Origin of the sequence: Veillonella parvula, from assembly GCF_032577575.1 — a bacterium.
Taxonomy (GTDB): domain Bacteria; phylum Bacillota; class Negativicutes; order Veillonellales; family Veillonellaceae; genus Veillonella.
Map to the genome: position 1 here is coordinate 1 of NZ_JAWFVO010000005.1, position 111,735 is coordinate 111,735.

Genomic DNA, 111,735 nt, shown 5'->3' on the forward strand with positions numbered 1-111,735 from the left:
TGTAAACCTTCCTGAAGGTGTAGAAATGTGTATGCCTGGCGATAACGTAACAATGGAAATCGAATTGATTACTCCAATCGCTATCGAAGAAGGTCTTCGCTTCGCGATCCGCGAAGGTGGCCATACAGTAGGCGCTGGCGTAGTAACAGAAATCGAAGGTTAATTTAACCTTTTATGCTCATCGTAGAATGCGTTGAGCACAATACATGCAGCACTCAGAGCGGCAGATAATGCCGCTCTCGTGTTGTGTTTTTAAACTATGAAGTAGAAGGTTGCCTCTGCGGAGGAGAATTTCTATGGAGCAGCCCATTCACGAAATGGACGACAGGAGGAATTATTAATAATGGCTAAACAGCAAAAAATCCGTATTCGCCTTAAGGCATACGACCACAAAGCTCTCGATCAAAGCGCTGCTAAGATCGTAGACACTGCAAAAAGAAATGGCGCTATGGTATCTGGTCCGATTCCATTGCCAACAGAAAAGAATATCTTCACAATTCTTCGTTCTGTACACGTAAACAAAGATTCTCGTGAACAATTCGAAATGCGTACACATAAACGCTTAATCGATATTCTTGAACCAAATTCGAAAACAGTAGATGCTATCACTCGTTTAGATTTACCAGCTGGTGTATCTATTGAAATAAAACTATAAGGAGGTGCGATAATGTCTAAAGCTATTTTGGGTAAAAAATTAGGAATGACACAAGTCTTCACAGCTGAAGGCCAATTAGTTCCTGTAACAGTAGTGGAAACTACCCCAAGCGTTGTAGTGCGCGTAAAGACTGTAGAAACAGACGGCTACGAAGCAGTACAAATTGGTTACGGTTCCATTAAAGAAAAACATTTAACAAAACCTGTAAAAGGTCAGTTCGACAAAGCTGGCGTAGCTCCAGTGAAATATCTTCGCGAAGTTCGCGTAGCTAATGCAGCTGACTACACAGTAGGCCAAACTCTGGCAGCTGATATCTTCGCAGAAGGTGAATTGGTGGACGTAGTGGGTACAGGTAAAGGTAAGGGTTTTGCTGGCACAATTAAACGCCATAACTTCTCCCGTGGTCCTGAAACTCATGGTTCTAAATCTCACCGTGAACCTGGTTCCATCGGTCCTATGATCTCCGGTGGCGGCGGTAAGGTATACAAAGGTAAAAAACTCCCTGGACAAATGGGTGGTTACAGAGTTACCGTACAACGCTTATCCGTTGTGAAAGTTGATGCTGAACGTAACCTTTTATTGGTTAAAGGTGGTATCCCAGGCGCTAAAGGTAGCTTGGTTATGGTTCGCAACACGGTTAAACCTGTTAAATAATCATTTGTCGAAAGGAGGATTATGTAATGCCTACAGTAGCAACATATAATCAATCCGGCGTTAAAGTCGGTGAAATACAGTTAAACGATGCAGTATTCGGCGTTGAAGTTAACGAAGCCGTAATGCATCAAGCCGTAGTTCGTCAATTGTCTAACGAACGTCTCGGCACACATGCAACAAAAACTAGAGGTATGGTTCGTGGCGGTGGCCGCAAACCTTGGAAACAAAAAGGTACTGGCCGTGCTCGTGCAGGCTCCAGCCGTTCCCCAATCTGGATCGGTGGTGGTACTACATTTGGTCCACAACCTCGCAGCTATTACAAAGCTATGCCTCGTAAGGCTAGACGTTTAGCAGTTAAATCTGCTCTTAGCGATAAAGTGAATAATAGCGAATTATACGTTTTGGAAGAAATCACATTAGCAGCTCCTAAAACAAAAGAAGTGTTGAACATTATTAACAGCTTCAACGTTGGTGATGCAAAAGTATTGTTCATCACTGAAGGTGATGTAAATGTTGAACGTTCCGCTCGTAATATCCAAGGTGTTAAAGCTTTGGCTTGCGAAGGTATGAACATTTTCGATCTTCTTCATTACGATAAGCTCTTCATTACTAAAGGCGCTGTCGCAAAAATCGAGGAGGTGCTCGGATAATGCAATTACATGATGTACTAATCCGCCCGGTTATTACCGAAAAATCCACTATGCTTATGGAAGAAGGCAAATACACTTTCCGTGTGCCTTTGACTGCAAATAAAGTGCAAATCCGTCAAGCAGTTGAAAAAATCTTCAATGTAAAAGTAGAAAAAGTAGCTACTATTCGTGTTTTAGGTAAGACTAAACGCATGGGTCGTACACAAGGTAAACGTAGCGATTATAAAAAAGCTATCGTAACCTTAAAAGCTGGCGAATCCATTGAATTCTTTGAAGGTGTCTAAGAGTCTAGTTGTAAGGAGGCCCACTAATGGCAATTAAATCATTTAAACCGTACTCCGCTGGTCGCCGGTTTATGACAGTATCCGCCTTCGACGAAATCACAGCAAGCAAACCAGAAAAATCCTTGCTCGCTAAGATTTCTCAAAAAGGTGGTCGTAACAATACTGGTAAAATGACAGTTCGTCACCAAGGTGGCGGTCACAAACGTCAATACCGTATTATTGACTTCAAACGTACTAAAGATAATATTCCAGCTAAAGTAGCAACAATTGAGTATGATCCTAACCGTTCTTCTCGTATCGCTTTGCTTAACTACGCTGATGGTGAAAAACGCTACATTTTAGCTCCTAACGGTCTAAAAGTTGGTGACGTTGTATTCTCCGGTCCTGAGTCTGATATTAAACCTGGTAACTGCTTACCATTGGCTAATATTCCAGACGGTACACAAATCCACAATATCGAATTGAAAATCGGTAAAGGTGGTCAAATCGTTCGTTCCGCTGGTACATCTGCTCAATTGATGGGTAAAGATAATGGCTACGCTATTCTTCGTTTACCATCTGGTGAAATGCGTCGTGTTCGTCAAGAGTGCCGTGCAACAATTGGTGTTGTTGGTAACGCTGACCACAGCAACCTTGTAATTGGTAAAGCTGGTCGTCATCGTTGGATGGGTGTTCGCCCTGGCAACCGTGGTGTTGTAATGAACCCTTGTGACCATCCACATGGTGGTGGTGAAGGTAAATCTCCTGTTGGTCGTAAACATCCTGTTACACCTTGGGGCAAACCAGCACATGGTGTTAAAACTCGCGACAAGAAAAAAGCTTCTAACAGCTTAATTATTAAACGTCGTACAAAATAGGATAAAGGAAAGGAGATAAAATAGTGTCCAGATCTATTAAAAAAGGCCCTTTCGTAGCAGATCATTTGCTTAAGAAAGTTGAAGCTTTAAACGAAACTAACGAAAAGAAAGTTGTAAAAACCTGGTCCCGTGCCTCTACTATTATCCCAAGTTTTGTAGGCCACACAATTGCTGTGCATGATGGTCGCAAACATGTACCTGTATTCATTACAGAAGATATGGTAGGTCATAAATTAGGTGAGTTCGCTCCTACACGTACTTATAGAGGTCATGGTAAGGACGAAAAATCTACAGGCAAAAAATAGGAGGAAATAATACATGGAAGCAAAAGCAATCGCTAGACATATCCGAATCGCGCCTCGTAAAATCCGTATCGTTGCAGATTTAGTGCGCGGTAAAAACATCGGCGAAGCATTTGCCATCTTGAAGTTCACTCCGAAAGTTGGCGCTGATGTAGTAGAAAAAGTTATGCGTTCTGCAATCGCAAACGCTGAACATAATTTCGATATGAATGTTGACAATCTTTACGTATCCGAGATCTTCGTTGATCAAGGCCCTACATTAAAACGCATTCATCCTCGTTCCCGTGGTCAAGCTTTCAAAATTTTGAAACGTACTAGCCACGTAACAGTAGTAGTTAAAGAAAGAGCTTAAGAAGGAGGGAAACAGAGTGGGTCAAAAAGTTAATCCACACGGTTTGCGTGTCGGTATCGTAAAAGATTGGGACGCAAAATGGTATGCAGATAAAGATTTCGCTGCTAATCTTCATGAAGACGTAAAAATTCGTAACTTCTTGAAAGAAACCCTTTTCATTGCTGGTATTTCCCGCATTGAAATCGAGCGTACAAATAAACGTATTAAATTGACTATCCACACTGCGAAACCAGGTATGGTTATCGGTCGTGGTGGTGCTGGTATCGAAGATATCAAAAAAGCAATGACTCGTTTCACTGATAAACAAGTGGATGTTAACATTGCAGAAATTAAACAAGCAGATATGGATGCAACATTAGTTGCTGAAAACATTGCGGGCCAATTGGAACGTCGTATCGGCTTCCGCCGTGCAATGAAACAAGCTGTAGGTCGTACAATGCGCTTAGGTGCAAAAGGTATCAAAATCATGGTAAGCGGTCGTCTTGGCGGTGCTGAAATCGCTCGTAGCGAATCCTATCGTGAAGGTTCTATTCCTTTGCATACACTTCGTGCAGACATCGACTACGGTACTGCTGAAGCTCATACAACATATGGTTGTATCGGCATTAAAGTATGGATTTACAAAGGTGAAGTTTTGCCAGAAGCAAAACAAGCACCTGCTAAGAAGGAAGAAGGTGGCAAGTAATGCTTATTCCAAAGCGCGTAAAACATCGTAAGCAATTCCGCGGCCGTATGAAAGGTCGTGCTATGCGCGGTAATACAGTGTCTCATGGTGAGTTCGGCTTGGTAGCATGCGAACCATCTTGGATCACTAACCGTCAAATCGAAGCTGCCCGTATTGCTATGACTCGTTATATCAAACGTGGTGGTAAAGTATGGATTAAAATTTTCCCTGACAAACCAATCACAGCTAAACCAGCTGGTACTCGTATGGGTTCCGGTAAAGGTTCTCCTGAATACTGGGTAGCAGTGGTTAAACCAGGTCGTGTAATGTTTGAAATGGACGGTGTGCCAGAAGCTACAGCTCGTGAAGCTATGCGTCTTGCAAGCCATAAACTTCCAATCAAATGCAAATTTGTTGTTAAGGGTAAAGAATTGGGTGGTGACGTAAATGAAGGTTAATGACATTCGCAATATGAGCGCTGCCGAAATGGAACAAAAAGTTTCCGGTCTTAAGGAAGAGTTATTTAACCTCCGTTTTCAGCTTGCAACAGGTCAATTAGAGAATCCTATGCGCATTCGTGAAGTTAAGAAGACAATCGCTCGTATTAAAACTGTACAACGTGAAGTTGAACTTAAATCTGAAAACGCATAATAACAGATTTGTTAAAGTTTGAAAAGGAGGCTTAAAATCGTGGCAGAAGAAAGAAACGTACGTAAAGTCCGCGTAGGTAAAGTTGTTAGCGACAAAATGGACAAAACTGTTGTTGTTGCTGTTGAACGTAAAGTACCTCACGCATTATATAACAAGCCAATGGTTAGCACAAAACGCTTCAAAGCTCATGATGAAAATAATGAGTGTCAAATTGGCGATACAGTTAAAATTGTAGAAACTCGTCCACTTTCTAAAGATAAATGTTGGAGAGTTGTTGAAATTCTTGAAAGACAAAAATAAGAGTGATGTAAGGAGGAATAGACGATGATCCAGCAACAAACAATTTTGAATGTTGCCGACAACACTGGTGCTAAACGTATTATGTGCATCCAAGTCATGGGCGGTTCTTATCGCAAATTCGGCAATATCGGTGACGTAATCGTTGCTTCTGTAAAAGATGCATCACCCGGTGGCGTTGTCAAGAAAGGCGACGTAGTTAAAGCTGTTATTGTTCGTTCTAAAAAAGGTATCCGCCGTCAAGACGGTTCCTATATTCGTTTCGATGAAAACGCAGCAGTAGTTATTAAAGATGACAAGACCCCTCGTGGTACTCGTATCTTTGGACCTGTAGCTAGAGAACTTCGTGAAAAAGACTTCATGAAAATCGTTTCTTTGGCTCCAGAAGTATTATAAGAAGGAGGAACGCAGCATATGGCTAAGCTACAAATCAAAAAAGGCGATACAGTTGTTGTTATCTCCGGTAAAGATAAAGGTAAGCAAGGTACAGTTATCGCAACTGAACCTAAAAAAGAACGCGTATTTGTTGAAGGCGTTAACACTGTAAAACGTCACACAAAACCTTCCCAAGCTAACCCACAAGGCGGCATCGTTACTAAAGAAGCTGGCATTCATGTTTCTAACGTAATGGTTGTCGACCCAGAAACTAAAACAGCTACTCGTATCAAAAAGGTAGAAGGCAAGGACGGTAAATTCGTTCGCGCTACTGTTAAATCCGGTACAGTACTTAAATAATCAGGAAAGGAGGAGCTACATAAATGTCTCGTTTGTTTGAACAATACAACTCTGAAATCAAAAAGAGTATGCAAGAAAAATTCCAATACGGCAATGTAATGGAAATTCCTAAATTGGAAAAAATCGTTATCAACATCGGCGTAGGTGATGCAGTAGGCAATGCAAAAGCATTGGAAGCAGCAGTTAATGACTTGACTATTATTGCTGGTCAAAAACCTGTTATCACAAAAGCTAAAAAATCCATTGCGAACTTCAAAGTTCGTGAAGGCATGGCGTTGGGTACAAAAGTTACTCTTCGTGGCGAACGCATGTATGAATTCCTTGATAGATTGATCAATGCGGCATTACCTCGTGTACGTGACTTCCGCGGTATCAGCGCTACTGCATTCGATGGCCGTGGTAACTACGCTTTGGGTCTTAAAGAACAGCTCATCTTCCCTGAAATCGAATATGATCAGGTAGAACGTGTTACTGGTATGGATATCATTATCGTAACAAGTGCTAAGACAGATGAAGAAGCTCGTGAATTGTTGACTCAATTCGGTATGCCTTTTGAAAAATAATAGGAGGAACATATAGATGGCTAAAAAATCTATGATTGAACGCGAAAAGAAACGCGCTAAAATCGTTGAAAAATATGCAGCTAAACGTGAAGCGTTAAAAGCAGCAGGTGATTATGAAGGCTTATCCAAATTACCAGCAAATGCATCCCCAACACGCTTGCACAACCGTTGCAACTTAACTGGTCGTCCTCACGGCTATATGCGTAAATTCGGTATCAGCCGTATTGCGTTCCGTGAATTGGCGTACAAAGGACAAATTCCTGGTGTTAAAAAAGCCAGCTGGTAATATTAGACGAGAGGAGGTTTTTAGATTATGGTAATGACCGATCCTATCGCGGATATGCTTACGCGCATCCGTAATGCAAACGCTGCACTTCATGAAACGGTAAACATTCCTGCATCTAGAATGAAAGCAGCCGTTCTTGACATCCTTTTACAAGAAGGCTTTGTAAAGAACGTTGAAAAAGAAGAAAACACTTTAAAAGTAACTTTGAAATATGGTTCCAATAACGAGAAAGTTATTACAGGAATTAAACGTATTTCCAAACCAGGTTTACGTGTTTACGCGAAAAAGGAAGAACTTCCTCGTGTACTTGGTGGTTTGGGTATCGCAGTTATTTCTACGTCCAAAGGCGTTATGAGCGACAAACAAGCTCGTAAAGAAGGTCTTGGTGGCGAAGTAATCGCATACGTTTGGTAATAGTAGCAATAGGAGGTAGAAATAATGTCACGTATCGGTAGAATGCCTATCGAGATCCCTGCAGGCGTTACTGTTACATATGATAACCATCATATGAACGTAAAAGGCCCTAAAGGTGAATTATCTCGCGATTTGCATCCAGATATGAATATCACTGTAGAAGGTAACACAATCACAGTAACTCGTCCTTCCGACGATAAAAATCATCGTTCCCTTCACGGTTTGACTCGCGCTCTTGTTGCTAATATGGTAACAGGCGTATCTGAAGGATTTACAAAAACTCTTGAAATCAACGGTGTTGGTTACAGAGCGGCTAAACAAGGCAATAAATTAGCTCTTACACTTGGCTTCTCTCATCCAGTAGAAATGGAAGCTCCAGCTGGTATTACAATCGACGTTCCAGCTCCTAACAAAATCGTTGTGTCTGGTGCAGACAAAGAAGTTGTAGGTGCAGTAGCAGCTGATATCCGTAAATGGAGAAAACCTGAACCTTACAAAGGTAAAGGTATCCGCTATGAAGGCGAAGTTGTTCGTCGCAAAGCTGGTAAAGCTGGTGCAAAAGGTAAATAGTAATATCATCTATATGAATGAAAGGAGTGAATATCTTGCCTCGTAAATCTAGTAGAAATATCGCTCGAGCAAAACGTCATCTTCGTATTCGCCGTCACATCTCTGGTACGGCAACTTGCCCACGTTTGAACGTTTACCGTTCTTTGAGCAACATTTACGCACAAGTAATCGATGACGTAGCAGGTACAACTTTGGTTGCTGCTAGCTCTTTAGATAAAGATTTGAACTTATCCTATGGTGGTAACGTAGCTGCTGCTAAAGCTGTTGGTGAAGCAGTTGCTAAAAAAGCTATCGCTAAAGGCATTGACACTGTAGTGTTTGACCGTGGTGGTTACATTTACCACGGCCGCGTAGCAGCCCTTGCAGAAGGTGCTCGTGAAGCAGGCTTAAAATTCTAAGAAGGAGGAACTATAGACATGGCGAGAATTGACTACACCAGTCTTGATCTTAAAGAAAGAGTAGTATTCATCAACCGCGTAGCCAAAGTAGTTAAAGGCGGTCGTCGTTTTTCCTTCAGCGCTCTTGTAGTTGTTGGTGATGGCAACGGTTATGTAGGCGTTGGCTTAGGTAAAGCAGCGGAAGTACCAGAAGCAATTCGCAAAGGTATCGATGATGCTAAGAAAAATATTGTAAACGTAGCTATTAAAAATGGTACAATCCCTCACAGCGTAACAGGCGTATTCGGTGCAGGCCGCGTATTCTTGAAACCAGCTGCTGAAGGTACTGGCGTTATCGCTGGTGGCCCTGTTCGTGCCGTATTGGAATTAGTAGGTGTTCGTAACATCTTGACTAAATCTTTGGGCTCTTCTAACCCTAACAATATGGTTCGCGCTACAATCGAAGGTTTGAAAGATTTGAAACGCGCTAGCGAAGTTGCTGAGCTTCGTGGTAAAACCGTTGAAGAAATCTATAACGCGTAATAAGGAGACAAGAAATGGCACAAGTTAAAGTAACATTAACAAGAAGCTTAATCGGTCGTCCTGAAGATCAACGCGCGACAGTTAAAGCTTTGGGCTTGAAAAAAACTAATTCTCAAGTCGTAAAAGAAGTAACACCTCAAATCGAAGGTATGCTTCATAAAGTTAGACATTTAGTAAAAGTTGAAGAAGTTTAATACTGATAAGGAGGTGCACTGAATGAAACTTCATGAATTACAACCAGCAGCTGGTTCTAAAAAAACTCGTACTCGTGTAGGCCGTGGTTTAGGTTCTGGCTTGGGTAAAACATCTGGTCGTGGTCAAAAAGGTCAAAACTCCCGTTCTGGCGGTGGCGTTCGCTCCGGTTTTGAAGGCGGCCAAATGCCTCTTTATCGTCGTTTACCAAAACGCGGTTTCAACAACAGCGTTTTTGCTAAACAATATGCTGAAGTTAACGTAGCACAATTAAATCGCTTTGAAGATGGTGCAACAGTTGATCCAGTAGCTCTTATTGAAGCTGGCATTTTGAAAAATGTACGCGATGGTATTCGTATTTTAGGTAACGGCACATTGGAAACTAAAAACTTGACTGTTATCGCTAATGGCTTCACTAAAGCTGCTGAAGAAAAAATCACAGCAGCAGGCGGAAAAGTTGAGGTGATCTAGGGTGCTAGATAGCCTCTCGAACATCTTTAAGATTACTGAGTTACGTAACAAGATTTTGTACACATTGATGATGTTTGCTGTGTTTAGAGCCGGCATTCACATCCCAGTACCAGGTGTAGATGCATCTGTTATCGAATCCTTGTTTACATCCGGTAACCTATTTGGTCTATTAGACTTGTTTGCTGGTGGTGCGCTAAGTAAGTTCTCTATCTTTGCGATGAGTATTACCCCTTACATTAATGCTTCCATCATCATGCAACTGCTTCAGTCTGTAGTTCCTCAGTTTGAAGCATGGAGTAAAGATGGTGAAGACGGGCGTAAGAAAATAGCGAAGGTAACTCGTTATGGCACCGTAGTCCTTGGCTTTGTACAAGCCGCTGGTATGGCATTTGCTCTTAGAGCAAACAACGCTTTGGTAAATAATGATTTCCTTAGCGTATTCGTTGTGGCCATCATCCTCACAGCAGGCACATGTTTGTTGATGTGGATTGGTGAGCAAATCACAGCATATGGTATAGGTAATGGTATTTCCTTGATCATCTTTGCTGGTATCGTAGCTCGATTGCCAGATGGTCTCGAAACTATTTATCAATATATCCAAAACGGAACCATTAACATGTTCCAAGCATTCTTATTTGCTGTAATTGCACTTGCGATGATCGCTGTCGTAGTGGCAGTTACACAAGGCCAACGTCGCATTCCTATCCAATACGCAAAACGCGTAGTAGGGCGTAAAATGTACGGTGGTCACTCTACATTCTTGCCGTTGAAAGTCAATCAGGCAGGTGTAATCCCAATTATCTTTGCGTCATCTGTGTTGATGTTCCCTGTAACAATTGCACAATTTATTGACAATGAATTTGTTCATAAAGCTGCTGATTTATTTACATGGGGGACGCCGTTACAAACGGCATTGTATGCGATATTGATCTTTATCTTTACGTATTTCTATACTGCAATCTCTATCAACATTACAGATATGGCAGATAATATGAAAAAATACGGTGGTTTTATCCCAGGTATTCGTGCGGGTAAACCAACTGCTGATTATGTGGATAACGTGATGACCAAGATCACTTTGGCTGGCGCTGTATTCTTAGCTGTCGTTGCTATTATACCGAATTTCCTCGGTAGTATAACCGGCGTCCAAGGCGTATACTTTGGTGGTACGGCTCTTCTTATTGTTGTAGGTGTAGCACTTGATACAATGCAACAAATTGAGTCGCTCATGGTAACACGCCACTATAAAGGCTTTGTGAAATAGGAGGGAAACGATATGTATATTTTATTAATGGGACCTCCTGGTGCAGGTAAAGGCACTCAGGCAGCTCGACTTATTGAAAAATACGGTATTCCCCAAATTTCAACAGGTGATATGTTCCGCGCTGCGATTAAGAACGAAACACCTCTTGGAGTTGAGGCTAAGAAATACATCGATGCTGGTCAATTGGTACCAGACAGTGTAACTGTTGGTATCGTACGTGATCGCTTGGTGAAAGATGACTGCAAATCTGGATTTATTCTTGATGGATTTCCAAGAACTACAGCGCAAGCTGTATCCTTGGATGCAATCCTTAAAGAATTAGGAATTTCTTTGGACGCTGTACTTAACTTAAACGTTCCTTCCGAGGAATTGGTTAAACGTATTAGCGAACGAGCTGTTCTAGAAAATCGTGCTGATGATAACCCTGAAACAGTACAGAAACGTCTAGCTGTGTACGAAGAATCTACTAAACCGTTAATTGATTACTATCGCAATAGCGGATTATATCAAGAAATTAATGGTTTACAAGATGTAGACGCAGTATTTGCTGACATCATTAAGGCGTTGGAGAAATAATCTATGATTATTTTAAAATCGCCCCATGAGATTGAATGTATCCGCAAGGCAAGTAAGCTTACAGCAGACACGTTGTCCTTGTTAGTAAAAAAGGCTAAACCTGGCATCACGACGCTTGAGTTAGATACAATTGCCGAAGAATATATTCGCAGCCACGGTGGTATACCAAGTTGTAAAGGGTACTATGGATTCCCCGCTACAATCTGTGCTTCTATTAACGAAGAAGTCGTTCATGGTATTCCGAGCGCTAAGCGTAAGCTTAAAAACGGCGATGTCCTCAGTATTGATCTCGTATCATCTATTGATGGATATCACGGCGATTCGGCTGTGACGATTCCTATCGGTCACGTCAAACCCGATGTGATGAAATTGTTAAAAGTTACAGAGGAAAGTCTGTTCAAGGGAATTGAACAAGTGAAAGTCGGTAACCGTATTGGTGCTATCGGTCACGCTGTTCAAACGTATTGTGAGAAACATGGTTACGGTGTCGTACGCGACTTCGTAGGTCATGGTTTAGGCCGCGAAATGCATGAAGATCCGCAAATACCAAACTATGGTAGTCCTGATCAAGGACCTCTTATGAAACCAGGTATGGTATTGTGTATTGAACCGATGATTACATTAGGTACTCACCGTGTTCGTGTATTAGGGGATGACTGGACAGCAGTTACAGTAGATGGTAAACCTGCTGCTCATTTCGAACATACAGTGGTTGTTACAGAAAACGGCCCTGAAATATTAACTATGCGGGAAGAACCGCGGTTAATTAAATAAACAGGTAACCGGAGGAAAAGATATGTCAAAAGAAGACGTTATTGAGGTGGAAGGTACGGTCGTTGAGGCATTACCGAATGCCATGTTCCAAGTTGAATTGGAAAATGGTCATATCGTATTGGCTCATGTGTCAGGTAAAATGCGTATGAATTTTATCCGTATTCTTCCTGGTGATAAAGTTACTATGGAACTGACACCGTATGACTTAAATCGTGGTCGCATCACCTATCGCTTTAAATAAGCATAGGGTCCACAAAGGAGGTACTAATGAAGGTTCAACCATCAGTTAAAAAGATATGCGAAAAATGTAAAATCATTAAACGCAAAGGCCGTGTAATGGTTATTTGCGAAAATCCAAAACATAAACAAAAACAAGGATAATCTGATAGGAGGTGGATGATTAGATGGCACGTATCGCCGGTGTAGATTTACCTCGTGATAAACGAGTGGAAATTGGTTTAACTTATATTTATGGTATTGGTCCGACTTTAGCATCTGAAATTATTGCTAAAACTGGCATCAATCCTGACACACGCGTTCGCGATCTTTCTGAAGATGAAGTAGCGAAAATCCGTGAATTGTTAGATGCTGATTACAAAGTAGAAGGTGACCTTCGTCGTGAAGAAGCTCTTAACATTAAACGCTTAATTGAAATCAACTCCTATCGAGGCAAACGTCATCGTATGGGTTTACCACTTCGTGGTCAACGTACTAAAACGAATGCACGTACTCGCAAAGGTCCTAGAAAAGCAATTGCTGGTAAAAAGAAATAAGATAAAGGAGGGATAAAGCGTGGCTAAAAAAGTTGTTAGAACTAAAAGAAAAGAAAAGAAACATATTGAATCCGGTGCGGCTCATATTCGTTCTACATTCAATAACACTATCGTAACTTTAACAGATACAAACGGTAATGCGTTGTCTTGGGCTTCCGCTGGTGGCTTGGGCTTCCGTGGTTCTCGTAAATCCACTCCATTTGCTGCTCAAATGGCTGCTGAACAAGCTGCTAAAGCTGCAATGGAACATGGTCTTCGTACTGTTGAAGTATTCGTAAAAGGTCCTGGATCCGGCCGTGAAGCTGCAATCCGTGCTTTACAAGCTGCAGGTCTTGAAGTTACTTCCATTAAAGACGTAACTCCAATTCCTCACAATGGTTGTCGCCCTCCAAAACGCCGTCGTGTATAATTTATAGCGACCGATATGATACGGTGCTATAATTAACTATGAACGTGTGTTATATAGGAGGATGTTCCTGATGAGCGAAGAAAAGAAACTTAAAATCGAGAAAGTGGACATCGCCGATGGCGGTCGTTATGGTAAGTTCGTATGTGAACCATTAGATCGTGGTTATGGGATCACTCTCGGTAATAGCTTACGCAGAATTTTGCTTTCATCCTTGGATGGGGCAGCTATAACCTCTATCAAAATTGATGGAGTTCTTCATGAATTCTCTACTATTCCTGGTATTCGCGAAGACGTTACGGATATCATCCTTAACTTAAAGCAATTGTGCATCAAAGTTGAAGAAGAAGCACAATTACCTTTGGAAGTTCATTTCGACTTCCAAAAGGATGGAATATTGACAGCTGCTGATTTGGCTGAACAATTCCCACCAGAGGTAGAAGTATTGAATCCTGAACTCGTGATTGCGACAATGGATGAGACAGCTCATCTCGTAATGGACGTAGTAATCGAACGAGGTAAAGGCTATGTTCCTTCAACGAAGAATAAAAAAGATACTGATGTTATTGGTTGTATTCCAATCGATTCCATCTTCTCTCCAATTCTTCGTGCTAAATACGAAGTGAGTGATGTTCGTGTAGGCAATGAAATGGACTTCGACAAACTTACATTAGAAGTTTGGACTGATGGCTCCATTACTGCTGCTGATGCAGTGGCAAAATCTGCTGCCATTATGATTGGTTATTTAGGGAACTTCACTAAATTAGCGCATTCTGCAGATGTTGTAGATGTAAACACTGGTGAAGGCGGTATCGTTATAGATCCAGTAGGTTCCGATAATGAAGAACCAGCTGTAGATGACGGCCCAGCAAAGATTTCCATCGACGAGTTGGAACTCTCTGTTCGTGCGTATAACTGCTTGAAACGTGCTGGCATTAATACAATTGCAGACTTGCTAGACAAAACCATTGATGACTTAGGAAAAGTTCGCAACTTAGGTAAAAAATCTATCGATGAAATTGAGGAAAAACTCAATAATCATCCAGGTGGTTTTCAACTTAAACAAAAAGGCGAATAAGGAGGAAGACGAATGTACAGAAAATTAGGCCGCGACAGCTCCGCTCGTAAAGCGTTGTTCCGTAGCATGTTAACATCTTTCTTCCAATATGAGCGTATTGAAACGACTGAAGCTAAAGCGAAAGAACTTCGTTCTTTAGCTGATCAAATGGTAACTTTGGCTAAACGTGGTGATCTTCATGCACGTCGCCAAGTTCTTGCATACCTCATGGATGAAAGTGTAGTAAAAAAATTGTTTGATACAATTGCTCCAAAATATGCAGACCGTCAAGGTGGTTACACTCGTGTAATCAAAACTGGTCTTCGCAAAGGTGACGCTGCACCTTTGGCTATTATCGAGTTAGTTTAATCAAACTCATACGGTGTTGTAACTTATGTTGCAGCACCGTTTTTTTATTGTCAATTTTATGGTACAATCGACTAGTATAATATCGTAATATGTTAGCAGTTATCGTAAAGAATGAATATGTATTGTCAACCTTTTGCATAATATCTAAGACATTATTAAATTCAAGTTCTATTAAATAGGATAAATTGAAATATGGGGATTATGCACAACATGAGTATGATAGATGATGCAAATGGTTCTACTTTCATAGAAACGAAATTGACTAGAAAGATATGAGGTTATCCATGAATGAACAAGACATTATGATTGAGGTCAATCATATGAGTCATATTTATACTGATGAAAACGGCAATGATGTACGTGCCTTGGATGATGTGAATCTATCCATTAAGCGTGGTGAATTTGTTTGTATCATTGGCACTAATGGCAGTGGTAAAAGTACGCTTGCCAAGCATTTTAATGTGTTATTACAACCTAGTGAAGGTCATATCAATGTATGTGGCTTTGATACGCGGGATGAAGCGCATATTTGGAATATTCGCCAACATGTAGGAATGGTATTCCAAAATCCTGATAACCAAATCGTAGCGGCCGTTGTAGAGGAGGACGTTGCTTTTGGTCCAGAAAACTTAGGTATTCCTAGTGCAGAAATTAGACAACGTGTCGATGCAGCGTTAGCCGCTGTTAATATGACTGAATATAGAGAACATGGGCCCCATTTATTATCGGGCGGACAAAAACAACGTATTGCTATCGCAGGTGTATTAGCGATGAAGCCAGATTGCATCGTTCTTGATGAACCAACAGCGATGCTCGATCCAAAAGGTCGCCGCGAAGTGCTTGAAACGGTTCACAAGCTCAATAAGGAAGAGGGCATTACGATTGTATATATTACGCACTTCATGGAGGAAGCTGTTACGGCAGACCGAGTTGTGGTTATGAAAAATGGTGTGAAATTACATGATGGTACGCCTCGTGAAATTTTTAGCCATGTAGATACTTTAAAAGGGCTGGGCCTCGATGTACCGGTAGCCTCTGAGATTGCTTTCAAATTGAATGCTAAAGGTTATGAAGTGGGTAAGAGTATCATTAATAATGAAGAGTTAGCAAAGGGGCTTAAAGGCTCAAAGTTAGGCAAGCAATTATCCGCTATACACTCAACAGATGCTCCAAGAGGGGAGGGAACCCATTAATGGCGATTGTGTTAGATAATATTACATATACCTACGGCATGGGTACCCCTTTTGAAAAAACTGCGCTTCGTGGTGTATCACTTACCATTGAAAATGGGGAGTTTCTAGGTGTTATCGGTCATACTGGTTCCGGTAAATCCACCTTTGTACAACATCTAAATGGGCTATTACATCCTACAACTGGTACAGTTACTGTCAATGGTGTAGATATTAGCGCCTCCACAGAGGAAGCTAAAAAAATGCGTCATAAGGTGGGGATGGTATTCCAGTATCCAGAGCATCAATTGTTTGAAGAAACCATCGCTCAAGATATCGCCTTTGGTCCTAAAAATTTAGGGCTTAGTGCTGATGACGTAGACGAGCGTGTGCGAGATGCGATGAAGTTCGTAGGGCTCGATTATGACACATATGCAGAACGTTCTCCCTTCCATTTATCTGGCGGTCAAATGCGCCGCGTGGCTATTGCTGGCGTAGTGGCTATGGATCCAGATTTTCTCGTGCTCGATGAACCATCTGCTGGTCTTGATCCATTTGGACGGGAAGAAATCTTTGAAGAAATCATTCGACTTCATAAAGAAAAGGGAATCACTGTAATTCTTGTATCTCACAATATGGAAGATATTTCTCGCATGGCTTCTCGTCTTGTAGTACTCGATAAAGGGCGTATCGTTCTCGATGGTGAACCGATGGACATCTTTAATAATCATCGTGATGAATTACAGGCTGTCGGTGTAGATGTACCGCCAGTGTCCGTTACCATGGAATATTTGCGCGAACAAGGTCTTGATGTGTCTAATCGCGTACTATCTGTAGACGATGCGGTGCAAGCAATTCTCGAAGGAGGTAACCATGTTAAATAATATAACTATTGGTCAATACTTCCCAGGAAACTCTTTTTTGCATCGCATGGATCCACGCGCAAAGATTATTGCTACTACCATATTCGTTGTAGCCATATTCTTGGCGAATTCTCCATTGGCATATGGCGTTGTAGGTGGGTTTACCATCTTTGCAATGTTGTTATCACGTTTGCCGTTACGTCTGATGTGGTCTGCTATCAAACCGCTTTGGATTATCATCGTATTTACTATGGGGATTCATATTTTTACGACACCAGGCAATCCAATTTTTCAATGGGGGATTATCAATATTACCGACCATGGCATGGCAATGGGACTTCAAATGGCGGCACGCTTAATCTTCTTAATCTTGTTTTCTTCTTTGTTGACCTATACCACATCACCAATTCGCTTAACTGATGGCATCGAGCACTTGCTCAATCCGTTTCGTCGCATAGGTGTTCCTGCTCATGAGCTGGCTATGATGATGACTATTGCGCTGCGGTTCATTCCTACCTTATTGGACGAGACGGATCGTATTATGAAAGCTCAATCTGCTCGTGGGGCAGACTTTGTGACAGGCTCTATCATTCAACGCGCAAAAAACATGGTGCCACTTTTAGTGCCATTATTTATTAGTGCATTTCGACGGGCCGACGAATTAGCTATCGCTATGGAAGCGCGTTGCTATAGAGGTGGTGTCAACCGTACGCGTATGAAGGAATTACAAGTTACTTATGTCGATTATATTGGTGTTGGCGCTGTTGTTTTGGTAACTATTGTACTTGTCGCATTGTGGTGGTTAGATCTATGAGAAACATACAGATCATAGTGGCTTATGATGGTACAGATTTAGCAGGTTATCAAAAGCAACCTAATGATAAAGGCTTAACGGTACAAGGATGTTTGGAATATGGTTTATCACGTATTTGTAATGAACCCATTCAAATTTATGGTGCATCTCGTACGGATGCAGGGGTGCATGCTAAATTTCAGGTATGTACCTTTCAAACATCAGGGACTATACCCGTAGAAAATATCCCTCGCGCCATGATAGCTCATATACCTAAGGATATAGTCGTTATAGAAGCGATAGAAATTCCGCTAGATTGGAAGCCACGGTGGAATATATACGGTAAAGAGTATGTATATACGATTCATAATCAGCTCATTGCAGATCCTTTGACGAAGCGGTATCATTGGCATGTGAAAAAGCCCTTAGATATTGATCGGATGCAGGCTGCAGGTAATGAACTAGTAGGTACGCATGACTTTACAACCCTAAAGGGCACCAACTCAACTCCGGCGGATCCTGTAAAGACAATTATGGGAATTCGTGTTGAGGCCCGAGGTTCACAGGTGACGATTTCTGTGATTGGTGATGGTTTTTTATATCATATGGTCCGCAATATTGCAGGTTTACTTGTAGATATAGGTCTTGGTCGTCGCAAGGTTGAGGATATTAAAGGATATTTAGCTGCTAAAGACCGGCGTGCTATAGGGAAAACTGCACCTGCTCAAGGCTTATGTTTAGAAGAAATATTCTTTACTGAAGAGCGACAACAAGAGGTATTACGGAATAAATATTTTAGATGATTTGAGAATAAATATTCTATATAATTTTATATAGACTCTTTTTTTGATGTGAAAGTATAAAACGTTGAGCATAAATACTAAAAGGATACTACTTCAAAAGTAGTATCCTTTTTTTTCTTATAATTTTTAGTTATAATACCTTAATTTATACCTATTATTATGTGAAATGATACATTGTAAACCTAAAATATACATGATACAATGACGATATAAGACAGGTTCGTACTATACATACATTAAAATAGTAAGGTAGACTCTTGTCAGCAGTGTAATTTTTATCCTAAGGAGGGTGAATCTCTTGCAAAAACGTAAAGATTTTATCTGGAAAATGGGCGGCCAACAAGGTGAAGGTATCGAGAGTTGCGGCGAAATCATGGCCACAATCCTTGCTAAAGAAGGCTACTCTTTGTATAGCCAACGTTTATTTGCATCTCGCATCAAAGGTGGTCATACTACATTCGCATTGCGCGTAGCATTGGAACAAATTATGTCCATTGGTGAAGGGGTAGACTTCTTGCTTTCCCTTGATCAAGAAACCGTTGATATGCACGGTTCCGAAGTACGCGATGGTGGATATATCATCTGTGATAGCAAAGTTAATCCAGACTTTTCTAAATTTGAAGGTACAAAGATTAATTGTTTATCTTTGCCTATCTCTGAAACAGCAATGAAACAAGGCTCCTTGTTGATGCGTAATATCGTAGCACTTGGAATGTCCGTAGCGCTTCTTGGTTTTGATACTAAGATGTTTAAAGATGCTATTACTGAGAAATTTGCAAAGAAATCCCAAGAGATTATAGATAAAAACTTGGCTGCTTTCGATGATGGTCATAGTCTTGTAATGGAAAAGTTAGGCGATGTTGAGATCGATACATTGCCAGCGCCTGGTAAGAAAGATCAAATGTTCTTATTAGGTAACGAAGCATGTGCTCTTGGTGCTATTGCTGCGGGCTCCCGTTTCATGGCATCATATCCTATTACGCCAGCATCCGAAGTTATGGAATACATGATTAAAACTATGGATAAGTTGGGCTCAACTGTTGTTCAAACAGAAGACGAAATCGCAGCATGTATGACAGCTATGGGTGGTGTATACGCAGGTGTTCGTGGCTTTACATGTACTTCTGGTCCAGGCCTTTCCTTGATGGCAGAATCCTTGTCTATGGCTTCCATGGCTGAATTGCCAATGGTTGTTATTGACGTTCAACGTTCTGGCCCATCCACTGGTATGGCTACAAAAGTTGAACAATCAGATATTGATGCAGCTTGCTACAATGCACATGGTGACTACTCTGGTATTGTAATTTCTCCAACATCTATTGAAGAATGTTTCTATGAAATTCAAAAAGCTTTCAACTTGGCAGAAATATACCAATGTCCAGTTATCTTTATGCCTGACTTACAACAAGGTTTGAATAAACAATCCGTTCCTTCTTTCGATTTGAACCGCGTACCTATTAATCGAGGTAAAATGATGAAAGAAGCTGAGCTTCCTGAATTGGTACAACCTAACTACTTCAAACGCTTTGAATTGACTGAAGATGGCATTTCCCCTCGTACAATTCCAGGTATGAAAAATGGTCTATTCCTTTCCACAGGTTTAGAGCATAATGAAGAAGGTAAACCAGCAGAAGCGCCTACAATGCACGTAGCGCAAACTGATAAACGTTTCCGTAAATTGGAAACTGTAGCTGACAATTATGAACCATTCTTGAACAATGCTAAATACGACGAAGCGGATGTACTCGTTGTAGGTATGGCTTCTAGTCGTGGTGCTATCGAAGAAGCTGTTGCTGAATTCGATCAAGAAGGTGTTAAAGTTAACCATTTACAATTGCGCTTGATTAAACCATTCCCAGCAAAGCAATTACAACCGTTCTTTGATGCGGCGAAAAAAGTAGTTATTGTAGAACACAATAAAACTGGTCAATTGGCTAACTTATTTAAAATCAACATGCATAAGAAACATAAGATTTCTAGCTGCTTGAAATACGATGGTAATCCATTCACAAAAAGTTATGTGAAAAATGCGATTAAGGAGGTCCTATAATATGACAACAGCTAAAGATTACAGAAATGATATTCGTCCTAACTGGTGTCCAGGCTGTGGCCATTATGGGGTTCAAGCGGCGATTACTGACGCTGTAGTAGCGAAAAATATTCCACCAGAAAAATTAGCCGTAATTTCCGGTATTGGTTGTTCTAGCCGTATCGGTGGCTATTTCTACGCTTATGGTGCGCATACAACTCATGGTCGTGCGCTTCCTTATGCGCAAGGCGTTAAGCTTGCTAACCAAGACCTAGAAGTTATTGCATTTTCCGGTGACGGTGATGCCTTTGCTATCGGTATGGGTCACACCATTCATGCTTTTAAACGTAATGTAAACATGACATACGTAGTAATGGATAACCATGTATATGGTTTGACTAAAGGTCAAGCATCCCCTCGTTCTGACATCGGTTTTGTTACAAAAACAACTCCTCATGGTGCGTTTGAGTCTCCATTGTCCGTTTGTGAAACTGCGATTGCAGCAGGTGCTACATTTGTAGCACAAAGCTATATGGTGAATCGTAAAGAGCTCGTTGATTTGATTCAACAAGCTATGGATCATGAGGGCTTCTCCTTCATCAATGTATTTAGCCCATGTGTTACATATAATAAACGCAATAGTTATGATTGGTTCAAAGAACATTTAGTAGCACTGCCTGAAGATTATGACCCAACAGATCGTGCAACAGCGCTTAAAACTTTGGGTGATACTGATGGTTTGGTTACAGGCCTTATCTATCAAAATACATCTAAACCTTCCTTTGAAAAAGCAATGGCTGCAGCAAATGGCGGACCACATCCTCGTCCATTGACTGAAGATGTTGTGAAACCTGACCAAGCATTATTCGACAGCCTTTGTAATGGCTTCAAATAAGCATTAGCAGAACACTATAGATACTTGCTTGTCTACATAATAAACGTGTCACCTTTGGGTGGCACGTTTTTTGTATGTACTATTTTATGAAAAACTATTTAGTATATTGCTTTCTGCGATTTGTCCCATGTGGTTATATAACGTGATATAATAAGGACATTGTATGATATTCATTGCAATTGTATCGTATTCATTGCAGAGGTTTTTATGAAAGCATACGAAAAGGGGATTAGTCTATCTATCTGGACTTTGAGTTGGCCTATATTTATTGAAGTGTTCCTGCAGATGCTAGTAGGTAATATAGACCAATTGATGATGAGTCACTACTCGCCTCAAGCGGTAGCAGCGGTAGCTAATGCCAATCAAATTTTAAATATCTTTATTATGCTCATCATTGTCATGAGTACAGCTACGACCATTTTGATTGCCCAATATTTAGGAGCAAGAAACCAGACCAAGCTATCAGAGGTATGTACGGTCAGTTTAGTGATGAATTTTCTCTTTTCATCTATAGCGGCAGTATTCTTTATTATTTGTCATAAATGGATCTTTACATGGCTAGGTATACCACCAGAAACGATGAGTGATACGTCGATATATACTACTATCGTTGCTGCAGGGCTACCGATACAAGCGATGTATTATGCGTTAGTAGCCGTATTTAGAGGTCACTCATTAACACGCGTTACCATGTACATTGCCCTTGTGATGAATATCATTCATATTCTAACAAACTATGTATTAATCTTTGGACATGGTCCAATACCAAGTCTTGGGGTATTAGGTGTTTCTATTTCTACGTGGCTATCTAAGGTAGTAGGCCTCATTATTATTGGTTATACTTTTAAGAAATTATTGACCTTAAAAATTAGCTTTTCATTCTTAAAACCATTTCCGTGGCATACGGTTAAATCTTTATTGCATATTAGTGTTCCTTCTGGTGGAGAAACATTGAGCTATCAATTATCTCAAACGACGATTATGAAAATGGTCAATATTTTGGGACTCGCGGTAATCAATACAAAGGTGTATGTATCTGTTATCGCCATGCTTTGTTATGTATACACCATAGCGCTATCCAATGCTTCACAAGTTATTGTAGGCTTCCTAATGGGCGCTAAACGCCAAGAGGAGGTTACTAGTCGTGTATGGAGGTCCATGTATTTAGCGATTGCTATTAGCGTAGGTCTTGCTACATTCTTCTATGTGACTAGTGATTTTCTTGTATCTGTGTTTACTTCAGATCCGGAAATCTTAGAGTTAGCACATAATGTATTACTGGTTGAGATCTTCCTTGAGTTAGGACGTGCAGTAAATATCGTTATGGTTGGTTGTTTACAGGCTGCTGGTGATATTCGTACGCCTATGCTAGTGGGAATCTTTGGCATGTGGTTATGCGCCGTGCCATTATCGTATCTATTTGGTATTTACTGGGGCTGGGGCCTTGTTGGTATATGGATAGCCATGGCCGCTGATGAAATCTTGCGAGGTGTATTGTTTGTATATCGTTGGTATAGCGGCAAATGGAGAAACAAGCATCTTATCGAAGCTTAATTTCATTCTCCCTAATTTTGATTTACAATTAGCTAAATAATAATGTAATATAACTAGCATTATATTGGAGAATAGACATTGCTAGTTTTACTTGAAAGTAGGTTTATATGAGCAAGACAGTAGGCATTATTGGCTTAGGCCTATTAGGTGGATCCTTGGCAAAGGCCTTAAAGGCATATACCGATTATGAGGTAGTAGGTTATGCACGTCGCCAAGAGGTCTGTGATGCGGCTATTCAAGATGGAGTAGTAAAAGCTGCATGGACAGAAGTTGAACCATTGATTAAACATTCGGATATCGTTGTATTCTCCTTGCCGCCTGATACAAATGCACGACTTTTTACTGAAACGGCTCATCTATTTAGACCAGGACAAGTCGTAACCGATGTATCTAGTGCGAAGGAAAATTTTGTACGAGCCGTTTATGAATCGATTCCTAAGGGGACCGTTTTCGTATCTGTCCATCCTATGGCAGGATCCGAAAAGGGTGGGTATGAAGTATCTCATAAAAACCTATTCAAAGGTATGGGCTGGATCGTGTTAGAAGATAAGGCATCTGATGTATATAGTGAAGAAGTAGCTCAAGAATTAGCTGAAATGGGTCGTGCCTTAGGGTCTCGTATTGAATTTGTCGATATCTATGCCCATGATGCATATCTTGCGATGGTTAGTCATATGCCTCATTTGTTGGCGTCCATTGTGACACAAGTTTCTGGCGGTGGTGAATTGGGCGAATTACGCATGAAATTATCTGCTGGTGGGTTCCGTGACTGCACCCGTGTTGCAGGTGGGTTACCATCGATGTGGCGTGAAATTATCTATGGAAATCGTCGTAATGTCATCGAAGGTCTTACACAAGTTGAAGCAGAAATTCAACGTGTAAAAGAGATACTTTTACAAGAGGATGACGGTCAAGAATTAGAAATCTATCTTGAACGAAGTCGCGAGATTCGAGGAAAGTTACCGTATTTAACTGGTCAAATCAAGGATAATTAAAATGGCGTAGTTTTGTATCCTATAAGAGAGTAAATGTAACTGGAAAACATGACATATATCTAGAAACGTGTATACTATATATCGATATGAGTATGTAAATATATTATGTTAAGGGAGCTTTTATGAGTTTGTTACAAGAAACTTGTGGCGCTATTACAGGTCGCAGCTTAGAGATTGAACAACATATATTTAATAGCTGGAATGCAGAATCGCCGGTGGAACTATATGGTCGTCTTGTAGATGTTGTGGCTCAATATGGGGCGGCTACGAATCAAGAGCAGGTAACCGTGCCAAAACCATGTATGATTATTGCTTCTGCGGATCATGGCGTAGCTGATATGGGTGTCAGTGCGTATCCTAAGGAAACAACTGTTGGGATGACACAAAATTATCTAATCCCTAAAGGTGCGGGTGCTAACTCCCTAGCTAATTATTGTGGGGCCCAAATGGAAGTTATCGACATGGGGATTGATGCGGATATGAGTTGGGTTCCGGGTCTTCGAAGTCATAAATTGGGGATGGGAACGAAAAACTTTGTAGAAGAGCCTGCTATGACGCATGATCAAGCGATTGAAGGTATCGAAACGGGCATTCGACTTGTAAAAGAAAAAATCGACGAAGGCTTTAATGTGTTTCTTGTAGGCGAAATGGGCATATCGAATACGACAGCTAGTGCCCTTATGACCGCTAAGTTTGCAGGACTTACCGCGGAAGAGGCGACGGGGCGAGGGACGAATATTTCCGATGAGCGCCTCAAATTAAAACAGCGGATCGTTCATGATGTACTGGAGAAATATAAGGATATTCCTAAAGACGATGCTATTGGGATTTTATCTTCTGTAGGTGGCTTTGAATTTGCTTGTATTGTGGGTGTTATCTTAGGTGCTGCAGCAAATCATGGGTTAGTTATTATCGATGGATTTAATACATCGGCTTGTGCATTGGTGGCTAAAACGTTGGCTCCAAAAGCGATGGATTATGTGATGGCATCTCATTTGTCTGCAGAAAAGGCGGCGAAGTCCTCCTTAGAAAACCTAGGCTTAGAAGCGTATGTAGACTTGGGACTTTGTTTGGGGGAGGCCTCTGGCAGTTCGATACAAATGGGGATGCTAGATCTTGCGGTGCATATGTATATGGCCATTACAGGAGGTAATAAATGAGGACTTTCAAAATTGAGCCGTTAGATACACAAGCAATGGAAACATGTCGATTCCGTATTGATAATCTGACAAAGCCTATCTATAGCTTGGCTACGTTAGAAACTATAGCGGAGCGTTTTGCAGGAATTTTAAGAGACCCTAAACCAAATCATTTGCGTCAAGGTGTGCTCGTTGTGGCAGCTGATCACTTGGTAGATGGACCGCAAAATGATCAACATGGTAGTGAAAGTTATGCTGCCATAAAACGCTTTAATGAGGGAACAACAGCTACACAAGGGGCTGCAGCTAAATTAAATGCTGTTGTACATGTGGTGAATATAGGTCTAGAACAAGACACTTCTGATTTAGCAAATATTGAGCAACAGGTGATTCGGAAGGGGGCCCATTTCTTTGGTGTAGAACCTGTTATTTCTCGAGATGAATTAGACCGTGCTCTTGAGCTAGGTTTTACCTATGCAGATAAATTACATGCAGATGGACTACAAGTGGTGGCGATTGGTAACATAGGGGAGAGAGCCTTTTTAGATTCTCTCGTAACGACAGCTACTATTACAGGCTGTGCCTACAATGATATTCTCGTACACAATGAATGGGGGCCTACAGTGGATGAACGTGCTGCTCATATTCATTCCTTTGTAGATCCATTCAAGATTGCTGTTGATGATTGGTCTGCTATTAGTGAAAGTGAGCGCCGTGATGCGGTATTGCACTTGCTTCACATAGCGGGTGGTTTAGATATTGCATTTTTAACGGCCTTTATCTTAGGAGCTGCTAGCCATCGCATGGCTGTAGTCTTTGATAATATAGTAACTGGTGCAGCTGTTTTAGCGGCAGTTACCATTGAACCGCTAGTTAAGGACTATGTGTTCCCGTCGGCTGCCTATGATGAGCCTATACATGATGAGCCTATACATAAAGAACAATGTCGCTTCTTAGGAGTAAAGCCTTATTTAGACTATAAACTGCTAATCGATGAAGCCTTAGGTTCTACCATGGGCCTATCTGTTATCAATGCATCTATGTATATGCTAAATGACATGAAAACCTTCGTTGAAGCGGAGGTGAGTGCAGCCGAAGATGGGGCTGGTAAAGGTAGACAAAAGAATAAAGAATAACCCGTTTTGAAGGGGGCTTGTACGCCCCCTTTTTCTCGGGTAAAAAGACATTCTTGTATGCTATATTTTCAAGGAATTTTACGGAAAAACCATTGACACTATATGTGTAAATTGATATCATTATATGGCAGTCAGGACGGACTTAATTCATCCTTGACGACAGATTGATAATTATGTTATAGTAATTATCGGTTCTGTATGCGGGAATAGCTCAGCGGTAGAGCACCGCCTTGCCAAGGCGGGGGTCGCGAGTTCGAATCTCGTTTCCCGCTCCATACATTCCTCGATAGCTCAGTCGGTAGAGCAATCGGCTGTTAACCGATCGGTCGTAGGTTCGAGTCCTACTCGAGGAGCCATTTGACTCACTAGCTCAGTTGGCAGAGCACCTGACTTTTAATCAGGGTGTCCCGCGTTCGAGTCGCGGGTGAGTCACCATTTCTGGCCCGTTGGTCAAGCGGTTAAGACACCGCCCTTTCACGGCGGTATCCCGGGTTCGATTCCCGGACGGGTCACCACATATGGACGATTAGCTCAGATCTCGTTTCCCGCTCCATACACATTCCTCGATAGCTCAGTCGGTAGAGCAATCGGCTGTTAACCGATCGGTCGTAGGTTCGAGTCCTACTCGAGGAGCCATTTTTATTGGCCCGTTGGTCAAGCGGTTAAGACACCGCCCTTTCACGGCGGTATCCCGGGTTCGATTCCCGGACGGGTCACCACATGGACGATTAGCTCAGCTGGGAGAGCGCCTGCCTTACAAGCAGGATGTCGGCAGTTCGATCCTGTCATCGTCCACCAAAGTAAACGGTTATCTTCGGATAGCCGTTTTTTAGTATGTAAAATTATCGCGGTGCGTACATGATGATATATACACCTACAAGACATACGATACCACCGATGATATCATACATGTCTGGTCGCAAGCCGTCCACAAGCCATCCCCAGAGAATAGAGAGGGCAATGAATACACCGCCATAGGCGGCGTAAACTTTACCAAAACTAGCTTCTGGTTGAAAGGTAGGGATAATACCGTATAAAAATAATATAAATGCACCTGCGATCAGGTAAATCGGTCCTTTGTCATCGCGCATATAAAGCCATACGAGATAGCCACCACCGATTTCCGCAAGTCCTGCCAATATAAAGAAGAGAATAGATAAGAGCATAGTAACCTCACTGTATTCTTACTGTATTAATTGAAATCTATTCTCTATTTTACAACCTGAGTTAGAAGAGAGCAATTATTTTATACCCTTAGACTATTAACTGTTTAGAATGAAAGAGAAAATTTACTTAAATATAGATTTTAGCAGTGATGGAATTGAGTCGTGTTGTAAATATAACAAAACCCCGTACACCTAAAAAAGTATACGGGGTTTTGTTATTTTTTATAAACGTGGTGGTGATTCGCTTTGTACATAATCCATGAAGGTATGCATGGTTTCTGTTTTAGAATTGTTCTTCTTAAATGCGAAACACACTTGAAGTTTGAATGGTTTTTCTAAAGGTACAAAGCCATCATTGATATTTAAGGAACTTAAAATTTGACGTGCTACAATGCAGCCAGATTTATTCTTTTGACAATAGTCAATCATTGTATATGGATTGGACAGGCGACTACCGCGGATATGTAGGTTTTGCTGACCGTTTCCAACATAGTTTTTTAATGTGCGGTACATAAAGTATTTAGGAGGATACATGAGCAATGGTTGCTGCTGGATAGCTTTCAAACTAGCCGTTTCCATACCGTTCACTAAGTTTGGCGCATAGTATACAAACTCATCTTCTCTAAGTGCAGTGGATTCGTATGCAGACATATCCTTATTGTTTGGCAAATAGAGTAATGCAATGTCGATGCGATTTTCGCGCAAGTCGAGCATCAATTCTTCTTCCTCCATGTCGTAAATACTGACAGAGAATTCAGGATGGTTTTGGAAGAAGTGGGATACGTAACCATTTAGACGGATATCCCCAAGACTACGTAATACGCCAATGTTTAGAATTGGTCGTTCAACCTTGCTGGCCAAACGAATGGATTGGATCGCTCGTTCCAATGTGTCGAGAACTTGTTCTGCTTCTGGTAGAAATAACTCACCTTCTGGTGTTAAACGGCTACCTCTTGTAGAACGGGAGATTAATTTTACACCAACTAAACGCTCTAATTTTTTCATTTGAGCGCTGAAAGCTGATTGTGTAATATTCATAGATTGTGCTGCTAATGTAAAGCTTCCTGTTTTATTATAGGTAATAAAACTTTGTAGCTCTTGCATTGTAGGTAACTCTTTCATGCTATTCCCCCAATTTAGTTATAAGAATCCAATGATACCTATTACCTTACTTATTCATATTGTAGCATACTATAATTGATTTTTCATCTAAATCTATAAAATATGATGAAACATGCACAATCGATATAGAGAGTAGTATTATCGTAAAAAAGTGTAATCAAAAAATGTGATTATGCACTTATTTCAATAACTTTCACAAGTATCGATAATTGACATAAGTAAATGAAAATGATATTATACTTGGGTACCATTATGTGTAGGTACAAGTTTATTTTAATCTTATGAGGTGATAATCACATGGCAACGAGAAGAGAGGCTCGATTCAAACTTTGTCGTCGCTTTGGTGTGAACGTATTCGGTCACGCAAAAGCCTTGAATCGCGTCAAAAAAGACCAACGTCAGAAGAAAATGTCTGAGTATGGCACACAATTATTAGAAAAACAAAAAGTTAAAGCTTACTACAACTTGCTAGAACGCCAGTTCGTACGCTATTATGATAAAGCGAAAAAAATGCAAGGTGTTACAGGTCAAAACATGTTGATCCTTTTGGAACAACGTCTTGACAACCTTGTATATCGCATCGGTTTCGGTAACTCCATTCGTCAAGCTCGTCAAATGGTAAACCATGGCCACATCTTGGTAAACGGTCGTCGCGTAGACATTCCTTCCTTCTCCTGCAAACCAGGCGATGTAATCGAATTACGCGAAGCATCTCGTGACAACGAAATGTTCAAAACTAATTTCCAAGAACTTCGTTCTTTCGAACTTCCTTACATTGAAAAAGACTTGGACGGCTTCAAAGCTACTTTCACTCGTCTTCCTCAACGTGAAGAACTTCCTATCGAAGTTAACGAAACACTTATCGTCGAATTGTATTCCAAATAATTTGGCGCTAAAAACCCCGTATACAATTGTATACGGGGTTTTTAGTAATCATAAAAATAGTTTTAACGGAGTATGAGTAGTTTACTTAAAGTATTCAGATAAAAATTTATAGGGAGATAAATATGAATCTTTATGATGAACAAAATTTTTATGATAATCTTCATGATATGAACAAACTTTACAATGATATACGAGGTTATGTTTCTATAAAGCAAATACCCAAGTATGAAGAGTTTAATTATATTATTGAGACTTATTTAGAGCTACGGTTTGATATAGATATTACTAAGCTTTCATTGAACTTAAAAAACTTTATGTGTGATTTAATATCAAATACGTATAAACGAATAGAATTAATTAATAAAAAAATAATTACTGATAATAGCAGTATACTTTCAGTTTCTGATTTAATAAATCATGGTATTGATAAAGAAATTGAATACATTATTTGGCTTTATAAAAAGGATGAAGCTAAAATTATTTCTATTATTACATATTTAAAGATGCTAAAGTTTAGTGATAAACTTTCAACTGAATCTAATTTTTTAACTAACTTGAATACGAATATTGAGGAAAATGGAAATCAAATAGAAAGCTTAAGGAAACTCTTAAAAGAGACTAATGATTTAGCGCATCAAACTGCGGTATCTAATTATAGTCATTTATATAAAGCTGAGGCGAAAACTCAGGGGTATTTAAGTTGGGTTTGGTTTATAGGCTTAATAATTGTTATTATATCTTTTTTATTATTGGCGTGCCATTATATTAACAATCCAATTATAGTTAGTTCTGATAATTTTAATGCTATGTATACTTTTTTATCAATTGTATTAGCAAGAGCTTCTACTTTAGGTGTATTAGTATTTTTAATTTATTGGTTAGGTAAAAAATATAATATTACAAGACATAATTATACGATTAATAAAGCTAAGGAGCATGCATTGGCGACCTTTGATGTATTTATAAATGCAGAGGCGGATCCAATGATTCGTAAAATTATCTTAATTAAAACAACTGACTATATATATTCACATAGGTCTAGTGGTTATTTAAATGAAGAGGAAATTAGTTTATCAAAATCAAATATGGAGTCTGTTAGTAATATTATTGAGATGTTACAAAAAGTAGGCAAGTAATTTATTTTGTATTTTGAGGATAGAAAATCAATTGACACAAACCCATAAAATCTGTATACTATTTTGAGTAAGCTTTAGTCGTGTTTCCATTAGCCCCGGAAGCGAGGACTAGCTGATTTTGGTAGAATTATGACGTTATTAGGAGGATAAGCAGCATGAAAACTACATATATGGCCAATCCGAACACAATCGAACGGAAATGGTATGTTGTTGACGCTGAAGGTAAAACTTTAGGACGCCTTGCTGCCGAAGTTGCAAAAGTTCTTCGGGGCAAAAATAAACCAACTTTCACACCACACGTAGACACTGGTGACCATGTGATCGTTGTAAACGCAGAAAAAATTCGCGTAACTGGTAAAAAATTGGAACAAAAGGAATACTTCCGTCACTCTGGTTACCCAGGTGGTTCCCGTTTCACTAAATTGGGTATGATGCTTGAAAAACAACCTGAACGTGTTGTTGAGATGGCAGTTCGTGGTATGCTTCCAAAAAATAAATTGGGTGCACAACAATACCGTAAATTAAATGTATACGCTGGTCCTGAGCATCCACATGCAGCTCAAAAACCAGAAGTGTTAGAAATTTCCGTACGATAATCTAGAGGGAGGAATATATAATGGCAGTAGCACAATATTACGGCACTGGTCGTAGAAAATCTTCCGTTGCTAGAGTTCGTCTGGTACCGGGCACAGGTAAAATCACTGTTAACAAACGTGAACTTAATGATTATTTCGGTCGCCAAACTTTGGAATTGATCGTAAAACAACCTTTGAACTTGACTAACACAGTTGAACAATACGATGTTATCGCAACTGTAGCTGGTGGCGGTCCTTCCGGTCAAGCTGGTGCAATTCGTCACGGTATCTCCCGTGCGTTATTGGACGTAGATGGCGAACTTCGTCAATCTTTGAAAAAAGCTGGCTTCTTGACTCGTGACCCACGTATGAAAGAACGTAAAAAATACGGTCTTAAAAAAGCCCGCAAAGCAAGCCAATTCTCCAAACGTTAATATTTGGAATACAGGTTATTACACCTGCAGACAATGTCTGCAGGTGTTTTTTGTGTCTTTAGACTGATTCGTGACGGAGTCGCGAATCATAAAACTACCAGCTATGTGGGGGCTGAAATGAAAATTATACAAAAAATGACCTTGTTTAAATATAATGTAGATGTTTAAGTCACATTATATGCAAAAGAAAGGTGATTTATATAGCAACAACGACAGAAAGTCTTGCGCACATAATATAGCTATGTAAATACCGGATAGTATTTATACCTAAATGTAAATTGTAAGTTATATATAATCAGTACAGAAATAGTTTACGTGAAATATTGAGCGGTTTATGTGAATATAAGGGGGAGGCTACGATTTAATGAGAACGCGGATTAATCCTAGTGAGAACTTGTGCCTTTAGACACTGAATTAGTACTGAGGGGACTATAATACATGAGCAAATAGTCAGTTAAATAGGTGGTTCTAATTTAATTTTTTAGTTTTAAAAATAGTAATAAAGATAAGTTTTGTAAGTAATGAATTTAATAAATTATTACTGCAGTATAGTCCCTTCCAATACTCTCTTGGAGTAAGAATTACAAATTTTATGAGTTCAAGTTAGTTTTCTTAAGTGGAATGAGTAATAGCATTTTTAGTAATTAACCCTTATAACAATAAGCTACTCTATAAAATAAATAATACAAGCATTTGATGGCTTATGTGAAAACTTAGAGGAATTTTAGTAGAAATAACTGTAAATATTTTTAATTTGTTGTTTTCCTGAACTGCCAAAAACAGTTTGCTTGAAAGACAGATCCAATTAAGATTACTTTTAATGTGATTCATATAATTTTATATCATAGACATCATGGTATAATAAAAAATAAGTAGTGAAGGTAAGTGTTAGACATATTATGGGGAGAAAAAAATGAAGAAAAAAGTTTTTATTTCTTATGCGTGGGAAGACGCAGAGGAAAAAGATCAAAAGGTAAAAAGTTTTACCCAATGGTTGGCGGTTTATTTAAAAAAATGGGGTTTTGAAGTTCTTCTTGATGTATATGAAAATCATCCTGGAACAAAATTGGATGCGTTTATGTCTGAGGGAATAAGTACATCAAGATTTGTATTATGTATTTGTACTGAGACATATTTAAAAAAGATGCAGAAAATTGGTACAGGTGTATATAATGAGTTTATGTTGCTAAAAGAGAACTCTGATAGTAAATTTATAATTCCAATTATTGAAACGGGAAAATATATACATTTGCCATCATTTTTTGAAGGTAAGTTTGTTAGTGCATTGAATTTTGTTGAGCCATATTCTCAAGATAATAGAAAGAAAATTTTTGAGCTTATTAGTACATTAAGAGATGAAACATTATCTGCTGATAGTGTAGAGCCCCAAACGAGGATTGAAAATTATTATAATGATGTAGAAACATTCAAGTTATTGGCTGATACAATAAATTTGATGAATTTTGAATGTCAACCGGAAGGTATCGTCACATTTCAATATTTATTGAATGATGGAGATTTTCAGATAGGTTTAGCTCCAATGGATTTTACTACTCACTGGTCTACTAGAGGGGGAAATAGTATATACTCTTATAATAAAGTTCAAAAGACATTTCGTATTCACAACTTTACAGCATTTGATGTAATTAGGCGCACCTCAGATATTCCAATTGATGCATTGGTTCCGTTTAAGTGGGGTATAACTCTTGGGGTTGGCGATGGTATTGTTTGGGTAAATAAAAATAATTTTATTGCCATTGGTAAAGTACAGAATGTATATGTGAGTAGCGAAGATGAATTAGAAAGTAAGGTTACTCTTCAATATCGAATTTTAAATCCTATTGATATTACGGATGATTTTATTATGAACGAAGAAGTTTAATAAATTTTAAGAAAGAAAACAACCCTACAAAATAAGTATATATTTAGTGAGGTTATGATTTGGTTAGTAGAAAATTATAAAGGAAAAAGCAACTACAAAAAAGAAGGCTGAATAGAAATAAATTAGGGAAGAACCTCCCTTTTAATCTGACAAATTGGCCTAAGGAACTACGTGGTCATAAAAATTCATATCAATATTTAATCAATATTCATAATTGTTGTTTTAATGAAATAGAATTTAATAATGTTATGTATAGAGCCGGTCACATGACCAAATGTTTTATGAGAACGGCAAGGTTCATTAATGTGGACTTTATATTTGTTAATCTAAAGAATACAAGCTTCAAGAGTAGTAGATTTTGTAAAGTAGTATTTAATGGTTGTAATTTAAAAGATGTTGATTTTCATCATGTGTGTGTGAAAGTACTTATTTTTTAATCTTATTAATCTTATTTACATCTATATTTAATTCTCCTATAATAGATATATAATAATCGAATTTTTTCGAAAATAGATTTTTATATAGGAGAAATCATATGATTTATAATACAATTCAGTACGTAGTGGATAACGGTATTGGTACTTTGACCTTTAATCGTCCGACAGTAGCCAATGGTTTTAATATCGAGATGTGTAAGGAGATCCTTGAGGTCTTAGATAAGGCTCATAATGATGAAAGTGTTCGTGCATTGCTTATCAATGCAGAGGGTAAGGTATTCTCTGCGGGTGGCGATTTAACAGAGATGGAGCGCGCTGTAAACGAAGGGGATACTGAGTCTTTATTTGAAATCGTTGAGCTAGTAGCTGAGATTTCTATGGCCATGAAGAAGTTACCAAAACCTGTTATCATGAGCCTTCAAGGGGCTGCGGCAGGTGCTGCCTTCAATATGGCTTTGGCGGCGGACTTTGTTGTAGCTGCTAATAACGTACGCTTTATTCAAGCCTTCGTAAATGTAGGTCTTGCTCCTGATGCAGGCGGTTTATTCTTATTAACTCGCTCCATTGGCATGAACCGTGCTATGCATATTGTTATGACCGGTGAAGCCGTATCTGCTGAAAAGGGTAAGGAACTTGGCTTTGTGTATAAGGTTTGTGAATTAGAAGATTTAGAGACTGCTACAAGACGCCTTGTTGAGAAGTTGGCAAAAGGGCCTGCACAATCTTACCGCGTTATGAAGGAAATGATGTGGAATAGCTTCTTAGCGGGTTGGGAAGAGTACAAGAAGTTTGAGGTAGAAAACCAATGTAAATTAGGCCTTTCAGAGGACTTCAAAGAAGGAGTCCGTGCGTTTACAGAGCGTCGCCGTCCTAAATTTGGTCAACAATAATATTGATTTATGAATATACGGAATGGAATTTCCTGTAATTCATAAGAAAATACAAATATAATTAGAACCGATGTGGCTCCAACTATTGAGTTACATCGGTTTTGCTTTCATTACACAGAAAAAGTGTATATAATAGAACTATTGAAATAGTTTTAGGAGGTCATTATTACATGGCTCAAGATACAATTAAATGTTATGACAGCCCTAGCGATGTAGTTCAAGCATTGGCAGAGGATTTTATTGTTTTCACCAACGAGGAAATCAATCGCACTGAAACGTGTGTTGTTGGTATTACGGGCGGGACTGTTATTAATGGTTTATTAGAATTGCTTAATTCCCCAGAATATATTGAACGCCTCAATTGGGAACGCATATTCTTTGTGTGGACTGATGAGCGATTCTTGCCGCAATCTCATGAGGATAATTACTTCAATCGCGTGAAACCTTACTTGTTGTGTAAGGCGAAAGGGGCGGCTCATTTTTTGCCAATCAATACAGATTCTAAAACTGTAATAGAAGCGGCAGCGGAATACGAGAAAGAGGTTAAGAATGTTCTCAAGGCTTGTAAAAAAGTGGACTAGATTTGGCATTGCTCGATCTTGGTGAAGATGGTCATACAGCCGGCCTATTTGCAGGTTCTCATGCATTGCGTGTCACAGATCAAGACGTGGTAGCCGTTGAGGATGGAAAGGTATGGGAACGTATTTCTATGACCTTTTCGTTCTTAGCAAAATCTGATGCGGTTTGGTTTACCGTAACTGGTGAAAGTAAGCGAACTGCTTTGACAAAGGTATTGTATCAACGCGAAGATTACGAGGATTTACCTTGGGAAAAACGCATTGGTCGTGTATTGCCTGGAGCGGTGCTTTCACAAGAAGCTATGACCTGGTATGTGGACAAGGCAGCCTATGATGATGTACACTAAAGAGTATAAGTAGTAGTAAAAATAAAGGAGATACATATGGGGTCTATAGGAACACCTGAATTAATAGTTATATTAGTGATTGCTCTAGTTATCTTCGGACCTGGTAAATTACCTGAAGTCGGTAAAGCTATTGGTAAAGGCATCAATGAGTTTAAAGATGCTATTTCGGGGCCTAAAAAGGCTGTTGATGAAACGAAAGAAGCCGTTAAGAAAGCGACTACTATCGATGTGACAGCAGGGGCTAAGAACGACGATAAACATAAAGAAGCTAAGGATTAATAGGAGGTAACACTATGTGCAAAGATTGTGGTTGTGGCGAAGATAATGGCGTTGTAACAAAGGTATTTACTGTACCGGGGATGATGTGCAACAACTGTAAAGAAACAGTTGAAGGTGCATCTCTAGGTTTGCCTGGCGTATTAAGTGCAGAAGTAGATTTGCCAGAAAAGACAGCTACCGTTTCTTTTGATCCAACAAAAGCATCTGTAGAAGTTATTACAAAAGCCATTGAACGAACTGGCTTTGAAGTGGCAGGCGTTGCAGACGGTGTACAAAAACATAGTCATGGATTACTAGGCACTTTGAAACGTCTCTTCAAATAATCGAACCGATGGAGCTGTATTGAAACCTTGTTTCGATGCAGCCCTTTTTTGTTTAAAGAGGTAATATGATGATACGTAAGTTTGATGCTAAAAATTTTAAGTGGGACGGTATCGAAACCTTGGTTTATAAACAAGATGGTAGTCCTTTTAAAGATGTAACACGTCAAGTATTATACGATGGTGCTTATGATATTCCCTGTCAATTCCGCTATTTTGAATGTTTGCCAGGGGGATATTCTACCTTGGAGTATCACGATCATACGCATATGGTTATGATATTTCGCGGCAAGGGGCAAGTCTTATTGGGCGATGAAATCCACGATGTAGAAGCTGGTGATTTTATCGAAATTCCAGGCAAAACAATTCATCAGTTCCGTGCTAATAAGGGCGATTATATTGGTTTTCTTTGCTTGGTAAATCAAGATCGAGATAAGGTAAAGTTATTATCCCCTGAAGAGATGGAAATGTTACGAGCAAATCCTAAGATCAAAGAATTCTTGGAAAGTTGTTAAGCCTAATGGAGGTTCTATGAATACTTTTACACGAGCGGCCCTTACCGTTTTAGTGGGCCTCGCCATTTGGTTTTTACCTCATACAGAGGCAATCAAGCCTGAAGGTTGGCATTTATTAGCTATCTTTACGGCTACTATTGTGGGTTTTATCTTGCGACCTTGGCCAACGGGCATTATGGCGCTTTTTGGTATTGTTGTAGCCGTAGCCACTAACTCCATCACTATGGTACAGGCACTAGGTGGCTATGCAGAGGCGAATGTGTGGCTTATCGTAGCAGCCGTATTCTTTTCACGAGGTATTATTAATTCTGGTCTTGGTAAGCGTATTGCGTATACTTTGATTCGCTCCTTTGGCACAAGCTCATTAAAGCTTGCCTATGCTTTGGCCTGTACGGATTTGATTATTTCTCCAGCTACACCATCTAATACGGCGCGTGGCGGTGGTATCGTATTCCCCATCGTACAAAATATTTCTTTAGCTTTTGGCTCTGAACCTTATGGTAATACGGCTCGCCGCATTGGGGCATACTTGATGACGACGGCACATACTATTAACACCATTACAGTAACGATCTTCTTGACTGCATGTAGTGGTAATTTACTTATTACGTCCTTAGGGGCGAAGTTATTCGGCTATGATATATCTTGGTGGGAATGGTTCCAAGCCGGTGTGATTCCTGGTGTGATTTGTATGATTTTGATGCCTTGGTTTATCTATAAAATCTATCCACCAGAAATCAAGGAAACACCAGAGGCTGCAGCAATGGCTCAAAAAGAACTAGATGCTCTTGGTCCTATTACGAAGGCTGAAATTTCTGTTGCCATTATTTTTGTTCTTTGCATCTTGCTTTGGGCTACAGCGATTTGGACTAAGCTTCATCCTACAGTTGTTGCGATGATGGGCGTTCTTGCTTGTGTAGTAACTGGCTCTCTTACTTGGGAGGATATTTTGGGTGAACGCACCGGTTGGGATATCCTCATCTGGATGGGTACGCTCGTGGGCATGGCTGGGCTGCTTGGTAAACTCGGTGTAGTAGCTGTCTTTGCAGATTTTGTAAGTCAACATTTAGCTGGCTTTGACTGGTTCTGGGCGTCTTTTATCATTTCCGCTACCTTTGTGTACTCTCAGTATTTCTTTGCCAGTGGTACGGCGCGTATTACGGCTTTATTCTCCGCCTTTGCGGCCATTTTAGTGGCGATGGGGGCTCCTATTCCGTTTACGATATTGCTCTTTGGTTTGATGAACAGTCCTGGCTGTACATTGACTCACTATAGTTCAGGTGTAACACCGATCTTCTTCGGTGCTGGCTATGTGCCACAAGGTACATGGTGGCGCGTAGGTCTTGCCATTTCCGTGGTGAGCTTCCTCATTCATTTCTGGGGTGGCACCTTTGGCATGTGGCTCTTTGGTATTTTATAATATATTCAATCCCTCACTACGGTGAGGGATTTTTCTTGTTATATCTATATTTTTTATACCTTACTAGGTTTGCTATAGTTTTTGGGTATGGTGAACTTCATAAAAAAACTATGATGAATCTATAGAATTTATTGTGAATTATCTTGCGCGGGATAATATAACGTGTTATTATTATTCCGTGATTAATATTACAGAATATTTTAGGAGGAAACATGTTAGGTTTAGTCATTAGCTTATTGATTATTGCGCTAGTCGTGATTATTAATGACATTCGAATTATGAACAACAACTTAACACGTTTTTGTCTTAGAAGTTCCGCGAATGGTTTAATATACAATCAATAAGATTTGACTATATGGTTTGTTTCTTATGTGTATATTTTCCAAGGGGTACATAGGATTATTTATGTATATAGGAATTCTGTAAACAAAAGGAATATCATTTGTAAACTTTTAAGACGATTCATTGGAATCGTCTTTTTTTATGCGTCGTGAAAGCTGTCCAAGTGGATGCTTTCAAAAGTGAGGAGATTAACATGAGTTGTAGAAGTGACAATTTGAAAACAGGCGTAGCACGTGCACCACACAGATCTTTACTAAAAGCTCTAGGTTTTGTTGATGAAGAAATGGGTAGACCAGTCATCGGTATTGCCAATTCTTTCAATGAAATCATCCCTGGTCACGTAGGCCTGAAAAATATTGTACAAGCCGTAAAAGACGGTATCCGCAACGCAGGTGGTGTGCCAATTGAGTTCAATACTATCGGTATTTGTGATGGTTTGGCAATGAACCATATCGGCATGAAATACTCCTTAGTTACACGTAATATCATTGCAGATTCCATCGAAGCTACTGCTATGGCTACACCATTCGATGCGATGGTATTCATTCCAAACTGTGATAAGGTAGTGCCAGGCATGTTGATTGCAGCTGCGCGCCTTAATATCCCATCTGTATTCGTGTCTGGTGGGGCTATGCTCGCTGGTGTACATAAAGGTAAAAAGATTGGTTTGTCCGACGTATTCGAGGCCGTAGGTAAACATCAAACTGGTGAAATGGATGATGCTGAGCTAGCCGATATCGAAAATACGGCATGTCCTACATGTGGCTCTTGCTCTGGTATGTATACGGCAAATACAATGAACTGTTTAACAGAAGCTCTCGGTATGGGCCTTCCTGGCAATGGTACAATCCCAGCGGTATATTCTGAACGTTTGCGCTTAGCAAAATTAGCGGGTATGCAAGCGGTAGAGGTATTAAAAGCAAACCTTCGACCTAAAGATATTATGACTCGTGAAGCCTTTGAAAATGCGGTAGCTCTTGATATGGCTTTGGGTGGCTCCTCTAATACGGCGCTTCATTTACCGGCTATTGCTCACGAAGCAGGTGTGCCATTATCCTTAGACGATTTCGATCGCATCGCCCAAAATACACCTCAATTATCTAAATTATCTCCATCTGGCGTATATTTCATTGAAGACTTGTACGCTGCAGGTGGTGTATCTGCCGTGTTGAAACGTTTAGCAGAAAATGGTCGCCTTCATACAGATTGCAAAACTGTTGCTCTTAAAACACAAGGTGAAATTGCAGCGGCCGCTCATGTTGTGGATGAAGATGTTATCCATCCATGGGATAATCCAGTACATGAAACTGGTGGTATTGCGGTTCTCAAAGGTAACCTTGCTGTAGACGGTTCCGTTGTAAAAGCCGGTGCTGTAGATGCAGATATGCTTGTTCACTCTGGTCCAGCAAAGGTATTCAACAGCGAAGAAGAAGCGGTTGAAGCTATCACGGGCGGTAAAATTGTAAAAGGTGATGTTGTAGTTATCCGCTACGAAGGCCCTAAAGGCGGTCCTGGTATGCGTGAAATGTTGACTCCAACATCTATGATTGCCGGTATGGGTCTAGATAAAGATGTAGCATTGTTGACAGATGGACGCTTCTCTGGTGCGACTCGTGGTGCATCGATCGGACACGTATCTCCAGAAGCAGCTGCAGGCGGTACCATTGCCATCGTTGAAGATGGTGATATTATCAACATCGATATTCCAAACGGTAAATTGGAATTAGCTGTATCTGATGATGAAATCGCTCGTCGTAAAGCTGCATTGAAACCGTTCAAATCCAATGTAACTGGATATCTTAAAAAATACGCTCTTCACGTATCCTCTGCTGCACAAGGTGCTATCGAAGTATTTGAAGACTAATACTCGACTTTCATTTAATACTAACTAGAGGAGACCGTGTATATGTATAAGTTATATGATTTTATGGAGGCTCGTGAGCGATTGAGCACAATCACTGTGAAAACGAAGTTACTTCATAGTGATGTGTTTTCTGACGAGTGTGGAAATGATGTATACATCAAGCCAGAAAACTTGCAAATAACAGGCTCTTTCAAGGTTCGTGGAGCTTATAATAAAATTGCAAAACTAACAGAAGAGGAAAAGGCGCGCGGTGTTATCGCTGCGTCTGCCGGTAATCATGCACAAGGCGTGGCCCTTGCTGCGAAACGTCTTGGTATTAAAGCGACTATTGTCATGCCGAAACACACGCCTCTTATCAAGGTGAATGCTACAAAACAATACGGTGCAGATGTTGTACTATTCGGCGAGATTTATGACGAAGCCTATCAAAAGGCGATGGAGTTGCAAAAAGAACACGGCTATGTGTTCGTTCATCCGTTTAATGATGAAGATGTCATCGAAGGGCAAGGTACGATTGCCCTTGAGGTTCTTGATGAATTGCCTGATGCAGATATCTTGCTCGTTCCTGTTGGTGGCGGTGGTATCGTATCTGGTATTGCGGCTGCTGCAAAATTAAAAAATCCGCGCGTTAAGATTATCGGTGTAGAACCAGAAGGTGCAGCGAGTGCCCTAGCTGCCTTAAAGGCTGATCATCCTGTACCTCTCGATGAAGTGGCGACGATTGCAGATGGTACGGCAGTACGCCAAATTGGGGAAACTACATTAGAATATATCAAACAATATGTAGATGAAATTATTACCGTTTCTGATTATGAATTGATGGAAGCATTTTTATTGCTTGTTGAAAAACATAAGTTAGTAGCAGAAAATTCTGGTATTTTACCACTCGCTGGTCTTAAAAAATTAGAGTGCCGCGATAAAAAGGTGGTAGCTATCGTCAGCGGTGGTAATATCGACGTACTTACTATATCGTCCATGATTAATAAAGGTCTCGTATTGCGTGGTCGTATCTTTACCTTCTCCGTTAACCTTCCTGATAAACCAGGTCAATTGGTTGCGGTATCTCAAATGCTGGCGGATGCAGATGCAAACGTTATTAAACTTGATCATAATCAGTTCAAAAACCTTGACCGTTTTCATGAAGTGGAATTGCAAGTAACGGTAGAAACAAATGGTGAAGAGCACATCCAACACATTATTGATACTTTCAAACATAATGGCTACATTATTAAACGTTTAAATTCCAGCGAAATATTGTCTGAATAGCTGGGTGAAAGGGTTCCTATGAGCGCAGAAACAATCAATGGGGCACGCATTGTCCTTGAAACATTGCATCGCCTTGGTGTAACCGATATGTTCGGCTATCCAGGTGGCGCGGTAATTCCAATTTATGATGAAATATATAGCTTCCCTGAAATTAAACATTACTTTGTTCGTCATGAACAAGGTGCTGCACATGCCGCGGATGGTTATGCACGTGTGTCCGGCAAAGTTGGGGTATGTCTTGCTACGTCTGGTCCTGGTGCAACGAATCTTGTAACAGGTATTATGACTGCGTACATGGATTCCGTACCTATGGTGGCCATTACAGGTCAGGTTGGCCGACCATTTATCGGTAAGGACTCCTTTCAAGAGGCGGATATCCAAGGTATTACGATGCCTATAACCAAGCATAACTATCTTGTTCAAGATATTCATGATTTGCCTCGCATCATTAAAGAGGCGTACTTTATTGCTGGTACAGGTCGCCCAGGCCCTGTACTCATTGATATTCCTAAGGATATTCAAACCGAAAAAATATCCATGGCGGAATACAACAAATTGTACGAAGTACCTATTCATCTTGAAGGCTATGATCCAACCTATAAAGGGCATCAAGGTCAAATCAAAAAAGCAGCTACTCTCATCAAAAATGCAAAGCGCCCACTTATCATTGCTGGAGCAGGCGTATTGAAATCTAGTGCTATGGATGAGCTTAAGGAATTAGCTGAAAAGGCTCAAATCCCGGTGACGAATACATTAGTTGGGCTTGGTGGCTTCCCAGGAGATCACGAGTTGGCTCTAGGTATGGTTGGTATGCACGGTTCTGTTGCAGCTAATAATAGTACAGATGAGGCTGATCTCGTGATTGCTGCAGGGATTCGTTTCCATGACCGCATCACAGGCCATCCAGATTTCTTCTGTAAAAAAGCTAAAATTATCCATATCGATATTGACCCAGCTGAAATTGATAAGAATGTTACAATCAATGTGCCTATCGTAGGGGATCTAAAACAGGTATTAACGGAGCTTAATGCTCTTGTAGAACCTACAACGCATGAAGCGTGGCTTGAGCAAATTCGAGAATGGCAAACGGAATACCCTATGGTGATTCCTGAATCGAAAAATGGTGTATTGCATGCACAATATGTGTTGTCTGAGCTTAATAAGATTGCCAAGGAAGATGCCATAATCGTAAGTGATGTCGGTCAACATCAAATGTGGGCGGCTCAATTCTTAACTCATAAAAAACCTCATACTATCGTTACCTCTGGCGGTGCGGGTACCATGGGGTATGGCTTACCGGCGGCTATTGGGGCTCAAGTAGGGGCACCTAAGAAGCAAGTTATCCTCGTTGTCGGTGATGGCGGGTTCCAAATGACTTGTGAAGAGCTCATGATGGTTCGTCAATATAATTTGCCAATCAAGATTGTTATTATTAACAATGGCTATCTTGGTATGGTTCGTCAATGGCAAGAAATCTTCAATGATAGACGCTACTCTTATGTAGATTTAGAAGTGAGTCCGAACTTCGTGAAACTCGCAGATGCATTTGACTTGAAAGCAGCTCGTCTAGATAATGTTGAAACTTTCAACAAAGAATTTAAATCATACATTACATCGGATGAAAGCATTGTCTTGGATTGTCGCGTTGAACGAGAGGATAATGTATTGCCAATGATCCCAGCAGGCGGCACGATAAGCGGTATGATGGGTAAGAAAGGGGTGCTATAATGGCAAAAGAACATCAAGTCTTAATCATTGCAAAAAATGCACCAGGTATTGGTACACGTATCTTGGCACTCTTTAACCGTCGTGGCTTTAACGTTACAAAAATGACATCTGGCATTACAAATCAGCCAGGTTATGCACGTATTACTATTACTGTAGAGGCCGATGACCGAATTCTTGATCAAGTGCAAAAACAAATCTACAAGCTCATCGATGTTGTTAAGGTTAAAGTGTTTGACGATCATGATGTGGTATGCCGTGAGCTAATGCTTATCAAGGTAAAAGCATCTGCTTCCACAAGATCACAAATTGTACAGATTGCCGATGTATATCGTGGTAATGTGTTAGATATTTCTCCTACATCTATGATCATTGAAGTCATTGGCAGTGTAGAAAAATTACGTGGCTTCATTCAAATTATGGAAACCTATGGTATTCTTGAAATTGCCAAAACAGGTATCACCGCTATGAGCCGCGGAGAAAAAATGTAGGAGTTGATAACGTGGGGCGTGAATTACTCCATTATGAAAATGTCTGCTTTCGCCGTGATGGTAGACCTATTTTAGATAATGTAAATTGGCATATAGAGGAAGGTGAACATTGGGCCCTCTTAGGGCTCAATGGGGCTGGTAAATCGACGCTACTCAGCATGATACCAGCCTATCAAATTCCTACGACAGGCACTTTGCGCGTATTTGGACATGAATTTGGTAAATACGCATGGCCTAAAATCAAATCGAGATTAGGCTTTGTCAGCTCGGCTCTGGGACAGTTTCAATCCACCTTGGATAAACAAGTTGTAGAGGATGTCATCATTTCTGGTGCTTTCAGTAGCATCGGTATATACCAAGAGGTTGCGCCAGAGGTGCGAGAGCGGGGTATGCAATTATTGGCTGAGTTTGGGTTAAGCCACTTAGAAGGTCATCGTTTCCATACATTGTCTGCTGGGGAACAGCGACGTGTATTATTGGCACGGTCCATCATGGCAAATCCAGAATTATTGATTTTGGATGAGCCTTGCTCTGGTTTGGACTTACCAGCGAGGGAGCAGTTTTTACGCACCGTATCCACTTTGGTAGCTGAGCAGCAGACACCGATTATCTATGTGTCACATCAAATTGAAGAGATACTATCGTTTATTACTCATGTAGCTATCTTGCGAGAGGGTAAGATGATTCATGCAGGTCCTAAACACAAGGTACTAACTGATGATATTTTATCTGATATCTTTGGACTTTCCGTACAAGTTGTATGGAAAGATGATCGTCCATGGGTGATGGTTCGGTAGTTATCAAATTTTTTTATCAGAGGCTTAAAACTTGGCTTACTGATAATAAATTAATGTACGCCACATCTTGCAAAAATTTGTTAGATTGTGTACAGTATATATAATCTATATTCTATTGAATATGTTTGGAGGTTGTCTAATATGGCAGGTAAAATTTTAGGTACTACAGTTTATTATGATGCAGATTGTAATTTAAGCAAATTGGAAGGCAAAAAAATTACAGTGTTAGGTTACGGTTCACAAGGTCATGCTCATGCATTGAACTTGAAAGAAAATGGTATGGACGTAACAATTGGTCTTCGCGGTGGTTCTTCTAGCTGGAAAGCGGCTGAAGAAGCAGGTCTTACAGTGAAAGAAACTGCAGAAGCCGTTAAAGGCGCTGATATCGTTATGGTATTGATTCCAGACGAATTGCAAGCAGACGTATATGCACAAGATATTGCTCCAAACTTGAAACAAGGTGCGTACTTGGCATTTGCTCATGGCTTTAACATTCACTTTGGTAAAATCGTACCTCGTGAAGACATCAACGTATTCATGGTAGCTCCTAAAGGTCCTGGTCATTTAGTTCGTCGTACATACCAAGAAGGTTCTGGCGTTCCTTGCTTGTACGCTGTAGAAAAAGACCCATCTGGCGATACTGAAGAAGTGGCATTAGCATGGGCATCTGGTATCGGTGGTGGTCGTTCTGGTATTTTGGAAACTAACTTCAAATCCGAAACTGAAACTGACCTCTTTGGTGAACAAGCTGTATTGTGTGGTGGTGTTACTGAGTTGATCAAAACTGGCTTTGAAGTATTAACTGAAGCTGGTTATGAACCTGTTAACGCTTACTTCGAATGCTTGCATGAAATGAAATTAATCGTAGATCTTATCTACGAAGGTGGCTTCCAAAAAATGCGCCACTCCATCTCCAACACTGCTGAATACGGCGACTACCATGCAGGTCCTCGCGTAATCACAGCGGATACTAAAAAAGCGATGGAACAAATCTTGGCTGATATTCAATCTGGTAAATTTGCTGATGAATTCTTGGCAGATTCTAAAAATGGTCAAAAATTCCTTAAAGAACACCGTGAAGCCGCTGCTAGCCATCCAATCGAACCAGTTGGTGCAGAACTTCGCAACTTGATGAGCTGGTTAAAATAAGAGCATTACTTAGGTAATCTTTTGTGAGATTATATGCTTATTAAAAGCGACCCCGTAAGGGGTCGCTATTTTTTATCTTTTCTTACATTATTTAGGGCCCTTTTGACGATTACATCGAAAATATTGGAATTAAATATGGTATAATAAAAGGTATATTTGAAAGGAGTGTGGCATGGATTTTTACACATTAGCCTATGTTGAAAGTCAGGCTGTAGCGGGCCAAACATGGGGCTTTATTATAATTGTAGCTGTTCTATTAGCATTGCTCGTTTTGGGCGTACAAGTATTACGAAATGGTTTTACTAGTCGCTATCGTGATCTGATGGTTATATTGTCTTTAATCGTAGTGTTCTTCTTAGGGCTTGAATACCAAGAATATAATCGGATGAAAATCTATTCTGAGGACTCCTCTCGTATGGCTCAATTTTTACATTCTTTTAGTTCAGATCGTTCCGTACCGAGCGACCAATTGGCGGTTAACTCCTTAAAGATTCGTAATGGTATGATTTTAAAAGTAAGTGATGCTTACTATGAGGTTCAATTTAACCCAGAGTTTTCAACCTATACGATTACCCGTGTGTATAAGGTGAGCCCTACAGATCGAATTCACGATAAAGCGGACGTATTACCATAAGGAGGACCACATATGACAGAAGCTATGGCCGTCTATGGGATGGTCTTTGCAAAACTCGCCATCGGTCTCTTGGCGATTATCTTACAAATCAACTTAATGGGAAAGGGCAATTTAGCGCCAACCTCTGCTTTGGACCAATTGCAAAACTATGTACTTGGTGGTATTATCGGTGCCATCATTTACAATGACCAAATTGGTATTTTACAGTTTATGTTAGTCCTTATTTTGTGGACTATTTTGGTAATGACGCTTAAGTTTTTAAAAGGAAATCTTCGTTTCTTCAAAGCAATTCTTGATGGTCATCCCGTTATCGTAATCGAACGAGGTCATATTTTAACGGAAGAATGTATGCGTTACGGCATTCAAGCGGCAGAGCTTAAATTAAAACTTCGCGCTGCAGGTGTTCAATATGTTACGGATGTTAAGCGTGCCGTATTGGAGCAAAACGGTCAGCTCAACGTGGTTCAATTTGGTGAAGATAATATCCGATTTGATCTTATCGATGATGGTCAAATTAATCAATTTACCCTTGATGTAATTGAAAAAGATAGAGCGTGGCTTGAACAAGAAGTTCAATCTCATGGATACTCTGTTAAGGACATATATATTGCTGAATATAAAGATGGTAAAGTTGTTGTATATCCTTACGATAAAAGAGAGAAACCTAATTTAGTTAGCTCAATAAAAAATAAGACTAAGAGCAAATTAAAGCCTTAAGTTGTAGCTTGTAATATGAAGCTAATACATCTATTAACATTTTAACAATAGGTATATAGTATTTAGTTTTTATTAAGCCCACTATTCTTAGTGGGTTTATATAGAAAGGAAATTAGTGAATCGTAAAGATTTAATTGATCGATTACAAGAATTATATAAAGATGAAGACAGTCGGGTAACAGTAAATCCTCATGCGGGGCAAAAGATAGCTATCGTTTATCCGAATACATACTTTGTGGGCATGAGTAACCTTGGTCTCCACATCATTTATGAGGAAATTAACTTACGTAATGATAGCGTATGTGAACGTATCTTCTTACCGGAGAAAAAAGAACTAGAAGCGTACGATAAAACTAAGACGCCTCTTATGAGTGTTGAAACACAACGGCCTATGCATCAGTTTGATGTGGTAGCCTTTGACGTCACCTTTGAAATGGATTATTTCCACATTCCGCTTATGTTGCGCCATGGCCGTGTACCTATTATGGGGAAAGACCGCACAGAGTTCGATCCTATCGTTATTGCAGGGGGGCCTTGTGCGACCTTCAACCCTGAGCCTTTTGCCGACTTTATCGATGCTTTCATCATCGGTGAAGGGGAAGGTATCGTCAGTCGCGTATTAGATATCATTCGGGACGGGAAAATGGAAGGCTTGGATCGCCATGCTATTTTACGTCAATTAGCGGATATATCGGGTGTGTATGTACCATCCTTATATGTGCCGATTTACAGTGAAGACGGTGAATTTAAAGGCTATGATATTGCAGAGGGCGTGCCTAAAACGATCAAACGTCATTTTGAAATGCTCACTAGCGGTGGTGAAACGGTAGTGGCTACGAACTATACTGAATTTGGTGCTATGTATATCATCGAAGTAGCCCGTGGTTGTGGTCGTCACTGTCGCTTTTGTATGGCTGGGTATTGCTTCCGCGTACCTCGTGTACGTCCTTTAGACATTTTGAAAGAAGGTGTAGAGCGCGCAGAAAAGCTAGGTAAAAAGGTGGGGCTCATGGGCGCTGCTATCTCGGATTATCCTGAGGTAGATGAACTAGTTAATTATATTCGCGCTAAAGATATGCGCTACTCTTGTGCATCCTTGCGGGCTGACTCATTAACGCAAGCCGTGGTGGATGGACTGGCGGATAGTGGACAAAAGACGATTACCATTGCGCCAGAAACGGGCAGTGAACGTTTGCGTCGGGTCATTAACAAGGGAATCAGTGAAGAGCATTTACAAAATGCAGCCACCTTATCTGCGAAGTCAGGTATTCAGCATATGCGCTTGTATATTATGATTGGGTTGCCAACGGAAACCGATGAGGACATTGAGGCTATTGTAGGACTTGCGGAAAGAACGCAAGCTCATATGGAGAAAGTAGGCTGTAAAGGTCGTTTGACATTAAGTATTAATCCATTTATTCCTAAACCTTTTACACCGTTCCAATGGATGGCCATGGATAACCAAAAAGTGGTGGAGAAAAAGTTACAATATATAAAGAAAGCATTGCAAAAGAATCGCCGCATCGAGGTTCTCGTAGAGTCGCCTAAAGAGGCGTATATTCAAGGCGTGCTTGCTCGTGGGGATCGCCGCTTAGGCGCTGTTATTGCAGCATGTGCTGCAGATCGGGGCAGTAAATCTTTTAAGTCCGAAATGAAGGCTGCTGGCCTGGATATGGATAATATGAATTATCGTGAACGCAGTTTTGATGAATTCTTGCCATGGAGTCATTTAGACATGGGGATGCAGGAGGGCTATCTTGAAATGGAATGGAAACGATCCCTCGATGAAGCCTATACCCCTCCATGTGCAAAAGGTTGTAAACGCTGTGGCGTTTGTAAATAGGAGGAACAGATGAGTCAATCTGTAAAACGTATAGATGTGAAAGGTCCTTATGGAACATGGTCTTATGAGGCGCCAAGCTGGGTTGATCGATTTCCTATTGTAATGGGCGATACTTATCGTCATGGTGGCGTATCTAAAGCCCCTTATGAATCATTAAACCTAGCGTTTCATGTAGGGGATGAAGCTCAAAGCGTACGAGAAAATCGAGCTATTATTGCGAAATATTTAGGTGTTGAACCAAACCGTATTTCTTGTGGCAATCAAGTCCATGGTTTAAAGGCTGTAGAAATCACAGAAGACCTTGTTGGGGCAGGTGCTTTTGGAGAAGATACGGCTATCGATGATTGTGATGCGGTATTTACAAATCTACCACATGTGCCATTATTTCTATTCACAGCAGATTGCGTTGGCGTAGGTATTTACGATGCCAAACATCATGCGATTGCAACGGTGCATGCAGGCTGGTGTGGTGCCATTGGCCGTTTACCAATCCTTACCATTGAGGCCATGAAAGAGGCGTATGGGACTGAGTTCAAAGATTGCTATATATATCTTGGGCCTAGTATTGGACCAGAGTCCTTTGAAGTAGATGTAGAACTAGGTAAACGCTTTGAATTAGCTTGGAGAGATATGATAGACCGAGATGTATCTGATGTTGTCAATTATTCTGGTGATAAATTGGACAAGGCTTATATCAATTTATGGAACTTTATTGGTGAGGATCTCGTTGTAAATGGCGTTCCTCCAGAGAATATCACGATTGGTGGTACCGATAGTGTAACAGAAGTAGCTTGTTATTCCTATCGCCGAGAGGCTGGGCGAACAGGTCGTATGGCCTTATTTGCGATGTTACAAGACCGATAAATTTTGACTTTCACAGGAATCATAATAAAGTATGATATTTTAAGTATATACATGCTTGGATTTGTGTAGGGGATAGCCTTAAATCATGTACATTTGACCTTAAATACTATATAATAGAATAGTCTATACAAATATATTTGATGATTATGATATATAGATTGAAGGGGGCATTCACGTGATTGAAGAATCCCTACACGCTATACAGCAGCGCATGGCCGATGCTATGGCGCGTGTTGGTCGCGTAGATACAGCATTATTAGTGGCGGTTACAAAGAACCACCCTGTGTCGGCTGTAGAAGAGGTCGCACGGCTCGGTGTTACTCATGTAGGGGAAAATCGAGTACAAGAGGCCAAAGAAAAACAGCTAACCTATAAGGGGCCACAATTAACATGGCATTTGATTGGTCATTTACAGGTCAATAAGGTGCGTCAAGCGGTTCCTATGTTTGATTTAATTCATTCTGTAGATAGCCGTAAATTATTAGATGAAATCGAAAAGGTTGCTGCAAAGCACGACAAGATACAAGATGTATTACTGCAAGTCAATGTGGCTCGCGAAGCTTCTAAAACGGGAATGACCGTTGAAGAGTTTCCAGAAATACGAGATTATGTAAAAACATTGCCTCATGTACGCGTACGGGGATTGATGTGTATGGCACCATTTTTCGATGATCCACAGGAAGCTCGTCCAATCTTCCGCGTAGCGAACGCTTTGTTTGAGGATATGAAACGCTACTTTGAAGAAGGGCAGATTCAATATTTATCTATGGGGATGACTCATGACTTTGAGGTCGCTTTGGAAGAAGGGGCTAACATCGTTCGTGTAGGCACAGCAATTTTTGGGGAACGTGTATATTATTAAGGTTCGGGTTACCTGATAATCGGAAGCGTTAATTGTATTAGGAGGAAATCCAAATGGCATTGGGAGATTATTTAGACAAAGCAAAAAACTTATTCTTAGGCAGAACTGATGATGACTATGAATATGATGATTACGAATACGAAGATGAAGAGGAATACGAAGCTGAACCTACCTCAGTAGCAACAGCGGCTCCCGTGTCCGGCGCATCTGAATTTCATCCACGCAAGGTAGGAGGCCAATCTACGATGACACAACGTCCAACAGCTATGAAAGTAGTTGTAATTGAACCAAAAGTATTTGAAGATTCTGAAAATATTACACATCAATTGCGCGACATGCGTCCTGTATTGATTAATTTTGAAAATACAGACCCTCATGAAGCAGCTCGTATTGTAGATTTCGTATCTGGTGCGACCTATGCATTGGATGGCAAATTGGAAAAAGTAGGTAAAGACATTTTCATGTGTGTACCTGTAAATATTTCCATTGATTATAATGACAATGAAAGCAACACAACTGAGCAAAACGAATATTCTTGGGAAAACAAATAATCTCTCTATAAATGGTGGTGATAACTATGTTAGGTAAAACCCTATGTATAGGCGTTGGCTCAATGGGGGGCGCTCTATTGCGCGGTGCATTACAGCATGGTGTGTTGAAAGCCTGTGATACACACATTCTAGTGCGTCGCGAAGAACAATGTAAGGCTCTTGCAGAGGAGCTTGGTGTAGTAGGTTTTACTACATTGCCTAATGTAAACGAGTACAACACTATTCTATTGGCTGTGAAACCACAAGTGTTACCATCTGTGTTAGAGACTTTAAAAGAAGTACCTTATGGGACTGTTATGATTTCTGTTGCTGCAGGTGTCACATTAGATACTCTTGATGCGGCGATTCCACAAGCTAGCTGGTTTAGAGCTATGCCAAATACACCGGCTTCTATCGGTGCGGGCATGACGGCACTTGCCGGGGATGATGTGAATACTGACCTAGGTCGTGCTGTACAAGCCTTATTTGAGGCTGTAGGCGAGGTAGCAGTGGTGAGCGAAGCCGATTTAGATCGCTTGGGCGCACTATCTGGTGCGGGCCCTGGCTATATGTTTGTCATCCTCGATGCATTGGCTGATGCAGGCGTTCGTATTGGTTTACCACGTCAGCTAGCCATAAAGGCAGCTGCTCAAACAATGTACGGTGCAGGTAAGATGGCTCTTGAAAGTGGCAATCATCCATCAGTACTACGAGATCAAGTGACCAGCCCTGGGGGCACTACCATTGCCGGTATTGGTGCCATGGAAAAAGGTGGACTTCGCAGTGCTCTCCAAGACGGCGTAGTAGCATGTCTTGCTCGGTCGAATGAATTGGGGAAATAATTTTGGCAGATACTAGTAAATTAATTCGATATTTTGAAGCTAGCGGCAGCGGTGAGGAAGCTCGTCGCATGCTTGACTTGGCTGAGCAGGTTGTTAAAGGTCGCCCATATCGTGTGGCGGATTTTACGAGTCCTGCAGGCCTTGTTATTGCAGATGCTATCAAGGCTAATTACCCACAGTTAACAGTTAAAACTGACGGTGGCTATGAAGGGGCGGAACGTATCCGTATCGCCTTTGTAGATAGCGACTTTAACGGTACCGTGGACATGGGCATTCGCGCCCTTAAGGTAAATTGGGACCCACGGTTCCGATTGCTTACCCATCGCGATGTGCTGGGCTCCTTGATGGGCCTTGGCATTGATCGCTCCAAATTTGGGGACGTTATCGTCCAGCAAGGGGGCGCTCAGATTATGGTGGATGAAAGCGTGGCTGATTTCGTAATTCAAAACTTTACGAAAATTGCTATGGTTTCTGTATCTGTAGAGGCTATTGAGTTATCAGATATTGCACCAAAAGAAGAAAAAATTAAAGAAGTCCGCACTACAGTCGCTTCCTTGCGCTTAGATGCGGTAGCAAGTTCTGGATTTAGTGTATCTCGCACTAAATTGGTGAGTGCTATCAATGCGGGCTTATTACAAGTAAACTGGCAACCAGCTAAGGGGGCATCCCAAGAGGTTAAAGAAGGAGATGTCATTTCCATGCGTGGTCGTGGCCGAATGAAGGTAGAAGCTATTACAGGTACCTCTCGTAAAGGGCGTATCGGCGTATATCTGAAACGATTTATGTAGGCAGTTGAAAATCGGCTTGACCATCAAGCCGATTTTTTTGTATATAGTAGGACAGCCATGGTATCCATAACATTTCAACCTACAACTGAAGATATAATCCTATTCGTAGGCGGCGGAGAAGTAGCGGAACGACGGATGCAGCTTTTTATTGAGGAGCCTTGCCAAATTGTCGTTATCGCTCCTGCTGTAACGGATACGATTAGCCAATGGGCAAAGGAAAATCGCATCACTTGGTGTGATCGGGCTTTCACAATGGACGACGAAGAGCATATTATTTCGAGTAGTTTGCTGTTTATCTGCACAGATAATCATGAACTAAACGATACCTTGTATGAGCTAGGAAAAAAACATCGTGTGTGGACCAACCGCAGTGATGATCCGAGCGCGTGTAGCTTTACTGTGCCGTCATCCCTTGAACTCGGCGATCTTCATATTGCTATTAGTGCCAATAATGTAGGACCTCGTATCAATCGTCTCGTACGACAAGATATGATGAATCGTTATGGTCAGTTGCAAAAGGCTATGCCTAGACTTAAAATATTTAGAGAAGAAGTAAAGTTACTACTTCCTACTCCAGAGGCTCGACAGAAATTTTGGCGAGACAATCTGACGGTAGAAACATTTGAAGCCATTCTCAAGGGAGAGTGGATGATTATAGAGGAGAAACTAAACTATGCAATTAGTGGTATTAGGTCTAAATCATAGAAGTGCCGCTGTAGAGGTGCGTGAACGTTTCTCGTTTGATAAAGACGAGGTAGTTGCCGCACTAAATCGCCTCTATGAATTTGACTGTATCTCAGAATGCGTTATATTATCCACCTGTAATAGAACGGAAATTTATGCTGCTTTAGAAGGTGTAGAATTCCCGAAGGATTACATGTTGGCAGTGTTAAAAGATTTAAAAGGAGCAGATCATATCGATGCAGATGCATTCTTCTTCTACGAAGAACGAGATTGTATTGAGCATCTATTCCGCGTTTCTGCTAGTCTTGATTCCCTTGTGTTAGGGGAAGGCCAAATCTTGAGCCAATTAAAAGGGGCTTATATTCAGGCTTATAGCGCAGGCTGTACGGGAACAATTTTTAATATTTTATTCCAACGGGCTATTAGCGTTGGTAAAAAGGTACGTACTAATACGGGCATTGCTAATACGCCTGTATCTGTTAGTTACACGGCGGTCAATCTTGCGGAGGACAGTTTAGATAAGCCATTATCCGAAGCTACAGTACTTATTTTGGGTGCTGGTACGATGAGTGAATTGACAGCTACTCATTTACAAGCGAAGGGTGTAAAAACGATTTTCGTATCTAATAGAACCTTTGCTAAGGCTGAAATGTTAGCGGAACGCTTTAATGGTAAAGCTGTTAAGCTCGATAACTTTGTAGAGTATGCTAAAGATGCGGATATTCTTATCACATCTACAGGGGCACCGCATTATATTATTACTGAAAAAGAAGCGAAGAAAATTACGACTCTTCGCAAGGGTGAACCAATCGTTATGATCGATATAGCGGTACCTCGTGATATCGATCCTGCGGTGGCAGACTTGGATGGTATTTATCTATTTAATATTGATTCTCTTGAAAGTGTAGTAGAAGAAAACAAGGCACAACGAGAAGAGGAAGCTCGTCGTGCAGAGCCTATTATTCATGATGCTATTGAAGAGTTGTTGGATAAATTGAGTTATTTAACAGTGCGTCCGATGATGGCATTGCTTACAGAAAAGGCAGAACGGATTCGCCGTCGTGAGTTACATCGCGCATTAGCTAAATTGCCAGATATTTCCGATAAGGAGCGCCGTGTTATGGACTCGATGAGTCGCATGATCATCCGTAAAATGTTGCGTGAACCGATGATTCACTTCAACGAAATTGCTGGTACAGAGGAAGAAGGCTTGTACTGGGACTTATTCAAAGATATGTTTAATCTTGAGAAAGAAGGCTAATGCCATGAGAGATCATATTCGAATCGGCACGCGAAAAAGTGCCCTTGCCCTATGGCAGGCTGAACATATTAGTACAGAATTACAACGTCTGTACCCAAATATTACGGTAGAGCTGGTTCACTTTAATACAAAGGGTGACCGTATCTTAGAGAAACCACTGGCTCAAGTTGGTGGTAAAGGTTTATTTACTGCTGAATTGGAAGCGGCTATGCATAAAGGCGATATCGACATCGCCGTACATAGCTTAAAGGACATGCCTACAGAGTTGCCTGAAGGCCTTACTCTTGGTGCCATCTCCGCTCGTGAAGTACCTTATGATGCACTAGTGAGTCCTGTGTATAAAACACTGGACAAATTGCCACAAGGCGCTCGTGTTGGTACCAGTAGTTTGCGCCGTCAAGCTCAATTGCTACATGTTCGCCCTGACCTAAAGGTAGAGGTGATTCGCGGTAATGTGCAGACTCGTTTGAGCAAAATTGAAACGGAAAAGCTAGACGGTGTTATCTTGGCTCAAGCAGGCCTTAAGCGATTGGGGTTAGAAGACCAAATTACACAAGTCTTCAAGGCCGACGAAATGATTCCTGCCGTTGGACAAGGGGCACTCGCTATTGAGTGTCGTGCCGACGATACGGAAATGCTTGACATGTTGGATCCTATCAACGATGAAGCAACGCGCTATGCCGTTGAAGGGGAGCGCAGTTTCTTGCGTCAATTAAATGGTGGTTGTCAAGTGCCAATGGGCGTACATGGCACCATCAATAAAGGTCAATTGACTTTAAAGGCTATGATTGCATCCCTCGATGGAAAAACTGTGTACGAAGGGGAAATTTCTGGTCCTGCTAAAAAGGGCGAGATCCTTGGCAAAAATCTTGCAAAAGCCTTATATGAAGAAGGTGGCAAACGTATTGTGGATGCTCTCATAGAGGAAGGAATCATAAAATGACAGGTATGGTATATCTAATTGGTGCGGGCCCTGGCGATGTTAAACTCATCACTGTAAAAGGCCGTGAATGCATCGAAAAAGCAGATGTAATTGTATATGACTATTTAGCGGATGCCCATCTGTTAGAATGGGCACGTCCAGATGCTGAACTGATTTACGCTGGTAAGCAATGTAAAGATCACACAATGCATCAATGGGAAATCAATGAGCTATTAGTCCAAAAAGGTAAAGAAGGTAAAATCGTAGCACGATTAAAAGGCGGTGATCCGCTCGTATTTGGTCGTGGTGGTGAAGAAGCGATGGCTCTTGGCGAAGCCGGTGTGCCATTTGAGTTCGTGCCAGGTGTAACATCGCCTATCGCAGCGCCTGCCTATGCAGGGATTCCTGTAACACAACGCGCTATGGCCACATCCTTTGCGGTGGTAACAGGTCATGAGGATCCTACAAAAGCAGTATCTGGCATCCATTGGGAAGGCCTTGCTACGGCGGTAGATACACTTTGCTTTGTAATGGGTGTTGGTAACTTGCCTGTCATTGCGGAAAAATTGATGGCTCATGGGCGAGCAGCCTCTACACCAGTAGCGCTTGTTCGGTGGGGAACAAAAACAGTACAAGAGGTATTAGTTTCTACCCTTGAACATGTCGTTGAAGATGTAGCAAAGGCTCAATTGAAAGCACCAGCTATCATCGTAGTAGGTGATGTTGTCAACCTTCGTGAAAAATTACAATGGTTCGATAATAAACCTTTATTCGGCAAAACTGTCGTAGTCACACGCGCTCGCTCCCAAGCAAGTGCATTCCGCGAAAAATTAGCGGCTCAAGGCGCAAATGTAGTGGAAGCAGCGGCAATCAAAACATCTCCATTGGAATTGTTTGAGGAAGATAAACGTATCATTAATAATACAAAACAATACCAATGTATCGTATTCACATCTGGTGAAGGGGTTCGCTACTTCTTCGATGCTCTATATAAAGAAGGCAAAGATACACGTGCTTTAGGTAATTCTAAAGTGGCGGCTATCGGCTGTGCTACGGCTCGTGAACTTCAAAAATATGGCATCGTACCGGATATCATTCCTGTAGACTACAAGGCTGAATCTGCTGTGGAGGCTCTTGAAGAAGAACTCAGTGCAGGGGATTCTGTATTATTGATTCAACCAAAGGTAGCACGCGATGTGATTCCACGTTGCTTGCGTCACCGCAATATGAATGTAGATATCTTGCGCTTATATGAAACGACACAAGATACATCTCAACAAGAAGCATTAGTAACAGCTTTAACAGAAGGCAATGTAGATTATATTACCTTCACAAGCTCCTCTACTGTAACAAATACAATCCAATTATTGGGCGACAATGCACTAGAGCTATTAGGCAAAACTAAAGTGGCTTGTATCGGTCCAATTACGGCTGCTACGGCTATGAGTGCAGGTCTTAAACCGGCTATCATCAGCGATGTATATACAACAGATGGCTTAGTAAATGCTATTGTAAAAGACATTTAGGAGGATTACATGTACGATTTAACATACCGTCCTCGCCGCTTGCGTATCAATCCAGAAATGCGTGATTTGGTACGCGAAACGACACTCGACGTAACTGATTTGATTTATCCATTATTTATCGTGCCTGGTGAAGGTATTAAAAAAGAAATCGACACATTGCCAGGTCAATATCACTTGTCTGTTGACGAGGCTGTGAAAGTAGCTCAAGAGGCTTATGATCTTGGTGTGCGTGGTGTAGAAATCTTTGGTATTCCTACATACAAAGATGAGCAAGGTTCCTCTGCTTGGGATATGTCCCAACCAGTACAACAAGCCATCAAAGCCATCCGCGAAGCCGTGCCAAATCTTTTGGTTATTTCTGACGTATGCTTGTGCCAATATACCTCTACCGGTCACTGTGGCATGATCGATGACCATGAAATATTGAACGACGAAACATTACCATTGCTTTGTAAAGTTGCGGTAAGCCAAGCAGAAGCTGGTGCACATATGGTGGCTCCATCCGATATGATGGACGGTCGCGTAGGTGCTATTCGTGAAGCCCTTGATGCGGCAGGTTATACCAATGTATCCATCATGAGTTATGCAGCAAAATATGCATCTGCTTACTATGGTCCGTTCCGCGGAGCTGTTAATTCTGCGCCAAAATTTGGTGACCGCAAATCTTATCAAATGGACCCGGCTAATCGTTTAGAAGCTTTCAGAGAAATCGAACTCGACATCGCTGAAGGTGCAGATATTATCATGATTAAACCGGCCTTGTCCTACTTGGACATCGTTCGTGAAACGCGTGACCGCTATGAATTGCCAGTTGCAGTATACAATGTATCCGGTGAATATGCGATGGTTAAATCCGCCGCAGCGGCTGGTCTCATCGATGAAGAACGCCTCGTTATGGAAACAATGCTTTCCATGAAGCGTGCTGGTGCTAAAATCATCATTACGTACCATGCCTTAGATATTGCTAAATGGTTACAACAATAAGGAGGAACTATGTTCCAACTCGGTAAATCTGAAAAGGCCTTTGAAGAGGCTAAACGTTATATGCCGGGCGGCGTAAACAGTCCGGTTCGCTCCTATCGCAGCGTAGGATCTAACCCTCCATTTATCAGCAGTGCCAGTGGCAGCCGCATTTATGATATCGATAACAACGAATACATCGACTATGTGTTGAGCTGGGGACCTATGATCTTGGGCCATGCGAACCCTGAAGTCATCGCGAGCCTGCAAGAGGCTATTCCTCGTGGTACTAGCTACGGTGCACCTACACTATTAGAAACAGAATTGGCTAAAAAGATACAAGCCTTCATGCCGTCTATGGAGGTTATCCGCCTCGTTAACTCTGGTACAGAGGCTACCATGAGTGCTTTGCGCGTAGCTCGTGGGTATACTGGTCGCGATCGCATCGTGAAATTTGTAGGCTGTTACCATGGTCATAGCGATGCTCTCTTGGTGAAAGCTGGCTCTGGCCTTGCTACCTTTGGCGTGCCGGATAGCCCTGGCGTTCCTCAAGGCGTAGCTGAAAATACCATAACATTGCCGTACAATGACTCTGATGCGGTTCGTAAATTATTCGACGAGATCGGCGATACTATTGCGGCGATCATCGTGGAACCTGTAGCAGGTAATATGGGCTGTGTGCCTCCAGTACCAGGTTTCCTCGAAACCTTGCGCGAAGTGACTAAGGCTCACGGCGCTGTACTGATCTTTGACGAAGTTATGTGCGGTTTTCGTGCTAGCAGCGGCGGTGCTCAAAAACGCTACAATATTAAACCAGACCTTACATGCCTTGGTAAAATCGTTGGCGGTGGCATGCCACTTGCCGTGTTTGGTGGCTCTCGCGAGATTATGAACCAAATTGCACCAGCTGGTCCTATCTACCAAGCTGGTACATTGAGTGGTAACCCAATTGCTGTTACCTCTGGTTTGGCAACGCTTTCCATTCTGCAACGTGATCCAACGGTATTTAAACAAGTAGAAGATACGACGATTGCCATTTGTGAAGGCTTTGAACGATTAGCGGCGCAATATAATGTATCTGTTGTAGTTCAACGAGTAGGCTCCATGTTCACCATCTTCTTCATTGATAAACCAGTTAAGAATTTTGATGATGCTTCAGCTTGCAACGAAGAACAATTTAAAATGTTCTTCCATCATAACTTGAGCCATGGTATTTACTATGCGCCAAGTCCTTATGAAAGTAATTTTGTATCTATCTGCCATAAGAGCAGTGAAGTGGAACGTACATTAGCCGTTGCTGATGAAGCTTTTAAAAAAATTAGTGATACATTATTATAAGAAGTTATAGTTTGTAGTTGTTTATGTATCGATACAGGTGATGAACATGCAGTTTTACAAGAACTTAAAGCGTGCTCGCGTGCGCATGGGCAAAAGCCAAATCGAAGTAGCAAAGGCCGTAGGTATCAGTAATGCGGCGCTTTCAAATTACGAAACAGGGTATCGCGAACCAGATTTAGATACACTCTGTGCCTTGTCTCGCTATTATGGATTGACCTTGGATGAGCTGTTGGATGTAAATGGAGAAGAACACGAGCCCATCTATGATCTTAGTCCTGTACTAAAAAATAAATACATCGCCTATAAAGGTGATGTATTCGAGTTGAAAGACTCACAAAAACGTGCGCTCTTGCGTGAGCTAGATAATTTATTTACTAAATTTGAGAAATCAAAAGTAGAAGATAAAGACAGCAAGCCAAAAACGTACAAACATGGGAACCCACATATCAATCGGGCTGGACTAGCTAGCAGTGCGGGTAGTTTAACGGCACGACGGAATCTAAAATAAAAAGCACCATCTATTTAGGGACTAAACGAAACATAAGTTGTCCCTCGATAGATGGTGCTTTTTTGCCATATATAACAAAATATTCGTTGGTGGTATACGTTAGTTTAACATATAATTGAATTATAGACGTGGAATAAATATTTACTAGTCTTACAGGAGAAAGCTATGATAGTAGTATTTGCAGGATTTTTAGCATTTTTATTTTGTCTGTATTTCATTAAAAATCCATACTTCACATTACAGCATATTAAAATTAAACGCTCAAAATCTTTGTTAATTTCAGAGCTGCTTTTAGGTGTGATAATTTTCTTATATATTATTTTTGCAGGATATTCTAGACTAGTGCGGTTTTTATTAGAATTGATATCTGTAAGTCTGTTTTTATTAGAAATGTGGTTAAGAGTTCCTGCTATTGAATTGGATTGTAGTTTATCACCTGACGTGAAAGTAATGCTCAATAAAAAAGCTAAAAAAGATTTTTATTCTACATTGCCAATGTTATTTTTATTAACATGTATGTTTGTATTTAATTTCATCAAGATTTAAATAAATTTAATTGGAAAAGTGAAGATTAATAGGAATAACTATGAATACATATATTAATAAAATAAGAGATATATTGGTGGAGTGTACGCCTAAATATTGGTATAAGATTTATTTGTATTTTGAATGTTCTGAGTTAGGATCAACATCAGGTTGTTATTATATAAAAACGCCAGGTGGATCTATTATTCAATATGGTGAATTTATATATAATTTTTCTGATGAAAATAGCGAACGAATAAAACAGGGGATGTATGATATTTTAACGAATGTTAGATTATTACACGAAGCATCGATTGAGAAGTGGACTTGGGGGACAATGTATATTTCACGCGATGACTATGAGCCACATTGTGAATTTCATAATGACCCTGTAACTGATGATTGTTGGCTCCAAAATAGATATAAGTGGGAGTATCAGAATTTTGGTGTTCTAGCTAGAGAAGATGAATTTGAGCCGGATGTATATAAAGAAATGCTAAAAGGTCCTCGAGGTGTTTTATTATTGGAGGATATGGAATCTCGTGTATTAGCAAAAAATTATACTGCCATTGATAAGGCATTTAAGTTAAAGCATAAAAGCTTAGAATCGGAACTTGAAAAACATTATAATAAAGTGGCCAAAAATATATATAAATTAACCCCTCTAAATTGGCATCGTGCTAAATTACACTTTGATATGAATGTTGATAATCCTTCTGTAGAGCTTCTGGTTTATAAAACTGAGGATGACTCATGTATTACAAAGTATGTGGAAAATAATGATGAAGAGCCTGCTATTATTTCGGAAATTATGTATGATTTAAAAAATGAAGTTGTAGCGATGATTGAGACTTTTAAATTCTATAATCAAAACCCATTCTCTGGTTTAGTATATACATTAACCTCTAATGGTGAGGTATCTTTAGAGCTAACTTATGGAGATAAATAATTTTAAGTTCGTTGATGAAATTGATTGGATAAGCTTTCATGCAGATAGGAAAAAACTCAAAAAATGGCTTGAGAGAATACTTCTTTCTTGTTTAATAGTAGTAGGTATTATTTTTGGCGGTTGGCTTTTCTTTGCTACAAACTTTATGCATCCATTTATCCACTATTTGGATCTGAGGGGAGGTATAATATATTACAAAGAGCCAACTAATATAATTGCTTCTAATGTTCTTGGTTTTGATGAAGTACGAGGGAAAATATATTATATAACTACAAATGGTATTGGTGTATATAATGAATTAAATAACGAACATGTATTTATATTACATAAAGAGCCATCTAATGAAATCAGAATAAATGACATTACTAATGTATATCCAGAATTTAGTCGTTTTTCTGATTCGGAACAGGAAGTTTGGAAAAGCAAATTTTATGCTGATTTTAGGCAAAGAATTCCTATAGAGGAGGGAAGTATCATTAGATTTCCATTCTTTTTTTCTTACGAAACCCGTGGAATTTATAATTTAGCTACAGGATCTAAATTATCGAAAATTGATACGTATAAAATTTCTAATAATATATTTTATAATGTTGATTTTGGAAGCATTACTAAGATAGATTTAGAAACTGGTATAGTATGGAAGTACTATTCTAATAACTTATTAAATTATAATTTTATTAATGAAACGGTTTCTAGTAAATCAAAAGAGTTTAGTGTTAATGAATTAATCAAAGAACGAAATCATGATGAACAACTAAAAGATAAAATTATAGCTATAGATCATTATAGTCAATTTAGTAAAGATGATAAGGATGTTATAGAAGAATTGTTTATTAAGTTAGTTACTGCACGAGAGAGTATGAGCTTAAAACCAGAACATAAAATGGGGTTAGAAAACTATTTAGAGTGATTAACTTTTCAATGTATTCATACTTAGTTGGGGAGTCTGGCTAAAGAATATATATTATTTATTACTATAAATAAAAAGGGTTAATGATAAACCAGTAAATCAAAAGCTAAAATAATATAGTGGGTAGAGGTATAATTATGATTTATTTTAAAAATAAAAAAAGCTTAGATACATTTTTAATGGTCTTTATATTGGGCGCTGTTAAGGCATATAGACGAAATTATATTGATTTGACCATTCTAGAATATTACATATTTAGTATGTTAATTCGATTAATGTGTAGAAAAGCACATCTGTCCGATAAATTGTTAAATATTATTGGAGATGGGATGAGTTTAGAGGATGTTGATGAGTGGATGGCTCGTAGGATTCCTATACCACCATTAAATGATATGTTAGATGATATTGAATGCAGTAGTTGGATTGCTTTAATAGAACGGGAGTTAGAGGGTAATACTTTATCTGAAGCGTTAAAGATTTCTACACATGATGAAAAGAAGTTCGGTATCTATTTCTTTACCGATTATGTAGAGGAGATATTTTGGGCGTTGTTTTTGTTAGGATTGTATGAAGTCTTACAAAAACCTGAATTCATTTCTGAATCAATCTTAAGTTGTATTAAACAGACCTATTTGTCTGAAATATATACGTGTGAACGTATTCAGAATGAAGATTTTCAAGCATGTATTTCCAATTTACAGGAGATAGTTGATACTAATATATCCGGGCAATTAAGTAAAGAATTAATTACTATGAAAGCAAAATTAGCATCATTACAGGTATTATTACCATTTTATGATGTGAGTTTTGATAAGTTAAAAACAGACATTGATTTAAAAGCTACTAGAGGGATGTTCTGGCAAATTAAAGTTTTAGGGAAGTTTATAGACTTGGGATTATAGATTCTAAAAGATTATTAAGTTGGTTCTATACTTATGATTACTTTTAATTTTGGGATTAACCTTTATTAACTTCTATCCTTAAATAATATTTAGTGTTAAATGTTATAAGCTTATTTTAATGACATCTATACCTTTCATAAGGGACTGGTATAGGTGTCATTTTTATATTGAAAACTAATAAAAATCAGTATTGATTAAAATCTAAGTAGTTCTATTAAAATTACCAGATTTTTACGATTTTATGAGTGTTTTATGATAAAATAAAAGGTATGAATACTTCAACAACTAGGCCTATTACCTATAATGGCAACATAATTGAATATGAGTTAACCATCAAGCGTGTGAAGAACATGAACATGCGCATTACAAAGGATGGTGTGATCCATGTGTCAGCGAATGGGTATGTGCCGGATTATAGGGTGGACAAGTTTGTCATCGAGAATATGCCCTTCATTGAGCGGGCTCGTTACAAAATTGATGCATTGAATGCCAAGCGCGTTGAGGCGTTGCAGTATGTGAATGGTGAAAGTTTATCCATCCTCGGCATTCCCGTTATATTACGCCTAGTTGAGCAGGATGGAAAGCCTCACATCGGCTTTGACGGAAAGGCGATTCTTACCATGGTTGTCCCTCAGGGTACGACCTTTGAAGCAAAGCATAAATTAATGCAGAGTTACTGGCGTAATTTAGGGGAGAAGGTCTTTGTCCATTGGGCAAAGGTCGTGTATCAGCGCTTTCACAAGCAAGGTATTGATGTGCCTATGCCAATCATAAAACAGCAGCGAATGAAGAGTCGTTGGGGTTCTTGTACGCCTGCAAAGCAGCTCGTCAAGATGAACACCCGTTTGTTAGAGGGACCACAGGCGTATATTGAGTACGTTATGGTTCATGAGTTTGCTCATTTTAAATATTTAGACCATTCCAAGAATTTTCACAATCTAGTGGCGCAGTTTTTGCCAGATTGGAAGGCTCGTAAGAAGTCATTGAATGTGTATTTTGCTCATCGCCCTTAAAGGAGGTGTACCATGCAGCCATTTGTACATTTACATAGTCATACAGAGTTTAGTTTGCTTGACGGCATCAGTCGTTTGCCTGACATGGTACGTCGTGCGAAGGAGTTAAATCAGCCGGCCCTTGCCATTACAGATCACGGCAATATGTACGCAGCCATTTATTTCTACAAAGAATGTATGGCCCAAGGCGTTAAGCCTATCATCGGTTGTGAAGTATATGTAACGGAAAACAGCCGATTTGATCGTCCCGAAGGTCGCAGCCGTGAAAGATTAAAACATCTCATCCTATTGGCTGAGACCATGGAAGGGTATCGAAATCTCGTAAAAATCGTGTCTAAAGCGTCTACGGAAGGTATGTTATATCGTCCCCGTGCAGACCGCGATTTGTTGCGCCAATACAGCAAGGGCATAATTGCCCTCAGTGCTTGTATTCAAGGTGAAGTGCCGCAGTATATTTTGCAAGATAATATGGAGGGCGCGAAGCGTTCCATCGAATGGTATATTGAGACGTACGGGAAAGATAATTTCTTCTTGGAAATCCAAAATCACGGGTTACCAGAGGAGGCAAAGGCGCAAGAGGCGCTTATAAAACTCAGCAAGGAATATGGTCTTGGTATCGTAGCATCTAATGACTTCCACTATGTTTTAAAAGAGGATGCGGACGCGCAAGATATTAAGGTTTGTATTTCTACAGGCCGTCGCCGTGCTGAGGTAGACCGCTTAAAGTTCCCTAATGATGAGTTTTATCTCAAGTCTGGGGATGAAATGGCAGAGCTATTTGGACATATTCCGGGGGCCATTGAAAACACCTTAAAAATTGCAGACCGCTGTAATGTAGAGTTTAATTTTGATGAACATCACTTGCCGCACTTTGATGTGCCAGAAGGGGAAACTTCTAAAACGTATTTACGTAAGGTTTGTGAACGAGAAATTCCTCGCCTCTATGGGGAGACCTCTGAAGAATTACAAAAACGTCTCGACTATGAACTAGATGTTATTGGTACCATGGGCTTTGAGGATTACTTCCTCATCGTATGGGACTATGTGCGCTATGCCCGTGAGCATGACATTTTAGTTGGTCCTGGTCGTGGTTCGGCAGCAGGTTCTGTAGTAGCCTATCTACTTGGTATTACGGGCCTTGATCCATTGAAGTACGACTTGCTCTTTGAACGGTTCTTAAATCCAGAGCGGGTAAGCATGCCTGATATCGATATTGACTTCTGCTATGAAAAGCGTGGTCAAGCCATCGAATATGTGACGAGAAAATACGGTCAAGCTCGTGTGTCTCAGATTATTACCTTTGGTACTGAGGCGGCTCGTGCCGTTATCCGTGACGTAGGTCGTGTGCTCGACTTACCTCTGGCGGAGGTAAACCGTATTGCTAAGATGATTCCTAATGAATTGGGTATTACCTTAGATAAGGCGTTACAAGGCAAGGACTTAAAGGCTTTATATGAATCTGATTCAAATGTAAAAGAGCTATTTGATTTTGGTAAAAAGTTAGAAGGGATTGCACGCAATTCGTCCACTCATGCAGCGGGCGTTGTAATTTCTGCAGACCCTTTAGATGACCACGTACCGGTACAAAATGCCAATGATGAAGGCTTTGTTACGCAATACGATAAGGATAACATCGAGGAATTAGGCCTCTTAAAGATGGACTTCTTGGGCCTACGCACCTTAACGGTTATGGGAGATGCCTTAAAGCTCATCAAGGCTAACCGTGGCATTGACCTCGATTTAGATGCTATCCCGCTCGATGATGCGGCGGCTTGTGACATCCTCACAAAGGGCGACACCTCTGGTGTATTCCAGCTTGAGTCAGAAGGTATTACGAAGCTTGTTATGGATCTTAAGCCTGAGCATTTTGAGGACTTGATTCCGTTGGTAGCCTTGTATCGTCCAGGTCCACTTGGTTCTGGTATGGTGGCGGATTTTATCGACCGTCGTCATGGTAAAAAAGAGGTTACCTACTTACATCCAATTTTGGAACCTATATTGAAAGATACCTTCGGGGTAATCTTATACCAAGAACAGGTTATGCAGATTGCCTCCGCCATGGGGGGCTTCTCCCTTGGTCAAGCGGACTTGATGCGCCGCGCCATGGGTAAGAAAAAGGAATCTGTCTTAAAAGCACAGCGCGAGTCCTTTATTCAGGGCTCCGTTAAAAACGGTATCGATGAATCCGTGGCGAACGAAGTATTCGACTTGCTCGTATACTTCGCAGGCTATGGCTTTAATAAATCACATAGTGCGGCTTATGCGTATATCGCGTACCAGACAGCGTACTTGAAAGCGCACTATTTCCCGGAATTTATGGCGGCTACCATGACGAGCTTCATGCAGAATATGCAAAAGTTAACGTATTACATTAACTCTTGCAAGAAGCATAACGTTAAGGTTCTAGGTCCAGATATTAACTATTCTGAACGCAGTTTTGCCGTACAAGACGACGCCATTCGCTTTGGCCTTGGCGGTATTAAGAACGTAGGGGACAATGCTATTGATCGCTTGATTCGCGAGCGCAATGAGCATGGTCTGTATACGGATATCGTGGACTTCTGCAAACGGGTGGATAATAGGGTTGTTAATAAACGACTTCTTGAAAGTCTCATTCGCTGCGGCGCCATGGATGGCTTCAAGGAAAATCGTAACCAATTGTTGCACATGTATGAAAGCGCACAAGCCGTTGGTGCTAAAGAGCAAAAAGATGCTGCTATGGGTACCATGAACCTCTTTGGCGATATGGAAGAATCTGTCGATTTCATCCCTGTTCCCAATGTGGAGGATTTATCGGAAGACGATAAGTTAAAGGATGAAAAAGAATATACCGGCTTTTACATTACGGGGCATCCATTGCAAGGATATGCGAAAGAATTGGAAGGTCTCTTTGAACTGGGTGCTCTCGTAGAAAATCCAGAGCAATACGATGGCCAAACCATTACCTTTGGTGGCCTCATCGAAAATAAATCGGATCGCATGACAAAGCGCAATGAGGTTATGTCCATTCTTCGCATCGAAGATTATTCTGGTGCGGCTAATGTAGTGGCATTCCCTAAGGTCTTTAGTCAAAGTCAGCAATTCCTTGCGGTCGATATGATTGTTAAGGTAAAAGGCCGGGTTGATGCGGATGAAAAGGGTGTGCAAATCATTGCAGACCGTATTACGCCATTAAAGGTAAACTATGGGCAGGCAAAACAGGTGGCAATCCACATTTATAGCCAATATGATACACCAGAAAATAGCGAAGCCTTAAAACGCGTATTGACTAGCACCGCTGGCTCTGTGCCAACGTCGTTATATTTACACCGTCAACGAAAACGCATTAATTTACCACCAAATATGTGCTTTGACCCTAGTGATGAATCTATCAGGGCTATTGAATCTATTCTAGGCGAGGGCTCCGTAGAGGTACAGTAAACATATAATGTTAACACAAGTATGTGCGACATATAATGAGCATATATAGGTGTAACATGTAATAAGCATATACTTGATACATAAGTATATAAATGGTGTAGAGAAACATATGTTGCGTGAGGCATAGATAGCTTTCACCAACATTGATATAATAAGAAATGAAAGATCCAATCTTGGAGGTACTTTCATAGGAGGAAAGATGAAACGTACAAAGATCGTATGTACTGTAGGTCCGGGAACGGATAAATTTGGTATCTTAGAAGATATGATGCGGGCGGGCATGAACGTAGCTCGTTTTAACTTCTCCCACGGATCCCATGAAGAGCAAGCAGAACGCATGCAAATGGTGCGTGATGCGGCGATGATTGTGAATAAACCAATCGCATTAATGCTCGATACAAAAGGCCCTGAGGTGCGTCTCGGTCTATTTAAAGAGGGCAAGGTATTCCTCGAAGCGGGTCAACAATTTACGTTGACTACAGATGAGGTGGAAGGCACAGAAGAGCTTAGTTCCGTGAACCACAAAGGTCTTACAGGCGATGTGTCCGTAGGGGATAAAATTCTTTTGGCTGATGGGCTTGTAACACTTACCATCGATGCTATCGAAGGCAATAATATCGTTACAACTGTTCAAAACAGCGGAGAAATCGGCAACCGCAAGCGCGTAGCCGTACCAGGTGTAGCACTAAGCTTGCCACCTGTATCTGAACAGGATGAAGCGGACTTGCGCTTCGGCTGTCAACAAGGGGTAGACTTTGTGGCCGCATCCTTCATGCAACGCGGCAAAGATATTGTGGCTATTCGTCGCATTCTTGAGTCTGAGAAAAAAGATATCAAGATTATCGCGAAAATTGAAAATGCAGAAGGCGTTAAAAATATTGATGAAATCTTGGAAGTAGCTGACGGCCTCATGGTTGCGCGTGGCGATCTCGGTGTAGAAATTCCTGCAGAAGAGGTGCCAGTACTTCAAAAGATGATGATTGAAAAATGTAATAACTTGGGTAAACCTGTTATTACGGCGACACAAATGCTCGAGTCTATGATTCAAAATCCACGTCCAACACGTGCGGAAGCAAGTGACGTAGCTAACGCCATTTTGGATGGTACTGATGCGATTATGTTATCTGGTGAAACAGCCAATGGGGCCTATCCTGTAGAAGCTGTTGCGACCATGACTCGCATTGCAGAAGTAACGGAAAAGGCTGCTATTTACGATAGCTATAGTCGCGCTCGTGAGGATGAAGAAATGACTACTACAAGCGCCGTATGCTTGGCTAGCGTGCGCGTAGCTCAAAACCTCGGGGCCGCAGCTATTTTGACATGTACTGAATCTGGTCACACCGCACTTAGTGTGGCTCGTCATCGTCCAGATTGTAAAATCATCGCTGTCACACCTCATGAGGAAACTATTCGTCGCATGCAATTATGCTGGGGTGTAGAGGCTATCAAAGGTCATGAAATTATCAACTCCGATGAAATGGTAAAACAAGCCATTACCGGTGCGCTTGGTACTGGTGCCATCGAGTCTGGCGACCTCGTAGTTGTTACCGCTGGTGTGCCATCTGGTGCAACAGGCACGACCAATATGATTCGCGTTCACATTGCTGGTCGAGTGCTCTTGTCTGGCAATGGTATTTTACGTAAATCCGTTACAGGTAATGTGTACATTGCGGCTAATCATAAGGGTAATTATGAAAGCTTCAAAGACGGCGATATTCTCGTAGTAGGTACAATGGAGCCTGAATTGATGGCCATTGCCAAACGTGCTGGCGGTATCATCGCAGTAGAAGATGGTTATACATCGGACAGCGCTATTGCGGGCATTACCTATGGTATTCCGGTTATTTTAGGTGCTAAAAATGCCCACGAAGTGCTCCTTGAAGGTCAAGAAGTGACTATCGATGGCGAACGTGGAAAGGTGTTTGCGGGCATTGCCAATGCTCGATAATCGCTATAAGTGATAATTAAATAAGGAGGGATAGTATGAATCCATATAATGTAACAGGACCTACTGCAGCTGAGGTTGCACAGGTTGAAAGTATCGTATCTCAACGATTAAAAGGCTCTTTCTTGTGGATGGTTGTAGGCTTACTTACAACTATTGGTGTTGGCTTTGCTGCATTAGTGAATCCAAATTGGTTACGCTTTGCATACCAAAACTTTAATATTATCTTATTAGTAGAGCTTGGTGTGGTATTCCTATTTAGTGCTCGTGCATATTCTGCTAATGTAATGACGTTACGTGGTATGTTCTTCCTCTATAGTGCTTTGAATGGCCTCACATTGACCTTGGTATCCTTGCGATACAATGTGTTTGATGTTGTTATTCCGGCGTTAATAGGTACTCTTGCTTTCTTCATTGGCTTTGCAGTGGTAGGGGCTACAACTAAGCGTAATTTATCATCCCTTACACCATATGTGATGGCGGCATTGTTCGGCATGATCATCGTATCCTTGGTGATGATGGGGGCCCGCTTCTTTAACTGGACTGTACTCAGTGGCTTTAGTGATACTGTTAGTTTAGTTCTAGGTTATGTAGGTGTTGTAGTATTCTCTATCTTTACAGCTATCGATGTGAACCGCATTAAAAATAATGTGACACAAGTGGCGCTCATGGAGGATGAAACAATTTTAGACCGCATTGAAATCACTGGTGCTTTGAGCCTTTATTTAGATTTCATTAACTTATTCTTATCCTTATTACGCATCTTTGGTAATAAGCGATAACAAAGGAGTTTGTATGGACGATAGAGAATGGCAAACCTTTGTTACTGTTGTCGATGAAGGCAATATTACAAGGGCTGCAGAAAAATTATTTTTATCGCAACCAGCGTTGAGCTATCGGTTGCGCCATATAGAAAAAGCCTTGGGCCATTCTCTGTTGTTGCGGACTGCTGAAGGGATTGCCCTCACGGCACAAGGCGAAATTTTTTATGATTACTGCAAGCGAATGATGCAAGAACAGGAGGCTTTGGAGAATGCTATGAATTCCGCTTCTGGCAAGATTCAAGGGACATTGAAAATCGCGTCATCTATTAACTTTGCAGACTATGAACTACCAGCCTTATTGAGATCTTTCCGGGAACAATATCCAGATGTTCACATTCAAGTGACGACTGCTTTCAGCCATCAAGTAGTAAAGATGTTTAATACGGGCGACTGTATGGTCGCCTTTGCTCGTGGTGGCTATGACGTGTCTGGTAAGTCTGAACTGTTACTAGCAGAGCCATATTGTCTTGTATATAAAGAATTAGTGCCGCCTGAATCTTTAGTAAAGGTACCATTCATTAAATACCAAACAGATGCATCGGTGGCAAATATTATCGAAACTTGGTGTGCAGAACATTTTGACGAGCCCCCAAGTGTGGCGATGGACGTAAATTCTATGAGTACGTGTCGTCACTTTGTTCGTGCTGGTCTTGGTTGGTCTATCTTGACCTATATGGGACTTGGATCCTGTAAGGATAAAGATATCTATGTGAGCCCATTACGCAGTAAAAATGGTGAATATATTACCCGTGATACTAATATGGTGTACACAAAAGATGCGGAAAACTTGGTTGTAGTAAAAACATTTATCGAATATGTTCGCAATTACTACAAAGAACATACCGTAGTGGATGACAGTATATTTAGAGAATATAAAGCATAGGATGCATTATAATAGAGTATATCTATGAGATTTTCTAACTGTTTATCCATGCTGTTTCAGTATTGGACTTTTTCGATATAATAACTCATAATATAGATTAAGAGCAATATAGTACCATGTAAGTGCATGTATATCCCCTTTGGGGAGGTATACATGCATTTTTTTCATTTGGGACTGTAAAACTATGCTCAAAATGCATAAAAAGTATGATTGACAGATATAAAAGTTTTTATAACCCCTATAAAGGTAATCTATTATTCATATTTCTTTTAAACATTTATAATGAGTATAGACTTAATCAATGTAATCGACGTCGCGAACGGTTATGTTGTTGAAGACTAGATGATTTTATGTATGCCTAAGTTAATTCAGAAAGGGAAAGACACACATGAAAGACAAATTATGGCGCGTTGCCGTTATGGCTGCCATCGTCGCAATCGCATGGTTTGGTGGCACCCCAGAAGGGCTCAAACCACAAGTATGGCAATTATTTGGTATTTATTTAGCAACTATCGTGGGCTTGGTATTAAAACCATTCCCTGTTCCTATTACAGTATTATTAGGTGTTGCTACATCTTCTATCTTATTGAGCAACACTAAAGATGTATTAGCTGGTTACAGTAATACAGCATTATGGTTAATCTTTGCAGCTTTTGCATTATCTGTTGCATTTGGTAAAACTGGCCTTGGTCATCGTATCGCATACTACTTGGTTCGTGCTTTTGGTAGTACAACACTTCGTCTTGGTTATGTAACGGCATTCCTTGACTTGATCTTGTCTCCAGCAACTCCATCCAACACAGCTCGTGCAGCAGGTATCGTATATCCTATCAACTTGTCCATCGCTGAAGCTGTTGGTTCTTACCCTGGTGAGACTGCAAAAAAAGCAGGTGCGTACCTCTTACAGAATGGTTACTTTGCAACAAAGGTAACATCCTTCTTATTCGCTACAGCAATGGCGCCAAACTTATTGGCATTAGACTTTATTACTAAATTGACTGGTGTATCCTTGAACTGGGGACAATGGGCATTAGCTATGTTCGTACCTGGCTTCATTATGTTAATGTGTATTCCGTTCATCGGCTATATGTATGAACGTCCATCCGTCAAAGAAATTGATAACAAGAAAATTGCGGCTGATGGTTTAGCAGAATTAGGTCCTATGAAAGCGTCTGAAAAAGGCCTTATCGCCATCGCACTACTTGCAATCACAGGTTGGATTCTTCCAACATTTGGTATTAAAATTGATGCTACAGCAGTGGCTATCGTAGCGATGATTGCTACATTTGTATGTGGCATTATTACTTGGGATGATTTGCTCAAAACTAAAGCAGCTTGGAACACATTGATTTGGTTTGGTGGCATCTTGGGCTTATCTTCTGCATTGACCAAAGGAAAATTCTTCGAATGGTTGGCTAAGTTCTTAGAAACTCACATGAACTTCGGCCTAGATCCATTCATGATGCTTATCCTTATCTCTGTAATCTCCGTTGCGGTTCGTTACTTCTTCGCATCAGGTACAGCATACATTTCTGCAATGCTTCCAGTATTCTTGATCGTTGGTATTAACGCAGGAATCGATCCTACATTATTAGCTTTCATCTTAATTGGTACAAATTCCTATGGCGGTTCCGTAACTCACTACGGTGCGGCTCCTGGTCCAATCATTTTCTCTGCCGGTTATAACAATGTAAAAGACTGGTGGACAGTTGGTCTTATCTCCGCTGTTGTATGTTTAGTATTGAACTACGTAATCGGTATCCCTTGGTGGAAAATCGCTGGGTTCATGTAATTAGAAATCATTACTATGGAGTGTTAGAATTTAATTGTTAGTAATCAATGTCTGTATAGGCTCTCGCGACGAGCCTGCACAGACTTGAGGTTTATAAATGTTTCACAAGGAAAGGATGCAACATGGCACAATTAGTAAAAGCTGCACAAGCTGGCTTCGACGAAAAAAATGATGCATTAGTAACGGTTGAACCGATTGCTAGCGGTATCGAAATCGAATTAACATCCAAAGTTATCCGCCAATACGGCGACCAAATTAAATCCGTTATCTTGAACACAGTGAAAGAAGCTGGTTATGATGGCGTAAAAGTAATCGTACAAGATAAAAATGCTTGGGATTACACAATTAAAGCTCGCGTATTAGGTGCATTGGAAAGGGGGAGCAAAGCATAATGGCTAACGATAAAACATTCCCAGAAGTTAAAACAAACCCATTAACAGAGGCTGCTAAAAAACGTTTGTCTCGTTCCATGATGTTCGTACCAGGTAATACACCTAAAATGATTAACAGTGCAGATATTCACGGTGCTGACTCCATCATGATCGATATCGAAGATTCCGTGCCAATTACAGAAAAAGACACAGCTCGTCTTTTAACTGCAGAAGCATTGAAATCCCGTAAATTCCGTGCAGAAACAGTTGTTCGTATCAACCATCCTACACAAACTCCTTATGGCTATGACGATCTTGATGTTATCGTTCCAGCTAAACCTGATATGATTCGTTTACCTAAAACTGAAGATGTTTCTGAAGTTGAAATCGTAGCGAAGAAAATCGAAGAAGTAGAAAAAGCTAACGGCTGGCCAGAAGGTACAATCAATATTATCGTAGCTATCGAATCCGTTCGTGGCTTATACAATGTTCGTGAAATCTGCCACGGCCCTCGCGTAGTTGCTATCGCTCTTGGCGCTGAAGACTATCGTGCAGACCTTCGCACAGGTAAACATAAACCAGCTGTTGAATTGTTGTTCGCTCGTCAAACAATCCTTCATGCAGCACGCGAAGCAGGTATCCGAGTAATCGATACTGTATTCTCCGATGTGAAAGATCCTCAAGGTTTCCGCGAAGAAGTTGAATTCATTAAAGCTTTGGGTTATGATGGCAAATCTTGTATCCACCCAAGCCAAATCAAAATTATCCACGAAGTATTCACTCCTGACGAAAAAGAAATCGCTCATTCCGTTAAGGTATTGAACAGCTATGCAGATGCATTGCGCAACAATAAAGGCGTAATCTCCGTAGATGGTAAAATGATCGATGGTCCTATCGTAGTTCGTGCACAACGCGTAGTTGATAAAGCACGTGCAGCAGGCATTAAAGTTGAATTAGAGGAAGGAGCAGAATACGATGTTAAATAAAGTAGGTCGCGATATCCCAACAAATATCCCAGCACTAGAAGGCCGTGAAGTATATCAAGGTGAATTCGCCATTGAACCTAAAGTTCATCGTGCAGGTAAACCTGTACACATGAGCCGTGTTGGCACTAATAAAGTACTTGCTTCCATCGATGAAGCAATCGAAAAGGCTGGCGTAAAAGATGGCATGACTTTGTCCTTCCATCATCACTTGCGCAACGGTGACTATGTAATGAAAATGGTTATGGAACGCGTACAAGCAAAAGGTATTAAAGATATTACTATCGCGTCTTCTTCCTTGTCCCCATGCCATGAATTCTTGGTAGAAATGATTCAAGACGGCACTGTAACAGCTATTGAAACATCTGGCTTGCGCGATCGTCTTGGTAAATTCTTAACACAAAACCCTGGCGTATTGAAACGCCCTGTAGTGATTCGTTCTCACGGTGGTCGTGCTCGTGCTATCGAATCTGGCGAAGTTCATATCGATGTAGCTTTCATGGGTGCTCCTACAGCTGACCCACGCGGTAATGCTACTGGTCGCATGGGCAAATCCGCATGTGGTGCTCTTGGCTATGCTAAAGTTGACTCCCACTATGCAGATACAACTGTTATTATCACAGATAATTTGGTTGATTATGTACACAACTATGCAATCCCTCAAACTGATGTTGATTATGTTGTTGAGGTTGAAAGCATTGGTGATCCAGAAGGTATCGCTTCTGGTGCAGTAGGTTTCACTAAAAACCCTATTCAAATCAAAATTGCTGAACTAGCTGGTGAATTCCTTGACCAAGCTGGCATTATCAAAGACGGTTTCGTATTCCAATTGGGCGCTGGTGGTGCTCCATTGACTGTAGCAAAATTCATTGCTGAAAAACTTCGTAAACGCGGTGAAGTAGGTGGCTTCGCTATCGGTGGCGCTACTGGTATCTTGACTGGTATGCTTGAAGAAGGCTTGATTCGTGCTATTTATGATACTCAAACATTCGATACTACTGCAGCTGCATCCTTGGATAAAAACCCTGCTCACATTGAAATGTCCGCTTCCATGTACGCTAACCCATGGACAGACTGCACTACAAACTACTTAGACGTAGTATTCCTTGGTGCTACTGAAATCGACCTTGATTTCAATGTAAACGTAATGACTGACTCCAACGGTGTATTGATGGGCGCTTCCGGCGGTCACTCCGACACAGCAGCAGGTGCTAAATGCACAGTTATTACTTGCCCATTGATCCGTGGCCGTTTGCCAATGATTCGTGACAAGGTAGCAACTGTAATTACACCAGGCTCCTCCGTTGACGTTCTCGTTACTGAATATGGTATCGCCATCAACCCAGCTCGTACTGATTTGATTGAACGCTTCAAAGATAGCAACTTGCCTATCTACACAATTGAAGAATTACAACAATTAGCATTTGACTTAGTAGGTAAACCACAAGATATCCCTGTATCCGACAAAGATGAAGACATCGTGGCAATCGTAGAATACCGCGATGGTTCTATCCTTGACGTGGTTCGTAAACCTCTATAATTAAAACAAAGACCCTCTCTATGGTCCTCGAACTCACACATGACTGAAGTTCGTCTACGGACCACGGAGAGGGCCTTTTTGTATTTTTATGAATTGTAGGGCCGTAGGGAGGGGATAATGTGAGATTTTTATATATTAAATATGATGCTATGGGTGAAAATTTGGGCATTCATAAAGTTATAATATCTATATAAAAGAATGTGATTATATATTAGGTGGATATCTATGTATCAATATAGAGCTAATGTAGAATTTGATATAGATGGATTAAAGGACTTTTATATAGATGACTTAATGGAGCAAGAATTAAATATTTACTTAATGGTTGAATGTTGGATTCGAGATTATATTGATATTAATGATATGTATATTAGAATGGTTGAAGATGGACATGAAATACTAGAATGGGAATCTTTTCTCCCGAGTGAATTATCATATCGTAGTTTATTTGTGGCTAGCAATTATAAACTTGGATATAAAAATCAGTGTATTGATTATTTATATGCAAGATTTAAACAAGTTGTTAAGGGTGAACTTATAAGAAATTCTTTAATAGATAGATTAGAAATTGAACGAGTATATCTATTGCAAAACTCTATGCAAATTCTATTAAATTGTAATTTTAACATTGATTTTGAGAAGTTTGTAGAACGATGGATGGCGATTTGTAGTACTGAATATCATCCTGTATACTATAAATTAAAAGGTAATGTATTTATTGTATGAAGTTTGTATTATTTAATTTGGAGGTTGACACAATGGGGTCTGTATGGAGATTACAAACAAGAACAGATAGTAGTAGTGGAGAAAAAATTTCAAAGTATTGTTTAGATAATGATGTTGCCGCTTTAGGATGGAGTATTAAGGATGACCATATAAAGCACTATAATCCTGAGGCTATAATTGAAATACAAGAAAAACGTAATCAAATAGAAAATATAGATCAGTATTATGATGTTATTAGAACGTATGGTTTATATGGGATGAATCAAAAAAAACGTTTAGTCGCTGTTGATATGTTGAGTGAAGTCGAAAAGGGTGACTATATTTGGATGCGCGATAATGGTATTTATTATCTAGGACGTGTGAACGAAGATTCTAATTTTACTTATAATTGTGACAAGGATGCATTAGATTTTGATGCAGCTAATCAAATTACAGGAATTAAGTGGGAACGGATTGGTGATGAAAGTCAGGTGCCAGGAGCAGTAGCAACAGCTTTTATTCGCGGTCGAACTATACAACGCATAAATAAAGACTATATGTTTGAATATGCTGAATATGCATTTTGGGGAAAACCTTTGGTATTAGAGAAGTCAAATGAAGAATTTTTACAACAATTGTTTTATGATTGTTTATCACCAAATGATTGTGAAGATTTAGTTTGTCTATATTTATATGATCGTAAAGGTTATGTGACAATCCCATCTACGAATAAAATTGCAACTGAGCTATATGAATGTGTATTAGTAAATCCAGAAAATGGGATGCTTGCATATCCTCAGGTAAAAAAAGGGAGTGTTCCCTTAGATTTTAATAATTATGTTGATTTGGTAGATGACCAAAAGCGAAAAAAAGAAGTATATCTATTTACATCAGAAGGTATAGTAAATAAATCAAACGTTCAAAGTGATTTGATTCATATTATTACTCCAAATGACTTATACCGATGGGTAAAGGCTAAGATGGAAAGTGAAAATTATTTAATTCCTGAAGGTATTGTAAAATGGTATAAATTAATACACTCATCAGAATAATAGTTAAAAATTAGGAGAGCGCATATGAGCCAAGTTTTTAAACAAGATTTAACAGATACTTCAGTCCGACCAGGTGGTATTTTTTTCGTTGAGTTATTAATGCCGAAGCAGTGTGATATGCCTGATCGGGATACAATGATAGAGATATTTACGAAGCATCTAGGACCTGTTGATTGTTTTGATCACCGTCGTGAGTCTGCTGGTTTTGCTCCTCAGAATTATAAGGTGCATTACGAGGATACTGATGCAGATATTTCACCGACGTTAATGGTGACGGATTGTGAGAAAATCGATAAGCCTGTATTAGATGATTTTGAACGTAGTCAGGTGTGGGATTGTCCCAATGTGGATGAGTTGTTGACAGAGTGTCAATACAGGGTGTTTGCTACGGATATGTTAGCCTCTGGTTTAGAGGCTAAAGAACGGGCCGATATGCTAGTGAAATATGTAGATGCACTGTTGGAGCTATATCCATCTTGTAAAGCTGTTGTATTTGGTCCATCTCGTAAGTTCTTAAGTCGTGAATCGATTGAAAATCATTCAGATAAAGCGGTAACTCGTTTTATTTATTATGCTGTAAATGTACGTTATTTTAGTATTCAAGGTACCAATGATATGATGGTAGATTCTGTGGGTATGAGTACATTATTTTTACCTGATTTACAGTATCACTTTCACGGTGTAGATCCTAATCATGTAGTATTTCATGCTTATAATGTGTTGAATTATATTTTCGAACATGATAATCTAATAGGTGATGGGGGAACCATTGCGGGGTTACAAAATGGCGAGATGAATCAGGATATTCAGTGGAAAGTACAATATGAGGATTCTCTAAGTCACCCGGTTCGAGAGGTTCTAGATATTAATATGCGAGAATATGCATCGGGCACTCGCTAGTTGTTAATCAATGAAAGGTGTGAGCATTATGAGTGATCAACGTGTTTTTGATATGGAACTCGTGAAAGTTGAAAGTTTGGAGAAAGCTGTTAAGACACCATTTTATCAAACTGATTCCACAGGTGGCTCAATATGGGTTATTAAAGCTGGTCAAACCTTACCAAAGCATTACCATCATAACTCTGATGATATATGGGTTATATTGCAAGGCAAGGGGGTATTTTATCCAACGCCGGATACGGAGGTGCCTTTTACAAAGGGGCAAGTTATAGTATCTAAAAAGGGTGAATGTCATGGTGCAAAAAATACTGGAACAGAAGATGTCATCTTTGTGAGTATCGTCGCTCCTGTGCCTGCTGATTATGATCCTGTTAGTACTAATTAATATGAAAGCACTTTATAGTATTTTGTTATCTTATAATAGAGACAGATTTATACTATAAAGTGCTTTTTTATTTTATATAGTCATTTCTAGCGAATATACCTTTTCTATTTTTATATGCTATTATTTTGATTTCACTATTCCTATTTGATATTTCTATATTTTATATAGTTCCATTGACAGAGGACGTTTGTTCTTTTAAGATGGTAAAGTATGTAATATTTTAATAAGCAGAAAGGAATTATATGAACTCATCTACACTAGAGCCTCAAAGTGGGGACATCAATTTCAAAGATTTTACGAAACGTCGTATGCTTCACGTAGTCTTACCATTGTTTATTGTTTCTATTATTGCCTTCTTAGATCGTGTTAATATTGCTTATGCAGGCTTGACTATGAAGGAGAATTTACCGTGGTTGACGCCAGAAGTATTTGGTATGGGGGCAGGCATTTTCTTTATTGGTTATGTTTTGTTTGAAGTGCCTGCATCTTTAATTGCAGCTCGTTGTAATGCTATGCATTGGGTGGCGCGTATCATGTTTAGTTGGGGTCTCGTATGTATTCTTATGACGACGATGACCACTGAGTTGGAATTTTATGTTTATCGATTTTTACTTGGTCTATGTGAGGCTTCTTTATATCCTGTAATTTATTCATTACTTATTCCAAATTGGTTCTTGCCAAAGGAGCGTGCGAAGGCGATCTCTTTGATGTTGACGTCTTTATTGTTCTCTAACATCATTGGTGGGCCATTGGCAGGTATTTTATTGGATACAACGTTCTTTGGTCTACATGGTTGGCGTACACTCTTTATCGTTGAAGCTATTCCTGCTGTGATCTTTGCGTTCATTTTCGCATTCTGGATGAAAGAGCGTCCTGAACATGCATCTTGGGTAACTGATGTAGAAAAGGTATATATTAAAGCCGAGCTTGAAAAAGAAGAGCAACAAAAGCAAGCCGCAAAGAAATATACTACTTGGCAAGCGTTGAAAGACCCAAAAGTATTGCGCCTAGCGTTAATCTATTTCTTGTGGGTTATTGGTTTCTGGGGCTTTAGTTTTTGGATGCCTCAAGTTCTTAAAAGCTTATCTGGATGGCCACCAAGTGTGGTAGCGTGGTCTATTGCTATTCCAATGACAGCAGCCTTACTTGTACAAATATACTGTGGTTACTCTTCTGAAAAGCGCAATGAAAAACGTTGGCACGTTGCTACTACATTGTTCATTGGTACTATTGGTTTCTTAGCAACACCACACAGTCCATCTCCAGAAGTTAGCTTATTCTTTATATGCTTAACTGCAGTAGGTGTTTACGGTGGTATGGGTGTATGGTGGACCATGCCAACAACCTTCTTATCTGGCGCTGCTGCAGCGGGGGCGATGGGACTCATTAACTCTTCAGGTAACATGGGGGGCTGGGTAGGTCCTTATATGCTTGGATTCATCAATGGTCACACAGGTAGCTTTGCTTATGGCTACTATGTAATGGGGGCTTGTATGTTCCTTGCTGGTCTATTAATTTTGACACTTCCAAAATCTATGGAGCATAAAGAGGATTAAGTAGAGTTATATTATAGATAACTTCATAGGAAAATATTTAACGAATGCTTCAATGGTGTGATTTTGGGTACTATTCAATTTTATGTTACAATTTACAAAATAGTATTATTTAAACTTGAGGAGACAGAATATTGAAAGAGTGTAGACCTAAGTTTGATGAAATTACATCATTTGATGAATTTAAAAAATATTATTGGTATCGTGATGAACTTTCACAAATATGTAAATCATTAGGATTAGAATATAGGGGAATAAAACAAGAACTCAATCATATTATTGAGCAGTACTTTAAAGGCAATTTAATTAAAAAATCATCAATAAAAAATAGAAAAAAACAAGTGGAAAATATTACTTTAGATACACCATTACTTGAATGTAATTTTTCTTTTAATACGAAGTTTAGAGAATATTTTTCTGATTTAATAGGTGTTTCACGATTTAAATTTAATGCTGATATGGCTACTGCTTGGAGAAAAGTAAAAAGTGAAAAAAATATTAGCTTTACCATTGGAGATTTGCTGAAAGTATATTATGGTGAATCAGATTATGCAAAGTATGACAATTCGGCTTGTCAATGGAATCAATTTTTTAAGGATTTTTGTGCAGACGAATGTAGTGGCAATTATTCGAATAAATTAAAAGTAGCATCTATTATTTGGAAAGAAGTTAGAGATTCAAAAAATGAAAAAATCTATTCAAAGGATCTTTTAAGTGAATATGCATATAAATTAGAAGCGTATCGCAAGTAGAAGTAACTTGTCATTGCAGAGACGTATGGGAAAACTAGCAATTAAATTTATAATAGAATAATGATAAAAGCACCTTATATCCTATGAGAAGAGTCATTTGTGATGACTTTTGTAGGTATATAAGGTGCTTTTATTTATTCCTGATTTCTTTATTGATTTTGTTTTGTTACATCAGGCACTTTCCCAGGATTCATATCGAGGTTTAGATCTGTGGATTTGAATGGGTGTGGGTTTGCCTCTGGTGGTTGTACTTTGAGTTCTGGATGCAACCATTGTAATTGTTTTAGTTCCCAGTCGTACTTGGCACCGTCATTTTGTAGCTGACGAATATCTTTTAGGATTTCGTCTAGTTGGTCGCTATGTTTATTAGCCATCCCTTCAAGAATGTAAAGACGACCTGCTACACTGTCGATGGTAGAGCCATCGTGGTCTTCATCGACACGCCATTGTAATTCAGAGATTTGTATTTGCTGGAATATGATAACGATAACCAGCACAATGATAACGCCCCACATGGGCGCTTCTTTAGCTTTCAAAAGGGCTCGCAATTTACATGCGAGCCCAGATGGTTTGTTCATTATTGACGATCCTCGAGTTGTAATCCAGGTAATGGTAATTTGGAGTTTACAAAGTCTAACCACAAGCGAGAAGCGTGGGAGAGGTAATGACCCTTTTTCCAAATTACATAAAGAGTATGAATAATTTCAGGTACGAGAGGTCTTACGACAACCTTAGAACCAACCTCTGTATTTTCACCTACCTCAGGGCAGAGGCGAGATGGTAATAATGCGATAGCAAGGTTTGCACTAACCGTTTGTAACATGAGATCACGTTGGCTTGTTTCAAACACGATGTGCGGTTGGAAGCCGGTGTGTTTACAAGCTTTGATGATTTCATCATGTAAGTTGAAATCGTCTTTATGCAATACAAAGGATTCATCAGCTAGCATTTCTAGGCGAATTTCTTTTTCTTTTGCTAAAGGGCTAGATTTTGGAATGATAACGGACAGTGGGTCACTCGTAAGGTAGAAGGATTCAAATTCTTTAGGGTTTGGTTTAGTACAGATGATGCCAATATCAATTAAACCTTCCTGAACGCTGATCTCAACCTTTTTAGAACCTTGTTCGTAGAGTTCCAATTCGATTTGTGGATATACTTTTTTAAATTCACCTAATAACTGGGCAAAAATGGGAGCATCCGTAATTGGTGGAATACCAATTCTGATGGAACCTTGCTCCAAACGAAATTCGTTTTCAAAATCAGTTTTTAGATGTTCAAACATAAACACAACGCGTTTAGCGTGGGTTAAGAAGATGGTACCCCCATCAGTAAGTTCTACAGATTTAGCATTACGCATGAAGAGAACAACACCAAGTTCGTCTTCTAAAGCTTTAATTGTACGGCTGATTGCAGATTGGGAGATGTGTAAATTCCTTGCAGCCTTACTAAAGCTTTTTTGATCAGCTACTTCAACGAAGTATTTCAAATGATGAAAATCCATAATTAACCCCCTAAAAATAAAACTTGGTTATAGGACGTGACCTAACTAAATGAGAATAGTTATTACTGTAATGCAATTAGCTATTACTTTATGTAAAGCATGGATAGCAATATTGGCAAAGCGACAGTCACTGTATGTGTTGCGTTGATAGGGCCCAGCACGTTATAATTAGCATATAGGGCTATATCAAGTTATGATATTAGGAATTATGGTTGTGCCCATCACAAAAAAGTATGCTCACACATAATGCCATATTATATATAACATATATATTATTGCATTATTTTTTCATGTGCGCAAGTTTGTAATGGTTGTTATTCCTAAACATAATGATAGATTAAGCAAGTGTTCTATTTTTGCTAAATGCTTAAGGAGGCAATAATCACATGAGTCGTAAATTTAAAACTATGGACGGCAACCAAGCGGCTGCTCACGTTTCTTATGGTTTTACAGAAGTTGCTGCGATTTATCCAATCACTCCATCTTCTCCAATGCCAGAACACATTGATGAATGGGCTGCATCTGGTCGAAAAAACATCTTCGGCAACACTGTTCAAGTTGTAGAAATGCAATCTGAAGCAGGTGCTGCTGCTGCAACCCACGGTTCTTTACAAGCTGGTGCATTAACAACAACTTTCACATCTTCCCAAGGTTTGTTATTGATGCTTCCTAACTTATATAAAGTAGCAGGTGAATTACTTCCAGGTGTATTCCAAGTAGCTGCTCGTGCATTGGCTGCACATGCTTTGGCTATCTTTGGTGACCACCAAGACGTAATGGCTGCTCGTGCAGCTGGCTGTGCTATGTTAGCTGAATCCTCTGTACAAGAAGTAATGGACTTGTCCGCTGTAGCTCACTTGACAGCTATTAAAACTCGCGTACCTTTCATCAACTTCTTTGACGGTTTCCGTACATCCCACGAAATTCAAAAAATTCAAATCTGGGACTATGAAGATTTAAAACCATTGGTTGACATGGATGCTGTTAAAGCGTTCCGTAAAAATGCTTTAAATCCAGATGCTCCTGTAACTCGTGGTACTGCAGAAAACCCTGACGTTTACTTCCAACATCGTGAAGCATCCAACAAATTCTACTTGAACGTTCCTGACGTTGTAGAACACTACATGAACGAAGTTAACAAATTGGCAGGTACTAACTACCAATTGTTTAACTATCATGGTGCTCCTGATGCTACTGACGTTGTTGTAACTATGGGTTCTTCCGCTCAAGTTGTAGAATCCACCGTGGATTACCTCAACAAATTGGGCCGCAAAGTTGGTTTTATCAACGTTCATTTGTTCCGCCCATTCGCAACAGATCGTTTGTTGAAAGCTCTTCCTAAAACTGTAGAACGCATTGCAGTTCTTGACCGTACTAAAGAACCAGGTGCTTTGGCTGAACCATTGTTCTTAGACGTACAAGCAGCTGTAGTTGACGGTGGCCGTAATGTAAAAGTTATCGCTGGTCGTTATGGTTTGAGCTCCAAAGACGTTATCCCTGCAGACATCGTTGCTGTATTCGATAATTTAGCTGCTGAAAATGGTAAGAAATTCTTCACATTGGGTATCAATGATGATGTTACATTCTTGTCCTTAGATCGTGCTGAAGGCGTAGAAGTTGAAACTCCTGGTTTGACTGAATGTAAATTCTGGGGCTTCGGTTCTGACGGTACTGTAGGTGCGAATAAATCCGCTATCAAAATCATCGGTGACCACACTGATATGTATGCTCAAGCATACTTTGACTACGACTCCAAAAAATCTGGTGGCGTAACAATGTCTCACCTTCGTTTTGGTAAAAATCCAATTAACTTGCCTTACTTGATTACTGAACCTCAATTCGTAGCATGTCACCGTCAATCTTATGTACATGAATACGACTTGATTCGCGGCATCAAAAAAGGCGGTACATTCTTATTGAACTGTACTTGGTCTCCTGAAGAATTGGATGAACATTTACCTGCTAAATTACGTCGTCAAATCGCAGAAAAAGAATTGAACTTCTACATCATCAATGCTGCGAAAATCGCTTCCGAAATCGGTTTGGGCGGTCGTATCAACATGGTAACGCAAGCTGCATTCTTCAAATTGACTGAAATCATCCCTGTAGATGATGCTGTTAAATACCTTAAAGAATCCGTAGTAACTTCTTACGGTAAAAAAGGTCAAAATATCGTTGACATGAACAATGCTGCTATCGATCAAGGTGTTAACGCTTTGGTAAAAGTAGATGTTCCTGCTAGCTGGAAAGACGCAGTAGATGATGGCAATCATGCAGTTAAACCTGGTTGCGAATCTTGCCCATCCTTCGTTCAAAATATTGCACAACCAATCAATGCACAAGCTGGTTATGATCTTCCTGTATCCAAATTCTCTGGCTATGAAGATGGTACATTACCTGCTGGTACTGCTAAATTCGAAAAACGCGGTCCTGCATTGTTCGTTCCAAAATGGTTGCCTGAAAACTGTATTCAATGTAACCAATGTTCCTTCGTATGTCCACATGCTACAATTCGTCCAATTTTGGCAACTGAAGCAGAAGTGGCTGCAGCTCCAGAACATTTCGATACAATCCCTGCATTGGGTGCTAAAGATCTTCAATTCCGTATCGCTGTATCCCCATTAGATTGCTTGGGTTGCGGTAACTGTGTTGATATCTGTCCAGCTCCTAAAGGCAAAGCTATCGTGATGACATCCATCGATACTGAAATCGAACAAGCTGAAGCTTGGAACTATGGTGTTAACCTTCCTGTAAAAGAAAATCCTATGAAGAAGGAAACTGTTAAAGGTTCCCAATTTGAACAACCATTGTTCGAATTCTCCGGTGCTTGCGCAGGTTGTGGTGAAACTCCTTATGCTAAATTGTTAACTCAATTGTTCGGTGACCGTATGATGATTGCCAATGCAACTGGTTGTTCCTCCATCTGGGGTGCTTCCATGCCTGCATCTCCATACACAACTAACCAACAAGGTCATGGTCCTTCTTGGGCAAACTCCTTGTTCGAAGATAATGCTGAGTATGGTTATGGTATGTACATCGGCGTTAAGAAAATCCGCCAACAATTAGTAGAATTGGCTGCTAAAGCAGTTGAAACTGCTACTGGCGAATTGAAAGACGCTTTAGAACAATGGATTGAATTTGCTAACCTTGGTGCAGCTACTCGTCAACGTTCCGAACGTTTAGTAGCAGCTATCGAAGCTGAAGGCGCTACAACTCCTGAATTGAAAGAAATTCTTGAGAAAAAACAATTCTTGATCAAACGTTCTCACTGGATCTTCGGTGGTGACGGCTGGGCATACGACATCGGCTTCGGCGGTGTTGACCATGTATTAGCTTCTGGCGAAGACGTAAACATCTTCGTATTCGATACTGAAGTATACTCCAACACTGGTGGTCAAGCATCTAAATCCACTAACGTAGCAGCAGTTGCTCAATTCGCAGCTTCTGGTAAACGTACTAAGAAGAAAGACCTTGGCATGATGGCTATGTCTTATGGTTATGTATACGTAGCACAAGTAGCTATGGGTGCAGACAAAAACCAATTGATGAAAGCTGTTACAGAAGCTGAAGCATATCCAGGTCCATCCTTGATCATCGCTTACAGCCCATGTATCAACCATGGTATCAAAGCTGGTATGGGTAAAGCTCAAGAAGAACAACGTAAAGCAGTTGCAGCTGGTTACTGGGATCTTTACAGATACAACCCTCAACTTAAAGAAGAAGGTAAAAATCCATTCTCCTTGGATTCCAAAGAACCAACTGAAAGCTTCCAAGACTTCCTTAAAGGTGAAGTACGTTACGCTTCCTTGGCTAAAGCAGCTCCAGACGTTGCAGAAGAATTATTCGCTAAAACTGAAAAAGACGCTAAAGAACGTCGCTTAAGCTATGTTCGCTTGCAAAAAGGTTTTGAAGACGTAAAATAATTCGTTATTTAACGACTGAGAACTATATGAGGCACCCTTTCAAGGGTGCCTCTTTTGTATGTAATACTATATAGCTAAATGTGTTAATATCATATTATTTAGGTAATAACTGCTTTAAACATAGGTAATATACTAGTAATTTGGTATAATGATAAATAACAATGTATATTTCATAAAGTTAAACATAGAGGTACATATGGCTAAGGATAATTCACAAATAGCAATGGAAGACATGCAACAAACGATATATAAAGAGTTAGGCTATAAATCCTATCCATTTCCTTTTACAACGCCGGCCTATTTAGAAGCATATGGTGCTCTTGTAGGGCTAAATACTCCACCTGCGAAGACAGCTCGTGTTCTTGAACTAGGCGCTACTTATGGCGGTAATATTATTTCTCAAGCTGTATTTAACCCAGAGGCGACCTTTGTAGGCATTGAACTTTCACAAGACCAAGTAGAGAAGGGCAATCAAATTATTTGTGATGCAAAATTAGAGAATGTATCCTTGGTGCAAGGAGATATTTTGAATTTTGACGAATCTATGGGGACTTTCGATTATATTATTGCACATGGATTCTACTCTTGGATCAATGATGAAATGAAGGATAAGCTGCTCAATATTATTTCTAATCATTTGGTGGATAATGGTATTGCCTATGTGTCTTACAATACGTATCCAGGTTGGCATACCATGGAAGAAGTACGTCAGCTCATGCTGTTTGCTAATCGTGGCCAAGATAAGTTGACCCATAAGGAAAAGGTGTTGCGCGGTAAGACCGTAGGCAGTCTTGTGGGTGCTCAGATTCTTAACTATGATAACCTTAAAGAACGAAATAGTAAATTTCTTGGTGCATTGCGCTCTGTAATGCAAAAGGATGACTATTATGTAGGTCATGACCATCTAGAGCCGCATAATGATCCGTGCTATTTCTATCAATTTAATGATCATTTGAAAGCGCATAATCTTGCTTATGTGTGCGATGCGGACCTTACACTATCTATGGTTCGTACCTATGATGAAAGTATAGCAGCTAAACTTGAGCAACTGGCTCCTAATAGCCAAGCGGATCAAGAACAATATTTAGATTTTATACTAGATACGACATTCCGCAAGTCAATTATTTGTAAAGCTAGCTTTGCAAATAATATTAACTTTGCTGTTGCGAATCCGGCTGAAGTGGATACAATTCCTGTACGTACTATTGTAAATAGCTTTGTTTTCCAAATTCTCTTTGATGAGGAAGCACTGGAAATGTTTGAAAATGAGCTCGTAAGAGATACGTTCCAAGCAATAATTAAAGATGGTGGCACTTTCAATATGATTGAAGCCCTCGCTATTTTGAAAGCGGCTCATGAGGCGGCTCATGCATCTGATGATGAATTAGAACCTGCTGTATGTAGCTTGTATAAAGCTGTAGTAGAGCATATGGTACGTGGTGGTATTCGCTTCTATAAAACATTCCCTGTAAAAGAAGAATATATGGAGGGCTTATCTTATATACCTGCCCGTTTTACAAACTTTGTAAAAGCTATTGTGAATGGTGGTAGTGAATATATGTATGGAGCAAATATGTTCAATGATGCTATTGGCGATATCTCTGAAGAGGATTTATTATTTATGGAGTTGTTGAACAAACCAAAAGCGAAATCCACGGTAATTAAAAAGATTAAAGATGCTCTCTTTAGTGCAGATCAGTCTCAACCTACAAAGCATCAAAATGCCATGGCTGAAGCTTTTTATAATGAATTAACAACGCGTATGGAACAATTGGGCTTTATTAGAAGTAAGAAAACAGGTAGTATTTCCTAATTGATAGAGCTCGTTATTTGATTGTATTGCTATGAAGTTGTATTATATTCATTTTGATTTCATAGTTAAAATAAAAACCCGTTACACTTATAATATTTATACGTATTAAGTGTTAACGGGTTTTATTTAATATAATTAAATTTACTTTTATTTTATATTTATTACTTTTAGTTATTTTATATTGCTGAAAAAGTATAGTAAATCGATAATTTTAATGAGGAAAAAATGAACCGTTCATGAAAGTATGGTATAATGTGTATGGGTATTTTGTAAATATCATCCGATGTGTTGTGGATGATTCTATAAATTGTATTAGTTGATAAAGTTGTATTAATTGTATTATTTGTAAAAGGAGTCTTTTATGGCATCTAAGAAGGCAGTTCTAGTATACATACTAGAAATCCTGAAAGACGAAACAGATGCTAATCATACGTTATCTCAAGAGGAGATTCGTAGTATATTAGCCGAACGGTACGAGGTATCCGTCGATCGGAAAACCTTAGGCCGTCATTTAAATGATTTATATGAATCTGGAGATTTTAGTATTCAATGTGAAGAGTCTGCTGTGGGAGCAGATGGCACAATTCGACGTACTGATTTCTATATGATTCATACCTTTGAAGATTCTGAATTGCGATTATTGATTGATGGTATATTGGCATCTCGCCATATTACTGCATCTCAACGTAAAGATTTAATCGGGCGTGTTGCAAAATTGGGTAGCTCCTATTTTAAGCCTCATGGTATTGATATTGAAAGTAATACGGGGTACCTTCATAGAAGCCAAGATTTATTTCTTAATATTGATCTCATAGAAGAAGCAATACAAAAGGGTAGAAAAATTTCATTGGCCTATTGCCAACCAGATGTGGATAAGCGATTACATATTAATCTTGGGCCAGATCATAAGGAACGGAAGTATGTATTTAATCCATTCCAACTAGTAATGAATCGAGGACATTATTACTTGGTAGGAAATCACGAAAGTTATGATGATATGTCTACATTACGCGTTGATCGAATTGCACATATTACTGTGCTAAATGAACGTAGAAAACCTTTACGGGAGATAAAGGGATACCAACAACAACGCACCTTTAACGTGTCACAATACGTAAAGGAACATATTTATATGTTCGGTGGTGAATCTATTACTGTTACGTTTAAAGCTAGACGTTCCATCGTAAATCAAATTTTAGATTGGTTCGATGGCAATGTAGAGTTTACAAATATAACAGCTGATAATGTTGTATGCCGCGTACGTGTTAATCATGACGCTTTTAAATATTGGGCGCTCCAATATATGCAAAGTGTAAAAGTTCTTTCTCCAGCTTCTTTAGTAGCTGAGGTGAAAGAAGCAATTGAGGAAGGTTTACACCAATACTCATAAATAAAAAGCTAGTTGATCGATGAATCAACTAGCTTTTTTATGTTATATTATAGAACGTGCATTTTTTCTGCTTCTCTATAGTCTTTTAGAACCGAACGTGGAGGCAATTTACCCATGAGGCTTACAATATAGATTGCGATAGAAGAGAGGATGAAGCCTGGCACAATTTCATATAGGCCAAAGAATCCAAATTGTTTCCAAATGAGTACTGTTAAACCACCTACAACAATACCAGCAATACAGCCGTGACGCGTCATGCGCTTCCAGAACAAGGAGAACAAGATTGCTGGACCGAAGGCTGCGCCGAAGCCTGCCCAAGCATAGGCTACCATCGTCAAGATATAGCTGTCTGGGTCCATTGCCATATAGATGGCAATCAATGCCACTAGAAGTACTACGATACGGCTTACTAATACAAGCTCTTTATCGCTTGCTTTTGGATGGATGATATTAGCATAGAAGTCGTTAGAAATAGCAGAAGCTGTTACTAACAACTGCGCTGAAGCGGTACTCATGATGGCTGCCAATACGGCGGACCAGATAAGCCCAGCTACAAATGGAGTAAAGAGGCGCTCTGTCATGATGAGGAATATTGTTTCCGCATCAGTGCCTACTAACTTATCTGGCAGCATGTAAACATGACCGATGAGACCTACAGCAATAGCTGCCATAAGGGATAAGATAACCCATACCATGGCGATGTTCGTAGATTTCTTAAGTTCTTTCGCATCAGAGATAGCCATGAATCTAACTAGGATGTGAGGTTGACCAAAGTAGCCAAGACCCCAACCAAGAGAAGAAATTAGGCCGATAGCCCAAGTAAACCAATCAGATGGATTACCAAACAAGCTAAGTCCTTGTGGAAACTCATGTTGGATGAGTTGGAATGTTTCAATAGGGCCACCCATGTACATGGCTGCCGTAATTGGTACTGCCAAGATGGCAAAGAACATTAATGCGCCTTGAATACAGTCTGTCCAAGATACGGCAAGGAATCCGCCAAGGAAGGTATAAAATACGACGATGCCGGCGGTGATAAAGAGGGATACGGTGTAATCAAGACCAAAGATGGTATTGAACAATTTGCCCCCTGCCACGAAGCCTGATGATGTATAAATCAAGAAGAAAATCAAGATAAATAAGGCGGAAATGACAGCTACCGAATGAGACTGATCGTGGAAACGATTCTTTAAATAATCCGGTAAGGTCAAACTGTCACTGGCTACCTCGGTATGGTTGCGCAGGCGTCTAGAAACGAATTTCCAGTTCGCCCATGTGCCTAATGTGAGGCCTACGGCAATCCACACACCAGAAATCCCCGTAGTATACGCTAGGCCCGGCACACCCATGAGCATCCAACCACTCATATCTGATGCTTCCGCACTAAGTGCTGTAATCCATGGTCCTAATTGTCGGCCACCGAGGATGTAATCACCAATGCTGTTCGATTTACGATAATAGTAGACCCCGATATACATCATGAGTCCTAGATATAAGGCAAAGGCGATAATAATCATTAAGTTGTCTTGTGTCATGCCTATATAAGACCTCCTTAGGTTCTAGTTATATTCTATAGTATAGTAAATAATTTTTATTGTACCACATATTAGTACTTTAGAGGGTAAAAAATTGGTGATATCAATAAGATTCCTATATTAATTTAGGCTATATATTTTAGAGATACGCATTAGCTGATTACTTATGAAATCATATATTAATAAGCCCCATACCGAATGAAATATGATAAAATAAAAGAATGAAAAAACGATATTTCGTATTGAGTGTACGAAATATTTGTCAGTAGTAATCGAAATTAATACTTATATTTCTGGAACGTGAAAGGAGGACCCTATGGAACAACAGGTAGGCGGAAAACAAGATGTATCTAGACAACATCAAGTTGTGACGAAACAACAAGCATTGCGCATGTTGGAGACCTACTTTGGGTATACCTCCTTTAGACCAGCTCAAGAGGCTCCTATTGCATCCTTGTTGCGGAATGAAGATGTAATTGGAATCATGCCGACAGGGGCTGGGAAGTCTATCTGTTTCCAGATACCTGCGCTCTGTAAGGCGGGCTTGACTATTGTGTTTTCTCCTCTCATTTCTCTTATGAAAGATCAAGTGGATGGTCTCTTGGTGCAGAATATACCAGCAGCGCTCATCAATAGTACACTTACACAATCTGAGTTTAATAAGACCATGTACGAAGTACGTAGTGGTAAGATTAAACTCTTATATATTGCACCAGAGCGGTTGAGTTCTAATTTTTTTTGTAATGTACTGCGAGCGTTACCGATTGCTCAAGTCATTGTGGACGAGGCTCATTGTATCTCTGAGTGGGGTCATGATTTTAGACCGTCTTATCGCCTTATCGGTGAGTGGCTCAATTCATTGCCAAAGAGACCTATCGTGGGGGCTTTCACAGCGACGGCGACGAAATATGTAGAAAACGATATAAAAAAATTATTAGGCCTAGATAAGGCTAATGTATACGTGACGGGTTTTGATCGGCCTAATTTATCCTTCTCTGTTATCCGCACACCAAAGCGGATGGATTACGTTGTTCATTATGTGCGTCAGCACGCCAATGAAAATGGTATTATCTATTGTGCAACGCGCAAGGATGTAGATCGTGTGTATGAAAATTTAACCCGTGCGGGCATCAAAGCGGGACATTACCACGGAGGACTCAACGATGAGGTGCGCCGCGAAATGCAGAATGCCTACGCAGACGATAAATTGCAGGTTATGGTGGCGACGAATGCCTTTGGTATGGGTATTGATAAAAGCAATGTACGCTATGTACTACATTATCAAATGCCGCGTAATATGGAGTCCTATTATCAGGAGGCAGGACGAGCTGGCCGTGATGGGGCACCTGCTGAATGTATCTTGCTTTATAGTGGGCAGGATGTGCAGGTTCATAAGTATTTAATTGAACAGTCTATCGAAACGCCTGAGCGACAAAATGTGGAATTACGCAAATTGCAGTTCATGATTGATTACTGTTTCTGTAGTAATTGCTTGCGTAAATATATGCTTAATTACTTTGGTGAAAGTACTGTTTGGACAACCTGTGATAATTGTAGCTCTTGTAAAGGCTCTGCTGATAAGGTCAATGTTACGAAAGAAGCAAAGGCTATTTTCCGTGCCATCATGGGCACCGATGAGCGATATGGGGCATCAATGATAACCTCTATCGTCCGCGGAGAGCGAACGGATCGGATTATGCGTGCTGGTCATGATGCATTGCCAGTCTTTGGCTTACTGAGTAATGTAGATGAAAAATCTATTAAAGGACTTATCCAACAGTTTGTAGCATCTGGCTACTTGCGCAGTTCGACGGGAAAATATCCTGTATTATCCTTAACGGCTGGTGCAGAGGAAGTGCTAGCAGGTCATAAAGAGGTAGAGGAAATTAGACAACAAGTGTTTGTGCCTTCTCGCAACAGTAAGTCTGCTGCCTCAGTGGTGCGAGGAAAATCCAGCTCTACATCGGGCGGCTTATTTGAACATTTACGTCAACATCGCAAACGCTTGGCAGAAAAAGCGGGTCTTAGACCGTATCTTATCTTCCCTGACACAGTACTCATAGATTTGGCAAATTTACGACCTACAACATTAGGTGAGTTTGGAAATGTTAAAGGCGTAGGGGAAGCAAAATTAAAAAAATATGGACTTACCTTTTTACAGGCCATTGCAGAATATAAGGGATAATAAATTTTACTGTATATATGGTAGTACTGTATATTTTTTAGTATGATAGTACTATATATTTTAGTAAGATTATCAAGATATACATTAGTATTTTTTGCTTATTATAAATAGATCTAGGGGGATAAATGAGCTTAGCAGATACACAATACCTCGGTATTATTGAAAATATTTTAGATCATGGCATTTATGGTCAAAATCGCACAGGCATTGCAACGTACAAATTGCCTCAACAAATCATGCAATTTGACTTGCAAGAGGAATTTCCAATTTTAACCACTAAATTTGTAGCTTTCAAAACAGCTGTAAAAGAATTATTGTGGATTTGGCAAATGCAGTCCAATGACGTGCGCAAATTGCAAGAAATGAATGTGCACGTATGGGATGAATGGATGCGTGAAGATGGTACTATTGGTAAAGCATACGGCTATCAAATTGCGAAGTACAAACAACTAGATAAGCTCATCAAAACGATTAAAGAAGATCCTGATAGCCGCCGAATGATTGTAACCCTTTGGAATATTGAAGATTTAGAGGATATGGCGTTGCAACCATGTGCGTATGAAACCTTATGGGATGTAGGGGATGGTTACTTGAACTGCATGCTCATCCAACGCAGTGGCGACATGGGGCTTGGCGTCCCATTTAACACGGCTCAATATGCGGCATTACAATGTATGATCGGTCAAGTAACCGGCCTAAAACCCGGTAAATTTACACATGTTATCAACAATGCCCACATCTATGAAAATCACGTAGATGCATTGCGTGAGCAATTAGCACGTCGCGATCAAGCATTGCCTGCTCCAAAAATTATCGTGAATCCTGAGGTAAAAGACTTCTATGACTTCACACCAGAGGACATTACCTTAGATGGATATGAACATTTAGGTAAATTATCCATGACTGTTGCTGTATAGCATTGTATTTATGACAATTGTTAAATAGCATAATATGTATGGCTATTGATATATAGTATTGTGTTCATAGACATTGCTAAATAGTATAATTTATGACTGTTGCCATATAGTATTAACTGAAAGAGGGCAGTATGTTAGCATTAATCGTAGCCGTAGCACATAATCGTGTAATCGGTAAAGATAATACTTTGATTTGGCATTTGCCAAATGATTTGAAATTCTTTAAGGAAAAAACAACAGGACATGTTATTATCATGGGCCGTAAGACCTTTGAAAGCTTACCGTTCTTGTTGCCAAATCGTGAGCATTGGGTAATTACTCGTGATAAAGGTTTTGATGCACCAGAAGGTGTTAAGATTTTCCATAACCCTGAGGAGGCTGCTGAAGCAGCACGTGCGCTTGATGCGGCCTACGTTATTGGTGGCGCTCAAGTATATGAAGCTTTTCTACCTTATGTAGATACTATGTATATCACTGAAGTAGACCATGAATTTGATGGGGATGCATTTTTCCCTGAATTCTCAGAGGATGCTTTCACCATCGAATCCCTTGTAGACGGCATTGTGGATGAAAAGAATCAATATCCTCATCGTTTTGTAACCTATCGCAGAAAGGCAGCTAAATGAGTGAAAGAATGTTTGCCCTTATTGGGAGTGAATTAAATGTTAAGCCAAAGCAGGTGCAAGCTGCCGTAGAATTGTTGGACGAAGGCAATACGGTGCCATTTATTGCGCGGTATCGTAAAGAGGTAACGGGCGAATTGCAAGATGAGCAATTGCGCACCATTGAAGAACGCATTAAATACTTGCGCAACTTAGAAACACGTCGCCAAGAAATCATTGCTTCTATTACAGAGCAAGAACAGATGACAGACGAGTTGATGAAATCCTTAGAGGCTGCAACAAAGCTTCAAGAATTAGAGGATTTGTATTTACCGTACCGTCCAAAGAAACGTACGCGTGCTATGATTGCCCGTGAACGTGGATTAGAGCCATTGGCTGATATGATTATCAACGATACGGTTACCTCTGGAGATCCGTTAGAGATTGCAAAAGAATACATAACAGAAGAGGTTCCTACGCCAGAGGATGCCATACAAGGCGCTTCTGATATAGTAGCGGAAATCGTCAGTGATAGTGCAGACTTCCGGGCGTACTTGCGTAAGAAGATGTGGAATGAAGGCTTTATTCAAGCTGAATTGAGCGGTGAAGAGGAAGAACAACAACAATTCTTGCAATACGCTGAATATGCTGAGCCTGTACGTCAAATGCCGTCCCATCGTATTTTGGCGGTTAATCGCGGCGAAAAATTAGGTGCTTTGAAATTGGCGCTCACCGTACCAGGTGACACCTATGTTGCTTATATGTTACAAAAGTTAGAGAAAAATCCGAAGTCAATCTTCGTAGAGTATAAAGCGGCTGCTGTAGCTGATGCGTACAAACGTCTTATTTTCCCAGCTTTAGAGCGTGAAATCCGCAATGAATTGACGGAAAAAGCCGATGAGCAAGCTATCAAGGTGTTTGGTGTAAATCTCAAAAATCTATTGTTACAACCACCATTGGCCGGACATGTTATCATGGGCCTTGACCCTGGTTACCGTACTGGCTGTAAAATGGCGATTATCGATCAACAAGGCAATGTGCTCGATTACGGTGCGTACTATTTAACAAATAGTGAAAAGCTTCGCAAGGAAGCTCAAAAGGTATTGGCTGATAAAATCCGTAAGTTTAAGGTTACTCTTTTATCTATCGGTAATGGTACTGCATCCTATGAAACAGAGCAATTTGCGTCTACTATGATTGAAGAGGAACAATTAGATTGCCACTATATCATTACTAATGAAGCGGGCGCATCTGTGTACTCAGCATCTAAATTGGCTATCGATGAGTTACCAGATTTAGACGTTACCATTCGAGGTGCCGTATCTATTGCACGCCGTGTACAAGATCCATTGGCTGAATCTGTTAAAATCGATCCTAAATCTATCGGCGTAGGTCAATATCAACATGATGTAAATCAAAAACAATTGACACATACCTTAGACCAAGTAGTTGAAACGGTAGTAAACCATGTTGGGGTAGAGCTGAATACGGCATCCCCAGCTATCTTGCAACATGTTGCAGGCATTTCTAGTGCGGTGGCTAAGAATATTGTTGCATACCGTCAAGAAAATGGTGTGTTTAAAAGCCGTAAGGAATTGCTAAAAGTGCCTCGTTTAGGCCCTGCAGCATTCACGCAATGTGCGGGTTTTCTTCGCTTGCAACATGGTAAAAATCCACTGGATAGTACATCCGTCCATCCAGAGTCTTATGAATTGGCAGAGCGCATCATTGGTGAGTTAGGCTTTACCTTAAAAGACTTACAAGATAAATCTCAATTAGAAGCATTGCAAGTAAAATTACCTCTTGTAGATGCGGACAAAATGGCTGCCAAGCTTGATGCGGGCGTGCCAACTGTTCGAGATATCTTGGCGGCTCTTGCTAAACCAGGTCGCGACCCTCGTGAAGATTTACCGGCTCCATTGACCAGAAAACACGTAGTGAGCCTTGAAGATATCAAGGTAGGTACCGTTGTAAAAGGTACCGTTCATAACGTAGTTGATTTTGGAGCTTTCGTAGACTTTGGGCTTAAAACGAATGGTCTATTACATCGCAGCGAGCTTTGTAACAGCCGTCAGCATCCATCTGATGTGCTTGCTGTAGGTGATATTATCGAAGCACAAATTATTTCTGTTGATGTAAAACGCAATCGTATCGGTTTATCTGTAAAAGCATTGCAACCGGAAAAGTCGAAGAATAACGATAATAACCATAATAGAAATAACAACGGTCAGCGTCGAAATAATGATAACCGAAATAACAACCGTAATAATGGCGGACGTCAAAATGATAATCACAATAATGGCTCTCGTAATAATGGGAATCGTCGAAACTGATAATTTCTTAGAAGGCTAGTTAATCTATATTAATAGATTTTAAATGAAACTCATTCTTGACTAAAAGTCATTATACGAAAAACCGCACTCTCTATGGTTTTAGAGGGTGCGGTTTTTCTATATAACTAAAATCTATGCATATTAATGCAGAACAGATATATCGAAAATGGTATATCTAATTGAAAATTTTAGATATAAGGAGTATGATGTAATCACAGAGGGGAAATTCCTAAATCATATTCCTAAAGAGGAGGTAATGCAATGAGCTTGAACCTTAAAGAAAGATATGGACTTTTAATTAATAATGAATGGGTAAAGGCATCTGACGGTGCTGAATTCAATGTATATAACCCTGCTAATGGCGAACAACTCGCTATCTGTGCAGAGGCTACATATGGCGATGTTGATAAAGCTGTAGAGGCTGCAACAGAAGCTTTCAAAACGTGGAAAAACGTTTCTCAAGTAGAACGTGCTGACTATTTATTGAAAATTGCGGATGCTATCGATGCTCACAAAGAACATTTGGCACAAGTTGAAACATACGACAATGGTAAGCCAATCCGTGAAACATTGAACGTGGATATTCCACTTGGGGCGGACCATTTCCGTTATTTTGCAGGCGTGCTTCGTTCCGAAGAAGGTTCTGCACAAGTATTTGATGAAAATACATTGAGCCTTATTGTGCGCGAACCAATTGGCGTTGTAGGCCAAGTTGTACCTTGGAACTTCCCATTCCTAATGGCCGCTTGGAAATTGGCTCCAGCTCTTGCAGCAGGATGTACAGTTGTTATTAAACCTTCTAGCCATACATCCCTCAGTCTATTAGAACTAGGGGACATTTTGAAAGAAATTTTGCCGCCAGGTGTTGTAAACATCGTAACTGGTAAAGGTTCTAAATCTGGTCAATATATCCTTGATCATCCTGGTTTTAGCAAACTTGCTTTCACAGGCTCTACAGAGGTAGGTCTAGATGTATATAAAGCAGCATCTGAACGCTTGATTCCTGCCACATTGGAATTAGGTGGTAAATCTGCGAATATCTTCTTTGACGATGCGAACTGGAAACAGGCTCTTGATGGGGCAATGCTTGGTATCCTCTTCAACCAAGGTCAAGTATGCTGCGCAGGTTCCCGTATCTTTGTACAAGATACAATTTATGATAAATTCGTAGCTGAACTTGCCGCACTATTCGATAAGGTGAAAGTTGGTTTGCCTTGGGAAGAATCTACACAACTTGGTTCCTTAATTTACGAAGATCAAGTGAACAAAGTACTTAGCTATGTAGACCTTGCAAAAGAAGAAGGTGCTCGCATTGTAGCCGGTGGTGTACGTGTTACTGATGGTGAACTTGGTAAAGGGTGCTTCGTAAGACCTACACTTATTGCAGATGCTACAAATGATATGCGCGTAGCTCGCGAAGAAATCTTCGGTCCTGTAGCCGTTGTCATCAAATTCCACAGCGAAGAAGAAGTTATAGAACAAGCAAATGACAGCTTATACGGCCTTGGCGGTGGCGTATTTACTCAAAACATCAACCGTGCTATCCGCGTAGCTCGCGGTATCGAAACAGGTCGTATGTGGGTAAATACATATAACTCTATCCCAGCTGGCGCACCATTCGGTGGTTACAAACAATCCGGTATCGGTCGTGAAACACACAAAGTTATCCTTGAGCATTACACTCAAATGAAAAATATCATCGTAAACTTGAGCGATAAACCATCTGGGTTCTACGACTTAGATTAATTATATACAACTTTCCAATAAACTATAGCAAAGAGGCCCCTCGAATGAGGTGCCTCTTTTGCGCTAAATAATAGTCTATTATATGTGAAAGTATACGGTATGTTATAATTGTAGCCATACGAAAATGTATTGTTTTGAGAGGACAATATAAACCATGATTCATTTAGATTATCTATTAATTATAGGAATATTGCTTAGTGTTTTACTATTTCTTTTGGTTGGCGTTTTCTATTATAGAAAATGTAAATTTTTAAAGGGAATAAATATTTGGTTCATAATAATACTTAGCGTTTTGTTAAGTTATTTATTATATCCCTTATATGAACTGACGGATTATAGAGAAGAATTTACTTCTATAGTTATCATCTCTGCGATAATTATTAAAATAATTATCAATTTATCTATATTTATGATTGCTGATAAAATAAGAACGAAATGGATTTCTAGATTACTATTAATTATATGGGTTGTTCTTGTTGAATGCTTCTATAGTCCTATTAATTTATCCTATATTGTTTTGCTATGTGTATCAGGTGGAATCGTTTTAATGGAACGTTTTTGGACGAGAAGAAAACAGATTTAGTTTAGATTCAAAATAACTCTTATAGCGCTCACTTTCAAAATATGTTATACTATTTAAATGCGCATAGTTCGTGCGCGATAGGAGGAAACACATTTAGATGTTAGAAAAATTTGAACAATTAATGATTAGCGAACCTGTTCTAAGAGCGTTAAACGATATGGGCTTTGAAGAGCCTACGCCAATTCAACAGGAAGCTATCCCAGTAGCCATGAGCGGTAAAGACATGATCGGTCAAGCTCAAACAGGTACTGGTAAGACAGCAGCATTTGGCTTGCCTGTATTGGAACGCGTAGACGGGAATGAGCGTCACGTTCAAGTAGTTATTTTATCCCCTACACGAGAATTAGCTATTCAAGTAGCTGAAGAGCTTAACAAAATGGCTCAGTACACGAATATCACAGCACTACCAATCTACGGTGGTCAAGATATTAATCGTCAGTTCCGTGCCTTGAAAAAGAACCCTCAAATCATCGTTGCCACTCCTGGCCGATTGATGGATCATATGGACCGTGGTTCTATTAAATTTGACCATGTGAAAGTTGTGGTATTGGACGAAGCCGACGAAATGTTAAATATGGGCTTTGTTGATGATATCAATAAAATCTTGGGTGCTATCCCAGAAGACCATCAAACATTGTTGTTCTCTGCAACTATGCCTAAAGCTATCCAACAGTTAGCTGAAACATATTTGACAGAGCCAACATTGATTCGCATGAAACCGACTCAAGTTACGATGGACTTGATTGAACAATACTATATCGAAGTGCAAGACCGTCAAAAATTCGATGTTCTTTGCCGCTTGTTTGATATTCAAACACCTGAACTTGCTATTATCTTCACGCGTACGAAACGTCGTGTTGATGAAGTAACAGAAGGCCTTAAGAAACGTGGTTACATGGCGGAAGGCATCCATGGCGACTTGTCTCAACAAAAACGGGACAGCGTAATTCGCCAATTCCGCGAAGGTACCATTGATATTCTCGTGGCTACAGATGTGGCAGCTCGTGGTCTTGATATTTCTGGCGTATCTCACGTATATAATTATGATATGCCTCAAGATCCTGAAAGCTACACACACCGCGTAGGTCGTACAGGTCGTGCCGGTAAAGCAGGTCAAGCTTTCACGTTCGTTATCCCTCGTGAAATGGAGCATTTACATGCTATCGAGCGTTTAACAAAACGTAAAATTGCACGTCGTCGTGCACCTTCATTAGGTGAAGTTCTTGAAGGTCAACAACGTTTGGCAATTGAAAGCCTCGTTGAAATGACAGATAATTTAGAAGCATTGGCGCCTTTCAAATCTAGTGCTGAGGAATTGTTGAATGATACAGATTCCGTAACACTTTTGGCGGCAGCTCTTAAATTGTTAACAAAAGAACCAGATACTACTCCTGTAAATATTACAGAAGAAAAACCATTGCGTGTACGCCGTCGTCGTGAAAGTGGTCGTAGTGATCGTCGCCGTCGTGATGGTGATCGTCGTCGAGATGACCGCCCACGTCGCAGTCGCGATGATCGTAGAAGTGATCGTCGCAATGACCGTAAAGGTGACCGTCGCAGAGATGATCGTAAATCTGATCGTCCGCGTGGAGAGAAAAAAACTCGCCATCAAAGTGAAGGTTTTAAGCCTTACTTTAAAGACTAATAGGATGTGGATTGCTTCTGGGCAATCCACATTTTTTATTACTTAATAGTTAATACTATTTATCTTGATAAGTGTTGAGAATTTTGATATAATAAATAATAATTATTTCTTGTAAACGGTCGATAATGGCCTATGCCTTATAGATTTCCAAGTGGAGAAAGGTAGATTATTATGGATATCGCACAAATTTTGCGTAGTCAGGGGTTTAAAGTAACCCCACAACGTATTGCGATTTATGATGCTTTGCGTGGTCATCATGATCATCCAACAGCAGAGATGTTGTATCATACGTTGCGCCCAGAACATCCAAGCATGAGCTTGGCTACAGTGTACAAGACGATGGAGATTTTTGAAAAAATCGGTCTTGTTAAAATTCTAGAAGTTGGTGATGAGCGCGCTCATTACGACTGGGACACACAAGCTCATTCCCATATCCGTTGCATTCGTTGTAATAAGGTAGAGGATATGATGGGCATTGATTTGAAAGCTATCAAAACGATTGCTGATCAAGGTAGTGAATATCAAATCACAGGTCAACATATTACCTTTGAAGGTGTTTGCCCTGAGTGTGCAAAAAAAGAAAGTCATTAATAGATAACCCCTGTTGTTGAAGGGCTCCTTCACGGCAGGGGTTATATTAGTTATCGTATATCTTTATCTATTAGTGTTATAGAATAGCTATAGTAACAAAAATAGCTATAAGCATAATAAAATGGATATTAAAGTTAAGCGCTTTATAATTATAAAATTGTAGAAATCGTATAAAGGAGTATCATGTTTGTAATAGGCAGTCACTTATCAATTAGCAAAGGTTATTTACATATGGGCAAGGAAGCGACTAAAATTGGGGGCAATACGTTCCAATACTTTACTCGCAACCCTCGTGGTGGTAGCATGCGAGCTCTCGATGTTGAGGATATGAATAACCTTAGTGCATATATGAAAGAACATAACTTTGGTACCTTGTTGGCCCATGCACCGTATACCTATAACCCATGTGCCGCTAAAGAGGATTTACGCGCTTTTGCGAAGCAATCTATGATGGAAGATTTAGAGCGTATGGAATATTTGCCAGGTCAAATGTATAACTTTCACCCTGGTAGCCATGTGAAGCAAGGCGTAGATCAAGGTATTGAGTACATTGTAGAGTGCTTGAATGAAATCTTATTCCCAGGTATGAAGACAACAGTCCTCTTGGAAGTAATGGCTGGTAAGGGTACAGAAATTGGCTCTCGTTTTGAAGAAATTGCACGCATCATCGATGGCGTAAAACTAAAAGAGTATATGGGTGTGTGTGTTGATACTTGCCATATTCACGAAGGGGGTTATGATATCGTACATAATCTCGATGGCGTTATTGACGAGTTCGATCGAATTGTAGGTCTTGATCGTTTGAAAGCCATTCATTTGAATGACTCTAAAAATCCTATGGGTGCTCATAAAGATCGTCATGAAAAAATTGGGGAAGGACATATTGGTATCGATGCTATTGCTCGCGTTGTAACACATCCTAAATTGACGAACTTGCCATTCTATTTGGAAACACCAAATGAATTGGACGGGTACGCAAAGGAAATTTCTATGCTACGCTCTATCGTAGAGAATAAATAATTAAAATACAGAAGTTAATTTAGTTATATAATAAATATGTAGAATACCTGATACTATACTAGTTATTGCAAATACATAAAGTTATTAAAACTGTTAAGGCTATTAAAGTTATATAAAATTATTGAATTTCCATAAACTTATGGGACTAATAGCTTGTTTTGGCCTTTGAATACATACATTGTGTAAGGTATAGGGAGAGCTGGAAAGGGGGACAAAATGCGTTTTTTACATACTGCCGATTGGCATTTAGGGCGTATTTTTTATGGACAGTACTTAACAGAGGACCAAGCTCATGTGTTGGAACATCAGTTTTTTTATATTTTGAGAGATGAAAACATCGATGGCATATTGCTCGCAGGGGATGTTTTTGATAGAGCGGTGCCCCCCATTGAAGCTATCGAATTGTGGGACTCCATCATCACTCGTCTCGCTATGGACTACAAGGTGCCTTTCTTTGTGGTGAGCGGTAATCACGATGGGGCGGAACGTCTTGAAGTGGGGCGCTCTATGTTGAGCCAATCGGGTATCCATATTTGGGGCTCTCCTCATCACGCGTTGAAGCCTTTTGAATTTGAAGGGACAGATGGCAAGGTGGCTATTTGTCCTATGCCTTTTAGTGAGCCCCGACGCATAGGGGAGGCTTTATTTGCTGATGTAGAGTCTACTAATACAGAAACTACCAATATTGAAATTGCTGACATAGTAACACCGTGTTATGAACAAAATTGCGAAAGCGCTTTGAATCTGCACAATTATGACCAAATGTATCAGGCTTGGAGTAATTACTTGTATAAACAAGTGCCTAAGGGGATGCGCAGTATCGCCATTAGCCATGCCTTTGTTATGGGCGGTGAAGTAGGGGGCTCAGAGCGTACCTTGTCTGTAGGTGGTAGTGAACAGGTAAATCCTCAAGTCTTTAAAGACTTTCACTATACTGCGTTGGGACATTTGCATGGGCCTCAGCGAATGGGAGCTGATCATATTCGCTATAGTGGATCCCCATTAAAATATTCCTTTGATGAACATATGCAGAAGAAGTCTTTTACCATCATTGATATGGATACAAAGGGGAACGTAGATATTAACACGATTCCTGTAGAGGCGAAGCGAGACGTAGTCATTTTGGAAGGATATTTTGAAGACCTGTTAAATGATAAAGCATTGCAGGCTAAACATAGGGATGATTATGTACAAGCCCGTTTACTTGATACGATGCCGATTATGGATGGAATGGCTAAATTGCGCCAGGTATATCATCGTTGTATGACCATTGATCTAGTTGGTCGCGTGGCAGGGCCTATAGCAGATATGGGCGAGGCGATTTTCAAAGAATTAAATGAACGTGATTTATTTAATCAGTTTGCAGAAACTGTGTGGAAGGAACCTTTAACAGAGAAAGAACAGCAATATATCGACTCTGTATGGGACCGAATTCTTAAGGAGGACTAAATGAAGCCTATATCATTAACTATAGAAGCCTTTGGTCCGTATCGTGATTCGGTCACTTTAGATTTTAATGAGCTTCAAGACCATTCCATGTTTCTCATTGCTGGTCCTACGGGGGCAGGGAAAACATCAATCTTAGATGCCATGGTGTATGCCTTGTATGGTGAGCCGAGTGGAGAAGTACGCAAAACAGATGCTATTCGCAGTGACTTTGCAGAACCTCATCGTATGACTCGTGTCGATTTCTCCTTTGCTATTGGCAATGCACAATATCGTGTTGAACGATTACCGAAACAGATGGTAGCAAAGAAACGTGGTACAGGGATGCGTGAGCAGAATGCTAGCGCTACTGTATATGAGAAGAAAGATGGTGAGTGGAAGGTCATTGCTACCTCGGCTGTCGCCATTCGCGATACTATTCAGCAAATTATAGGATTTCGTAAGGATCAGTTCTTACAAGTTGTGCTATTACCTCAAGGGGAATTCCGAAAGTTGCTAGTGGCCTCTACGAGTGAACGTGAGGAATTACTACATACACTTTTTAGAACGGAGCTATATCGAAAATTACAAGAAGCACTGAAGGCTGCTTATGATGAAGCAAAGGCAGGTATTGAAGAAAATCTAACTAAGCAAACTGCATTTATGCAGTCTATCCCTCATGATGGAGCGACTCCAATGGTAACCATTGAGCATGTGCGTGAGTTACTAGCAAATCGGGGCCCACATCGAGATGCTCTCGCGGTAGAACGAGATGAGGCAGTAACCGTGGTAGAACAGTTTAATGTGCTCCGAAATCAATGGTCTTTATATAATCAGGCTCAACAATCTCTTGCTGAGGCTACTTCGAAACTTGACATGGTGAAAGTAAGGGAAACTGAGCGTGTAAATCTAAGCGAAAAGGTTCAGTTCCTTAACTCTTTGGCACCAACTCATGAATTATATAAACAATATATTGAGAAACAAGCTATATTAAAAACTTTAGAACAGGCCCTTTCAGATGCGAAAAAACATGTGGAACTAGCAACTCAACATGAGGCTAAATGTTTAGACGTTTACAGTGACTTAGAAGGTCAAGCTGAAAGTATACAAGCTAAAAGAACTGCTTTGGCTCAATTTCAACAACAAGCAGAGAAGTTTAATGAATTAGATGTATTGAAAAAGGAATTGTTCACATTACAGAGTAATTTAGAAGAATTAGATAGTAAAAAAAGTGAAGATGCCTTAGCTAAACAACGGAAGCTTGTAAAAAGTTTAGAAGCTGATTTAGAAGGTTTGCGTAAACAGTTACAAGATAATAACAAATTCTTAGAGGATACTACTGTTATTCAAGGGCAACTAAATGATTTACATAGATATTTTGAATTACTAGAAGAAATTAGTAAGGTACAAAAAAAAATCGATGATAAAGGTCAAACGTTAGCGTCTTTAGATGAAACCTTGCAGGTTGCAAAGGTACATCTTGAACGATTAGAGCATCTAATGCAAGAAGGACGCGCCTTTGAGCTAGTTCATTTACTTATAGATAATGAGCCTTGTCCGGTCTGTGGATCTACAGATCATCCACGGTTAGCCGCTAAGCCGGAGATGTATCCGACTAAGGATGAAATTGAAGAGGCTCGTACAGCTCGTGACGTGGCACTACAAAAGCAAGCTAGCGAAGTGGGACAACAGAAAACCTTAGTTACTCGTCTTGATGAGTTAACTAAGCAAGTAGCCGCGCAAGTTTCTACGCTAAAGTTATCTATGGACGCTTTTTCTGAGGAGAGCGCTATATCTGTTCAACAAGATTTATTAGCTAAAATGGATCAACTCACAGTTTTACGTGATAAGTCTGAATTGTTAAGTAACACTATAGCTGACAATGAGCACAAGTTAAAAGTAGCTAGAGATAAGTTGGCAACTTTAGAGCTTGCCCATAATGAATTACTTAAAAATCTACACGACTTGGAGATTCGCATTAGCTCAGTACAAGCTAATATTGATGCTCTATCTAAAACCTTACCAACCGCGGATATAGATGCATGGCAAAAACAGTTAGAGTCATTGGATAGTGATATTACACTCTACGATGAGCAGGTGAAAGTTAGCAAAACTAATTTAGATACTGCTCGAGAACAATTGAATGCCAAACGCGGACGCTTAGAAACTTTGTCCTCTCAAGTAAAAGAAGAAATAAAAAATCTTAATTTGCGGTATAAGAACTATACAAAGTCATTACAAGCCATTTCTTTAGGAGAGGATGATTTTGTAGAGGCTTTACGTGATATTAAAGAGATAGAGGCCTATAGAATACAGCTGCATGCTTTGGATGAAGCCTTTAATAAAGCACAAGCTGTATATGATGCGGCGTTAAAGGTAGCAGAAACTGTGGTTAAACCAAGTGATACTGTTTCTGATGAAATCTATGCTACAGCAGTAGAGCATCGAGATATATTAGTAGGTAATCTTGCGGCATGGGATAAAGAAACAAAGCATATCGAAACTACGCTCACCTCATTAGAAGCACTCGAAGCTGCTATGGGCGAGGCTCGTGAAAAGGTGAATTTCTTAAGCCGATTAAATGATCTCGCTAATGGTGGGGAGCAAGGCTTTAAAAATGTTACCTTTGAACGCTATGTACTGGGGGCGATTTTAGATGAGGTTGTATATGCTGCTAATTTACGACTTCAGAAGATGAGTCGCAACAGATATTCCTTGGAAAGATCCGACTATACAGGTGGTGGTCGTGGCAAGCAAGGCCTCGATTTGGCGGTTATGGATGCTTTTACAGGCCAATCTAGACCAGCAAATACCTTATCTGGTGGTGAAACATTCTTGGCCTCTATGGCGCTTGCCTTGGGATTAGCGGATGTTATCCAAAGCTATGCTGGTGGCATCCATATGGATACGATGTTTATTGATGAAGGTTTTGGTACACTCGATCCAGATACATTGGAACTCGCCATGGAAACATTGTTACAGTTGCAATCGTCAGGACGTCTCATCGGCATCATTTCTCATGTACCTGAGTTAAAGTCTCGTATACCTGCTCATTTAGAAGTGACTCGAGGTGACGACGGTAGTACGGCAAAATTTGTTATTAACTAGATATCATAAACTAGATATAGATTTGCCAAATGTGTTACTATAAAAAGAGGAGAATTCCTACAAAAACATCCTGTATTTACGAAGGGGGTTCTATGAAGTTTTCGTTTGCTCATAATAATATAAATGTTAAAGACCTTGATAAAAGTCTAGCATTCTATAAAGAGGCGTTATTGCTCGAGGAGTCTCGTCGTTTGGAAGACCCAAGCGGTGCTTTTACCCTCGTGTATTTAAAAAGTCCTTATACAGCACATGAATTAGAACTTACATGGTTGCGTGACTGGGATCGTCCTTATAATTTGGGGGATAATGAATTCCACTTGGCATTCTATGTAGATGACTATGAAGCGGCTCTTAAAAAGCATAAAGAAATGGGCGTTGTTGCTTATGAGAATGCTGATATGGGTATTTATTTCATAGCAGATCCAGATGGATATTGGACAGAAATCATTCCGGTGGGGAAATATTAATGGAATATATGTTAACTCGTTTAGAGTGGTTGGTTGGTCCTGATAAAATCAAAACATTAAAGGATACCTCTATTGCTCTCTTTGGTGTCGGTGGCGTAGGTGGTGGTGCTTTAGAGGCACTAGTACGAGCTGGTGTAGGTCGCATTGTCATTATCGATGGAGATTCCATAGCGCCTAGTAATTTGAATCGTCAAATGATTACGACTCGTGATATGATTGGGGAACGTAAGGTAGAGGTAGCAAAGGCACGAGCTCTTGCTATTAATCCTGATGTGGTGATAGAAATTCATGATATTATGTACACTGAGGAAAACTATCCTGGATTTATTCAAAGCTTGAACGTTGATTATGTTATTGACGCCATCGATATGGTAACGGCGAAACTTAATATCATTGAGGTTTGTCAACGTGAAAGCATCCCTGTTATTTCTTGTATGGGCGGAGGTAATCGCTTTTACCCAGAAAAACTTATGATTGCAGATATCAATAAGTCTCATACATGTCCTTTGGCACGCGTTATGCGTCGGGAACTCAAAAAGCGGGGTATAAAAAAACAATTAGTTTTATTTTCTACAGAAAAACCGACAAAACCACAGTTCCGTGGTGATGCCACAAGTCCTGGGACATGTAGTTTTGTGCCACCAGTGGCAGGTTTTATATTAGCAGCACATGTGTTGCGTACAATTTTGGAGGTACCTGAACAATGAAAAAAGCGAAAATCCATATGGCTGACGGCGGCGATATCGTAATTGAATTATTTGAAAAAGAAGCGCCTGGCACAGTACAAAACTTTATCGACTTGATTAACAAAGGCTTCTACAATGGCCTTCGTTTTCACCGTGTAATTCCTGGTTTCGTAGCACAAGGTGGTTGTCCTAATGGCAACGGTACAGGTGGTCCTGGCTATACAATTAAAGATGAATTAGTTGGCAATCCGCATAAACATGAGCGCGGTGCTTTATCTATGGCTCACCGTGGCCCTAATACTGGTGGTAGTCAGTTCTTTATTGTATATGAGCCACAACCTCATTTAGATGGTGTACATACTGTATTTGGTAAAGTCATTGAAGGTATGGATGTAGTTGATGGTATCCAACAAGGTGCTATCATGGAAACTGTAGAAGTAATCGAAGGTTAATCTCATGAATGAAGTATCTATTAAACATCCAGAATGGCTATATATCGATGTAAATGGTAAAACATCATATGGGTATGACCAAGAGTGGTTCACTGATGAGTGGCAACGCTTGTCTGGTTGTGGGCCTACATCGGCATCACAAGTATTGGGCTATTCGCTATTTAGGGATGGCTTATTAGATCTGGAAACCACATCCGACCAAACGCTTGCTTTAGAACGGATGAACTTAGTTTGGAAATATGTAAAACCACGCTTTGGTGGTGGTGTTTATAAAACTCAATGGATGGAACGAGGCCTTGTTCGTTTATTAGAGGACGAAGGTTTATCTTATGATGTGCATATGCTAAATGTATCTCCATTCTGTGCATCACGCGTAGAGGTGGAGGCTGCCGCTCAATTTATTCATGATGCCTTGGAACAAGATGTGCCTGTAGCATTTTTGAATCGTCATAAAGGAAAAGAAAAGGCTCTTTATACCTGGCATTGGGTTCCGATTCACAGGATGTTTATGGACGGTGATGATATCCGCTGTGGCATCTTTGATGAAGGTGAAATTCGTGATTTTTCTTTGGCGAATTGGATGAAAGACACTATTTTAGGTGGTGGATTCTGTTACATTAGTCGCAAAGAGTAAGTAACAGGGTAATTAAAGTAATATATATACGCATCGCAGTGATTTGCGATGCGTATTGTAGTATAAATAGTAGGAGGTACTACATGAGTCAATGGATTACTGAGGAACAAACACCTCACTTACGTCTAAGCGCTGAAGCGGAAGAAGTGCTTTACTCTGGGGAATCTGAGTTTCAAAAAATTGAAGTTTTTAAATCAAAAGAGTATGGTATGATGCTCGCTTTAGATGGCGTGTTCCAAACATCTGAGCGTGAAGAGTTTATCTATCATGAAATGATGAGCCATATCCCTTTGTTCTTGCATCCTAATCCTGAACGTGTCTTGATTATTGGTGGTGGTGATGGTGGCGTAGCTAGAGAATGTGTACGTCATGATTGTGTAAAAGAAGTAACAATGGTTGAAATCGATGGTAAGGTTGTAGAGTTGGCAAAACAATATCTACCAACTATTGCTAAAGCTATGATTGAAAACCACCCTAAATTGACTGTAAAAATTGGTGATGGTATTGGTTTCATGGCAGAAGCAGAAGATTACTATGATGTAATTATCGTGGATTGTTCCGATCCAATCGGTCCTGGTGAAGGCTTATTTACAGAAGAATTCTATAAGAATACATTAAAAGCTTTGAAAGCTGATGGCTTGTTTGTACAACAAACAGAATCTCCGATGTTACATCAACCATTAGTGGAAAAAGTATTTGGTTACGTTAATAGCCATTTTCCAATTGCGCGCTTATATACCGCTTTCATTCCAATCTATCCTGCAGGGATGCATTGTTTTACATTGGGTTCCAAAACATTTGATCCTCTAACATGGACTCCAAACCGTGAACAAAACTTTGAAACTAAGTACTATAATGCGGATATTCAAAAAGCTGCATTTGCATTGCCAAATTTTGTAAAAAATTATTTGCCAACTAAGTAAATAATATGTATAATGGGGAAGCACCATTTGTGAAACGAAAATTTCCGATAGTGCTTCCTTATTTATATGAGGATTAAAGGGCTTATATTAGAGATAACACAATTAAAAGTTTCGGTTGTAAAAATTAATGAAATTGAGAAAAAGGTGTTGACACAAATCTCTAGAAAAGATATAATTCTCTTTGTTACGAAGACAATGTCTTCGATACCTGCAAGGTGGTGGGTATGGTGAAGCGGTTAACACGGCGGATTGTGGCTCCGTTACGCGTGGGTTCGATCCCCACTACTCACCCCATAACCTACACATCGTAATCACTGTAGGGGTGTCGCCAAGTGGTAAGGCAACGGACTTTGACTCCGTTATGCGCTGGTTCGATCCCAGCCACCCCTGCCAACATGACTCACTAGCTCAGTTGGCAGAGCACCTGACTTTTAATCAGGGTGTCCCGCGTTCGAGTCGCGGGTGAGTCACCAAATTAAAACTCACAAACTTCGGTTTGTGAGTTTTCTATCTCTATTTTTAGAGATTTTGGTTATGATTGTGAGTATAAATTTAATCAAAAATCGGTTGAAAAAATCTTTGGAAAAGAGGTTGACGATTTAAGGTTAGATTGATATACTATACAAGTCGTTAGGGCGCAGAACTAACGTAACAGATCTTTGAAAACTGAACAATGATAGGTAATCAATCATATGATTGAACATATGCCAGAGTGCGGGTTTTGACATAGTCAAAACCAACTATAATTCAAAGTTACTTAAAAGTAACGACAACAAATAATGAGCTATTCAAATAGCTTCAAGATATCTTGGAGAGTTTGATCCTGGCTCAGGACGAACGC

General features: G+C 40.1%; 114 protein-coding genes, 10 tRNA genes and 3 pseudogenes. 122 read left to right on the forward strand and 5 right to left on the reverse strand.

Going from position 1 to position 111,735, the window contains the following annotated elements; all coding sequences use genetic code 11:
• From tuf to E7K77_RS09185, 48 genes and pseudogenes are all read left to right on the forward strand, one after another.
• A pseudogene (gene tuf / locus E7K77_RS08950) lies at positions 1-163 on the forward strand (elongation factor Tu); the annotation flags it as partial.
• 180 nt (positions 164-343) lie between these two features.
• A complete protein-coding gene (rpsJ, locus tag E7K77_RS08955) occupies positions 344-655 on the forward strand; it encodes a 30S ribosomal protein S10 (protein WP_004695100.1) in 312 nt (103 codons plus the stop codon).
• Between the two features lie 12 nt (positions 656-667).
• A complete protein-coding gene (gene rplC, locus E7K77_RS08960) occupies positions 668-1,309 on the forward strand; it encodes a 50S ribosomal protein L3 (protein WP_004695102.1) in 642 nt (213 codons plus the stop codon).
• 26 nt (positions 1,310-1,335) lie between these two features.
• Complete coding sequence (gene rplD / locus E7K77_RS08965; protein WP_004695105.1) at positions 1,336-1,959, forward strand: 50S ribosomal protein L4; 624 nt, start codon at positions 1,336-1,338, stop codon at positions 1,957-1,959.
• The gene (rplW, locus tag E7K77_RS08970) at positions 1,959-2,243 is read left to right on the forward strand and encodes a 50S ribosomal protein L23 (RefSeq protein WP_004695108.1); all 285 of its coding nucleotides are present in this window, start codon (positions 1,959-1,961) and stop codon (positions 2,241-2,243) included. The genes rplD and rplW overlap by 1 nt, the downstream gene beginning before the upstream one ends.
• A gap of 26 nt (positions 2,244-2,269) precedes the next feature.
• Positions 2,270-3,100, forward strand: a complete 831-nt coding sequence (rplB, locus tag E7K77_RS08975; RefSeq protein ID WP_004695109.1) for a 50S ribosomal protein L2 — start codon at positions 2,270-2,272, stop codon at positions 3,098-3,100.
• Positions 3,101-3,123: 23 nt separating this feature from the next.
• Positions 3,124-3,405 carry a 30S ribosomal protein S19 gene (gene rpsS, locus E7K77_RS08980; protein ID WP_004695110.1) on the forward strand — a complete coding sequence of 94 codons (282 nt, stop codon included), beginning with the start codon at positions 3,124-3,126 and terminating at the stop codon, positions 3,403-3,405.
• 13 nt (positions 3,406-3,418) lie between these two features.
• Positions 3,419-3,754: a 50S ribosomal protein L22 gene (gene rplV, locus E7K77_RS08985; protein ID WP_004695112.1), complete on the forward strand. Its 336-nt coding sequence runs from the start codon at positions 3,419-3,421 to the stop codon at positions 3,752-3,754.
• Between the two features lie 16 nt (positions 3,755-3,770).
• On the forward strand, positions 3,771-4,439 hold the full coding sequence (gene rpsC, locus E7K77_RS08990; RefSeq protein WP_004695113.1) for a 30S ribosomal protein S3: 669 nt from the start codon (positions 3,771-3,773) through the stop codon (positions 4,437-4,439).
• Positions 4,439-4,876, forward strand: a complete 438-nt coding sequence (gene rplP, locus E7K77_RS08995) for a 50S ribosomal protein L16 (protein ID WP_004695114.1) — start codon at positions 4,439-4,441, stop codon at positions 4,874-4,876. The genes rpsC and rplP overlap by 1 nt, the downstream gene beginning before the upstream one ends.
• Positions 4,866-5,069, forward strand: a complete 204-nt coding sequence (rpmC, locus tag E7K77_RS09000) for a 50S ribosomal protein L29 (RefSeq protein WP_004695115.1) — start codon at positions 4,866-4,868, stop codon at positions 5,067-5,069. The genes rplP and rpmC overlap by 11 nt, the downstream gene beginning before the upstream one ends.
• Before the next feature lie 39 nt (positions 5,070-5,108).
• Positions 5,109-5,369: a 30S ribosomal protein S17 gene (gene rpsQ / locus E7K77_RS09005; protein WP_004695116.1), complete on the forward strand. Its 261-nt coding sequence runs from the start codon at positions 5,109-5,111 to the stop codon at positions 5,367-5,369.
• 24 nt (positions 5,370-5,393) lie between these two features.
• The gene (gene rplN / locus E7K77_RS09010) at positions 5,394-5,762 is read left to right on the forward strand and encodes a 50S ribosomal protein L14 (RefSeq protein WP_004695117.1); all 369 of its coding nucleotides are present in this window, start codon (positions 5,394-5,396) and stop codon (positions 5,760-5,762) included.
• 18 nt (positions 5,763-5,780) lie between these two features.
• Positions 5,781-6,101: a 50S ribosomal protein L24 gene (gene rplX, locus E7K77_RS09015; protein ID WP_004695118.1), complete on the forward strand. Its 321-nt coding sequence runs from the start codon at positions 5,781-5,783 to the stop codon at positions 6,099-6,101.
• Positions 6,102-6,124: 23 nt separating this feature from the next.
• Positions 6,125-6,664, forward strand: coding sequence for a 50S ribosomal protein L5 (gene rplE / locus E7K77_RS09020; RefSeq protein WP_004695119.1), 540 nt, complete (start codon positions 6,125-6,127; stop codon positions 6,662-6,664).
• A gap of 16 nt (positions 6,665-6,680) precedes the next feature.
• Positions 6,681-6,950, forward strand: a complete 270-nt coding sequence (gene rpsN / locus E7K77_RS09025; protein WP_004695122.1) for a 30S ribosomal protein S14 — start codon at positions 6,681-6,683, stop codon at positions 6,948-6,950.
• Positions 6,951-6,977: 27 nt separating this feature from the next.
• Positions 6,978-7,364 (forward strand): 30S ribosomal protein S8, encoded by a 387-nt coding sequence (rpsH, locus tag E7K77_RS09030; RefSeq protein WP_004695128.1) that lies wholly within the window; start codon positions 6,978-6,980, stop codon positions 7,362-7,364.
• A gap of 24 nt (positions 7,365-7,388) precedes the next feature.
• Positions 7,389-7,934 carry a 50S ribosomal protein L6 gene (gene rplF / locus E7K77_RS09035; protein WP_004695131.1) on the forward strand — a complete coding sequence of 182 codons (546 nt, stop codon included), beginning with the start codon at positions 7,389-7,391 and terminating at the stop codon, positions 7,932-7,934.
• A 17-nt stretch (positions 7,935-7,951) separates the two neighbouring features.
• Positions 7,952-8,332, forward strand: a complete 381-nt coding sequence (gene rplR / locus E7K77_RS09040) for a 50S ribosomal protein L18 (RefSeq protein ID WP_005385510.1) — start codon at positions 7,952-7,954, stop codon at positions 8,330-8,332.
• Positions 8,333-8,350: 18 nt separating this feature from the next.
• The gene (gene rpsE, locus E7K77_RS09045) at positions 8,351-8,854 is read left to right on the forward strand and encodes a 30S ribosomal protein S5 (RefSeq protein ID WP_004695136.1); all 504 of its coding nucleotides are present in this window, start codon (positions 8,351-8,353) and stop codon (positions 8,852-8,854) included.
• 14 nt (positions 8,855-8,868) lie between these two features.
• Positions 8,869-9,048 carry a 50S ribosomal protein L30 gene (gene rpmD / locus E7K77_RS09050; protein ID WP_004695138.1) on the forward strand — a complete coding sequence of 60 codons (180 nt, stop codon included), beginning with the start codon at positions 8,869-8,871 and terminating at the stop codon, positions 9,046-9,048.
• Positions 9,049-9,070: 22 nt separating this feature from the next.
• Positions 9,071-9,517: a 50S ribosomal protein L15 gene (gene rplO, locus E7K77_RS09055; RefSeq protein WP_004695141.1), complete on the forward strand. Its 447-nt coding sequence runs from the start codon at positions 9,071-9,073 to the stop codon at positions 9,515-9,517.
• Position 9,518: 1 nt separating this feature from the next.
• Complete coding sequence (gene secY, locus E7K77_RS09060; protein WP_004695143.1) at positions 9,519-10,781, forward strand: preprotein translocase subunit SecY; 1,263 nt, start codon at positions 9,519-9,521, stop codon at positions 10,779-10,781.
• Between the two features lie 12 nt (positions 10,782-10,793).
• Complete coding sequence (locus E7K77_RS09065) at positions 10,794-11,357, forward strand: adenylate kinase (RefSeq protein ID WP_004695145.1); 564 nt, start codon at positions 10,794-10,796, stop codon at positions 11,355-11,357.
• A gap of 3 nt (positions 11,358-11,360) precedes the next feature.
• The gene (gene map / locus E7K77_RS09070) at positions 11,361-12,131 is read left to right on the forward strand and encodes a type I methionyl aminopeptidase (protein ID WP_004695146.1); all 771 of its coding nucleotides are present in this window, start codon (positions 11,361-11,363) and stop codon (positions 12,129-12,131) included.
• 22 nt (positions 12,132-12,153) lie between these two features.
• Complete coding sequence (gene infA, locus E7K77_RS09075) at positions 12,154-12,372, forward strand: translation initiation factor IF-1 (RefSeq protein ID WP_004695147.1); 219 nt, start codon at positions 12,154-12,156, stop codon at positions 12,370-12,372.
• Between the two features lie 26 nt (positions 12,373-12,398).
• Positions 12,399-12,512 carry a 50S ribosomal protein L36 gene (rpmJ, locus tag E7K77_RS09080; RefSeq protein WP_004695148.1) on the forward strand — a complete coding sequence of 38 codons (114 nt, stop codon included), beginning with the start codon at positions 12,399-12,401 and terminating at the stop codon, positions 12,510-12,512.
• Between the two features lie 23 nt (positions 12,513-12,535).
• On the forward strand, positions 12,536-12,904 hold the full coding sequence (gene rpsM, locus E7K77_RS09085; protein WP_004695149.1) for a 30S ribosomal protein S13: 369 nt from the start codon (positions 12,536-12,538) through the stop codon (positions 12,902-12,904).
• 19 nt (positions 12,905-12,923) lie between these two features.
• On the forward strand, positions 12,924-13,313 hold the full coding sequence (rpsK, locus tag E7K77_RS09090) for a 30S ribosomal protein S11 (RefSeq protein ID WP_004695151.1): 390 nt from the start codon (positions 12,924-12,926) through the stop codon (positions 13,311-13,313).
• A 70-nt stretch (positions 13,314-13,383) separates the two neighbouring features.
• Positions 13,384-14,388: a DNA-directed RNA polymerase subunit alpha gene (locus E7K77_RS09095; RefSeq protein ID WP_004695153.1), complete on the forward strand. Its 1,005-nt coding sequence runs from the start codon at positions 13,384-13,386 to the stop codon at positions 14,386-14,388.
• A gap of 12 nt (positions 14,389-14,400) precedes the next feature.
• On the forward strand, positions 14,401-14,736 hold the full coding sequence (gene rplQ / locus E7K77_RS09100) for a 50S ribosomal protein L17 (RefSeq protein WP_004695155.1): 336 nt from the start codon (positions 14,401-14,403) through the stop codon (positions 14,734-14,736).
• Between the two features lie 284 nt (positions 14,737-15,020).
• Positions 15,021-15,929, forward strand: a complete 909-nt coding sequence (locus tag E7K77_RS09105) for an energy-coupling factor transporter ATPase (RefSeq protein WP_004695158.1) — start codon at positions 15,021-15,023, stop codon at positions 15,927-15,929.
• On the forward strand, positions 15,929-16,789 hold the full coding sequence (locus E7K77_RS09110; protein ID WP_004695160.1) for an energy-coupling factor transporter ATPase: 861 nt from the start codon (positions 15,929-15,931) through the stop codon (positions 16,787-16,789). The genes E7K77_RS09105 and E7K77_RS09110 overlap by 1 nt, the downstream gene beginning before the upstream one ends.
• Entirely contained in the window at positions 16,779-17,582 is an 804-nt protein-coding gene (locus E7K77_RS09115) for an energy-coupling factor transporter transmembrane component T family protein (protein ID WP_325306533.1), read from the forward strand. The genes E7K77_RS09110 and E7K77_RS09115 overlap by 11 nt, the downstream gene beginning before the upstream one ends.
• Positions 17,579-18,364, forward strand: a complete 786-nt coding sequence (gene truA, locus E7K77_RS09120) for a tRNA pseudouridine(38-40) synthase TruA (protein ID WP_325306535.1) — start codon at positions 17,579-17,581, stop codon at positions 18,362-18,364. Before E7K77_RS09115 ends, truA begins: the two co-directional genes overlap by 4 nt.
• A gap of 298 nt (positions 18,365-18,662) precedes the next feature.
• A complete protein-coding gene (locus tag E7K77_RS09125) occupies positions 18,663-20,414 on the forward strand; it encodes a 2-oxoacid:acceptor oxidoreductase subunit alpha (protein ID WP_123138559.1) in 1,752 nt (583 codons plus the stop codon).
• A gap of 1 nt (position 20,415) precedes the next feature.
• A complete protein-coding gene (locus tag E7K77_RS09130) occupies positions 20,416-21,288 on the forward strand; it encodes a 2-oxoacid:ferredoxin oxidoreductase subunit beta (protein WP_325306536.1) in 873 nt (290 codons plus the stop codon).
• A 207-nt stretch (positions 21,289-21,495) separates the two neighbouring features.
• A complete protein-coding gene (locus E7K77_RS09135) occupies positions 21,496-22,842 on the forward strand; it encodes an MATE family efflux transporter (protein ID WP_325306537.1) in 1,347 nt (448 codons plus the stop codon).
• A 107-nt stretch (positions 22,843-22,949) separates the two neighbouring features.
• Positions 22,950-23,837 carry a prephenate dehydrogenase gene (locus E7K77_RS09140; protein WP_270279417.1) on the forward strand — a complete coding sequence of 296 codons (888 nt, stop codon included), beginning with the start codon at positions 22,950-22,952 and terminating at the stop codon, positions 23,835-23,837.
• A gap of 122 nt (positions 23,838-23,959) precedes the next feature.
• Positions 23,960-24,997: a nicotinate-nucleotide--dimethylbenzimidazole phosphoribosyltransferase gene (locus E7K77_RS09145; protein ID WP_325306538.1), complete on the forward strand. Its 1,038-nt coding sequence runs from the start codon at positions 23,960-23,962 to the stop codon at positions 24,995-24,997.
• Positions 24,994-26,112 carry a nicotinate-nucleotide--dimethylbenzimidazole phosphoribosyltransferase gene (locus E7K77_RS09150; protein ID WP_325306539.1) on the forward strand — a complete coding sequence of 373 codons (1,119 nt, stop codon included), beginning with the start codon at positions 24,994-24,996 and terminating at the stop codon, positions 26,110-26,112. Before E7K77_RS09145 ends, E7K77_RS09150 begins: the two co-directional genes overlap by 4 nt.
• Before the next feature lie 200 nt (positions 26,113-26,312).
• Positions 26,313-26,387: transfer RNA gene (locus E7K77_RS09155), tRNA-Gly, on the forward strand.
• A gap of 5 nt (positions 26,388-26,392) precedes the next feature.
• Positions 26,393-26,468: transfer RNA gene (locus E7K77_RS09160), tRNA-Asn, on the forward strand.
• Positions 26,469-26,471: 3 nt separating this feature from the next.
• Positions 26,472-26,547 (forward strand) — tRNA-Lys (locus E7K77_RS09165).
• A gap of 5 nt (positions 26,548-26,552) precedes the next feature.
• Positions 26,553-26,627, forward strand: a tRNA-Glu gene (locus tag E7K77_RS09170).
• Between the two features lie 45 nt (positions 26,628-26,672).
• A tRNA-Asn gene (locus E7K77_RS09175) sits at positions 26,673-26,748 on the forward strand.
• An 8-nt stretch (positions 26,749-26,756) separates the two neighbouring features.
• Positions 26,757-26,831 (forward strand) — tRNA-Glu (locus E7K77_RS09180).
• 3 nt (positions 26,832-26,834) lie between these two features.
• Positions 26,835-26,910 (forward strand) — tRNA-Val (locus tag E7K77_RS09185).
• A gap of 44 nt (positions 26,911-26,954) precedes the next feature.
• Here E7K77_RS09185 and E7K77_RS09190 read toward each other — a convergent pair.
• Both E7K77_RS09190 and E7K77_RS09195 read right to left on the reverse strand, forming a co-directional pair.
• On the reverse strand, positions 26,955-27,278 hold the full coding sequence (locus E7K77_RS09190; RefSeq protein ID WP_008602538.1) for a YnfA family protein: 324 nt from the start codon (positions 27,276-27,278) through the stop codon (positions 26,955-26,957).
• 222 nt (positions 27,279-27,500) lie between these two features.
• Positions 27,501-28,400 carry a LysR family transcriptional regulator gene (locus tag E7K77_RS09195; RefSeq protein ID WP_004695178.1) on the reverse strand — a complete coding sequence of 300 codons (900 nt, stop codon included), beginning with the start codon at positions 28,398-28,400 and terminating at the stop codon, positions 27,501-27,503.
• 297 nt (positions 28,401-28,697) lie between these two features.
• Here E7K77_RS09195 and rpsD point away from each other — a divergent pair, with 297 nt between their 5' ends.
• The 53 genes and pseudogenes from rpsD (at position 28,698) to E7K77_RS09455 (ending at position 81,415) form a co-directional block, all read left to right on the forward strand.
• Positions 28,698-29,285, forward strand: coding sequence for a 30S ribosomal protein S4 (rpsD, locus tag E7K77_RS09200; RefSeq protein WP_008602541.1), 588 nt, complete (start codon positions 28,698-28,700; stop codon positions 29,283-29,285).
• A gap of 122 nt (positions 29,286-29,407) precedes the next feature.
• A complete protein-coding gene (locus E7K77_RS09205) occupies positions 29,408-30,421 on the forward strand; it encodes a hypothetical protein (RefSeq protein WP_325306540.1) in 1,014 nt (337 codons plus the stop codon).
• Positions 30,422-30,576: 155 nt separating this feature from the next.
• Positions 30,577-31,017, forward strand: a complete 441-nt coding sequence (rplM, locus tag E7K77_RS09210) for a 50S ribosomal protein L13 (RefSeq protein ID WP_008714963.1) — start codon at positions 30,577-30,579, stop codon at positions 31,015-31,017.
• A gap of 20 nt (positions 31,018-31,037) precedes the next feature.
• Complete coding sequence (rpsI, locus tag E7K77_RS09215) at positions 31,038-31,430, forward strand: 30S ribosomal protein S9 (protein WP_004695188.1); 393 nt, start codon at positions 31,038-31,040, stop codon at positions 31,428-31,430.
• Between the two features lie 200 nt (positions 31,431-31,630).
• Positions 31,631-31,780, forward strand: a pseudogene (locus E7K77_RS09220) (IS200/IS605 family transposase); the annotation flags it as partial.
• A 563-nt stretch (positions 31,781-32,343) separates the two neighbouring features.
• A complete protein-coding gene (locus E7K77_RS09225) occupies positions 32,344-33,312 on the forward strand; it encodes a toll/interleukin-1 receptor domain-containing protein (protein ID WP_270279410.1) in 969 nt (322 codons plus the stop codon).
• A 266-nt stretch (positions 33,313-33,578) separates the two neighbouring features.
• Positions 33,579-33,749, forward strand: a complete 171-nt coding sequence (locus E7K77_RS09995) for a pentapeptide repeat-containing protein (RefSeq protein WP_443084084.1) — start codon at positions 33,579-33,581, stop codon at positions 33,747-33,749.
• A 98-nt stretch (positions 33,750-33,847) separates the two neighbouring features.
• A complete protein-coding gene (gene fabM, locus E7K77_RS09230) occupies positions 33,848-34,639 on the forward strand; it encodes a trans-2-decenoyl-ACP isomerase (protein WP_058948075.1) in 792 nt (263 codons plus the stop codon).
• 170 nt (positions 34,640-34,809) lie between these two features.
• A pseudogene (gene pgl / locus E7K77_RS09235) lies at positions 34,810-35,564 on the forward strand (6-phosphogluconolactonase).
• 36 nt (positions 35,565-35,600) lie between these two features.
• Positions 35,601-35,843 (forward strand): Sec-independent protein translocase subunit TatA/TatB, encoded by a 243-nt coding sequence (locus E7K77_RS09240; RefSeq protein WP_008602548.1) that lies wholly within the window; start codon positions 35,601-35,603, stop codon positions 35,841-35,843.
• A 14-nt stretch (positions 35,844-35,857) separates the two neighbouring features.
• The gene (locus E7K77_RS09245) at positions 35,858-36,166 is read left to right on the forward strand and encodes a heavy-metal-associated domain-containing protein (RefSeq protein WP_021148497.1); all 309 of its coding nucleotides are present in this window, start codon (positions 35,858-35,860) and stop codon (positions 36,164-36,166) included.
• A 68-nt stretch (positions 36,167-36,234) separates the two neighbouring features.
• Complete coding sequence (locus E7K77_RS09250; protein ID WP_004696849.1) at positions 36,235-36,678, forward strand: cupin domain-containing protein; 444 nt, start codon at positions 36,235-36,237, stop codon at positions 36,676-36,678.
• Between the two features lie 16 nt (positions 36,679-36,694).
• Complete coding sequence (locus tag E7K77_RS09255) at positions 36,695-38,098, forward strand: DASS family sodium-coupled anion symporter (protein WP_004695199.1); 1,404 nt, start codon at positions 36,695-36,697, stop codon at positions 38,096-38,098.
• A gap of 535 nt (positions 38,099-38,633) precedes the next feature.
• Positions 38,634-40,304, forward strand: a complete 1,671-nt coding sequence (gene ilvD / locus E7K77_RS09260; protein WP_004695202.1) for a dihydroxy-acid dehydratase — start codon at positions 38,634-38,636, stop codon at positions 40,302-40,304.
• A 42-nt stretch (positions 40,305-40,346) separates the two neighbouring features.
• A complete protein-coding gene (ilvA, locus tag E7K77_RS09265) occupies positions 40,347-41,570 on the forward strand; it encodes a threonine ammonia-lyase (RefSeq protein WP_004696872.1) in 1,224 nt (407 codons plus the stop codon).
• An 18-nt stretch (positions 41,571-41,588) separates the two neighbouring features.
• On the forward strand, positions 41,589-43,298 hold the full coding sequence (gene ilvB / locus E7K77_RS09270) for a biosynthetic-type acetolactate synthase large subunit (RefSeq protein WP_004696901.1): 1,710 nt from the start codon (positions 41,589-41,591) through the stop codon (positions 43,296-43,298).
• Positions 43,298-43,786 carry an acetolactate synthase small subunit gene (ilvN, locus tag E7K77_RS09275; protein WP_004696811.1) on the forward strand — a complete coding sequence of 163 codons (489 nt, stop codon included), beginning with the start codon at positions 43,298-43,300 and terminating at the stop codon, positions 43,784-43,786. The genes ilvB and ilvN overlap by 1 nt, the downstream gene beginning before the upstream one ends.
• Positions 43,787-43,797: 11 nt before the next feature.
• Positions 43,798-44,583, forward strand: a complete 786-nt coding sequence (locus E7K77_RS09280; protein WP_325306542.1) for an ABC transporter ATP-binding protein — start codon at positions 43,798-43,800, stop codon at positions 44,581-44,583.
• Between the two features lie 141 nt (positions 44,584-44,724).
• The gene (ilvC, locus tag E7K77_RS09285; RefSeq protein WP_156697236.1) at positions 44,725-45,732 is read left to right on the forward strand and encodes a ketol-acid reductoisomerase; all 1,008 of its coding nucleotides are present in this window, start codon (positions 44,725-44,727) and stop codon (positions 45,730-45,732) included.
• A 172-nt stretch (positions 45,733-45,904) separates the two neighbouring features.
• Positions 45,905-46,366, forward strand: coding sequence for a DUF3290 family protein (locus tag E7K77_RS09290; RefSeq protein ID WP_287531468.1), 462 nt, complete (start codon positions 45,905-45,907; stop codon positions 46,364-46,366).
• Positions 46,367-46,378: 12 nt separating this feature from the next.
• On the forward strand, positions 46,379-47,083 hold the full coding sequence (locus E7K77_RS09295; RefSeq protein ID WP_287531469.1) for a DUF421 domain-containing protein: 705 nt from the start codon (positions 46,379-46,381) through the stop codon (positions 47,081-47,083).
• A gap of 115 nt (positions 47,084-47,198) precedes the next feature.
• Positions 47,199-48,926: a TIGR03960 family B12-binding radical SAM protein gene (locus E7K77_RS09300; protein WP_325306544.1), complete on the forward strand. Its 1,728-nt coding sequence runs from the start codon at positions 47,199-47,201 to the stop codon at positions 48,924-48,926.
• Positions 48,927-48,935: 9 nt separating this feature from the next.
• Complete coding sequence (locus E7K77_RS09305; RefSeq protein ID WP_325306546.1) at positions 48,936-49,790, forward strand: polyphenol oxidase family protein; 855 nt, start codon at positions 48,936-48,938, stop codon at positions 49,788-49,790.
• 175 nt (positions 49,791-49,965) lie between these two features.
• Positions 49,966-50,652, forward strand: coding sequence for a YggS family pyridoxal phosphate-dependent enzyme (locus E7K77_RS09310; protein WP_004696793.1), 687 nt, complete (start codon positions 49,966-49,968; stop codon positions 50,650-50,652).
• A 53-nt stretch (positions 50,653-50,705) separates the two neighbouring features.
• On the forward strand, positions 50,706-51,203 hold the full coding sequence (locus E7K77_RS09315) for a cell division protein SepF (RefSeq protein WP_287508263.1): 498 nt from the start codon (positions 50,706-50,708) through the stop codon (positions 51,201-51,203).
• A gap of 26 nt (positions 51,204-51,229) precedes the next feature.
• A complete protein-coding gene (gene proC / locus E7K77_RS09320) occupies positions 51,230-52,024 on the forward strand; it encodes a pyrroline-5-carboxylate reductase (protein WP_325306547.1) in 795 nt (264 codons plus the stop codon).
• Between the two features lie 2 nt (positions 52,025-52,026).
• On the forward strand, positions 52,027-52,812 hold the full coding sequence (locus E7K77_RS09325; RefSeq protein WP_004695229.1) for a YlmH family RNA-binding protein: 786 nt from the start codon (positions 52,027-52,029) through the stop codon (positions 52,810-52,812).
• A 57-nt stretch (positions 52,813-52,869) separates the two neighbouring features.
• A complete protein-coding gene (locus E7K77_RS09330) occupies positions 52,870-53,517 on the forward strand; it encodes a precorrin-2 dehydrogenase/sirohydrochlorin ferrochelatase family protein (RefSeq protein ID WP_120056001.1) in 648 nt (215 codons plus the stop codon).
• Positions 53,486-54,757, forward strand: a complete 1,272-nt coding sequence (gene hemA / locus E7K77_RS09335; protein WP_004695233.1) for a glutamyl-tRNA reductase — start codon at positions 53,486-53,488, stop codon at positions 54,755-54,757. Before E7K77_RS09330 ends, hemA begins: the two co-directional genes overlap by 32 nt.
• A 4-nt stretch (positions 54,758-54,761) precedes the next feature.
• Entirely contained in the window at positions 54,762-55,700 is a 939-nt protein-coding gene (hemC, locus tag E7K77_RS09340) for a hydroxymethylbilane synthase (protein WP_316581739.1), read from the forward strand.
• A complete protein-coding gene (cobA, locus tag E7K77_RS09345) occupies positions 55,697-57,205 on the forward strand; it encodes a uroporphyrinogen-III C-methyltransferase (protein ID WP_316059749.1) in 1,509 nt (502 codons plus the stop codon). The genes hemC and cobA overlap by 4 nt, the downstream gene beginning before the upstream one ends.
• A gap of 9 nt (positions 57,206-57,214) precedes the next feature.
• Positions 57,215-58,189 (forward strand): porphobilinogen synthase, encoded by a 975-nt coding sequence (hemB, locus tag E7K77_RS09350; protein WP_008602583.1) that lies wholly within the window; start codon positions 57,215-57,217, stop codon positions 58,187-58,189.
• 9 nt (positions 58,190-58,198) lie between these two features.
• The gene (gene hemL / locus E7K77_RS09355; protein ID WP_325306551.1) at positions 58,199-59,503 is read left to right on the forward strand and encodes a glutamate-1-semialdehyde 2,1-aminomutase; all 1,305 of its coding nucleotides are present in this window, start codon (positions 58,199-58,201) and stop codon (positions 59,501-59,503) included.
• Positions 59,504-59,549: 46 nt separating this feature from the next.
• Positions 59,550-60,011 carry a helix-turn-helix domain-containing protein gene (locus E7K77_RS09360; RefSeq protein WP_325306552.1) on the forward strand — a complete coding sequence of 154 codons (462 nt, stop codon included), beginning with the start codon at positions 59,550-59,552 and terminating at the stop codon, positions 60,009-60,011.
• A gap of 165 nt (positions 60,012-60,176) precedes the next feature.
• Positions 60,177-60,557: a hypothetical protein gene (locus E7K77_RS09365; RefSeq protein ID WP_123138537.1), complete on the forward strand. Its 381-nt coding sequence runs from the start codon at positions 60,177-60,179 to the stop codon at positions 60,555-60,557.
• 40 nt (positions 60,558-60,597) lie between these two features.
• Complete coding sequence (locus tag E7K77_RS09370) at positions 60,598-61,485, forward strand: immunity protein YezG family protein (RefSeq protein WP_325306553.1); 888 nt, start codon at positions 60,598-60,600, stop codon at positions 61,483-61,485.
• Positions 61,472-62,395, forward strand: a complete 924-nt coding sequence (locus tag E7K77_RS09375) for a hypothetical protein (protein ID WP_325306554.1) — start codon at positions 61,472-61,474, stop codon at positions 62,393-62,395. The genes E7K77_RS09370 and E7K77_RS09375 overlap by 14 nt, the downstream gene beginning before the upstream one ends.
• 137 nt (positions 62,396-62,532) lie before the next feature.
• The gene (locus E7K77_RS09380; RefSeq protein WP_039965274.1) at positions 62,533-63,297 is read left to right on the forward strand and encodes a DUF3969 family protein; all 765 of its coding nucleotides are present in this window, start codon (positions 62,533-62,535) and stop codon (positions 63,295-63,297) included.
• 245 nt (positions 63,298-63,542) lie between these two features.
• Positions 63,543-64,310 carry a M48 family metallopeptidase gene (locus E7K77_RS09385; RefSeq protein WP_325306555.1) on the forward strand — a complete coding sequence of 256 codons (768 nt, stop codon included), beginning with the start codon at positions 63,543-63,545 and terminating at the stop codon, positions 64,308-64,310.
• A gap of 12 nt (positions 64,311-64,322) precedes the next feature.
• Entirely contained in the window at positions 64,323-67,730 is a 3,408-nt protein-coding gene (locus E7K77_RS09390) for a DNA polymerase III subunit alpha (protein ID WP_325306556.1), read from the forward strand.
• 199 nt (positions 67,731-67,929) lie between these two features.
• Positions 67,930-69,678, forward strand: a complete 1,749-nt coding sequence (pyk, locus tag E7K77_RS09395) for a pyruvate kinase (protein WP_325306557.1) — start codon at positions 67,930-67,932, stop codon at positions 69,676-69,678.
• A gap of 35 nt (positions 69,679-69,713) precedes the next feature.
• Entirely contained in the window at positions 69,714-70,457 is a 744-nt protein-coding gene (locus tag E7K77_RS09400) for a Bax inhibitor-1/YccA family protein (RefSeq protein WP_004695271.1), read from the forward strand.
• Positions 70,458-70,470: 13 nt separating this feature from the next.
• Positions 70,471-71,382: a LysR family transcriptional regulator gene (locus E7K77_RS09405; RefSeq protein ID WP_325306559.1), complete on the forward strand. Its 912-nt coding sequence runs from the start codon at positions 70,471-70,473 to the stop codon at positions 71,380-71,382.
• Between the two features lie 388 nt (positions 71,383-71,770).
• Positions 71,771-73,174: an anion permease gene (locus tag E7K77_RS09410; protein WP_287541660.1), complete on the forward strand. Its 1,404-nt coding sequence runs from the start codon at positions 71,771-71,773 to the stop codon at positions 73,172-73,174.
• A 122-nt stretch (positions 73,175-73,296) separates the two neighbouring features.
• A complete protein-coding gene (citD, locus tag E7K77_RS09415) occupies positions 73,297-73,566 on the forward strand; it encodes a citrate lyase acyl carrier protein (protein ID WP_004696923.1) in 270 nt (89 codons plus the stop codon).
• Positions 73,566-74,531 carry an HpcH/HpaI aldolase/citrate lyase family protein gene (locus tag E7K77_RS09420; RefSeq protein ID WP_004695279.1) on the forward strand — a complete coding sequence of 322 codons (966 nt, stop codon included), beginning with the start codon at positions 73,566-73,568 and terminating at the stop codon, positions 74,529-74,531. The genes citD and E7K77_RS09420 overlap by 1 nt, the downstream gene beginning before the upstream one ends.
• Complete coding sequence (gene citF, locus E7K77_RS09425; protein WP_024061618.1) at positions 74,521-76,068, forward strand: citrate lyase subunit alpha; 1,548 nt, start codon at positions 74,521-74,523, stop codon at positions 76,066-76,068. Before E7K77_RS09420 ends, citF begins: the two co-directional genes overlap by 11 nt.
• A gap of 225 nt (positions 76,069-76,293) precedes the next feature.
• Positions 76,294-76,794, forward strand: a complete 501-nt coding sequence (locus E7K77_RS09430; RefSeq protein ID WP_008602610.1) for a hypothetical protein — start codon at positions 76,294-76,296, stop codon at positions 76,792-76,794.
• Between the two features lie 32 nt (positions 76,795-76,826).
• Positions 76,827-77,825 carry a hypothetical protein gene (locus tag E7K77_RS09435; RefSeq protein WP_012864715.1) on the forward strand — a complete coding sequence of 333 codons (999 nt, stop codon included), beginning with the start codon at positions 76,827-76,829 and terminating at the stop codon, positions 77,823-77,825.
• A 24-nt stretch (positions 77,826-77,849) separates the two neighbouring features.
• Positions 77,850-78,725 carry a DUF4261 domain-containing protein gene (locus E7K77_RS09440; protein ID WP_024061617.1) on the forward strand — a complete coding sequence of 292 codons (876 nt, stop codon included), beginning with the start codon at positions 77,850-77,852 and terminating at the stop codon, positions 78,723-78,725.
• A gap of 28 nt (positions 78,726-78,753) precedes the next feature.
• Entirely contained in the window at positions 78,754-79,110 is a 357-nt protein-coding gene (locus tag E7K77_RS09445) for a cupin domain-containing protein (protein ID WP_012864713.1), read from the forward strand.
• 242 nt (positions 79,111-79,352) lie between these two features.
• Positions 79,353-80,666, forward strand: coding sequence for an MFS transporter (locus E7K77_RS09450; protein ID WP_325306560.1), 1,314 nt, complete (start codon positions 79,353-79,355; stop codon positions 80,664-80,666).
• Positions 80,667-80,797: 131 nt separating this feature from the next.
• Complete coding sequence (locus E7K77_RS09455; protein ID WP_012864711.1) at positions 80,798-81,415, forward strand: SAP domain-containing protein; 618 nt, start codon at positions 80,798-80,800, stop codon at positions 81,413-81,415.
• Between the two features lie 149 nt (positions 81,416-81,564).
• Here E7K77_RS09455 and E7K77_RS09460 read toward each other — a convergent pair whose 3' ends face one another.
• Together E7K77_RS09460 and E7K77_RS09465 are read right to left on the reverse strand one after the other, a co-directional pair.
• Positions 81,565-81,993: a hypothetical protein gene (locus tag E7K77_RS09460; protein ID WP_287541570.1), complete on the reverse strand. Its 429-nt coding sequence runs from the start codon at positions 81,991-81,993 to the stop codon at positions 81,565-81,567.
• Positions 81,993-82,916, reverse strand: coding sequence for a LysR family transcriptional regulator (locus E7K77_RS09465; RefSeq protein WP_008602616.1), 924 nt, complete (start codon positions 82,914-82,916; stop codon positions 81,993-81,995). The genes E7K77_RS09460 and E7K77_RS09465 overlap by 1 nt, the downstream gene beginning before the upstream one ends.
• A 386-nt stretch (positions 82,917-83,302) precedes the next feature.
• Here E7K77_RS09465 and nifJ point away from each other — a divergent pair, with 386 nt between their 5' ends.
• The 3 genes from nifJ to E7K77_RS09480 all read left to right on the forward strand — a co-directional run bounded on the left by nifJ (position 83,303) and on the right by E7K77_RS09480 (position 90,042).
• Positions 83,303-86,839, forward strand: a complete 3,537-nt coding sequence (gene nifJ / locus E7K77_RS09470; protein WP_004696929.1) for a pyruvate:ferredoxin (flavodoxin) oxidoreductase — start codon at positions 83,303-83,305, stop codon at positions 86,837-86,839.
• Positions 86,840-87,035: 196 nt separating this feature from the next.
• Positions 87,036-88,652 (forward strand): class I SAM-dependent methyltransferase, encoded by a 1,617-nt coding sequence (locus tag E7K77_RS09475; RefSeq protein ID WP_287541045.1) that lies wholly within the window; start codon positions 87,036-87,038, stop codon positions 88,650-88,652.
• A gap of 361 nt (positions 88,653-89,013) precedes the next feature.
• Positions 89,014-90,042: a helix-turn-helix transcriptional regulator gene (locus E7K77_RS09480; RefSeq protein WP_004695299.1), complete on the forward strand. Its 1,029-nt coding sequence runs from the start codon at positions 89,014-89,016 to the stop codon at positions 90,040-90,042.
• Positions 90,043-90,089: 47 nt separating this feature from the next.
• Here the strand turns inward: E7K77_RS09480 and putP are convergent, their stop codons facing one another.
• Positions 90,090-91,577, reverse strand: a complete 1,488-nt coding sequence (gene putP, locus E7K77_RS09485) for a sodium/proline symporter PutP (RefSeq protein ID WP_004695300.1) — start codon at positions 91,575-91,577, stop codon at positions 90,090-90,092.
• 316 nt (positions 91,578-91,893) lie between these two features.
• Here putP and recQ point away from each other — a divergent pair, with 316 nt between their 5' ends.
• From recQ to E7K77_RS09575, 18 genes are all read left to right on the forward strand, one after another.
• Positions 91,894-93,762, forward strand: coding sequence for a DNA helicase RecQ (recQ, locus tag E7K77_RS09490; RefSeq protein ID WP_287541044.1), 1,869 nt, complete (start codon positions 91,894-91,896; stop codon positions 93,760-93,762).
• Between the two features lie 125 nt (positions 93,763-93,887).
• Positions 93,888-94,679 carry a thymidylate synthase gene (locus tag E7K77_RS09495; protein WP_004695305.1) on the forward strand — a complete coding sequence of 264 codons (792 nt, stop codon included), beginning with the start codon at positions 93,888-93,890 and terminating at the stop codon, positions 94,677-94,679.
• Positions 94,680-94,810: 131 nt separating this feature from the next.
• On the forward strand, positions 94,811-95,305 hold the full coding sequence (locus E7K77_RS09500; protein WP_060919698.1) for a dihydrofolate reductase: 495 nt from the start codon (positions 94,811-94,813) through the stop codon (positions 95,303-95,305).
• Entirely contained in the window at positions 95,302-97,614 is a 2,313-nt protein-coding gene (locus E7K77_RS09505; RefSeq protein WP_325306562.1) for a Tex family protein, read from the forward strand. The genes E7K77_RS09500 and E7K77_RS09505 overlap by 4 nt, the downstream gene beginning before the upstream one ends.
• A 261-nt stretch (positions 97,615-97,875) precedes the next feature.
• Positions 97,876-99,360 carry an aldehyde dehydrogenase family protein gene (locus E7K77_RS09510; protein WP_278473022.1) on the forward strand — a complete coding sequence of 495 codons (1,485 nt, stop codon included), beginning with the start codon at positions 97,876-97,878 and terminating at the stop codon, positions 99,358-99,360.
• A 680-nt stretch (positions 99,361-100,040) separates the two neighbouring features.
• On the forward strand, positions 100,041-101,588 hold the full coding sequence (locus tag E7K77_RS09515) for a DEAD/DEAH box helicase (RefSeq protein ID WP_024061602.1): 1,548 nt from the start codon (positions 100,041-100,043) through the stop codon (positions 101,586-101,588).
• 171 nt (positions 101,589-101,759) lie between these two features.
• Positions 101,760-102,179 carry a Fur family transcriptional regulator gene (locus E7K77_RS09520; protein ID WP_004695325.1) on the forward strand — a complete coding sequence of 140 codons (420 nt, stop codon included), beginning with the start codon at positions 101,760-101,762 and terminating at the stop codon, positions 102,177-102,179.
• A gap of 183 nt (positions 102,180-102,362) precedes the next feature.
• Complete coding sequence (locus tag E7K77_RS09525; protein ID WP_287508185.1) at positions 102,363-103,199, forward strand: deoxyribonuclease IV; 837 nt, start codon at positions 102,363-102,365, stop codon at positions 103,197-103,199.
• Positions 103,200-103,415: 216 nt separating this feature from the next.
• Entirely contained in the window at positions 103,416-104,648 is a 1,233-nt protein-coding gene (locus E7K77_RS09530; protein ID WP_287508188.1) for an exonuclease SbcCD subunit D, read from the forward strand.
• Entirely contained in the window at positions 104,649-107,732 is a 3,084-nt protein-coding gene (locus tag E7K77_RS09535) for an SMC family ATPase (RefSeq protein ID WP_325306564.1), read from the forward strand.
• A gap of 92 nt (positions 107,733-107,824) precedes the next feature.
• Positions 107,825-108,199 carry a VOC family protein gene (locus E7K77_RS09540; RefSeq protein WP_287511264.1) on the forward strand — a complete coding sequence of 125 codons (375 nt, stop codon included), beginning with the start codon at positions 107,825-107,827 and terminating at the stop codon, positions 108,197-108,199.
• On the forward strand, positions 108,199-108,906 hold the full coding sequence (locus tag E7K77_RS09545) for a tRNA threonylcarbamoyladenosine dehydratase (protein WP_287511262.1): 708 nt from the start codon (positions 108,199-108,201) through the stop codon (positions 108,904-108,906). The genes E7K77_RS09540 and E7K77_RS09545 overlap by 1 nt, the downstream gene beginning before the upstream one ends.
• Positions 108,903-109,337: a peptidylprolyl isomerase gene (locus E7K77_RS09550; protein WP_004695336.1), complete on the forward strand. Its 435-nt coding sequence runs from the start codon at positions 108,903-108,905 to the stop codon at positions 109,335-109,337. Before E7K77_RS09545 ends, E7K77_RS09550 begins: the two co-directional genes overlap by 4 nt.
• 4 nt (positions 109,338-109,341) lie before the next feature.
• Positions 109,342-109,971, forward strand: a complete 630-nt coding sequence (locus E7K77_RS09555; protein ID WP_287511260.1) for a hypothetical protein — start codon at positions 109,342-109,344, stop codon at positions 109,969-109,971.
• A gap of 83 nt (positions 109,972-110,054) precedes the next feature.
• Positions 110,055-110,894, forward strand: coding sequence for a polyamine aminopropyltransferase (gene speE / locus E7K77_RS09560; RefSeq protein WP_004695340.1), 840 nt, complete (start codon positions 110,055-110,057; stop codon positions 110,892-110,894).
• A gap of 218 nt (positions 110,895-111,112) precedes the next feature.
• Positions 111,113-111,188: transfer RNA gene (locus E7K77_RS09565), tRNA-His, on the forward strand.
• 24 nt (positions 111,189-111,212) lie between these two features.
• Positions 111,213-111,287: transfer RNA gene (locus tag E7K77_RS09570), tRNA-Gln, on the forward strand.
• 4 nt (positions 111,288-111,291) lie between these two features.
• A tRNA-Lys gene (locus tag E7K77_RS09575) sits at positions 111,292-111,367 on the forward strand.
• The last annotated feature ends 368 nt before the right edge of the window (positions 111,368-111,735 follow it).

What these genes read in the sequence shown, in the direction of transcription:
- E7K77_RS09510 (WP_278473022.1), top strand. Translation starts at nt 97,876, where the DNA reads ATGAGCTTGAACCTTAAAGAAAGATATGGACTTTTAATTAATAATGAA.
- infA (WP_004695147.1), top strand. Translation starts at nt 12,154, where the DNA reads ATGTCAAAAGAAGACGTTATTGAGGTGGAAGGTACGGTCGTTGAGGCA.
- E7K77_RS09115 (WP_325306533.1), top strand. Translation starts at nt 16,779, where the DNA reads ATGTTAAATAATATAACTATTGGTCAATACTTCCCAGGAAACTCTTTT.
- E7K77_RS09440 (WP_024061617.1), top strand. Translation starts at nt 77,850, where the DNA reads ATGAGCCAAGTTTTTAAACAAGATTTAACAGATACTTCAGTCCGACCA.
- E7K77_RS09405 (WP_325306559.1), top strand. Translation starts at nt 70,471, where the DNA reads ATGGACGATAGAGAATGGCAAACCTTTGTTACTGTTGTCGATGAAGGC.
- E7K77_RS09525 (WP_287508185.1), top strand. Translation starts at nt 102,363, where the DNA reads ATGTTTGTAATAGGCAGTCACTTATCAATTAGCAAAGGTTATTTACAT.
- E7K77_RS09540 (WP_287511264.1), top strand. Translation starts at nt 107,825, where the DNA reads ATGAAGTTTTCGTTTGCTCATAATAATATAAATGTTAAAGACCTTGAT.
- E7K77_RS09430 (WP_008602610.1), top strand. Translation starts at nt 76,294, where the DNA reads ATGTATCAATATAGAGCTAATGTAGAATTTGATATAGATGGATTAAAG.
- E7K77_RS09475 (WP_287541045.1), top strand. Translation starts at nt 87,036, where the DNA reads ATGGCTAAGGATAATTCACAAATAGCAATGGAAGACATGCAACAAACG.
- E7K77_RS09145 (WP_325306538.1), top strand. Translation starts at nt 23,960, where the DNA reads ATGAGTTTGTTACAAGAAACTTGTGGCGCTATTACAGGTCGCAGCTTA.
- rplB (WP_004695109.1), top strand. Translation starts at nt 2,270, where the DNA reads ATGGCAATTAAATCATTTAAACCGTACTCCGCTGGTCGCCGGTTTATG.
- rpsM (WP_004695149.1), top strand. Translation starts at nt 12,536, where the DNA reads ATGGCACGTATCGCCGGTGTAGATTTACCTCGTGATAAACGAGTGGAA.
- E7K77_RS09400 (WP_004695271.1), top strand. Translation starts at nt 69,714, where the DNA reads ATGAATCCATATAATGTAACAGGACCTACTGCAGCTGAGGTTGCACAG.
- rplP (WP_004695114.1), top strand. Translation starts at nt 4,439, where the DNA reads ATGCTTATTCCAAAGCGCGTAAAACATCGTAAGCAATTCCGCGGCCGT.
- E7K77_RS09315 (WP_287508263.1), top strand. Translation starts at nt 50,706, where the DNA reads ATGGCATTGGGAGATTATTTAGACAAAGCAAAAAACTTATTCTTAGGC.
- E7K77_RS09550 (WP_004695336.1), top strand. Translation starts at nt 108,903, where the DNA reads ATGAAAAAAGCGAAAATCCATATGGCTGACGGCGGCGATATCGTAATT.
- E7K77_RS09205 (WP_325306540.1), top strand. Translation starts at nt 29,408, where the DNA reads ATGAATCTTTATGATGAACAAAATTTTTATGATAATCTTCATGATATG.
- E7K77_RS09225 (WP_270279410.1), top strand. Translation starts at nt 32,344, where the DNA reads ATGAAGAAAAAAGTTTTTATTTCTTATGCGTGGGAAGACGCAGAGGAA.
- hemA (WP_004695233.1), top strand. Translation starts at nt 53,486, where the DNA reads ATGCAATTAGTGGTATTAGGTCTAAATCATAGAAGTGCCGCTGTAGAG.
- E7K77_RS09135 (WP_325306537.1), top strand. Translation starts at nt 21,496, where the DNA reads ATGAAAGCATACGAAAAGGGGATTAGTCTATCTATCTGGACTTTGAGT.
- cobA (WP_316059749.1), top strand. Translation starts at nt 55,697, where the DNA reads ATGACAGGTATGGTATATCTAATTGGTGCGGGCCCTGGCGATGTTAAA.
- E7K77_RS09330 (WP_120056001.1), top strand. Translation starts at nt 52,870, where the DNA reads ATGGTATCCATAACATTTCAACCTACAACTGAAGATATAATCCTATTC.
- rplR (WP_005385510.1), top strand. Translation starts at nt 7,952, where the DNA reads ATGAAAGGAGTGAATATCTTGCCTCGTAAATCTAGTAGAAATATCGCT.
- rpmD (WP_004695138.1), top strand. Translation starts at nt 8,869, where the DNA reads ATGGCACAAGTTAAAGTAACATTAACAAGAAGCTTAATCGGTCGTCCT.
- rplW (WP_004695108.1), top strand. Translation starts at nt 1,959, where the DNA reads ATGCAATTACATGATGTACTAATCCGCCCGGTTATTACCGAAAAATCC.
- hemC (WP_316581739.1), top strand. Translation starts at nt 54,762, where the DNA reads ATGAGAGATCATATTCGAATCGGCACGCGAAAAAGTGCCCTTGCCCTA.
- hemB (WP_008602583.1), top strand. Translation starts at nt 57,215, where the DNA reads ATGTACGATTTAACATACCGTCCTCGCCGCTTGCGTATCAATCCAGAA.
- rpsJ (WP_004695100.1), top strand. Translation starts at nt 344, where the DNA reads ATGGCTAAACAGCAAAAAATCCGTATTCGCCTTAAGGCATACGACCAC.
- E7K77_RS09555 (WP_287511260.1), top strand. Translation starts at nt 109,342, where the DNA reads ATGAATGAAGTATCTATTAAACATCCAGAATGGCTATATATCGATGTA.
- rplM (WP_008714963.1), top strand. Translation starts at nt 30,577, where the DNA reads ATGAAAACTACATATATGGCCAATCCGAACACAATCGAACGGAAATGG.
- E7K77_RS09360 (WP_325306552.1), top strand. Translation starts at nt 59,550, where the DNA reads ATGCAGTTTTACAAGAACTTAAAGCGTGCTCGCGTGCGCATGGGCAAA.
- E7K77_RS09500 (WP_060919698.1), top strand. Translation starts at nt 94,811, where the DNA reads ATGTTAGCATTAATCGTAGCCGTAGCACATAATCGTGTAATCGGTAAA.
- rpsH (WP_004695128.1), top strand. Translation starts at nt 6,978, where the DNA reads ATGGTAATGACCGATCCTATCGCGGATATGCTTACGCGCATCCGTAAT.
- ilvN (WP_004696811.1), top strand. Translation starts at nt 43,298, where the DNA reads ATGGCAAAAGAACATCAAGTCTTAATCATTGCAAAAAATGCACCAGGT.
- E7K77_RS09240 (WP_008602548.1), top strand. Translation starts at nt 35,601, where the DNA reads ATGGGGTCTATAGGAACACCTGAATTAATAGTTATATTAGTGATTGCT.
- nifJ (WP_004696929.1), top strand. Translation starts at nt 83,303, where the DNA reads ATGAGTCGTAAATTTAAAACTATGGACGGCAACCAAGCGGCTGCTCAC.
- hemL (WP_325306551.1), top strand. Translation starts at nt 58,199, where the DNA reads ATGTTCCAACTCGGTAAATCTGAAAAGGCCTTTGAAGAGGCTAAACGT.
- E7K77_RS09390 (WP_325306556.1), top strand. Translation starts at nt 64,323, where the DNA reads ATGCAGCCATTTGTACATTTACATAGTCATACAGAGTTTAGTTTGCTT.
- putP (WP_004695300.1), bottom strand. Translation starts at nt 91,577, where the DNA reads ATGACACAAGACAACTTAATGATTATTATCGCCTTTGCCTTATATCTA.
- E7K77_RS09505 (WP_325306562.1), top strand. Translation starts at nt 95,302, where the DNA reads ATGAGTGAAAGAATGTTTGCCCTTATTGGGAGTGAATTAAATGTTAAG.
- E7K77_RS09480 (WP_004695299.1), top strand. Translation starts at nt 89,014, where the DNA reads ATGGCATCTAAGAAGGCAGTTCTAGTATACATACTAGAAATCCTGAAA.
- E7K77_RS09445 (WP_012864713.1), top strand. Translation starts at nt 78,754, where the DNA reads ATGAGTGATCAACGTGTTTTTGATATGGAACTCGTGAAAGTTGAAAGT.
- E7K77_RS09290 (WP_287531468.1), top strand. Translation starts at nt 45,905, where the DNA reads ATGGATTTTTACACATTAGCCTATGTTGAAAGTCAGGCTGTAGCGGGC.
- E7K77_RS09110 (WP_004695160.1), top strand. Translation starts at nt 15,929, where the DNA reads ATGGCGATTGTGTTAGATAATATTACATATACCTACGGCATGGGTACC.
- E7K77_RS09295 (WP_287531469.1), top strand. Translation starts at nt 46,379, where the DNA reads ATGACAGAAGCTATGGCCGTCTATGGGATGGTCTTTGCAAAACTCGCC.
- E7K77_RS09410 (WP_287541660.1), top strand. Translation starts at nt 71,771, where the DNA reads ATGAAAGACAAATTATGGCGCGTTGCCGTTATGGCTGCCATCGTCGCA.
- E7K77_RS09305 (WP_325306546.1), top strand. Translation starts at nt 48,936, where the DNA reads ATGAGTCAATCTGTAAAACGTATAGATGTGAAAGGTCCTTATGGAACA.
- rplN (WP_004695117.1), top strand. Translation starts at nt 5,394, where the DNA reads ATGATCCAGCAACAAACAATTTTGAATGTTGCCGACAACACTGGTGCT.
- ilvC (WP_156697236.1), top strand. Translation starts at nt 44,725, where the DNA reads ATGGCAGGTAAAATTTTAGGTACTACAGTTTATTATGATGCAGATTGT.
- E7K77_RS09375 (WP_325306554.1), top strand. Translation starts at nt 61,472, where the DNA reads ATGGAGATAAATAATTTTAAGTTCGTTGATGAAATTGATTGGATAAGC.
- E7K77_RS09530 (WP_287508188.1), top strand. Translation starts at nt 103,416, where the DNA reads ATGCGTTTTTTACATACTGCCGATTGGCATTTAGGGCGTATTTTTTAT.
- recQ (WP_287541044.1), top strand. Translation starts at nt 91,894, where the DNA reads ATGGAACAACAGGTAGGCGGAAAACAAGATGTATCTAGACAACATCAA.
- rpsE (WP_004695136.1), top strand. Translation starts at nt 8,351, where the DNA reads ATGGCGAGAATTGACTACACCAGTCTTGATCTTAAAGAAAGAGTAGTA.
- rplV (WP_004695112.1), top strand. Translation starts at nt 3,419, where the DNA reads ATGGAAGCAAAAGCAATCGCTAGACATATCCGAATCGCGCCTCGTAAA.
- E7K77_RS09150 (WP_325306539.1), top strand. Translation starts at nt 24,994, where the DNA reads ATGAGGACTTTCAAAATTGAGCCGTTAGATACACAAGCAATGGAAACA.
- E7K77_RS09140 (WP_270279417.1), top strand. Translation starts at nt 22,950, where the DNA reads ATGAGCAAGACAGTAGGCATTATTGGCTTAGGCCTATTAGGTGGATCC.
- ilvB (WP_004696901.1), top strand. Translation starts at nt 41,589, where the DNA reads ATGAGCGCAGAAACAATCAATGGGGCACGCATTGTCCTTGAAACATTG.
- rpsI (WP_004695188.1), top strand. Translation starts at nt 31,038, where the DNA reads ATGGCAGTAGCACAATATTACGGCACTGGTCGTAGAAAATCTTCCGTT.
- rplX (WP_004695118.1), top strand. Translation starts at nt 5,781, where the DNA reads ATGGCTAAGCTACAAATCAAAAAAGGCGATACAGTTGTTGTTATCTCC.
- E7K77_RS09105 (WP_004695158.1), top strand. Translation starts at nt 15,021, where the DNA reads ATGAATGAACAAGACATTATGATTGAGGTCAATCATATGAGTCATATT.
- E7K77_RS09130 (WP_325306536.1), top strand. Translation starts at nt 20,416, where the DNA reads ATGACAACAGCTAAAGATTACAGAAATGATATTCGTCCTAACTGGTGT.
- E7K77_RS09995 (WP_443084084.1), top strand. Translation starts at nt 33,579, where the DNA reads ATGACCAAATGTTTTATGAGAACGGCAAGGTTCATTAATGTGGACTTT.
- rplE (WP_004695119.1), top strand. Translation starts at nt 6,125, where the DNA reads ATGTCTCGTTTGTTTGAACAATACAACTCTGAAATCAAAAAGAGTATG.
- E7K77_RS09520 (WP_004695325.1), top strand. Translation starts at nt 101,760, where the DNA reads ATGGATATCGCACAAATTTTGCGTAGTCAGGGGTTTAAAGTAACCCCA.
- E7K77_RS09420 (WP_004695279.1), top strand. Translation starts at nt 73,566, where the DNA reads ATGGCTAACGATAAAACATTCCCAGAAGTTAAAACAAACCCATTAACA.
- pyk (WP_325306557.1), top strand. Translation starts at nt 67,930, where the DNA reads ATGAAACGTACAAAGATCGTATGTACTGTAGGTCCGGGAACGGATAAA.
- fabM (WP_058948075.1), top strand. Translation starts at nt 33,848, where the DNA reads ATGATTTATAATACAATTCAGTACGTAGTGGATAACGGTATTGGTACT.
- rplQ (WP_004695155.1), top strand. Translation starts at nt 14,401, where the DNA reads ATGTACAGAAAATTAGGCCGCGACAGCTCCGCTCGTAAAGCGTTGTTC.
- E7K77_RS09535 (WP_325306564.1), top strand. Translation starts at nt 104,649, where the DNA reads ATGAAGCCTATATCATTAACTATAGAAGCCTTTGGTCCGTATCGTGAT.
- rplC (WP_004695102.1), top strand. Translation starts at nt 668, where the DNA reads ATGTCTAAAGCTATTTTGGGTAAAAAATTAGGAATGACACAAGTCTTC.
- citD (WP_004696923.1), top strand. Translation starts at nt 73,297, where the DNA reads ATGGCACAATTAGTAAAAGCTGCACAAGCTGGCTTCGACGAAAAAAAT.
- E7K77_RS09370 (WP_325306553.1), top strand. Translation starts at nt 60,598, where the DNA reads ATGAATACATATATTAATAAAATAAGAGATATATTGGTGGAGTGTACG.
- truA (WP_325306535.1), top strand. Translation starts at nt 17,579, where the DNA reads ATGAGAAACATACAGATCATAGTGGCTTATGATGGTACAGATTTAGCA.
- rplD (WP_004695105.1), top strand. Translation starts at nt 1,336, where the DNA reads ATGCCTACAGTAGCAACATATAATCAATCCGGCGTTAAAGTCGGTGAA.
- E7K77_RS09095 (WP_004695153.1), top strand. Translation starts at nt 13,384, where the DNA reads ATGAGCGAAGAAAAGAAACTTAAAATCGAGAAAGTGGACATCGCCGAT.
- ilvD (WP_004695202.1), top strand. Translation starts at nt 38,634, where the DNA reads ATGAGTTGTAGAAGTGACAATTTGAAAACAGGCGTAGCACGTGCACCA.
- E7K77_RS09465 (WP_008602616.1), bottom strand. Translation starts at nt 82,916, where the DNA reads ATGGATTTTCATCATTTGAAATACTTCGTTGAAGTAGCTGATCAAAAA.
- E7K77_RS09545 (WP_287511262.1), top strand. Translation starts at nt 108,199, where the DNA reads ATGGAATATATGTTAACTCGTTTAGAGTGGTTGGTTGGTCCTGATAAA.
- rpmJ (WP_004695148.1), top strand. Translation starts at nt 12,399, where the DNA reads ATGAAGGTTCAACCATCAGTTAAAAAGATATGCGAAAAATGTAAAATC.
- E7K77_RS09190 (WP_008602538.1), bottom strand. Translation starts at nt 27,278, where the DNA reads ATGCTCTTATCTATTCTCTTCTTTATATTGGCAGGACTTGCGGAAATC.
- citF (WP_024061618.1), top strand. Translation starts at nt 74,521, where the DNA reads ATGTTAAATAAAGTAGGTCGCGATATCCCAACAAATATCCCAGCACTA.
- ilvA (WP_004696872.1), top strand. Translation starts at nt 40,347, where the DNA reads ATGTATAAGTTATATGATTTTATGGAGGCTCGTGAGCGATTGAGCACA.
- rplF (WP_004695131.1), top strand. Translation starts at nt 7,389, where the DNA reads ATGTCACGTATCGGTAGAATGCCTATCGAGATCCCTGCAGGCGTTACT.
- proC (WP_325306547.1), top strand. Translation starts at nt 51,230, where the DNA reads ATGTTAGGTAAAACCCTATGTATAGGCGTTGGCTCAATGGGGGGCGCT.
- E7K77_RS09515 (WP_024061602.1), top strand. Translation starts at nt 100,041, where the DNA reads ATGTTAGAAAAATTTGAACAATTAATGATTAGCGAACCTGTTCTAAGA.
- E7K77_RS09495 (WP_004695305.1), top strand. Translation starts at nt 93,888, where the DNA reads ATGAGCTTAGCAGATACACAATACCTCGGTATTATTGAAAATATTTTA.
- E7K77_RS09245 (WP_021148497.1), top strand. Translation starts at nt 35,858, where the DNA reads ATGTGCAAAGATTGTGGTTGTGGCGAAGATAATGGCGTTGTAACAAAG.
- E7K77_RS09195 (WP_004695178.1), bottom strand. Translation starts at nt 28,400, where the DNA reads ATGAAAGAGTTACCTACAATGCAAGAGCTACAAAGTTTTATTACCTAT.
- E7K77_RS09450 (WP_325306560.1), top strand. Translation starts at nt 79,353, where the DNA reads ATGAACTCATCTACACTAGAGCCTCAAAGTGGGGACATCAATTTCAAA.
- E7K77_RS09365 (WP_123138537.1), top strand. Translation starts at nt 60,177, where the DNA reads ATGATAGTAGTATTTGCAGGATTTTTAGCATTTTTATTTTGTCTGTAT.
- E7K77_RS09065 (WP_004695145.1), top strand. Translation starts at nt 10,794, where the DNA reads ATGTATATTTTATTAATGGGACCTCCTGGTGCAGGTAAAGGCACTCAG.
- rpmC (WP_004695115.1), top strand. Translation starts at nt 4,866, where the DNA reads ATGAAGGTTAATGACATTCGCAATATGAGCGCTGCCGAAATGGAACAA.
- E7K77_RS09250 (WP_004696849.1), top strand. Translation starts at nt 36,235, where the DNA reads ATGATACGTAAGTTTGATGCTAAAAATTTTAAGTGGGACGGTATCGAA.
- E7K77_RS09255 (WP_004695199.1), top strand. Translation starts at nt 36,695, where the DNA reads ATGAATACTTTTACACGAGCGGCCCTTACCGTTTTAGTGGGCCTCGCC.
- E7K77_RS09380 (WP_039965274.1), top strand. Translation starts at nt 62,533, where the DNA reads ATGATTTATTTTAAAAATAAAAAAAGCTTAGATACATTTTTAATGGTC.
- rplO (WP_004695141.1), top strand. Translation starts at nt 9,071, where the DNA reads ATGAAACTTCATGAATTACAACCAGCAGCTGGTTCTAAAAAAACTCGT.
- rpsN (WP_004695122.1), top strand. Translation starts at nt 6,681, where the DNA reads ATGGCTAAAAAATCTATGATTGAACGCGAAAAGAAACGCGCTAAAATC.
- E7K77_RS09435 (WP_012864715.1), top strand. Translation starts at nt 76,827, where the DNA reads ATGGGGTCTGTATGGAGATTACAAACAAGAACAGATAGTAGTAGTGGA.
- speE (WP_004695340.1), top strand. Translation starts at nt 110,055, where the DNA reads ATGAGTCAATGGATTACTGAGGAACAAACACCTCACTTACGTCTAAGC.
- rpsD (WP_008602541.1), top strand. Translation starts at nt 28,698, where the DNA reads ATGGCAACGAGAAGAGAGGCTCGATTCAAACTTTGTCGTCGCTTTGGT.
- map (WP_004695146.1), top strand. Translation starts at nt 11,361, where the DNA reads ATGATTATTTTAAAATCGCCCCATGAGATTGAATGTATCCGCAAGGCA.
- E7K77_RS09460 (WP_287541570.1), bottom strand. Translation starts at nt 81,993, where the DNA reads ATGAACAAACCATCTGGGCTCGCATGTAAATTGCGAGCCCTTTTGAAA.